Genomic DNA, 111,924 nt, shown 5'->3' with positions numbered 1-111,924 from the left:
GGGTCTTGATCCCGACCCGGCTGGTGATCCACGCGTCGCTGGTGTCGACCAGCTCCGCGAGGTCCTCGTTGGTGAGCACCTTGGCAGGCTGGTAGTGCCCGAGCGCGACGACACGTGAGCCGGTCATGACGGATCCACCCCTCTTTGCGGACAGTCGGAGCAACCCACTCTTCTTTGTGACTCACCGGTACGAGGGTGCGTGAATCAACAGGATTCGCCGTCAACTCTTTGGAGCTTCCTGCTGACTGCGTCCTTTGCCACATCCCTTGACCACTCCGGAACGGATACTGTAGACAATATTCTGTCGACGCCATTCGCTCCTCCGCTCCCCCTTTCTCGGTCGACCAACCGATCGGAGAGCCCCGTGAAAGTCGCAGTTGTCGGCGCCGGAGCCATCGGCGCGTATGTCGGGGCCGCGCTCCACCGCGCGGGCGCCGAGGTCCATCTGATCGCCCGAGGTCCGCACCTGTCGGCCATGCGCCGCGACGGTGTGCGGGTGCTCAGCCCTCGCGGCGACTTCACCGCGCGGCCCGCCGCGACCGACGACCCGGCCGAGGTCGGGCCCGTCGATTACGTTTTCCTCGGCCTCAAGGCCAACTCGTACGCCGCGTCGGGTCCGCTGGTGCATCCGCTGCTGCACGACCGCACCGCGGTGATCGCCGCCCAGAACGGCATCCCCTGGTGGTACTTCCACCGCCTGGCGGGCCCGTACGTGGGCCGCCGCATCGAGAGTGTCGACCCGGCGGGCGCGGTCAGCGCGACGCTGCCGCCCACCCGGGCCGTCGGCTGCGTCGTCTTCGCCGCCACCGAGCTCGAAGCGCCGGGTGTCGTACGGCACTTGGAAGGCACCCGCTTCTCCATCGGAGAGCCGGACCGGACTGTTTCGCGGCGCTGTCTCGATTTCAGCGAGGCCATGGTGGCGGGCGGGCTCAAGTGTCCCGTCGAGCCCGATCTGCGCAACGACATCTGGATCAAACTGCTCGGCAACATCTCCTTCAACCCCATCAGCGCGCTGGCCAGAGCCACCATGGGCGAGATCTGCCGCCATCCGGACACCCGCGCGCTCGTCGACACGATGATGCACGAAACGCTGGAGGTCGCGGCCGCCGTCGGCTGCCGCCCGGAGATCTCCGTGGAGCGGCGCATCGCCGGCGCCGAGCGTGTCGGCGACCACAAGACCTCCACTCTCCAGGACCTGGAGAAGGGGAAACCACTCGAACTCAACGTGCTGCTCGCCGCGGTCGTCGAACTCGCCGGTCTGACCGGCACGACCGTCCCGACGCTGCGCGCCGTGCACGCGCTGGCCGATCTGCTCGCCAAGACCTCCTCAGCTGGGAGCGCTCCGTGAAGAAGAAGGACAGGCAGACCAAGCAGTACCCGCGCCTCACGCACCCGCTGGTACGGGACTCCAACGGGACCTTGCGCAGGGCCGGTTGGGACGAGGCCCTGCGCCGGGCAGCGGACGGCTTCCGGCGCGCCCAGGACACGTACGGCGTCGACTCCTTCGCCATGCTGTCCTGCGCCCGCGCGACCAACGAGATGAACTACGTCGCACAGAAGTTCACCCGCGTGGTGATGGGCACCAACAACGTCGACTCCTGCAACCGGACCTGCCACGCGCCGAGCGTGGCGGGCCTCACGGCCGCCTTCGGGTCGGGCGGCGGCACCTCCTCCTACGAGGAGGTCGAGCACACCGACATGATCCTGATGTGGGGCTCCAACGCCCGCTTCGCCCACCCGATCTTCTTCCACCATGTGCTGAAGGGGATCCACAACGGCGCACGGATGTACGCCGTCGATCCGCGTCGCACCTCGACCGCCGAGTGGGCGGAGGGCTGGCTCGGTCTGAACGTCGGCACCGACATCCCGCTGGCGCACGCCATCGGCCGCGAGATCATCCACGCGGGCCTGGTCAACCGGGCGTTCGTGGAGCGGGCCACCAGCGGTTTCGAGGAGTACACGGCCCTGGTCGAGCCGTGGAACCTGTCGGCCGCCGAGCAGGTCACCGGCGTACCCGCGGACGCGATCCGCGAGCTGGCGCACGCCTACGCGAGCGCCGAGCGCGCGCAGTTGTGCTGGACGCTGGGCATCACCGAGCACCACAACGGCACCGACAACGTCCGTGCGCTCATCAACCTCTCGCTCCTCACCGGCCATGTCGGGCGATACGGCGCCGGGGTGCAGCCACTGCGCGGGCAGAACAACGTGCAGGGCGGCGGCGACATGGGCGCCATCCCGAACCGGCTGCCGGGCTTCCAGGACATCCTCGACCCCGTCGCGCGGGGCAAGTTCGAGCGGACCTGGGACACCGTCATCCAGCCGCGTTACGGCATGACACTCACGGAGATGTTCGAGGCGATGGAGAGCCGCGAGCTGCGCGCCGTGTACTGCATCGGAGAGAACCCGGCCCAGTCCGAGGCGGACAGCGAGCAGGCCGTCCGCCGACTCGCCTCGCTGGACCACCTGGTGGTCCAGGACATCTTCCTCACCAAGACCGCCGAGATGGCGGACGTGGTGCTCCCGGCGACGGCCGCCTGGGCGGAGACGGAGGGCACGACGACCAACAGTGAGCGTCGCGTCCAGCGGGTGCGGGCCGCGCTGCTGCCGCCGGGCGAGGCCCGCGAGGACATCGACATCATCTGCGCGATGGCCGAACAGCTGGGCCACCATTGGAAGTTCGAGGACTCCGAGGCCGTCTGGAACGAACTGCGGGCGCTGTCGCCCGACCACTACGGGATGACGTACGACCGGCTGGAGGAGCAGCAGGGCCTGCAATGGCCGTGCCCCGATCCGGGCGTCCTCCCGTCGACCTTCCTGCACGCGCGGCTGTGGGAGCCGGACCCGGCGACGCGCGGCACGGCCGCCGCCTTCGGTCTCGTCGAGCACGACCCGCCGGTCGACCTGACCGACGACGAGTACCCGCTGCGGCTGACCACCGGCCGACGGCTCGACTCGTACAACACCGGTGTGCAGAGCGGGAGTTTCGCCTCCCCGCTGCGACGCGGCGAGTACATCGAGCTGTGCCCCGAGGACGCTCTCGCCTACGGGGTGGAGGTCGGTGAGGAGGTACGGGTCTCCTCGCGGCGGGGCAGTGTCACGGCGCCGGTGTGGGTCGACCCCGCCCTGCGCCCGGGTCTCGCCTTCATGACCATGCACTTTCCCGACGAGGTCGACACCAACCAGCTGACGATCGAGGCGAACTGCCCCATTGCCGGCACGGCCGAGTTCAAGGCCTCCGCGATACGGATCGAGAAGCTGGTGCACTCATGGATCTGAGGTACACCGACGCCAAGGCGACCGAGGACGAACGTGCGGCGGTGGAGGACCTGTTGGGGCCGCCCGAGTCGGGCTGGGTGGGCGGTACCGAACGGACCGAACAGGATCTGCGCTGGGCGCGCGGCGGGGCGGCCCAGCGAAGCCGGCGCGACCTGCTGCTGCCCGCCCTGCACGCCGTCAACGACCGGGTCGGCTGGCTCAGCGAGGGCGCGCTCGACTACATCTGCAAGCGGCTGACCGTGCCGCCCGCCGAGGCGTACGGGGTGGCGACCTTCTACGCGATGTTCTCGGTGAAGCCACGCCCGGCCAAGGTCCTGCACGTCTGCACGGACCTGGCGTGCGCCGCACGCGGCTCGGCGGAGCTGTGCGCGGGCCTGGCGGAGCGGCTGGGCCCGGCGGGCGCGGCCTCGGGGGGCGTGCTCTGGCAGCCGAGCCCGTGCCTGGGGCTGTGCGAACGGGCCCCGGCGGCGCTGGTGTTGCGGGCGGGCGTGAGCCCCGGGGCCGATGTCCCGGCCGATGAGCCCGCCGCGGGCGCCCACCGGACGGCGGCCGTGATCGCCCCGGCCACTCCGGACGCCGTGGTGCTCGCCGCGACCATCCCGGAATCCGCCCCCGCCGAACCGTCGGCCACCACCGCCGTCCCTCAGGCGGGCGACCCCGGCCTGGTCCTGCTCCGCCGCATCGGCGTGGTCGACCCGGCCTCCCTCGACGACTACCGCGCGGCCGGCGGCTACACCGCCCTGCGCCGCGCCTTCGCCATCGGGCCCCGCCGGGTGATCCGCGAGGTCCTGGACGCCGGCCTGGTGGGGCGCGGCGGGGCCGCCTTCCCCACCGGCCGCAAGTGGGACGCCACCGCCCGCCAACCCGACCACCCGCACTACCTCGTCTGCAACGCCGACGAGAGCGAGCCCGGCACCTTCAAGGACCGGGTCCTGATGGAGGGCGACCCGTACGCGCTCATCGAGGCGATGACCATCGCCGGGTACGCGACCGGCGCCCACCGGGGTTACCTCTACCTGCGCGGGGAGTACCCGCGGGCGTACGACCGCCTGACACACGCCATCGCCCAGGCCACTGTGCGCGGCCTGCTGGGCCCGGACGTCCTCGGCCAGGGGTACGCGTTCGACATCGAGATCCGGCGCGGCGCGGGCGCGTACATCTGCGGCGAGGAGACCGCGATCTTCAACTCGATCGAGGGGCAGCGCGGGGAGCCGCGCTCCAAGCCGCCGTTCCCGGTGGAGAAGGGCCTGTTCGGCAAGCCGACCGCGGTCAACAACGTCGAGACGCTGGTCAATGTCCTGCCGATCCTCACCGAAGGCGCGGCTGCGTACGCGCGCACCGGCACCGAGGCGTCCACTGGAACCAAGCTCTTCTGTGTCTCGGGGCAGGTCGACCGTGCCGGGATCTACGAGCTGCCCTTCGGGGCGAACCTCCGTGACCTGCTCGACCTCGCGGGCCCGCCGCGCAAGCTGCGGGCCGTGCTGCTCGGCGGCGCCGCGGGCGGCTTCGTACGCCCCGACGAGCTGGACATCCCGCTCACCTTCGAAGGCACGCGCGCCGCGGGCGCCACCCTCGGCTCGGGTGTGGTCCTCGTCCTGGACGACACCGACGACCTGCCCCGAGTGCTGCTGCGCATCGCCGAGTTCTTCCGGGACGAGTCGTGCGGCCAGTGTGTGCCCTGCCGGGTCGGGACCGTACGGCAGGAGGAGGCGCTGCACCGGATCAAGGACCGTACGGGCGCGGCGGCGGCCGGTGACATCGCGCTGCTGCGCGAGGTGGGAGGCGCGATGCGGGACGCCTCGATCTGCGGTCTGGGGCAGACCGCGTGGAATGCCGTGGAGTCGGCCATCGACCGTCTGGGAGTGTACAAATGACCGCGATCGACCTTCAACTACCGCGCAGGCTTGTTGAGTTCACTCTCGACGAGACTCCGGTCAGGGTCCCGGAAGGCTCCACGATCCTGGATGCCTGCAAGGCGGCGGGCAAGGACATTCCGACCCTGTGCCACGGCGACACCCTCACCCCCAAGAACGCCTGCCGGCTGTGCGTCGTGGAGGTCGAAGGCGCCCGTGCGCTCGCCCCGGCCTGCTCACGGGTGGCCGAGCCGGGCATGGCGGTGCGTACGGACACCGAGCGCGCGCGGCACAGCCGGAAGATCGTGCTGGAGCTGCTCGCGTCGTCGACCGATCTGTCCACCACACCGCGCGCCGCCGACTGGATCAAGGAGTACGAGGCGAAACCGGACCGCTTCGGCCCGGACGCTGCCCGCGTCAACGAGCAACCGAAGATCGACAACGAACTCTATGTCCGCGATCTCGACAAGTGCATCCTCTGCTACAAGTGCGTGGACGCGTGCGGCGAGCAGTGGCAGAACACCTTCGCCATATCCGTCTCGGGCCGAGGCTTCGACGCCCGTATCTCCGTCGAGAACGACGGACCGCTCACCGAGTCGGCGTGTGTGTACTGCGGCAACTGCATCGAGGTGTGCCCCACGGGCGCGCTCAGCTTCAAGTCGGAGTTCGACATGCGCGCGGCGGGGACCTGGGACGAACCGGCACAGACCGCGACGACGACCGTGTGCGCCTACTGCGGCGTCGGCTGCAACCTCACCCTGCACGTGCAGGACAATGAGATCGTCAAGGTCACCTCGCCGCACGACAACCCGGTGACCCACGGCAATCTGTGCATCAAGGGCCGATTCGGCTACCAGCACGTACAGCAGCGCTGACACTCAGCGCTGATCGCGAAGCAGCCGATCGTGAAGAAGTGGGACGGATCACCATGGGACGGGTCACCGAGCGCCGCCGCGTCATCCGCGTCAGGGACGGGGTCGTCAGCACCCGCCCGGACACTCTGGTCGCCGAGGAGCCACTGGAGATCCGGCTGAACGGCAAGGCGCTGGCCATCACCATGCGCACGCCGGGTGACGACTTCGCCCTCGCCACCGGCTTCCTCGTCAGCGAGGGCGTGATCGGCGCGGCGTCGGACGTGCGGAGCGTCGTCTACTGCGCGGGCGCCACGGCCGACGGGGTGAACACGTACAACGTCGTCGACGTGCGGCTGGCGGACGGTGTCGAGGTCCCGGACATCACGCTGGAGCGCAACGTCTACACGACGTCGTCGTGCGGGCTGTGCGGCAAGGCGAGCCTGGACGCCGTGCGCACCACCACCCGCTTCCCGATCGCCGATACTCCCCCGGTCCGGGTCACGCCCGAGCTGCTCGCCGGCCTCCCCGACCGGTTGCGGGCGGCGCAGCGGGTGTTCGACAGGACCGGGGGTCTGCACGCGGCGGCGCTCTTCTCGGAGGCGGGTGAGCTGATCGACATCCGGGAGGACGTCAGCCGGCACAACGCGGTCGACAAGCTCGTCGGCCGCGCCCACCGCGACGGGCGCCTGCCGTTGTCGCGGGAGGTGCTTCTGGTGTCGGGGCGGGCGTCCTTCGAGCTCGCGCAGAAGGCGGTGATGGCGGGCATTCCGGTGCTCGCGGCGGTGTCCGCGCCGTCGTCGCTCGCCGTCGACCTGGCCGTGGAGACCGGTCTGACGCTGGTCGGCTTCCTGCGCGGGCCGAACATGAACGTGTACGCGGGTGACGCACGCATCGCCCTGCACTCCGGGGTCTGACGCGCCCCGCTGCACGGGAGGAGGGCCCGGCCGGTGGGGAGCGCCCCCTGCGTCGGCCGGGCCACTTCCGTATGCCGGGTCCGCTGGGTACGCGGGTCCCTGTCGCGGACCGCTGCGCCGGCAGGGGGCAGCAGGCCTTCAGCCTCACGGCAGCCATGGAGCTCGTCCGGCGTTCGAGGACCGGAGCCCAAGGCGGCCCCGGTTCGGGCACGGTCGGGGTCGGGCCGGGCAGCGAGCCCCCGCGATGCGGCCCCCACCCCACCTCTCCCTCAGCGTCGACGGCCTCCGCGGGCCGGAGAAGGAGCGGGCTCCGGGGCCGGGATCAGTTGGAGCGCCAGCGTTGCCGGAGGGGCGGCCAGACCGGGACCGCCGGCCGCTACCCAGGCCAGGATGTCGTCCGTGCAGTCGTCGTCCAGCGCCCAGCCGACCCACGCCGCCCGCCCACCCCGGCGCCGCCCCTCCGTGGAGGGCTGGACCACCACCACGTTCGCCTGCCCGCACGGGCCGAGGCACTCGCTCGTCCGCACCAGCAGCCGCCCCTCGGACGCGGCGGCGGCCTCCCGCAGCCGGCGGAGCTGGCCGTCGTGGTCGGTGCCGGGATGCTTGCCGGCGTCCCCGCAGCAGCAGCCCCTGCACACCGTGAGGGCGCAGGGGCGGGGGCCGAAGGCACGTATCGCTGAGGTCACTTGGCGATCTTGCCAGCCGGGGGCCGCGCCGAGGCGGGCGATCCGGACCACCGGGGCGAGGAATTCGTCACGTTTGGCGCGGCATCCACTCCCCGCCTACCGGCTGGCGCCGACCCGCCCCGCGACGGCCTCCGCGGACACGTCCTCGCCGTCCTCCGGCAGCACATCGCGCGAGCGCCTCTTGGCGATCACCGCGCACACCATCAACTGCATCTGGTGGAAGAGCATCAGCGGCAGCACCGCCAGGCTCGCCTCCGCCCCGAACAGCACACTCGCCATCGGAAGCCCCGCCGACAGGGACTTCTTCGACCCGGCGAACTGGATCGCGACCCGGTCCCCCCGCCCGAAGCCGAGCCGCTTCGCCCCGTACCAGGTCAGCGACAGCATCAGCGCGAGCAACACCGCCTCCACACCGAGCAGCGCCCCGAGCCGCCCCGGGCTCACCTGGTGCCAGACGCCGGCCGTCACGCCCTGGCTGAAGGCGGTGTAGACGACGAGCAGGATCGAACCGCGATCGATGTATCCGAGGACCTTCTTGTGGCGGGCCAGGAAACCCCCGATCCAGCGGCGCAGCAGTTGCCCGGCGACGAAGGGCACCAGCAGCTGGGCGACGATCTTGAGCAGCGATTCCCCGGAGAAGCCCGCCGTGCCGCCGCCGAGCAGCGCTGCCGCGAGCAGCGGGGTGAGGAAGATCCCGATGATGCTGGAGAAGGATCCCGCGCAGATCGCGGCCGGCACGTTGCCGCGCGCGACGGACGTGAAGGCGATCGAGGACTGGATCGTCGACGGCACCAGGCACAGGAAGAGGAGTCCGCTGTAGAGCGGAGGTGTGAGGACGCCGGGAACCAGGCCCCGGGCCGCGAGCCCGAGCAGCGGGAAGAGCGCGAACGTACAGGCCAGGATGGTCAGATGGAGCCGCCAGTGGCGCAGCCCGTCCGTCACCTCGCGGGTGGAGAGCCGCGCCCCGTAGAGGAAGAACAACACCGCGACCGCGCCGGTCGAGGCGCCGCCCGCGACCTCCGCCGCCGCGCCCGAGGCCGGCAGCAGAGCGGCCAGGACGACCGTGCCGACCAGCATCAGGATGTACGGGTCGATCGGCAGCCAGGACGGCGACTGCGGCGTGCGGCGGCTCATGTGCTCCACTTGCTCTGCTCGGAGGTCGGGACCGCGTCCCGGGGCGGGACCGTCGTGCTGGGCCTGGACCCTCGTTCTGCGCCGCGACCGTGTTCCGGGCCGGGGCCGCGTCCTCCCCATCGTGCGCCTGATCGACCCGATCGGGAATCCCGTATACGGAACTCACTGCCATCGCGTTGCGTGATAACCGCGATATCCTGCGTCCGTGTACGACCCGACGCAGCTGCGCACCTTCCTGGCGGTCACCCAGACCCTGAGCTTCACCCAGGCCGCCCGCCGCCTGGGTCTGCGCCAGTCCACGGTGAGCCAGCACGTCCGGCGGCTGGAGGAGGCGACCGGGCGCCGGCTCTTCACCCGGGACACCCATCGGGTGGAGCTCACCGAGGACGGCGAGGCCATGCTCGGCTTCGCCCGCACGATCCTGCGGGCCCACGAGCGGGCCACCGCGTTCTTCACCGGCACCCGGCTGCGCGGCCGGCTGCGTTTCGGCGCCTCGGAGGACTTCGTCCTGACCCGGCTGCCCGAGATCCTGAAGTCGTTCCGCCGCGATCACCCCGAGGTCGAGCTGGAGCTGACCGTCGAGCTGTCCGGCACCCTCCACCAGCAGCTGAAGGCGGGCCGCCTCGACCTGGTCCTCGCCAAGCGGCGCGCGGGCGACACCCACGGCGAGCTGGTCTGGCAGTCCACCCTCACCTGGATCGGCGCCCCGGGTCTGCGCCTGGATCCGGACCACCCGGTCCCGCTGATCGTCTTCCCGCCGCCCGGCATCACCCGGGCGCGCGCCCTCGATGTGCTGGAGGAGCACGGCCGTTCCTGGCGCATCGCCTGTACGAGCGGCAGCCTGAGCGGGCTGATCGCGGCGGCCCGCGCGGGCCTCGGCGTGATGGCCCACACCCGTGGCCTGATTCCGCCGGGCCTTACCCCGGTCCCGGCGAGGGCAGGCCTGCCGGACCTGGGCGGCGTGGACTTCGTACTGCTGCACGGCCGGCGCCCCGCGGCCCAGGAGGCGGCGGACGCTCTCGCCGCGGCGATCCTGGCGGGCGGCGACCAACTGCACGGCCCGGCCGCGAGCGGGACGTGACACCCGCGCGTCGCTGACCGGTGGCGAAATCCCCCCGACCGGTTACGCGTGCCACCGCGAATCCCCGGGAGAGTCGCGCCGGGCCCGCCGCCCGTACGTGAGCGGCGCGTACAGATTCCGTGGAGGTTTCCGCGCGCCATACTTACTCCGCAGTCAGGAGTGTGCCCGAGCCTTCCCCATTGTGGCCGCTTTTCCCCCTGCCTCCCCGCGCTGACCTGTGCCGATGCAGCGTTGGCCGGATTTCGCAACCCCCTGCCCCCGCCGGTCCCCTTGGGGTACCGTCACCGGCGCTGTGCGGAGCGCCACAAGGAGCAGGTCATTGCGCGAGTTCACCGTCCCACCCATGGCAGCGGCGCCTCAGGTCGGCGGACTTGCGGATGCCGTCTTCAATTACGCGGAGGAGGATCCGTACCACGTCATGCTCGGTCGCAAGGGCGACGACGGGCGCTGGCATGACGTGACCGCGGTCGCGTTCCGCGACGAGGTGATGGCGCTCGCCAAGGGGCTGATCGCACACGGCGTGCGGTTCGGCGACCGGGTCGCCATCATGTCGCGCACCCGCTACGAGTGGACGCTCTTCGACTTCGCGCTCTGGACGGTCGGCGCCCAGCCCGTGCCGGTCTATCCGACCGCCTCGGCCGAGCAGGTCTTCTGGACGCTGTACGACGCCGAGGTGTCGGCCTGCATGGTCGAGCACGAGGACCACGCGATGACCATCGGCTCGGTGATCGACCGGCTGCCGCTGCTCAAGCGGCTGTGGCAGTTGGACGCGGGCGCCGAGGCCGAGCTGCTGCTGGCGGGCGCGCACGTCGGCGACGACGTGGTGCACCGCCACCGGCGGGCCGTGACACCGGATTCGGTGGCCACCGTGATCTACACGTCGGGCACCACGGGCCGCCCCAAGGGCTGTGTGATCACGCACGCGAACTTCATGTTCGAGACGGACACCGCGATCGCCCGCTGGGAGCCGGTGTTCAACTCCGGGCCGAGCGAGGAGGCGTCCACCCTGCTCTTCCTGCCGCTCGCGCACGTCTTCGGCCGGATGATCGAGGTGGCGGCGATCAGGGGCCGGGTCAAGCTGGGCCATCAGCCCGCGCTGTCCGCGGACGTGCTGCTGCCCGATCTGGCGGCGTTCAGGCCGACGTTCCTGCTCGCCGTGCCGTACATCTTCGAGAAGGTCTACCAGGTGGCTCGGCGCAAGGCCGAGCGCGCGGGCAAGGAGGCGGCGTTCGACAAGGCCGTCGAGGTCGCGGTGCGGTACGCGGAGGCGCAGGAGCACCGCGCGTTCGGCACCGGCCCCGGGCCCTCCGCCTCGCTGCGCCTGCAGCACCAGTTCTTCGACAAGGCGGTGTACGGGAAGGTCCGGGACGCCATGGGCGGCCGGGTCCGGCACGCCATGTCCGGGGGGTCCGCGATGGAGCGGCGCCTCGGGCTGTTTTTCGCGGGCGCGGGGGTGACCGTCTACGAGGGCTACGGCCTGACGGAGACGACCGCCGCCGCCACCGCCAACCCGCCGGAGCGCACCCGTTACGGCACGGTCGGACTGCCGCTGCCCGGCACGACGGTGCACATCGCCGACGACGGGGAGATCTGGCTGCACGGCGGCCAGGTGTTCTCGGGGTATCTGGGCGACCCGAAGTCCACCGACGCGGTGCTGCACGACGGCTGGTTGGCCACCGGGGACATCGGCGTACTGGACGACGAGGGCTATCTGACGATCACCGGCCGGAAGAAGGAGATCCTGGTGACGTCGGGCGGCAAGAGCGTGTCGCCGGTCGGCCTGGAGGAGCGGGTGCGGGCGCATCCGCTGGTGGCCCAGTGCATCGTCGTCGGCAACGACCGGCCGTACATCGCGGCGCTCGTCACGCTGGACCTAGAGGCCGTCGACCACTGGCTGCACATGCAGAACAGGTCGCCCCTCGACCCCGCCGAGCTGGTGCGGGACGCCGATCTGGAGATGGAGGTCCGGCGTGCGGTGGTGGCCGCCAATACGGCGGTCTCGCAGCCCGAGTCGATCCGCACCTTCCGGATCCTGGCCCATCAGTTCAGCGAGGAACACGGGCTGCTGACGCCCTCGCTGAAGCTCAAGCGCAAGGCGATCGAGACGGCGTACACCGCGGAGGTCAACGCGCTCTACCGCTGACGGGTGCCCCCCGAAACATTTCTGACAGACCATCAATTGGCGCTGCGGCAGTTTTTGACGGCTCGTCAGGTCAGCCACAGAATGCGGGGCATCCCAAGGGAGGGGCCCCTGTGTCGCGACCGATCCGCACCATCGCCGCAGTGCTGCTGTTCGCCACCGCCTGCAATTCCGCGTCCACCGGTGCCTCCGACGGCGACTCGGGAAAGAGCGGCGCGGCCGTGCGCGGGGCCCCGGTACCCGCCGTTTTCGTTGGAAGTCATCTCGTTCTCCTTCAGCTTCTTCAGCTTCGGCTTCGGGCGTGACTGCGGTAGACGTAGGGGCGCGGCTCGGCGCCGGTGGTGAGGGCGCGTACGAGCGCGTGGTCCGGGGAGAGGCCGCACGCCGGGTCGGTACGCGCGGCGTCGCCGGTGAGGGCGTACGCCTGGCAGCGGCAGCCGCCGAAGTCCTCACCGCGGCGGGGGCAGCCGCCACAGGTCTCGCTCATCCACTCGGTGCCCCGGTAGCGGTTGAAGGCCGCGGCAGCCGACAGAAGTTGACGTACCCGTCGACCGCGAGCCGTACGCCGGGCAGCAGTCCGCGCCCTTCGACGAGCGCCGCCCGGTCGAGCCCGGCAGCCTCGCCGAGCCGCAGCCCTTCATAAGCCGTACCAACTTTCCTGAGAAGTGGGGGATTTCAGGAGTGAACAAGGTGGGGCTGGATGGGACTGGGCGGGCAGGAGTGGGGGTGGATGGGACTGATGTGCACCGGGGGTCCACCCCCAGTTCACATGACTGTCCGCAGTTCAGCGACTTGCTCCAGATTCGCGGCATGACGGGACGCGGTCAATGGCCCGGACCAATAACATCGGAGCTGTATTGAGCCAATCATTCCGCTCTTCACGGGAATGCCTCAGGCCGTGTGATCGTTGAGTCTGGGGAGTACCAACCGACGACGTAAGGATCGACTCCTCGTGAGCACCGTCCCCTCAATCACCCTGAACAACGGCGTCGAGATGCCGCAGCTCGGCTTCGGTGTCTGGCAGGTGCCGGACGACGAGGCCGCGAAGACCGTCGGCACAGCGATCGAGTCCGGGTACCGGAGCATCGACACGGCCTCGATCTACGGCAACGAGACGGGCACCGGCCGCGCCATCGCCGGCTCGGGAGTCCCCCGCGACGAGCTCTTCGTCACGACGAAGCTGTGGAACGAGCACCAGGGGTACGACTCGACGCTGCGCGCCTTCGACGCATCGCTGAGCAAGCTCGGCCTGGACCATGTCGACCTGTATCTGATCCACTGGCCGGCGCCGTCCCAGGACAAGTATGTGGACACGTACAAGGCCTTCGAGAAGATCCACGCGGACGGCCGCGCCAAGTCCATCGGTGTCTCCAACTTCCACCCGGAGCACCTGGAGCGCCTGCTCGGCGAGACTTCGATCGTCCCCGCGGTCAACCAGATCGAACTGCACCCGCAGCTCCAGCAGGAGACGCCCCGCGCCTTCCACGCCAAGCACTCCATCGCCACCGAGGCCTGGTCGCCGCTCGGCTCGGGCAAGGGCCTGCTAGAGGTCCCGACGGTCGTCGCCGTCGCCCGCAAGCACGGCAAGAGCCCGGCCCAGGTCGTTCTGCGCTGGCACCTGCAGATCGGCAACGTGGTGATTCCGAAGTCCGTGACGCCGTCGCGGATCAAGGAGAACATCGACGTTTTCGACTTCGAGCTCGACAACGACGACCTGGCGGCATTCGCCGCTCTCGACGAGGGCAAGCGCCTGGGAGCCGACCCGGCGAACGACTGACCCCGGTCGTCACCGTCGCGCCGCCGCTCGGCCCGGCCGTGCGGCGACGCGGTGGTAAGGCGGCGCGGTGGTAAGGCGGCGCGGTCGATTCCACCGGCCCGCTGCGTCGGTTTCCGGCCCCGTCGGCGCCCGCTTCCCCCTCGGCTTTCGCCGTCCCGTTCCACCGAACGGAGCAGCGCCCGAGCCCGTCGGGACACGCCCGACGGGCCGCCACTACAGTGACCGGGACATGCCCGGGAAAGGCTCAGCCGCAGCCGCCGGGCGGGGGAAGCACCCGCCTCGTCACGCCTAGAGGCCCAGGTAGTGGATCCGCACCCGCAGGCCTCCGGTAGCGTCGCACTATGAGCCATCCCCATCCCGAGCTAAAAGCCGCCCCACCCCTGCCCGCCGGAGGGCTCAGGATCGTCGCCCTCGGCGGTCTGGGTGAGATCGGCCGCAACATGACGGTTTTCGAACACTCCGGCAAGCTGCTGATCGTCGACTGCGGCGTGCTGTTCCCCGAAGAGACCCAACCCGGCGTGGATGTGATCCTGCCGGACTTCACCTCGATCCGGGACCGGCTGGACGACGTACTCGCCGTGGTGCTGACCCATGGCCACGAGGACCACATCGGCGCCGTGCCGTATCTGCTGCGCGAGCGGGCCGACATTCCCATCGTCGGCTCGAAGCTGACGCTGGCGTTCCTGGAGGCCAAGCTCAAGGAGCACGGCATCCGCCCGCGCACCGTGCGGGTCCGCGAGGGCGACCGGCGGAGCTACGGCCCCTTCGACTGCGAGTTCGTGGCGGTCAACCACTCCATCCCGGACAGCCTCGCGGTGGCGATCCGTACCAGTGCCGGGATGGTGCTGCACACCGGTGACTTCAAGATGGACCAGTTCCCCCTTGACGAACGCATCACCGACCTGCGCGCCTTCGCCCGACTCGGCGAGGAGGGCGTCGACATGTTCCTCACCGACTCCACCAACGCCGAGGTCCCGGGTTTCACCACCTCCGAGCGCGAGCTGAATCCGGCGATCGAGCAGGTGCTGCGCACTTCCCCGAAGCGCGTCATCGTCTCCAGCTTCGCCAGCCATGTGCACCGCATCCAGCAGGTCCTGGACGCCTCGCACCAGCACGGCCGCAAGGTCGCCTTTGTCGGCAGGTCGATGGTCCGCAACATGGGCATCGCCCGTGACCTCGGCTACCTGAAGGTTCCGTCCGGGCTGGTCGTCAGCCTCAAGGAACTGGAGAAGCTCCCGGACCACAAGATCACGCTGGTGTGCACGGGATCGCAGGGCGAGCCGATGGCCGCCCTCTCGCGCATGGCCAACCGCGACCACGTGATCCGGATCGGCAAGGGCGACACCGTCCTGCTCGCCAGCTCCCTCATCCCGGGCAATGAGAACGCCATCTACCGGGTGATCAACGGCCTGACCAGGTGGGGCGCGAACGTCGTCCACAAGGGCAACGCCAAGGTGCACGTCTCGGGGCACGCCAGCGCCGGCGAGCTCGTGTACTGCTACAACATCGTCAAGCCCAAGCACGTCATGCCCGTGCACGGCGAGTGGCGCCACCTGCGGGCCAACGCGGATCTGGCCATCCGGACCGGCGTCGAGCCCGACCGGGTGATCATCGCCGAGGACGGTGTGGTCGTCGACCTCGTCAACGGACGGGCCTCGATCACCGGCAAGGTGCCCGCGGGCAACGTGTACGTGGACGGCATGACGGTCGGCGGCGCCACCGAGGCGTCCTTGAAGGACCGTCTCACCCTCGCCGAAGAGGGTGTCATCACGGTCGTGGCGATCGTCGACGCCGACACGGGCGCCCTCGCCGAGGCCCCCGACTTCCTGGCCCGCGGTTTCGTCCACAACGACACCACGTTCGAGCCGGTCATCCCCGTGATCGAGAAGACGCTGGCGACGGCGGCCAAGGAAGGTGTGGGCGACGCGCGTCAGCTGGAGCAGCTCATCAGCCGCGCCGTGGGGTCCTGGGCCTTCAGGACACACCGCCGCAAGCCCCTCATCATCCCGGTCATCATCGACGCCTGAGCCGCCGTACAGGTGGCAACGGAGTCGTACGAACACGGGTGGCCGACGGTGCGGAAACCGACGGTGGAGAAGAGGAGCGGATGAGCGCGCGTTTCGAGGAGATCGACTATTCCCCGACGGCCATGGGAGACATCAGCCTGCGGCGTCGACGGGATCCGGTGTCGGGCCAGGACGTGTACGAGGTCAAGCTCGGTGACGAGTTCCTCATGTCCAGCCTCTTCACCACGGGCGAGATCGAGCTCGCGCGACTCGGCCTGGCGAAGCTGCCGGGCGAGGAACTGGACATCGTCGTGGGCGGGCTCGGCCTCGGCTACACCGCTCAGGCGGTGCTCGACGACGCACGGGTGCGTTCGCTGATCGTGGTCGACGCGCTCGGCGAAGTCATCGAGTGGCACCGGCGAGGGCTGGTGCCCCTGGGCGCCCAGCTGTCCTCGGATGCCCGCTGCCGTCTGGTCCAGGGCGATTTCTTCGCGATGGCCGGCGGCGCCCACGGCTGGGATCCCGAGGTGGCCGACCGACGCTTCCACGGCATTTTCCTGGACGTCGACCACGCACCGGACCATGTCCTGCACCCCAGTCACGCGGCGCTCTACCTGCCCGCGGGGCTGCGCGGTCTCGCGGACCGCCTGCACCCCGACGGTGTCTTCGCCCTGTGGTCGAACGACCCGCCGGACGAGCGGTTCCTCACCGTGCTCGCGGAGGTCTTCACGGACTCCGGGGCGCACGTCGTCGACTTCGACAATCCGCTGCAGGGCGGCACGGCGACCAACACCGTGTACGTGGCGAGGAAGTGAGCGGGGCCCACACGTCCCGCGCACGGGCTCAACGATGACGACGGCGCCACCCGGCTCGGGCCGGGTGGCGCCGTCGCATCACGTTGTCATATCCGCGCTGGTCCGGGCTGCTTCCGACGCGCCCGGAAGCGATTCGCTGCCCGCCCGCCGCCCCGCGCCGGGCGCCGGTCCCGGCCGTGGCCGCCCGACGCGTACCGGGTCCGGCCGACGACTGGCAAAGTGGCGCCATGGACTTCGTCTCGCATTTCCATCGCGAAGCACAGGCCTTCGAGACCGCTGCCCGTCGGGCGGTCGAGGGCGCGGCGCCCCTGGTCCCGTACTGCCCCGGCTGGACCGTTTCCGACCTGGTGGTGCACCTGGCGACGGTGCACCGGTACGTCGCGCGCGTCATCCGGGACCGGCTCTCCGAGCAACTCGACCCCACGGATCTGACCTTCCTGGGGCTGCCCGCGGATCATCGGGGCTGGCCGAGGCCGGAGACCGCGCCGAATCACGGGCCGGCGCCGGCCCGCTTGATCGACTGGTACGCGGAAGGCGCCGCGGAACTCGAAACGCTGTTCAGGGACCGCGCGCCGGACGAGCGGGTGTGGACCTGGTCGTCGGAGCGGACCGTCGCGTTCTGGCTGCGGATCCAGTGTGTCGAGGCGGCCGTGCACCGCTGGGACGCGGAAAGCGCCTTCGGGCCGGCCCGGCCGGTCGACACCGAGCCGGCGGCGGACGCGGTCGGCCACACCTTCCAGGTCATGGCGCCGGCCCGGCGGGGCCAGGCAGCAGGCCCCGCCCGGAGCGGGCGAGCGGTTCGGGTTCCGGCAGACCGACGGCGGGGGCAGCTGGACGGTGTCCTTCGAAGGCCCGGAGGTCCGGGTCACCGACGGCGAGCCGGCACCGGGCCCTGTGACGTCGAGTTGGCCGGTACGGCGTCGGACCTGATGCTGTTCCTATGGCAGCGCATCCCGGCGGACCACATCGAGGTGAAGGGCGACTCCGCGATGCTCGACCGCTACTTCGCCCTGATGCCTCCCGTGTGACCGAAGCGGAAGGCCACCGGCGGGGCATGCACGCCAGGGCGAGCGGGGCCGCCGTCGCCGACAACCTGAAGGAGCAAGGAACATGAACGGGGACGCCCAGCGACCGCAGGCCGTACGGGAGGGCCCGTACCGGCTGCGCAATGTCGGCAGCGGGCTGCTGCTTGAGGTGTACGGCGGGGCCAGAGGCAGTGGCGCCAACGTCCAGCAGGGCAAGGAGAGTGGCGCCCCGGCGCAGCAGTGGCTGATCAGCGCGGTACACAGCGGCGGCGGGCTCTACCACCTGGTGAACGCCGCGAGCGAGAAGCGGCTCGACGTGGCCGGGGCGTCGACGGAGAACGGGGCCAACGTCCAGCAGTGGAAGGCCAATAACTTCGGCGCCCAGGAGTGGGTGATCGAGCAGCATCTCGACGCCCCCGGCACGGTCACACTGATCAGCTGGGTCAGCGGGCTGCTGCTTGAGGTGGCCGACGGCAGCACGGACGACGGCGCCAATGTGCGGCAGTGGGAGGACACCGACTCCCCCGGCCAGTGGTGGCAGTTGGAGCCGGTGCTCGGAGAGACCCTCTAGTCAGTCGCGGCGGGCGACATGCACCGTGCGCGCGGTCAGTAGGAACACGTCGGGGCGTTGTCGCAGCCCCGCCGGGTCCGCCGGGTCGAGGAGGCGGTCGAGTGTGGTGATGTCGTCGGCCGTCAGCCCGTCCGCGAGCTTGTCGCGCTGCCGGGCGAAGGTGTCGACGACCTGTTCGCGCGCCTCGCCGGTGAGCGGGGCCGCGAGGTCGAGCAGGAAGGAACGAGTGCCGGCCGGCGTGAGTCCGGCGGCGGCCAGCAGCGCGCTCCAGTCCTCGACCTCCTGCTTCACGCCCGGCAGTTCGGCGCGCATCGTGGCGAACCAGTCACTCGTCACGGCCTCGATGCGCGCTTCCAGGCCCGGCCTGCCGATCCCGATGTCACGCGGCAGACGGCGCGGCGGCAGCCCACCCTCGATCAGGGCGACCAGGCCGCCGGGGCGCAGCAGCCGGGCGAAGTCGGCGAGCGCGGCGCGCTGATCCCCGACGTGGTGCAAGGTGTTGGCGGCCCAGACGATGTCAGCCTCACCCAACGCGCCGAGCCCGTCGGCGAGTTCCGCTTCATGGGTACGTACCCGATCGCCCAGACCGGCCCGTTCGGCCCGTGCCCGGGTGCGCTCCAGGAGAGCCGGGGTGCCGTCCACCGCGACCACCTCGGCGTCCGGGAATGCCTCGGCCAGCAAGCAGGTGATCACTCCGGGGCCGCTGCCGAGGTCGAGGACGCGGCGCACTCCGCGAGGCTCCTGGAAGCGGTCGGCGATCCAGGCCGCGGCCTGCTCGTACGCCGGGCGGTGCACCTCGGCCTCCCGCTCCAGGTGGGCGCTCATCGCGTCCCAGTCCATCGTGGCGTGGTCGTGACCGTAACCTGGGGCGCCGCGGTGGGCGCTGTCGTGACGGGGCTCGTGATCGTCGTGAGGGCTCATGGCCCCAGCGTCCTGCCGCCGGGCCGATTCGGCGAACTTATTTGCCGCTCCCGCAAAAGAGCCGGGCGCTCAGGGCAGGGAGCGGTGTTCTTGCGGGCTGATCCCCCGGACCCGCTTGAAGGCGGCGCTCAGCGCGAAGGAACCGCTGTAGCCGACCTGACGCGCCACCGCACCCACCGTGGCGTCCGACTCCCGCAGCAGGTCCGCGGCGAGCGCGAGCCGCCACCCCGTGAGGTAGGCCATCGGAGGCTCCCCCACCAGCTCGGTGAAGCGCCGGGCCAGCCCGGCCCGCGAGACCCCGGCCTTCGCCGCGAGCGAGGCCACCGTCCAGGAGTGGGCGGGGTCGTCCTGCATCAGCCGCAGCGCCTGCCCGACGACGGGGTCGGCCATCGCCAGGTACCAGGCCGGGGCCTCGGCCTGCGGCCGGGAGAACCACGACCGCAGCGCGGCGATCAGCAGCAGGTCGAGCAGCCGGTCCAGCATCACGCTCTGCCCCGGCTCGTCCCTGCTGATCTCCTCGTCGAGCACCGGCATCAGCGGGCAGTTCCACTCGTCGGCGGCCAGGAACACCAGGGGCGGCAGGGCGGCGAGCAGCCGCCCGCTGACCTCCCCGGCCATCTGGTAGGTGCCGATGAGGACGGACGCGGCCCCGTCCGGGCTGTCGCCCCAGGTACGTACGCCGAGATGCATCGCCTCGGCCAGCGGCTCGCCCCGGAGCGTGCTGCACGTCCCGCCGGGTCCGATCCGGGCCCGCGGCGGGCTCGCCGGATCGTCGGCGCAGGTGTACGCGTCGGGGCCGCGCGCGATCGCGATGTCGCCGGGGCGCAGCAGCACCGGGTCGCCGTCGTCGGGCAGCACCCAGGCGTCGCCGCGTGTCATGCACATGAGGGTGAGCGGTGCCCGGTCCTCGACCCGTACCGCCCAGGGCGCATTCATCACGGCCCGCATGAGGAAGGCGCCCCGGGCGCGCGGCCCGTCGAGGAGTCCGGCGAGAGCGTCCATGGCCTCAGCCTAGACGCACACACATGGGATTGAGCCTCTGGAGCATGGCCCGTCCAGGCGCGGGCACCGAAGCTTGAGGCATGACAAACCTCAAGCAGCAAACGGTGTTGGTGACGAGTGGCACGGGCAAGACGGGCCGTCGGGTGGTCGAACGTCTCACCTCCCTGGGCGTGACGGTCAGGTCCGGATCGCGCAGGGGAGCGGTGAAGTTCGACTGGGAGGACGAGTCGACCTGGGGCCCGGCGCTGCGGGGCGCGGACGCCGCGTATGTGGCGTACTACCCGGACCTGGCCGCCCCCGGCGCGCCGGAAGCGGTGCGGACGCTCGGTCGGATCGCGGTGGAGAACGGGGTGCGGCGCTTGGTGCTGCTGTCGGGGCGCGGCGAGCCCGAGGCGGTTGTCGCCGAGGACGCGCTGCGTGAGTGCGGCGCCGAACTGACTGTCGTACGCGGCAGCTTCTTCGCGCAGAACTTCAGCGAGGGCCCGATGGCCGAAGGTGTGCTCGCCGGTGAGGTGGCGTTCCCCGCCGGCGACACGGCGGAGCCGTGGGTGGATGCCGACGACCTGGCCGACGTGGTGGTGGCGGCGCTGACGGAGGAGGGGCACGCGGGGCTGGTGCACGAGCTGACCGGGCCGCGGCTGCTGACCTTCGCCGAGGTGGTGGCGGAGATCGCCGGGGCGACGGGGCGCGAGGTGCGGTACGTGCCGGTGACAGGGCCGCAGTACGCGCGGTTGCTCCAGCAGTACGGGATGCCGACGGCGGAGGCCGACTGGCTGGCCACGCTGTTCGGCACCTTGCTCGACGGGCACAACGCGGCGACGACGGATGGGGTGAAGCGGGTGCTGGGCCGTGAGCCGAAGGACTTCACGGAGTTCGCGCGGGAGGCCGCCGCCGCGGGCGACTGGACCGACCACGCGGGGTAGGCGGCGGGGGCTGCCCGCCCCTTGCCCGAAGGGCTCTCGGGGGCCGGGAGTTCGCCCCCGGTTACAGGCCGGGGCGGGCCCGCGCGGCGGCCCGCCCCGGCCGCCGGGGTTCCGGCCCCCGGTACCTGACAGACGGCCACCCGGGCGCGCTTCGTAGGATCGACCCGTGAACACGGGGACAGAGACCGGCTGGGCGCCGCCGACAGAGACCGAGCGGCTGCTGTACGAGGCGAAAGTGCGGGGGGACGGGGAAGCGGAGCTCGACGCGCTCGCCGGCAGTCGGCTCTACGTGCTCCTCCCCCGCCTGGACGCCGACACCCCCGGCTTCGTCGCGCCGCCTCGCTCGCAGCGCGACCCCGCCTCGGGCCGGACATGCTTCCCCGTCCTGACGCCCGGCCTGCTGCCGCCCTGGCATCCGGACTGGGTATTCCGGCAGACCACACTCGCCGAACTCGCCCGGGGCTGGCCGGACAACGGCTGGTGGCTCGGGATCAACCTCGACACGCCGATCGCGACCGCCGTTCCGGCCCGGCCGGGGCACCGCAAGGCGTGGCTGGCGGCCGACGCGCGGACCGGCGGTCCACGGTCGGGCCGGCTGATCACTCACGGCGCGGGTTCCCTGCACGGACCACTGGCGCACGGCCTGGCCGTCGGCGCGCATCTCGCCGTGCACAACAGCCTCGTGTGGAACCAGCTGGGCGCCGCCTACCAGGACTACGCCACGGACATCGCATGGCTGCGCCGCCCCTGGCACGTCGGCAACCGGGTCGGCTACCGGCAGAAGCTCGAATCGCTCCTGGCCACCCAACTCGTCGGCCGCACCGAAGAGTTCGTACTTCGGACACGGCACAATCTGGCCGCGCGGCTGGGACGGACCCCGTCGTACGAGGAGTGGTCCAACAGTGTCACGCAGGCTCTCGGGCGGCGCGTGCCGTCCGGCTCCGGCGGCGGATCCGACGCCGAAGAGGCGCTCAACTCGCTGCGGACCATCGTCCGTTACGAGGACCGATTCCGGGCCGACGGAATTCTCGCGCCCACCGGGCGCGTCGACACCCTGGCCGCCTTCGACCACGGACGTGCGGTCAACGTCGTACGGATGGCACTGGGCGCGCGCTACATCGACCCGGACGAGGCCGAGCATGCGGTGTTGCGGATCGGCGAGCGGGCGCGGCAGGCGTACGGCTCCTGGGACGCGTTCTCGCTCGGTTACGCGCTGACCCGGGCGATCCACTTCGACGAAGGGGACGACTCCGAGGTCGGATACCAGGAGACGCTGGCCCAGCACCGCATCCTCACCCGGCAGCCGACGAGCCCCTATCGGAATATTCCATGGTCATGAACGTGTCCAGCATGCCCCACCAGCCGATACCCGCCGGGTACGGCGCTCCCTGGGTCCCGCCGTCCGAGACCGAGCGGCTGCTGCACGAGGCGGGGATGCGCGGTGACCTGGAGGGGCAGCTGCGGGTGCTCGCCGGCGCGGAGCTCTTCATCCTCGCGCCGAAGGCCGAGGCGGACGCGGAGCCCGACGCGCTCTACTGGCGCGCGTACCGTGACGCGGCGGGGCGCAGCTGCAAGTCGGTTCTCACGCGCGGAATGCTGCCTCCGTGGCATCCCGAGTGGGTGTTCCACGCGGTCTCCTTCAAATGGATCGCCGAGTGCACCTGGCACGACCCGCACCAGTTGCTCACGGTCAACGCGGGGACCCCGGGGCAGCTTTCGCTGCCCACCACTCCCCCGCACCGTGCGACGTGGCTCAGGTACTACGCGGAGAACGACCGGCCTTCGGGCGACCGCCTGGTCGCGTTGCGGCACGGCGCGCTGCACGGACCGCTCGCCTACGGCCTGGCGTGCGGGGTGCATCTCGCGATCGGGAACGGCGTGCCGTGGAACGACGTCGGCGCGGTCTACCACGGGTATTGCGAAGAGCTCGAATTGTTGCGTGACTCCTGGGGCATCACCCAGCACACCGAATGGCGAAGCCAGTTGGATGCTCTGCTGGGCGGGCGCAACAGCCCGCCCGAGCCGGACTTCGTCCTGCGGGTGCGCGAGGAGCTGCGGTCCGCCCTCGGCGAGCCGCCGTCGGCCGAGCTGTGGCGCGAGACGGCCGCCGGGCACGCGCAGGACATCGGAGTGCGCCACGAGAAGGTCGGGGAAATCGAGGAGCTGGTGCGCCGCGTCATGCGCTACGAGTCCCGGTTTCGCGCCGACGGGCTGCTGCCGCCGGACGGCAGGGTCCTCACGACGGTGGCGTACGACTACGGGCGCGCCGTGAATCTGGCCCGCTGGGGGCTGTCGGCCCGGTTCTGCCATCCCCACGAGGCGGAGCAGGCGATCGTGTACGCGGGTGCGCTGAGCAAGGCGGCGTACGGCTCGTGGGAGGAGTACTCCGCGGCGTACGCGCTCGGGCGGGTGCTGCGCTTCGACGACGAGGAGTACGGGCGCTTCTACGCGCAGAGCGTCGTCGCCCATCACCTCCTCTCGGAGAACGAGGGCAGCCCGTGGCGGAACATTCCCTGGCGCTGAGACCGGGCGCCCGCCCGCTCGGGCGGCGGGGCGGACGCCCGGGGCGGGTCAGCTCGCCCCGTGTCCTGGTGCGATCTCCTCGATGCGGCGTGCCAGTTCGAGGTCCAGTTCGGTGACCGTGCCTCCGGCGCTGTGCGTGTTCACCGTCAGGGCGACGGTGTTGTAGCCGAGGGTCAGTTCGGAGTGGTGGTTCAGCTCCTCCTGGATCCCGGCGACATGGACGACCAGCGCGGTCGCCGCGAAGTGGCTGCCGAGCCGGTAGGTGCGGGCGATCCTGTCGTCGCCCAGCGACCAGCCGGGCAGTTCGCGGACCCGATCCTCGATCTCTTTCCGCGACAGCGGCTCGTCGGTCATGGCGGGACTCCTTCCGTGCGGGTGTGGCCGTGCCGGCCAGCCTCCCACTTTCCGGCCCGGGAGTACGTCGGCGCGCTGGTACCGATGCGCGGCGCGGTCGGCTTCCGCGTACCTTTCCGGTATGACGACTACCTCGGCCGATCAAGGTGTGGGGCCACTGCTGCGGGGCTGGCGCGGTCAACGGCGCATCAGCCAGCTGGAGTTGGCCCTGCGCGCCGACTCGTCGGCGCGGCACATCAGCTTCGTCGAGACGGGCAGGTCCCGTCCGAGCGAGGAGCTGCTGCTGCGGCTCGCGGAGCACCTCGACGTCCCGGTGCGTGAACGCAACGCCCTGCTCCTCGCGGCCGGTTACGCCCCGCGGTTCAGCCGGACCCCGCTCGACGATCCGGCCATGGGCGCCGTCCGCCAGGGGATCGAGCAGCTGCTCCAGGGCTACGAGCCGTACCCGGCGCTCGTGGTGGACGCCTCGTACACCGTGGTGGCCGCGAATCGGGGCATCATGATGCTCCTGGAGGGCGTGCCCGAGCGGCTCCTCGCGCCGCCGCTCAACGCGATGCGGCTGACCCTGCACCCGGAAGGCCTGGCCCCGCGCATCCGCAATCTGCGGGAGTGGCGCGGACACCTGCTGGCCCAGATGGAGCGCCAGATCGCCCTGGTCAGATCGGACGCGCTGCGCGCCGTGTACGACGAGGTCGCCGCGTATCCCCTGCCGGAGCGCGACGGCGATGCCGGGTCCGACGAGCCCGATCCGCCGTACCCGTACTTCGCGCTGCCGCTCCGGGTCGAGCACGACGGACAGGTGCTGTCCTTCATCTCGTCCGTCTCGACCTTCAACACGCCGCTGGACGTGACGGTCGCCGAGCTGGCCATCGAGACGTTCCTCCCGGCCGACCCGGCGACGGTCAAGTACCTCCGGTCGACGGGCCCGTAGCACTCACCCCCGGGCGCGCAGCGCCAGGAACTGGATCCCGGCGAACCCCGCCACGACCGCGGCCTGCGCCGGGATCCAGGCCATGCCCACGACTGTCGGCGAGAACCAGAGGACGAGCGAGGCGAGACTGGTGACGGCCCACGCCAGATTGACCTCGACGACGGCCCTCACCGCGAAGGCCGGCGGCTGCGGGCGCGAGGCGAGGTGGCCGACGTATCCCCCGAACAGCACCAGGAGGACGCCGAGCCCGAGCAGCAGGGCGGATCCGACCCCGAGGAACCTCCCGACGGGTCCGGAGGCGGCGACGTAGACCAGGCCGTTGCCGGCGGTGACCACGGCGTCGAGGGCCAGGAAACGACGCAGCGTCGTCTGCGGCTCGGTGGTCCGCGACAGGGCCGTGAGCAGGTTTGCGGACATGGGAAATCAGCCTCCGTCGAGGTCGTGCGGGGCGGTGGGTCCGGATCCCGGACGGAGTGCGCCGTCCGGGGCCCGGTGACGACCACGATGCCGCGCCGTACGGAGAGCGTCGATTACCTCCCGGGTAATGGAGCCCGGTGCGGACCGGAATGAAGCATGCCGCTTGGAGCCCGACTTCAAGCCACGCGTCACTCGGGCCCCATCGCGTCGACTACGGTTCACCGTGTGTGTGATCGTGGTCGCAGAGGGTTGTTGGCGTTGATGGTGGCGCTGCTTGCCGCGTGCTTCTGTACGGCGGCCGGCTCGCCCACGCACGTGCACCGGTTGTCCCACGCCGTCGCGGCGGCCCAGCACGTGGCCCAGCCGGTCGACGCGCCCGCCGCGCCCGCCCCGCACCAGCCGGGCGACCACTGTTCGCGTGAGCGGGGCTCCGTCTCCCTGGCGGGCCCCGACCGCCTCCCGGCCACGGAAGCGGCCCCGGAACACGTGGCCGACGCGCGGCGCGCCGCCCGCCGCGCAGCGCCGCGCCGGGCCCCCGACCCACCGCTGTCGGGGTCCTCCACCGCGCAATCGCTCCTCTGCCTCTGGCGCATCTAGAAGACCGCCCAGGACCGGGCAGTCGGTCCCTCACCCCTGCCCGCCGCGGGCGGGGGTGAGCCGCTGTCGTACGGCGCTCTTCACCCTTGACCAGAAAGCAGTCACGATGCATCAGCCCTCCGCCGACCTGCTCTCCCGCGGTGTCGGCCGCTCACTCGCCGCCGCGGTCGGCAACACCCCAGTCGTATGGGTCTCGGACCCCCTCACCCCGCCCGGACGCGGATTCTGGGCCAAACTCGAAGGCTTCAACCCCGGTGGCCTCAAGGACCGCCCGGCCCTCCACATGGTCTCCCGGGCCCGCGCACGCGGTGAGCTCGCGCCCGGCGCCGAGATCGTGGAATCCACCAGTGGCACGTTCGGCCTGGGACTCGCGCTCGCCGGGAAGGTCCACGGCCACCCCGTCACCGTGGTCACCGACCCGGGTCTGGAACCGGACATGCACCGACTGCTGCGCGCCCAGGGCGCCGAGGTCGACGTGGTCACCGCCCCGCATCCGGTGGGCGGTTGGCAGGAGGCCAGGCGGGCGCGGGTGCACGCGCTGCTGGCCGAGCGGCCCGGGGCGTGGTGCCCGGACCAGTACGCGAATCCGGACAACGTCGGCGCGTACGCCCCGCTGGCCCATGAGCTGTCCGCCCGGCTCGGCGCGATCGACGTCCTCGTCGTCAGCGTCGGCACCGGCGGGCACTCCGCGGGCATCAGCCGTGTCCTGCGCACCCTCGCCCCGCACCTGCGGGTCATCGGCGTGGACGCCACCGGCTCCACGATCTTCGGCCAGCCCGCCAGGCCGCGCCTGATGCGCGGCCTCGGCAGCAGCATCCATCCGCGCAACGTCGCCCACGAGCAGTTCGCCGAGGTGCACTGGGTCGCACCCGCCGAGGCCGTGTGGACCTGCCGTCGACTCGCGGGATCGCACTACGTGTCCGGTGGCTGGAGCGTGGGCGCGGTGGCGCTCGTCGCCAGCTGGGTCGCTCGTACGTACCCCTTGGGCACCAACATCGCCGCGGTCTTCCCGGACGGGCCGCACCGCTATCTCTCGACGGTCTACAACGACGACTACTGCCGCGAACACGATCTGCTCGGCGGGCGGCCCGCCGACGCACCGGACGAGATCGGCCACCCTTCGGAGCGGGAGGCCGTCCGCTGGACCCGGTGCCGCCGCGTCCTCGCGCCCGACCGGGAGATCGCCCCGCCGGGCCGGGAAGTCGTCGTAGCCGCGCGGGAGATCACCGTATCCCGGCGGGACAGCGCCGCCCCGGCGCCGGAGGTCGCCGCATCCGTGACGCAGGCCGTCGCACCCGCACCGGAGGCCGGCCGATGACCGCCGGTGTCCTCACCCAGGTGCGGTCCTACGACCGCAGTGTCCAACTGCTGCTGCTCAACCAGTTCACCATCAACCTGGGCTTCTACATGCTGATGCCCTTCCTCGCCCAGCACCTGTCCGGGCGGCTCGCCCTGACCGGCTGGCTGGTCGGGCTCATCCTGGGCATGCGCAACTTCAGCCAACAGGGCATGTTCCTCCTCGGCGGCACCCTCGCCGACCGCTTCGGCTACAAGCCCCTGATCGTGGCCGGCTGCGTGCTGCGCACCGTCGCCTTCGCCGCCCTGGGTCTGGTCGACTCGGTCCCGGGTCTGCTGGCCGCGTCGGCGGCCACCGGCTTCGCCGGGGCCCTGTTCAACCCGGCGGTACGCGCCTATCTGGCCCAGGGCGCGGGTGAGCGGCGCGTGGAGGCTTTCGCCCTGTTCAACATCTTCTACCAGGCGGGCATTCTGGCGGGACCCCTCATCGGGCTCGCCCTGACCCGTGTCGACTTCAAGCTGACCTGCCTGGTGTCGGCCGCGGTCTTCGCCGTTCTGACCGTGGTGCAGGTGCGCGCCCTGCCACAGGCACGCGGGGATTCCGGCGGCTCCGGCGGCAAGCGCGAGAGCATCGGCCGGCAGTGGCGTCAGGTGCTGGCCAACCGGCCGTTCCTGCTCTTCGCCGCCTCGATGACCGGCTCGTACGTGCTGTCCTTCCAGGTCTATCTCGCGCTGCCGATGGCGCTGCGCGACGCGGCCCCGGACGAGACGGCCGCGACGATCGGCACGAGCACCCTGTTCGCCGTCTCCGGGCTGGCCACCATCCTCGGCCAGACCCGCGTCACCGCCTGGTGCAGGAGGAACTGGACGTCCGACCGGGCCATCACCGTCGGCCTGGCGCTGATGGGCGCGGCCTTCCTGCCGCTCCTGATGCCCGTCCCGGCGGCGGGGCCCGGCCGCCTGATCGGCGCCATGGCGCCCGCGGTACTCTGCGGGCTCCTGCTGGCCGTGGCCACGATGGTCATCTACCCGTTCGAGATGGACACCATCGTCACGCTGGCCCAGGAGCGGCTCGTCGCCACTCACTACGGGCTGTACAACACCATCTGCGGCGTCGGGATCACCGCCGGTAACCTCCTGACCGGCGCGGCCCTGGACGCGTCCGGCCGCATCGGCCTGCCGGCCCTCCCCTGGCTCTCGTTGACGGCCCTGGGACTGGCCTGCGCGGGCGCGATCCATCTGCTGTCGTGCAGGGGAAGCCTCGCGGCGGCGCCGAAGAGCCCCGCCGCGTCACTGGCCGGGCGGAGCTAGCACCGGGCACGGGGACGTACGGCGCGAACAGCGGCGTACGTCCCCGTCGCGCACGGCGTCCTACATGCCGCCGGCGACGCGCATGATGGTGCCTGTCGCGTAGGAGGCGTCTTCGGAGAGCAGCCAGGAGACCGCCCCGGCGATCTCCTCGGGCTGCCCCGAGCGCCCCATGGGGATGGTGGCCGCGAGCTTCGCGGGGCGCTTGGGGTCCTCGTGGAACTCGGTCCAGATGACGCCCGGGGCAACGCAGTTGACCCGGATGCCGTCGGCGGCAACCTCCTTGGACAGGCCGACCGTCATCGTGTCCACGGCCGCCTTCGCCGCGGCGTAGTGGACGTACTGGCCGGGGCTGCCGAGGGTGGCCGCCGCCGACGAGACGTTGACGATCGCCCCGCCACCCGTGCGGGTCAGGTCCCGCACGGCCCGGCGCGCGCACAGCAGGTAGCCCAGGACGTTGACGTCCAGGGCCCGGCGCATCCCGTCGGCGTCGGCGTCCGCCAGTCGCCCGTTGGGTCCGCTCACCCCGGCGTTGTTGACCAGGCCGGTGACCGGTCCGAGGGCCGCGGCGGCGTCGAAGAGCGCGTCGACGGAGACTTCGTCGGCCGTGTCCACGGCCACCGTGACACAGCGGCGACCCGCGCGGAGGACGTCGGCGGCCACCGATTCGGCCGCGGCGGCGTCGGAGCGGTAGCCGATGACCACGTCATGCCCGTCGGCGGCCAGTCGTCGGCAGATCGCGGCTCCGATGCCGCGGCTTCCTCCGGTGACGACGGTGACTCGCTGGTGCTCACTCACTGCGGATTCCTCACGACGAAACGATGCGACGGCGAAAGGCCATTCTCCCCGGGGGCGGAGGGGCGCCGCGCCCGGCCGGTGATTCCGGCCAGAGCGCCGGCGCCGGCCACGGCCACGGCCACGTACGGGCAACGAACAACGAGTGTTCGGGGGCGCCGGGGATTTCAGGTGTGGTGTCGAGCGACGAACGTCGGAGAACTGTCCTGCGGCGCACGGCGGTTGCCGTGCGCCGCAGGACAGCAGCGGGCGGGTCCTTCAGTGGTTCAGCGCTTCAATGCCCGGCGCTTCGCCTCGAACGCGGTCGTCCAGTGCTTCGTCCGGTCGAGATACGCCGTTTCGGCCGCCGCCCCGGTCTTCCCGTGGGCGCCCACGTAGGTCAGATAGCCGTGACCGCCGGGAGGGCTGCTCGAAGCGGGTTCGATGGTGCTGCCCTCGTGCCATTCCGCGGCCGTCGTGCCCCAGCCCGAGCAGGATCCGGCCCTGCCTGTCGGTGACGACGACACCGACACCGGTGAGGCCGTTCGGTGTGGGCGCGGACCGTTCGGGGCGTTCGGCCGCGGGCTGCGCCGTCATGAGGTTCCTCCTGGGGTGGTCACGGACCCTGGCAGGTTAGACGCAACGCCCTCAGGTGCCCCACCCCCCTCCTACGGGTGCCTGCGGTGGCGGGAGCACGGCGCGAGACCACAGAGTTGACCATGAGCAATCAGCCGAACGACAGCGTCCGCCCCGACACCGCCCCGACACCGCCGGGCTCGATGAGCCGCCTCGCGCACAGCGCCTGGCAGGCCGTACTCCTCGCCGGGGTCGCGACCCTCGTCCTGGGCGTCCTGGTCCTCGTCTGGCCGGGCGCTTCGCTCCTCGCGGTCGGCGTGCTCTTCGGCGTGTACCTGGTGGTGAGCGGTGTGCTCCAGCTGGCAGCGGCCTTCGGCACGCATGTGTCGACCGCGCTGCGGGTGATGGCCTTCATCAGCGGCGCCCTGTCCATCCTGCTGGGTCTGTTCTGCTTCCGCGGGGCCATGCAGTCGATCCTGCTGCTCGCCCTGTGGGTCGGTATCGGCTGGCTGTTCCGCGGCATCACCCAGGTCGTGGCCGGGGTGTCCGACGAGTCGATGCCCGCCCGGGGCTGGCAGGTCTGCCTCGGGGTGATCAGCGCCCTGGCGGGAATCGTGCTGATCGTCTCGCCGCTGGAGTCGGTGGCCGTCCTGACGGTCGTCGGCGGCTGCTGGCTGCTGGCCCTCGGCGTGATCGAGACCGTGACCGCCTTCCAGGTGCGCGCACGCGCGAAGCACCTGGCGCCGGCGGCCTAGCACCTCGCGCCCAGGGGCTGTCAGGTGCGCGGAACGTCCTGCACGGCACGCTCCTCGCGCCGGGGGCCCTCCGCGATCGGCAGCAGCACCTGCGGGCCCTGGCACTCACGCAGCCAGCGCCGCAGCACCCGGTGGACCTGCTCCGCGCCGACCAGTTCCTGCCCCTCGGCGACCGGCCGGGAGAGCGTGAACGGCGACAGCAGGAAGGGTCGCCCCTGCTCGCCCCCGAGACCGCCGTGCGAGCCGATCTGCTCCTCGAAGGCGTGCACCCGGCCGCTGACCGGGTCGTGCCAGGAGTTGACCATGATGTCAGCGACGTGCGGGAAGCCGTCCGTCCGCCGTACGGCGTCGGCGGCGCCGGGGCCGAAGGCCGCCAGCGGCCCGGTGTCCCCCACGTCCGGATCGTCGAGCCGCAACCGCGCGCCGTTCGCACCGAGCACCAGGGCGCCGTACTCCTCACTGCGTACGAGCAGGAACCCGATGCCCGGGTGGTTGGCGAGGGTGCTCAGCAGCGCGGGGTGCAGCCGGTCGATCTGCTCGCAGGTCGCCCGGCCCCCGATGTCGGGGAACGAGATCAGCCCCAGATTGCCCGAGGCGAGCACCACCGGGTCGGTGCCGGGCCCCACGTGCTCCTCCCCGCCCTCGACCGGCGGCCGGTGCAGCGCGATCCGGACCGCGTCGCGCGCCTCGGCGCCGCTCATGCTGCGCGCGGCCCCGCGCGGTACGGGCAGCCCGCAGCCCGCCCGGACGAGGTCGGCGAGGGTCAGCCCGTACGCGTTCGCGAAGGTCTCGCCGGGGCTCTGCCCGTGGTCGGACAGCAGCACGATCCGGTAGGTGCGCGGGGTGCGTTCGGCGAGCTTGGCGATCAGCGCCAGCGACCGGTCGAGCCGCTCCAGGACCTTCCGCGCGTCCGGGCTGTGCGGGCCGGAGTGGTGCGCCACTTCGTCGTACCCGACGAGGTCGGCGTAGACGGCGGTGCGCCCGACGAGGATGTCGCCGAGCACCGCCGCGACGACCACGTCCCGCTCGACGACCGTCGCGAAGGCCCGGATGAAGGGGTAGAGGCCGCCCCGCTTCACCCGTGGTGTGTCGCCGCGCAGCCGGGCGCGGGTGGACTGGCCGATCTCGCGGCCGACTTCGGCGACGAAGGACATCGCCGTACGCACGGCGTTGGCCGGGTCGGAGAAGTAGGTGAAGTAGCCGGCCCGGGAGCGGTTGGACCTGCCGCGCCTGGCCGCGATGGACAGGACGAGGGCGAGCTGGTCGGCGCCGCCACTGAAGAGGTTGCCGCGGCTCGCGCCGTCGAAGGTGAGCAGTCCGCCGTCCTTGGTCCGCTCGATCGCACGGCGCTGCATGCGGGCGGCGCTCGCCGGGCGGCTGGAGACCAGGATCTCGCCGGTCTCCTTCTCGTACCAGCGGAAGGCGGGGACGTCGTGGTTGGAGCCGTGCAGGATACCGAGCTGGCTGGCGCCGGTCTGGCTGGACCAGTCGGTGCGCCAGGGGATCAGCCGGTGCGAGGGTTCGGAGCCGTCCAGCCACTGCGCGACGGTGGGCATCAGGCCCGCGGCGGCGGCCCGCAGCAGCACATCGTGGCCCACGCCGTCGAGTTGCAGGAAGACGGTGCCGGGCAGCCCGGTGCGCCCGTCGTCCGCACCCTGCCTGCGACGGCGGCGCTGCGCGAGCCGGGAGATCCTGCGCCGGTAGGCGTCGTCGTCGCGGACCGCGAGCGCGCCGGACGTCGCGGAGGCGACGGCGGACATGACGGCGGCGACGACCACCGCGGTCTGCGGGTCGGACTCGCCGCGCCCGTCGGGGATGAGGCGCAGCGCGATCAGCAGGAGCGAGCCGTTCAGGAAGAAGACCAGCACGCCCAGGACGAGAGCGGGAACGAGCAGCAGCGCCCGTACGGCCACCGGCCAGACCAGTGCGCCGAGCAGGCCGAAGGCGCCCGCGCCCCAGACCGCGGTGAGCGCGATCCTGGTGATGCTGTCGTCGTCGTCGGCCCGGAGCTGGAAGTCCGGCAGGATGCCCGCGAGTGCCAGCATCGTCAGCGTGGACACCGCCCAGACCGCGATCACCCGCAGCAGAGTTCCGCCCGCTCTACGCCATCGCCGTGCGCGCACGCCTTTGCCACCTCATGAGATCCCCGGACCGCCCCTGCGGCCCGGCTCCCAGCCTGGCACAACCGGGTGGACGGCCCGGCCCTTCCGCACCGGTGGGCGGCCACGGGCCCGGGGTGCGGCTCCCGGTGCGGAAATCAGCAGCCGTCGTAGCCGGCCGTCGGCATCGACAGCCTGCGGTGGACGCTGGCCTTCATGGCGGCGTCGTACGCCGGTTCGTCGAGGCCCGCGGTCTCCAGGCGGACGCCTCGGCGCTCGCATTCCGCGGAGAACTCCCGCACCGACCTCAAGGCCCTCGCCAGCACACGCTCGTTGGGTGCGACGAACAGGTCCACGGTGCCCGCCTCGACGTCCGCCCACAGTCCGCAGTGGTCGGGGCGCATCCCGTAGAAGACCAACTGCCGTGTGACGACATAGCCCTTGTCGGCGGCCCAGCGCGCGCACATCGTCTGCTGGCTGCGGGTGTCCACGAGGAAGGGATCCAGGTCCAGCTCTTCGAGCGGAGTCAGGCTGGCGATGGCCGCCACTCGTACCTCGTCCATGACCGGGCCCCTCCGTGCTAGCTGTCGCCGCAGACCCTACTCCGATCGGGCCATGGGGAGGAGGCGCACATCAGGGCGGTGCGGAGTAGCCGCAGGAGTGGCAGATCTGCCAGCCGTCCTGGGTGATGGCCAGGACTCCCCCGCAGCGCGGACACTGCTCGGCATACGCGGCCCAATACAGCCAATGCATGGTCAAGGCGCCGCCCTCCTTCATTCCCCGATTGCTACCCAGCGCCTTTCTGAGCAGACTCCGCGGGCGCGGTCGGCCGGGTGCCGCTCCGGGTCTTCCGTTGCCGGGCCGTAGGCTCGTACCCGGAGATCCGACAGCGAGGAGGCAGTTCGTGCCGGTGGAGATCACCTGGTGGGGCCATGCCACCTGCACGGTCGAGGACTCCGGGGTCCGCGTGCTGACCGACCCGCTCTTCGCCCGACGACTCGCGCATCTGCGGCGCAGGCGCGGCGCGGTGCCGCCGCCCGCGGCGGCCGTGGCGGACGTGGCGCTCGTGTCGCATCTGCACTCCGACCATCTGCATCTGCCGTCGTTGGCCCGGCTCGCGCCCGGTACCCGGCTGATCGTGCCGCGCGGCGCGGTGCAGGCCGTGCCCGGACTGCGCAGGCTCTCCGCGCTGGACATCTCGGAGGTCGACGCGGGGGACGAGGTACGGGTCAAGGATCTGCGAGTACGGGCGGTTCCCGCACTGCACGACGGGCGGCGGCTGCCGATGGGGCCGCACCGCGCCCCCGCGCTCGGCTTCGTCGTCACCGGTGAGGCGCGTACGTACTTCGCCGGGGACACCGGGCTCTTCGACACGATGGCCGACGCGGTGGGGCCCGTCGATGTGGCGCTGCTGCCGGTCGGCGGCTGGGGACCGTATCTCGGGCAGGGGCACCTGGACGCGGGGCGGGCGGCGCAGGCGCTCGCCCGGATCGCGCCGCGCTCCGCGGTGCCGGTGCACTACGGCACGTACTGGCCGATCGGGATGGACGGCGTCCGGCCGCACGAGTTCCACGCGCCGGGCGAGGAGTTCGTACGGCAGGCGGCCAGGCAGGCGCCGGGGGTCGCGGTGCACCGGCTCGCGCACGGCGAGAGTGTCCGGCCGGAGACCGCGCGGTGATCCTCGATCTGGTGGGCGGTCTGCCCACGGAGTCGACCCAGCAGGCGTTCGGCTATCCGACGCTGTTCGCGCTGGTGGTTCTGGGATCGCTGGTGCCCGTGGTGCCGACGGGAGCGCTGGTGAGTACGGCCGCGGTGGTGGCGTTCCACCAGACCGACCCGATCGCGCTGCTGATCGTCTTCCTGGTGGCGGCGTCCGCGGCCTTCCTCGGGGACCTCGGCCTGTACTGGCTGGGGGTGCGCGGGGTGCGCTCGAAGAGCGGCTCGCGCTGGCTGGAGACGCTGCGCAGGCGGGCTTCCCCGGAACACCTCGAACAGGCGCAGCGCAAGCTGGACGAGCACCGGTCGATGGTTCTCGTGCTGTCCCGGCTGATGCCGGCCGGGCGGATCCCGGTGATGCTGGCGTGCCTGCTCGGCAAGATGCCGATGCGGCGGTTCGCCCGCGGCGACATTCCGGCCTGCCTCGCGTGGGCCGCGGCGTACCAGCTGATCGGAATCCTGGGCGGCACGCTCTTCGCCGAGCCGTGGGAGGGCGTGGTGGCCGCGGTGGCGCTGACGCTGCTGATCAGCGGGGTGCCTTCGTTGTGGCGCAGGGTGCGCCGGACCCAGCCGACGTAGCGGGGTGTCGTGCTCACGCGGCAAGGATCCGTGAGCCGCCGACCGGCAGGTCCCACAGCTGCTCGCGGGGGCGGCCCGTCGCCTCCCAGGCGGCACGCACCCGGGTCAGCGGTTCGAGCACCGGCTCGGCCGACAGCAGGAAGGTGCCCCAGTGCATGAGGGCCATCCGCATCGCCCCGAGGTCCTCGCAGGCCTGCACGGCCTCTTCCGGGTCCGCGTGTACGTCGCTCAGCCACCAGCGCGGGTTGTACGCGCCGATCGGGAGCAGCGCCAGGTCGATGCCCGGGTGGCGGGCGCCGATCTCTTTGAACCAGTGGCCGTAGCCGGTGTCGCCGGCGAAGTGGATCCGCCGCCCCTGCTGGTCGCTCAGCACCCAGCCGCCCCACAGGGAGCGGCAGGTGTCGAGGAGGGAGCGCTTGCTCCAGTGGTGGGCGGGGACGAAGTCGAAGCGGACGCCGCCCAGTTCCGCGGCTTCCCACCAGTCGAGCTCGGTGACCCTGGTGAAGCCCCGGCGCCGGCACCAGCGGGCCAGTCCCGCCGGGACGAAGAGCAGGGTGTCGCGCGGGAGTCTCTTGAGGGTAGGCGCGTCCAGGTGGTCGTAGTGGTTGTGGCTGATGACCACCGCGTCGATGTGTGGCAGGTCCGCCCAGGGGACGCCGACGGGCGTGACGCGGGCCGGGGTGCCCAGGATCCGGCGGGACCAGACGGGGTCGGTGAGGACCGTGAGCCCGCCGATACGGACCACCCAGCTGGCGTGGCCCGCCCAGGTGACGGCGACCGTCGTCACGTCGGTGGCGGGCAGCGGGGCCGGCTCGTACGGCAGCAGGGCGACGTCGCGGAGGCCTTCGGGGCCCGGCCGCATGGTGCCCTCGCGGGCCAGCCTGGCGAAGGCCTTGACGCCGGGGAGCGGGGTGGTGAGCCGGCCGGCGAAGGAGCGGGGCCAGCGGCGGAGCTCACCGAGGGGGCGGGTCGGGGTGGCCACGCCGGGGGCGGGCAGGGCCACGGGACCACCGGGGACGGCGGTGTCCGTGCGGGAGCTCTCGGTCTTCTGTTCCGTCATCGAGGCTGCTCCGTTTCGGTGGCGTGCGCCGGCTCAGGGGTCATCCCAGTTCGTCGAAAGCCGACCCGAGCATGCTCAACGCTCTTGCCACGTGCGGCAATTCCAGCGGATCCGCTGCTGTGAGGGACTCCATACGCTGCTCCGGCGTTGCCCCGAGGAGCCCGGCGGTCGCGATCCGTACGCGCAGCGCGCTCATGTCGTCCCCGAAGCGGTGGCCGCCGGGCACCGGACTGCCGAGGCGGGTGCTCAGGTGGTCCTCGACCTCCATCGAGTCGGTGACCCCCCGCGCGGCGAGGCCCGCCCGCAACGGGCCGAGGTCGACGTACAGGTGACGGCCCGCCTGCGGGGGGCGTGCGAGCGCGCCGGAGGCGAGGACCGCGCGATGCGCGGCGGCGGCCACCCGCGCGTGCAGGGTGGTGGCGGCCACGGTCCTGGCGGTGACGGGCTCCGGTTCGCCCAGTGCGTACGCCGCCGCCTCGGCCACCGGGCCCGTCACGGCGGCGCCGAGCGCGGTGAGGATGTCGAGGGTTGCGCCGCGCAGACCCGCGCCGTACTCCGTGAGGGGGAAGCGGGCGACGGCGACCGGCCAGGCCGCGGGGGTGTGGCCGCCGGCCAGGTCGACGAGAACGGTGACCTGGCCGGGGTACATCTCGGCGGGGCTCAGGAGCACCGCCTGGTACGGCCGGTGCACGGTGGAGCTCCAGGTCTCGTCGCTGACGATGTGCAGGCCCTCGGACGCCGCGGCTTCGCAGACCTCGTGCACGACCTCGGGCGGGGCGACGGTGGCGGTCGGGTCGTCGGGCAGACACAGCAGCAGCAGCTTCGGATCACCACCCTCGGCGCGGACCCGCCGCACGGTCTCCAGGAGCGCGTACGGGTCGGGCACGCCGCCGCACTCCGCCGGAGTGGGCACGTGGTAGACGGGCCGACCCAGGGTCCGCGCCAGCGGCACCCACCAGGCCGGGCACGGGCGCGGCAGCAGGATGTCGCCGCCGCGGGCGGCCATCAGGGCGGCCAGCAGCGGCGGGGCGCCGGGCGCGGCCGCCACGCACCCGGCGTCGCCGTGCAACCCGCGCCGCTCCCAGTACCCGGCGGCCGCCGCGCGCAGGGCGGGTCCCCCGCCGGGCGGCTCGGCGTCGGTCCGCCCGGCGGCGGCGGCGAACACGGCTGCCAGCTCGGGCAGCACCGGCAGTCCGGGCTCGGGAGCGGGCGGCCCGTAGCGGACGGGGCCGCGTCCTGCCGGGGCCGTCCGCCGCATCGCCGCCACCTCCACCGCTCCGGCCCAGGACGACCGGCCCACTGATCCGCTGGGAACGTCTGCCCGGCTCCAGTGCCCTTTATACGGAGGTTCGTCGCATCGCGCTTCCCCGGACGGCCGCCCGGATCATGTCCGGGCGGCCGTCCGGGCTCTCCCCGCGACCGTCCGGCCGACCACGGCCCACGCGGACACCCCGGCCCCCGGGGAGGTCATCGCCGGACCACGCGCCGGCGGGCCGGGGTGCCCGCTACGAGCTGTCGGCCATCCGGGCCAGGTCCCTTTCCAGGCCGCGCCCCCGGCCCCTGACCACTCCCTCGGCGACCTCGGCGAGCTTGCGGTTGGAGCTCTGTGAGAGGCGCCGCAGCATCCCGAAGGCGTCCTGCGCGTCGCAGCCCAGGATGTGCATCACCATGCCGGTGGCCTGGTCGATGACGGGGCGGGTGCGCAGCGCCGCGGCCAGCTGGTCCACCTCGGTCAGGACGGCGCGGTAGTGCCGGTCGCGGACCAGGCTCGCGGTGACCTGCTCCAGGAGGATGCCCACCGGGCCGTGCACCACGTCCTCCAGCGTTCGGGGGCGGAAACTGAAAAGACTGACGGTCACTTCGATGCCGGCCCGGCGCTGCGGGAGCGTCACGCTGGACCGTACGCCGGATGCGAGGGCCGACGCCCGGTACGCGGGCCACCGCTCGTCGGTGAGCAGGTCCGGGGAGCCGGCCGGCCCGCCCAGTGCGAGCGCGGAGAGGACGGGTCCCGCGTCCGCCGTGAGCTGCACGGCGACCAGCTCGGCCAGATCGGGATGGGTGGCGGCGCTGCGGCGCCCGGGCCCACCGTCGGTGAATGTCGTCGCCGCGCCGCAGCAGGAAGGGGCGCACCGTACGGCTTGCCCGGCCAGTTCGGACAGCCTCCGCACGGTCGAGGCGGACTGCGGTCCTCGGCGTTCCGGTTCCAGGGACATGACGGTACGCCTCCCCTCTCCCCGGCTCACTCCTCGTGCGGCTTCCCCCCGTCCGGTCCGCGAAACCGCTGGGCGGGCTAGCTTTCTCGTATGACGACAACGGACGAGTTCGGTGCGGAGCTTGCTGATTTCGTCAGACGGGTCGGGGAGTTGAGGACCGCCCGTGCGATGCCGGCCGACGAGCGTCTCGCCGCCTTGAACGCGGCTCTCCTCGAACTCCAGCATGTGGCCGACTCCTTGTGGCCCCGGTTCGAGCAACTGGCCGCAGCCGGGCGGGGCGCCCCCGCCGCTGACCGGCAGGAGGGGCAGTTACTCAGGGCGCTGTTCCAGCGGCTGCCGCTGCCTGTCGCCCTGATCGACCGGGACACCGTCGTACGGAGGCTGAACGCCGCCGCGACGGGGCTCACCGGTGTGCGCGCCGGATACACGACGGGGCGGCCACTGGCCGCCCTCCTCACGCCCGGCGACCGGGCCGCCTTCCGCTCGCAGGTCGCGGCCACGGCGCGCGGCGAGGGCGCGCGCAGCCTCGTCGTGCGCCTCCAACAGCGCCCGCACGAAGCCCTGTTGACCACGCTCAGCGCGCTGCGCCCGCCCGACGGGCCGCGAGTCGCGGTGCTCGCCGTCTTCCAGGCAGGCCGATCAAGCGCACGGTCGTCCTGGGGCCCGCCGACGCCGGAAACCGTCCGCTCGCCGAGGCGTTGGCCGGGCAGGACCCGGCCGACTGCCCACTGGTGGTGGCGGCCGCCCGTGGCGGCGCCGCGAGGCTCCAGGTGCGGCCGGAGGACACCGACAGCTTCGGCCACGACCTGTCCGGGGCCCCGGTGCTCGTACGGGCCGATGTCACCTCGCTGTTGTGCGTCCCGCTGACCGCTCCGGGCGACGGCGGCGCCGTCGGGCCCGTACAGGGAGTCCTCACTCTCTTCCGTACGGGCCCGCGGCGTGCGTTCTCCATGGCGGAGGGTCAGGTCATGGACCTGATGGCCCGCCATGCCGCCATCGCTATGCGGCCTCCCGCAGGGCCTGGTCGCGCAGCTGGGTACAGCAACGGCTGATCAGCCGGGAGACATGCATCTGCGAGAGGCCCAGGTCCTCGGCGATGCGGCTCTGCGTCATGTCGCCGAAGAAGCGCATGTACAGGATCCGCTTGTCGCGCTCCGGGAGCCTGCGCAGGCCCGGCTTGACGGCCTCGCGGTCGATGATGACGTCGAGGGCCGGGTCGCTGCTGCCGAGGGCGTCGCTGAGCGAGTACCCGTCGTCGGTACCGGGAAGTACGGCGTCGAGGGACAACGCCGTGAACGAGTCGAGCGCTTCGAGCCCGGCGACGGCCTCCTCCTCGGTCATACCGGCCTGCGCGGCGATCTCCGCGAGGGCCGGGGCGCTGCCGGACGCGGTCTGGGACAGCTCCTGCTGGGCGGTGCGCACCCGATTACGGAGGTCCTGGACACGGCGCGGCACATGGAGCGTCCACATGTGGTCGCGGAAGTGGCGCTTGATCTCGCCGGTGATGGTCGGCACGGCAAAGCTCTCGAAGGCCGAGCCGTGCTCGGGGTCGTACCGGTCGACCGCCTTGACGAGGCCGAGCGCGGCCACCTGGCGCAGATCCTCAAGTGCCTCGCCGCGGTTGCGGAACCGGCTCGCGAGACGGTCCGCCATGGGAAGCCAGGCGTTCATGATCTCCTGCCGCACGGCGCTGCGCTCGGCCCCGTCGGGGAGAGTCGTCATAAGCCGGAAGGCATCCGCCGTGTCGGGGGCGTCGTCGTGCGGGTGTTTCCGCTGCGTAGGTGTACGCATCTTCTTTGCAACTCCCTGAACGGTGCAAAACGGATGGGTGTCACCGTGGAGAGGGAGGGCAGAACGGGCCTTCGAAGTCCGGCCCCGGGCGTCCGGACACTGTTCGTGACACGCCCGGAGCGATACCAACCGCTCCCACGGACGTGCCTCCGGTCCGAAGCACATGCTTCGCCTGCCCGGCCGCCGACCGGCCAAACAAACCCGTGCGGCACGCGCCGTTTGCTCCGGCCCACGCCTGGTACTCGGTCAGGTACTGCCGGGATCCCCGCGGATCCCCTAACTCCCCCTGCCGAAGGGGCCCAGGAGGTCCGCATATGAGCACCACTGTCACCCACCGGCCGCCACGCGTCCGCCTCTGCCTCTGCCGTAGCGAGCACGGCGGTGCGAAGTGAGCGGCAGCGAAGGGCGGAAGGGCCGGAAGTCGGACGGCCAGGACCGAGAACGGGAGGCTGGACGAGGAGCGGCGCCCAGCCCCGGCGCCGAGGCCGCCGCGCCCGGCTCTCCCCGGGAGATACCGGCCCGGTCGTGGGGGGCCGTACTGCGCCGTACCGCGAGCGAGTTCATGGACGACGAACTCGCCGACAAGGCCGCCGCGCTCACGTACTACGGGGTGCTGTCGATCTTCCCGACCCTGCTGATGCTGGTTTCCGTGCTCGGCACCGTGGGCGAGAACGCGACGCGCCAGGTGCTCGACGAGGTCAAGGGCCTCACGCCGGGGCCGGCCAGGGACATCCTCACCTCGTCGCTGGAGGACCTGCGGCTCTCGGGCGGGTCGAGCGGTCTGGTCGTGGTGATCAGCCTTCTTGGCGCACTGTGGGCCGCGTCGGGTTACGTCGCCGCCTTCATCCGGACCTCCAACGCCGTCTACGACCTGCCGGAGGGCAGGCCCATCTGGAAGATCACGCCGCTGCGGGTCGGACTCACGCTGGCGTTGCTGGTGCTGCTGGCGTGCAGCCTGCTCATCGTGGTGTTCACCGGCTCGCTGGCGCAGTGGGCCGGTGACGCGATCGGTGTCGGCGACGAGGCGCTGACCGTGTGGACCTTCGCCAAGTGGCCCGTTCTCGCACTGCTTGTGGTGCTGATGCTCGCGCTGCTGTTCTGGGCCGCGCCCAACGCCAAGGTAGAGGGGTTCCGCTGGCTGTCCCCGGGCAGCGTCGTCGCCTTGGTGCTGTGGCTGCTGTTCTCCGCCGGGTTCGCGTTCTATCTGGCCAACTTCGCCTCGTACAACAAGACGTACGGCGCGATGGCGGGTGTCGCGATCTTCCTGCTGTGGATGTGGCTGTCCAACCTGGCGATCCTGCTCGGGCTCGAATTCGACGCGGAACTCGCCAGGCAGCGGGCCATGGAAGGAGGGCTCCCCGCGGACGAGGAGCCCTATGTCGCCCCGCGCGACACCCGCAAGTGGCCGCCGGGGCTGCGCCGCCGGCGCCGGGGTGTCGGCCCGGCGGGCCGGGCCGGCGAGGGCACAGATGAGGCCGGGGCCCAGGAGGCCGGGGCTGCGAGAGAGGCCGGGGCCGAACGGCCCGACGGCGTCAGCCGGCCGGACCGGTAGCCGGGCCGGAGACCACCGGCAGCCGCGCCGGAGAAGACGCCCCGGCCCGCCGGACCACAGCCGCGGTCCGGTCACCGGTCCGCCCGGTGACCGGACCGCGGCTGTGTACACGGGTGCCCTGTGCCGTATACCCGTCTGCCGGGTGCCGTGTGCCACGAGCCCCGGCCCGTCCGGCCGGCGGCAGGGCCCCGGCCGGCAGCCCGTGGCGGAGGCCGGTCCGGCCAGTGGGGCGGTCCGGCCGGAGGTCAGTCCGGCCGGTAGCCGGTCACGCGGCGGACCGCGGTGGCTCCGCCGCGTTCCACCGTCACGCGCACGACCGCGAAGGTCGCGCCCTCCAGGGCCGCGACCGGCAGGATCTCGCGCCACCTGCGGTCCCGGTCCATCGGCTCCGGGGCCTCGCGCTCGCCCGCCACCGCCCGCCACAGGCGGCGGAAGGCGGCGCCGGCGAGCAGACCGCCGCCGATTTTGAAGAGCATCCCCACGGGTTTGTAGTGCACCTTGCCCAGAGCGCCATGGTCAGCGCTTCCTTGCGTGGCGCCGCGCCAGCGCCACCACCGCGAACGCGACGACCGCCCCGACGACGGCGGCCAGCGGGCGCGGATGGCGGCGGCCCGCCCCGACCACCTGGACGGCGGCCTGCCTGGCCTGCTCGGGAGTGTGCTCCTGGACCTGGTGCGCGGCGTGCGACGCGCTCGCGCTCACCCGGCCCTTGACCTCGGCGGCCTTCACCTGCGTACGAGCCTTCACATCCGCTTTGGCCGCGAGCTGCTCCACCGTTTCGCCGAGCCGTTCCCGCGCCTGCTCCACACGCTCCTGGGCGCCCTGCGTGTCGTCGTCGTGGCCTGCCCGGCCCGTCCTGTCCTCGTCGTCGCTGGTCCTGCTCATCGATGTGCCCTTCCCTTCAGTTCCTCGATGTCGGTCCGGACGCTCGCCGCGGCCTCCTCGGGAGCCAGCGGCACGGCCCGCCGCATCTGACGCCTGCCCAGCAGGGCGAGTATCCCGGCCACCGCGGCGAGTACCACCGTGACGATCAGCCCGCCGGCCCAGACCGGCAGGACGACCGCCAGCGCCGCGATGGCCGTGGCCACGAGCGCCTGCAGTGCGAGCAGGGCCGTCAGTCCGGCGCCTCCGAAGAGCCCGCCGCCGAGGCCGGCCCTCTTGCCCTTTTCCTTCATTTCCGTCCGAGCGAGCCGGAGTTCTTCGCGAACGAGTTCGGCAAGCTACTCCGAAGCGCGCTTGACCAGTTCAGCTGCCGATGGCTCGGTCGACTGGGTCACGGTCCTTCGCCTCCGTCGGCGTCAGTACGAAGTCCTCGTAGCGGCCGGGCCCGATGTGCACGCCCGGCACGAGAACCGGAATCAATAGCCGGAATCAGCACAGCCAATACCGCCATGGCCTTGCCCTTCCTGCGGAACGGCCTGGAGGGCGGGTCACCCGCGTGCCCGCTCGCAAACCCCCGCCCCGCCGTGTGTTTGCCGTGTGCACTCCGGGTACCCGGCACTGATCCCGGCGGCGCGGCGGCGACGGAAGCGAAGAAAGAGAAGAGGCGGACAGTCATGGCCCGGTTCGTGCGGGAAGTCATGACGGCGGGTGTGGCGGCCGTACGTCCGGACGCCTCGCTCGTCGAAGCGGCTCAGCTGATGCGCGCGCAGGACATCGGTGATGTCCTGGTGGCACAGGGAGACCACCTGATCGGGGTGCTCACCGACCGGGACATCACTCTGCGAGCGGTCGCCGACGGCGTCGATCCCCTCACCGTCAACGCCCAGTCGGTGTGTACGCCCTCGTCGGTGTCCGTGGGTCCCGACGACGAGGTCGCCACGGCCGTCGCTCTGATGCGGCAGCACGCCGTCGAGCGGCTGGCGGTGATCGCGGACGGGCGGCCGCTGGGTGTGGTGAGAATCGAAGACCTCCGTCCCGGCAACAGCAACCGAAAAGTCGAATGAGGAGCGCTATGCGTATCGCATTTCTCGTAGCACCCGAAGGCGTCGAGCAGGTCGAACTGACGCAGCCCTGGCGGGCGGTGACCGAGGCGGGCCACACCCCCCGGCTGGTCTCCACGGACTCGGGACGGATCCAGGCGTTCAACCATCTCGACAAGGCCGACACCTTCCCCGTCGACCAGCTGGTCGACGACGCCTCGGTCAAGGAGTACGGCGCTCTCGTGCTGCCGGGCGGTGTGGCCAACCCGGACCTCCTGCGGACGAACGAGCAGGCGGTCGCCTTCGTCAAGTCCTTCTTCGACGCGGGCAAACCGGTCGCGGCGATCTGTCACGCACCGTGGACCCTCATCGAGGCGGACGTGCTGCGGGGCAGGACGCTGACCTCGTGGCCGAGTCTGCGCACCGATATTCGCAATGCGGGCGGCAGCTGGGTCGACGAGCAGGTGAAGGTCTGCGACGGCGGCCCCGGCACGCTGATCACCAGCCGCAACCCGGACGACCTCAAGGCGTTCTGCGAGGCGTTCACCGCCGAGTTCGCCAAGACCGGCGGCCAGTGACCAACGGGCCGGATCGCGCTCAGGTCCTCTCCCCCGCCCGGGGTACCGGGCGGGGGAGGTTCGCGTGCGGGGCCGGTAGATCCGGCCGCTAGACCCTGCGCCCCAGCAGGGAGAGGAGCTTGGTCCGGGCGTCGGCCCCGGCGGGCGGTTCCACCGGTGCGCCGAACAGCCCGGTCTTCTCCAGGTCCGCCGAGTACGGCCCGAATTCCCGCGCCGTGAAGCTCACCAGCTCGTCCGGCAGCCGCTCGTCCGCCCCGATGGCCCGGGACAGGTCCCAGGTGTGCACCACGGCGTCGGCGACCATCTGCGAACCGTAGGCGGCGACGGTGCTCTCCCCGTACGACAGCGCCACCCGGCGCTCCAGGGCGCCCGGCTCCGCGAACGCCGCGCGGGCCCCCGCCGCCGCCCGGTCCCAGACGGCCACCGGGTCCTCGCCCAATACGTCGCCGCTGAAGGTGTCACCGACCTCCGCGACCGTCCGCCGGGCGGTGACCAGCTCCGGCACCCACAGCTGCTCCTCGGCGAGGTGGCGCACCAGGTCCCGCACCGACCAGCCCGTGCAGGGAGTGGGCGCCTGCCACTGATCCTGGCGCACCGCGTGCACCCGGTCGGTGAAGAGGGCGAGTGCCTCGGCGTGACGCGTGAGGAGAGGGTTCGTATCCATGGGGTTCACTGTTCCCTCACCCGTGCCCCGGCGCGAATCCGAACGGCCTCCGGTCTGCAGCCGCCGCTGCCCCACCGGACCCTCCTTGTGGTGAGCGACGGAACAGGCGACCGGTTGTACCGGCTGATTCGGAAGCGGTCCGGCCGGGTACGCGCGCACCATGTCTTCACCACGCACACACCATCCCACCAGCCGCCTGCCCGGCCGGCTCGCCACCTGGTTGAGCGGCCGCGACCAGGCCATCTTTCACGGGGTGGCGGCCCGCCACTGGCCCGGCGCCGACTATGTCCTGCCCCGCCTGAGCCACGGCGCCAACCATGGTGTGCTGTGGTTCGGAACGGCCGCCGGGCTGGCGGCCCTGGGCGGCAGCACCCGTGCGCGGCGGGCGGCGGTGCGTGGGGTCGCCTCGCTCGCGCTGGCCTCCGCCACCGTGAACACGGTGGGCAAGCGTTCGGTGCGCCGGGTGCGGCCGGTGCTGGACTCGGTGCCGCTGGTGCGGCAGCTGAAGCGCCAGCCGATCACCACGTCCTTCCCGTCCGGGCACTCCGCGTCCGCCGCCGCCTTCGCGACGGGTGTGGCCCTCGAATCGAAGGGCTGGGGTGCGGTGGTGGCGCCGGTCGCGGCAGCCGTCGCGGTCTCCCGCGTCTATACGGGCGCCCACTATCCGAGCGATGTGCTGGTCGGCGCGGCGCTGGGGGTGGGGGCGGCGTTCGCGGTGCGCGGGCTCGTACCGACGAGGTCGCAGATGCCGGCCCCGGGGCGCCCGCACACCCAGGCTCCGGCGCTCCCCGGTGGGCAGGACCTGGTCGTCGTGGTCAACAAGCGCTCGGGCTCGGCGGCTGCCAAGGCCACCCTGGTGCGGGACGCGCTGCCTCTCGCGCAGGTCGTCGAGTGCGAGCCCGAGGAGCTGTGCGACGCGCTGGAGAAGGCAGCCAAGGAAGGCAGGGCGCTCGGCATCTGCGGTGGCGACGGCACGGTCAACCGGGCCGCCGTGGTCGCCGCGACCCACCGGATTCCGCTCGCGGTCTTCCCCGGCGGCACGCTGAACCACTTCGCGTACGACCTGGGCATCGAGGAGGTCCACGACACCTGCCGGGCGCTGGCGTCCGGCGACGCCGTCAAGGTCGACCTGGGCCGCTTCACGCCGGGCCCTGGGGGCGACGACGAGCCGGGGTACTTCCTCAACACGTTCAGCCTGGGCGTCTACCCGGAGCTGGTGCGGATCCGGGAGCACTGGGGGCCGCGCATCGGCGGCTGGCCCGCGGGTGTGCTCGCGGCGGTGAAAGTGCTCCGCGACGAACGGCCGCTGGAGGCGCAGGTGGGCCAGCACAAGAGCCGCAGACGCTCGGTGTGGATGCTGTTCGCCGGGAACGGCATGTACCAGCGGATGGGTCCGACCCCCGGCCGGCGCTTCGACATGGCCGACGGCCTGCTGGACGTGCGCGTGGTGCACGGCGGGCGGCTGCCGGGCCTGCGGCTGCTGGCCGCGGCGCTCGCCGGACCACTGAGCCGCTCGCCCGTGCACGCGGCGCAGCGGCTGCGCCGGGTGTGGATCTCCGGGCTGGCGCCGGGCACGCTGCTCGCATTCGACGGTGAGGTGGTCGACGCCCCCGAGGAATTCGTCATCGACAAGGCCGACGAAGCCCTCACCGTGTACCGCCCGCTGGCCCTGTGAATTGCCGGAGACGTCCGACAGGGTAAAGAGGAAAGGGGACAACGGCCTTGGGCCGTTGTCCCCTTTCCCTTGCGCCGCACGGCCGTTCGCCCGGACACGAAGCCGGCGTTCCGCACAGGACGGCCTCAGCGCAGGGCGGCGAGGCGGCGGCGGGCCGGGCCCAGGGCCCGGCCTCTGGCCGGCAGGCCCGACCACGGGCTGCCGCGGGCCTGTGCCAGTACGTCATCGGTGTCTGTCACCGCCCAGCGCCGCGCGGTGAGCTCCTTGTCCTCCAGCTGTTCCCAGGAGACCGGCGCGGCCACCGGCGCGCCCGGCCCGGGGCGGATCGACCAGGGCGCCACGGCCGTCTGGGCGTAGCCGTTGCGCTGGACATTCAGGTAGAGGCGGTCGCCGCGGGCCTTCCTGCGTACGGCCGTGGTCAGTTCGTCCGGGCGGCGGTCGGCGAGGACATGCGCGACCTCCTTGGCGAAGTCGCGGGCCTCGTCGAACGAAGTGTGTCCGTTCAGCGGCAGGACCACGTGCAGGCCCTTGGATCCGGTGGTCATCAGTGCGGAGGGCAGCCCGAGCTGGTCGAGGAGTTCGCCGAGCCGCCAGGCCGCCTCGCGCACCGCCGGGAAGTCCTCACCCGGCGGATCGAGGTCGAAGACGAGCCGGTCGGGCAACCGGAGCCGGTCGGCCCGTGAGAGCCACCGGTGGAAGGTCAGGCACGCCTGATCGGCGAGGAAGACAAGGGTGGCGCTGTCGTCGCACACGGCGTGGGTGACCGTACCGCCCTCCTTGTCGACCGTCACTCGGCGCACCCAGCGCGGATAGTGGTCGGGAGTGTCCTTCTGCATGAAGCGCGGCCCACCGACGCCGTCCGGGTGGCGCTCCAGCATCAGTGGCCGTCCGCGCAGCTGGGGCACCATGAACGCCGCCATCCGCCGGTAGTAGTCGGCCACATCGGCCTTGGTGAGACCGCAGTCCGGGAAGAGGACCTTCGCCGGGCGATGGATCCGCACCGTGCGCCGTCCGGCACGCACGCTCGTGGTGTCCCTCGTCATCGTCTCTGTCTCCTGGGCTCGTCGTGCCCGTCGTGATCTGCCTGTCCCCGTGGCCGCTGCCTGTTCAGGTGCTCCGGCGCGCCGCGAGTGAGGGTGGCGGAGTGTTCAGGGCACCCCGCCACCCACACCGCACGGCGCGCCCGAGCCCTACGACATCCGTAATCCGACGCTGCGGCTATTTCACGATCGCCTTCTCCACCAGCAGCTTCACCGCTGCCGCGATCGATTCCGCGTCGATGCCCGCCGCGCTCAGCTGCTCCTGCGGCGTCGCGGAGCCCGGCATGTTCCCAACGGCGAGCCGCACCATCCGGGGCGCCGGGCGCCCGTCGGTGAAGACCTCCGCGACCGCGTCGCCGAGGCCGCCCTGCGGATGATGGTCCTCCACCGTGACCAGGCAGCCGGTCAGTTCGGCCGCGGTCTGTACGGCCTGCTCGTCGACGGGCTTGACCGAGTACAGGTCGAGCACCCGCACGGCGATGCCCTCGCGCGCCAGCAGGTCCGCCGCGCGCAGCGACTCGTGGACCGTGACGCCGACCGCGAGCAGCGTCAGCCTGTCCTCGTCGCCGGAACGCAGCAGCTTGCTGCCGCCGACCGGGAACTCCTCGTCGGGCCCGTACACGACGGGCGCCGCCCCCCTGCTGGTGCGCAGATAGCGGACGCCCCGGGTGTGCGCGTCGCCCTGCGCCATGCCCGCGACGAGCCGTGCGGTCTGGTTGGCGTCGCAGGGGTACAGGACCGTGCTGCCGTGCACGGAACGGAAGAGCGCCAGGTCTTCCAGGCCCATCTGCGAGGGCCCGTCCTCGCCGATGGCGACGCCTGCGTGCGAGCCGACGAGGTTGATGCCCGCCCGGCTGATCGCGGCCATCCTGACGAAGTCGTGGGCGCGGGTCAGGAACGCGGCGAAGGTCGAGGCGTACGGCACATAGCCGCGGATCTGCAGGCCGACGGCCGCGGCGACGAGCTGCTGTTCGGCGATGTAGCACTCGAAGAACCGCTCCGGGTGTTCCTCGGCGAAGGCCTGGGACCGGGTGGAGTCGCCGACCTCGCCGTCCAGGGCGACCACGTCCCCGCGCGCGGATCCGAGCGCGGCGAGTGCGGCGCCGTACGCGTCACGGGTGGCGACCTCGTCGCCCAAGTCGTAGCGCGGCAAGGACAGATGGCCACTGCGGGTGGCGTGCGGAGTGCGGGCGGCGGGCGGCTTCTGTACGTCCACGTGGACGGGGTGCGGCCCGCCCAGTTCCTCGACGGCGCTCTGCGCGTCCTTCAGCGGCTTGCCGTGCATGCCTTCCTTGTCCTCGACCGCGGCCACCCCGCTGCCCTTGCGGGTGGCGGCGATGACGGCGGTCGGCCGCCCGGTGGTGGCGCTCGCCTCCTCGAAGGCGCGGTCGATCGCCTCGACATCGTGTCCGTCGATCTCCACGGTGTGCCAGCCGAACGCCCGGAGCCTGCGGCTGTACGCCGACAGGTCCCGGCCGTGGCGGGTGGGCCCGCGCTGCCCGAGGCGGTTGACGTCGATGATCAGTGTCAGGTTGTCGAGTTGCTGGTCGGCCGCGTGCTCGACGGCCTCCCACACCGAGCCCTCCGCCATCTCGCTGTCGCCGCTGACGACCCATACCCGGTACGGGAGCCGGTCGAGCCGCTTGCCCGCCAGCGCCACGCCGACACCGACCGGCAGCCCCTGTCCGAGTGAGCCGGTGGCCACGTCCACCCAGGGGATCCTGGGCGTCGGATGCCCTTCGAGGCGGCTGCCGCGCCGCCGGAAGGTCAGCAGTTCCTCGTCGTCGATGACGCCCGCCGCCCGGTACATGGCGTACAGCAGGGGTGAGGCGTGCCCCTTGGAGAGGACGAGCCGGTCGTTGCCGGGGTGGTCGGGGCGGTCGAAGTCGTAGCGCAGATGCCGGGTGAGCAGCATCGCCGCGAGGTCCGCCGCCGACATCGACGAGGTGGGATGGCCCGATCCGGCCGCGTCGGCGGCGCGTACCGCGTCCACCCTGAGCTGTCGGCCCAGTTCGGCCACGGCTGTCGGTTCTTTGCTCTGCATGTCACTCCTTCGGCGGGCTTGCGGGCAGATCGGGTGCGTCGGGGACCCTGGCCAGTTCGGGCGACGAGGTGTCGAGCGGGACCGACCAGGAGCGGACGAGGCCCAACTGCACGGACTGGCGCGGCAGGACCGCGTCGAGTATCCAGTCGGCGGCGACCCGCACCCGGTTTCCCGGCATGGCTGCGAGGTGGTAGCCGCGGGTGACGGCGCCCGCGACGGGCCCGGACAGCGGGATGCCCAGCGGATTGGCCGCCGCCTTCACCCCGCCGAGGTCCACGACGAAGCCCAGGTCGTTGTGCTTGTACGAGCGGTGCTGCCCGCGCCCGAGGGACGCGGCGACATTGCGGGCCGCCACTTTGCCCTGCCGGGCGGCGTGCTGGGCGGTCATCGGGGTGTACTCCCCCGGCCTGGTCAGGTCGGGTACGGCGGCGGCGTCCCCGCAGGCGAAGACCTCCGGATGGCCCGGCACGTTCAATTGAGGGGTGACGAGCAGACGGCCCCGCTCCACGGGCAGGCCGATCTCGGAGACCAACGGATCGGGCCGCACGCCGACGCACCAGACCAGTGTCCTGGTCGGGACGAACTCGCCGTCGTCCAGCAGGACCCCGTCCGAAACGGCCTCCTTGACGGAGGTCCTGGTGCGTACGTCCACGCCTCGCTCGCGGAGCACCCGGTCCGCAGTTCCGGAGAGCCGCCGGTCCAGCTCGGGCAGGACCCGTGGGGCGACGTCGAGAAGCAGCCAGCGCGGTTTCTGCGCGGAGCGGCGCCAACTGGGCTGCTTGCGCACGAGGGCGTCGGTGAACATCTTGCCCTGGGCGGCGACCTCGGTCCCCGTGTAGCCCGCGCCGACCACCACGAAGGTGCATCGCCTGGCGCATTCGTCGGGGTCGTCGGTGGCGGCGGCCAGTTCGATCTGACGGGTGACGTGATCGCGCAGGTAGAGCGCTTCGGGCAGTCCGCGGAAGCCGTGTGCGTACTCGGCGACGCCGGGAATCGGCAGCAGTTTGTTGACACTGCCGACGGCCAGCACGAGCCGGTCGTACTCCAGCGTGCCGCCGGTCCCCTCGGGGTCCGTGTAGTGGACGCTGCGTGCTTGGAGGTCGACGTGATCCGCCTCGCCGAGGACCAGCCGCACGCGCGGGAGAGTGCCGAGGAGGGAGACCGTCACCCGACGCGGTCCCAGGATGCCGGCGGCGACCTGGGGCAGCAGCGGCAGATAGAGGAAGTAGTCGGTCGGGTTGAGCAGAACGATCTCGGCTTTGTCCCTGGCCGTCCGGGACAGGGACTTGGCGGCCTGGTGGCCGGCGAATCCTGCTCCGACGATGACAATGCGGGGACGCTGTCGTGTCACTTCGCTTCACCTCGTACACGGGGCGCGGGCGGTGGACGGACCTTCCCGGTGCCCCCGAGGCCGCGCGGCAAACACCCGGATCCCGCCCGTTACGTCCTGCGGCGGGGAGACCTCCGCGGGAGCCGGACGGTTTGCTGCGAACAGTTCGTGGTCATGGGGCGCGGGTACCCGGGCCTCCGCTCGGCAATCACCGCGGTACGCGGACCGAGTTCATGGCGAGTCCACATGGTGATATCTGGGTCTCATTATTCGACACGAGGGCGTAGCGTTCGGCCTGTCGCGTCGAGAGAAGGAGTACGGCCGTGCCGAAGGAGACCGCTGTCTACACCCATGGGCACCACGAGTCGGTGCTGCGCTCGCACACCTGGCGCACCGCGGCCAACTCCGCCGCGTATCTCGTCGGTGAGCTGCGGCCGGGGATGGATGTGCTGGACGTGGGCTGCGGCCCCGGCACCATCACGGCCGACCTGGCCGCTCTCGTCGCCCCGGGCAGGGTGACGGGCGTCGACGCCGCCGCCGACGTGCTCGACCTGGCTCGCGGGACGGCCGCCGAACGAGGGCTGGACAATGTGGAGTTCGCCGTCGCGGACGTGCACGCTCTCGACTTCCCGGACGACTCCTTCGACGTCGTCCACGCCCACCAGGTCCTCCAGCACGTCGGTGACCCGGTGCTGGCGCTGCGTGAGATGCGCCGGGTGTGCCGCCCCGGCGGCGTCGTCGCGGCGCGCGACAGCGACTACGCGGCGATGAGCTGGTTCCCCGAGGTGCCGGGGCTGGGCGAGTGGCAGGAGCTGTACCGCAGGGTGGCGCGCGCCAATGGCGGCGAACCCGACGCGGGACGCAGGCTCGTGTCCTGGGCGCGCGCCGCGGGCTTCGCCGACATCCGGGCATCGGCGGCGGCCTGGTGCTTCGCCACCGAGGACGAGCGCGCCTGGTGGAGCGGCCTGTGGGCGGACCGTACGACAGCGTCGGGGTACGCCCGCCTCGCCGTCGACGGGGGTCACACCCGCGAGGAGACCCTGGCCACGCTGGCCGAGGCATGGCGCGAGTGGGGCCGCCGCGACGACGCGTGGTTCATGGTCCCGCACGGCGAAGTGCTCCTGCGCGCCTGACCGCCCGGCCGCGTTCCTGGGCTCACGTACACCCTCAAAGGGTGTCCGGTCGGCGCCACTTCATGATGTGGCCCGTCGCGGCGAACGCTTCCTTGCCTGCGAGGCGCCCGGTCCTTGTCTCGACGTGCACGAATCCCTCGCTCTCGTAGAGCGCGCGGGCCGCGTCGTTGCCGTCGAGGACCGTGCACCGCACGGTCGAGCCGCCGCCGTCGGCCAGCGCGCGCCGGAGCAACAGCCGCCCGATGCCCTGCCGGTAGCGGGCGGGATCGACGTAGAGCCAGGTCAGTTCGGCGTCGTCGAGGGCGGCGAAGCCGAGCACTTCGCCCGCCCCGTCCCCCTCGTCGCCCCCCGCGGCGACCCACACGGTCCCGTCGAAGAACCCTTCGTCCTCATACGTTTCGGCGAGCGGGGGGAAGGTGTCCGCACCGACGTGGCCACGCAACTCGTCGCACCGCGCCGTGTCATGGATCCTGGAGACCGCGTCCCAGTCCGCTTCCTGGTACGGGCGGACGGTCACGGTGTACGTACTCATCCACGGACCTTCGCACCCGGTGCCCGGCCGGGCAAATCGACTGCCCCTCCGGCCGGGCGAATCGCGTCCCCCGGCCCCTGACCACCAACTATCCTCGCCCCTATGGAGATCCTCGGAACCACGCTGCGCATTTGCGTCGACGACCTGGAGGCCCCGGTGGCCTTCTACGAACGCCTCACGGGAACACGGGCGCAGCGCTACGAGCGCGGCGGGATCTCGGTGGCCGCGGTGGGCTGCTTCCTCCTGATGAGCGGCCCCGAGTCGGAACTGGAGGTGCTGCGCAAGGTGTCGGCGACCATCGCCGTGCGGGATCTGGACGAGGCGGGCGCGGCCCTCGGCGCGGCCGGCGCCCGCATCATCGTGGGCCCGATGGCGACCCCGGCCGGCCGCAACCTGCTTGCGCTCCACCCGGACGGCACGGTCTTCGAGTACGTCGACCTGCGCACGGACGCCTGACGCTCACCCCCGTGGGTCCGCCGCCGGGGGCGGCCGCATCCGGAAGTCGTACCGGTCCGGCAGCGGTTCGTCGGACAGCGCGGACCAGATCTCGCCCAGGATCTCGGCGCCCTCACGCAGGTCCGCGACCTCGAATCCGGCGTCGAAGACCGCGCGGGCGCCCTTCCTGTCCCCCTCGGCGAGCAGCAGCCTGGCCTCGGCGAGGCGGAAACGGCCGCTCTCGCGCACCGCGGGCCGCAGCCGCTGCCAGACACCTCGGGCCTCGGCGGTCCTGTCCGCCGCGAGGAGCGCGTCGATCGCCTCGCGGCCCAGGGCTGCCGTCGCCGCCGTCCACTCCTCGCCGTCGCGGCGCTCCTGGCAGAGGTCGTCGAAGGCCTCCGCGTACAGGTCGGCGGCGCGCTGCCCGTTGTGCGCCAGCCGGTCGGCGACGGCCAGGCAGCGCAGCAACGGCCAGCGGGACGGGGCGAGGCCGAGCCCTCGCTCCCAGCTGCGCACCGCCTGCGCGAGATCGCCCGCGTGCCACTGGGCGACGCCGAGGTGGTATTCGGTGAGGGGCTCGGCGGGGGCGGTCTCCAGCATGTCCCGCCAGTGCTGGCCGACGAGGGTGGGGCCCGGCGGGGTGACCTTGCGCGGGTAGGGGAAAGCGCCGCCCCGCAGCAACTCCAGCCAGGGCTGCTGCTCTTCGCCGAGCGTCGACTCGTCGAAGGGCGTGCCGGGCAGCTTGAAACCGCCGCGCAGGACTTCGAGTGCGCCCCATCCGGAGCCGGTGGTGAGGCTCCGGACGGGCTCGCTGTCGGCGTACGGCCGCCATGCCTGGTGGGCGGCGTCGAGCCGTTCACGCGGCAGCGCGCTCTCCAGTCGCCGGTCCGTCTCCTCGCGGGCCGCCCGCCAGTCCTCGCCGTGCACGGTCCGCGCGTCGGCGGTCAGCGGCCCGTACGCCTCCAGCCAGCTGAACTCGGCGCCCGCCTCCAGCGGCACATGCTCCAGCTGGGTACGGGCGAGGCCGGCCTGGATCTCGGCGTATCCGGGTGTCCCCGGCTCGGTCAGCCACTCCTGCCAGCGGCGCCCGCCGCGCCCCGAGCCCCACAGGAAGAGCTTGCGGCCGCGCAGCCGGTCGGTGGAGGTCTGGACGAGCCCCTGCCCGTCGGCGTCGAGGGACGCCACCCATTTCCGTGTCTCGTCCGGCACGTCGTAGAAGTAGTCGGCCGGGTACTCGCTGCGCGGCGGATACGTACGGTCGACGCCGTCCGACTCGGGCACGGTCACGCGCCGCAGACGGTGTTCGTACCCGAAGTGCCAGGCCTCGTCGGCGGGGGCCAGGACGCGGGTGCCCGCGGCCTCGTCGACGGCGATGTTGGACCACCAGTAGACCGGCACGGTCCGCTCGTGCGGATTGCGGATCCGCACGCCGACGTGCAGGAAGTCGGAGTCGGCGGGCAGCCACAGGTCGACCTGGAAGGGCAGGTCGCGCAGCCGCTCCCACTCCCACAGCCGGAGCATCTCACCGCCGTCGGGAGCGGGCACGACCGCGGCGTGCAGGGGGGCGCAGGACAGCGTCGTGTGCCCGGTGGCGCCGATGTTCCACTCGATGCCGCCGGAGAACCAGGCGCCGTTGAGTGCGAACTGGGCGGGTTGGAACACCGGGTTGCGGTAGAGCAGTTCACGGCCGGTCGGCTTGTGGAGGAGCGAGTGCACCCGCCCGCCGAGTCCGGGCAGCACGGTCGCCCGCAGCCGGTCGTTCTCGATGACGATCGTGTCGAGATCCGTCTCGGCGCGTTCGCGCCCGTACCCGTCGAGTACGCGCACGGGCAGCAGGGTGCGCAGCGGCCCGAAGCCGATCTGCCGTGCCATCTCGCGCGGCAGCCCGTCGCGCGAACGCTCGTCGAGTACGTGCGTCTCGTCGAGAGGACGCAGTCCGGGCAGCGGATTCGGCGGCCCCAACGGGGCGGCGGGCAGGGTCAGTACGGCACGTCGCACGGTCGTGGCCAAGACAGCCTCACTCCCTCACGGGGGCCGCAGGCAGCTCCGATGGCCGACGCCCCGACAACCATCGGAACACGGCGGGTGCCGCCCTGACCAGGGGCTCCGTAGGCCAGTGTTCGGCAAATAATGGGTGGGCGTCCGGGCCTCGCCGACCTACTCTGAACCGTTGCAGGCAGGCGCGGGGCAGCGGATGGGGCACACGATGAGCACGCAGCACACGTACCGAGTGATCGTGCGCGGAACCTGGGACGGGCTGACGGACGGGTCCCGGGCCGCGCTGCTCTCCGAGCTGGACGAGCACGGCCTGACCGGGATGCGGTTCACCCCCGAGGGCTCTCTCACCTACGACCGTGCGCTCAAGCACTTCTCGTACCGCTATGTGATCGTCACGGACGCGGCGGACGGCGACGAGATGGCCGTCGCGCTCGCCGAGGACCAGGCCGGGACGGCGCTGAAGGAGCTGGGGCACGGGTACCGCGCGCTGCACTCCACCGCGACCGACATGGACACCATGAAGGTCAACCGAAAGGGCCGCTGAGCCGGGCGGCGCCGGGACGGCGCGGAGCGTCAGCGCGCCGCCTTGGCCGTGATGGCCCAGCGTTCGTGGTCGCGCCAGGCGCCGTCGATGAAGAGGAAGTCGGGCGAGTGGCCCTCCAGCCGGAAGCCCGCCCGCCGGACGAGGGCGATGGATCCCTTGTTCCCGGGCTGGATGTTGGCCTCCAGACGGTGCAGGCCCAGAGTCTCGAAGGCGTGCCGCAGCACCAGGCCCAGGGCCTCGCTCATGAGGCCGCGGCCCGCCGCGTGGGCGAAGGCGCCGTAGCCCAGCGCCCCGCACAGGAAGCCGCCCTCGACGATGTTGTTGATGTTGATGAAGCCCGCGATGCGGCCACTGGGGCGTTCGCAGACCAGAAAGCCGGCCTTCGTCGGGTCCTCGGTGAGCCGCCTCGCGTAGGCGGCGTACGCGGCTGTCTCCTCCGGGGGGAAGAGCCAGGGGCGGTGCAGGCCTCTGCCGGCCCGCGCCAGCGCCGTGAACTCATCCGCGTCGTCCTGGCCGAAGGTCCGCAGGGTCACCCGCGGGCCCTGCGCGCGGTGTGCCGTGCCGGGGCCGGTCGTCGTACGAGGCATCCCGTCAGGCTACGCGCCGACCGGGGCGGGTGGCCTCTCCGCCGTCACCTGCGCGTGCGTACGGGCCCGTCACCTGCGTCTGCGCATGAAGTAGCCGCCGCACAGCGCACCGATGGCGGCCGTCGCGAGCAGCGCCAGATAGAGCGCATGGTGACTTCGGGGATCAGCAGACGGATCCGGACGTGACGGGTGTTCTCGAAATGAAGACGAGGGTCAGGATCGCGATCACGGCGACGGCGATCCGGCCCGGTGTGAAGGCGCCGCCGGCCGTGCCCTTGCCGCTGCTGCCCGATGCGTCCCTGGGGCTCATGTTCCGGCCCTTCCCTGGAGTGTCACTACCGCGCCGTGGGGTCCGGGATGTGCAGATCTTGGCTCCGGGCGGGCGGTGGGGAGGGCCGTACGGGTGACCGGGGGCCCAGCTGGTCACGCCACAGCCGGTGGAGCGGCGCGGGGCGGGCCGGCCACGGGCGCTCGCGCCGGAGCGGAGCCCGCCGCGCTCGACGCGGCGGGTACCGAGAAGGACCGTCCTCAGCGCAGCGCGGGCACGTCGAGGGTCAGGGTGCGGGTGTCCGTGTCCAGTACGGCCGGCGCGCCCAGCGGCATGGTCAGCGCGGTCGGGCAGTGGCCGAATCCCAGGCCCTCGACGACCGGGACCCCCAGGGGGCTCAACCGGTCGTACAGCAGGGTCCGTACGTCGTCGTACGGGCCGCAGTCCTCCCACGAGCCGAGTGCGATGCCCGCGACCCCGTCCAGCCAGCCCGAGCGCAGGAGCTGGGTGAGGATCCGGTCGAGCCGGTACGGCTCCTCGTCGATCTCCTCGATGAGCAGCAGGCCGCCTCGCGCACCGGGGCGGGCGTGCGGGGTGCCGAGTTCGGCGGCGAGCAGGCTGACGCAGCCGCCCAGGGTGATGCCGCGGGCCCGCCCGGGGACCATGACGCCGGCCGTGGGAAGGCCGAGGATGCGGACCGACTCGGGGGCGAAGAGGGTGGCCCGCAGCGACTCCTGCGTCGGGCCGTCCTTGAGGAACACCTCCGTCGCGACCATCGGCCCGTGCAGCGTGGTCAGGCCGGCCCGTACGGCGAACGCCTCGTGCAGCGCGGTGATGTCGCTGTAGCCGACGAAGACCTTGGGGCCCGCGGCGCGCATCGCGTTCCAGTCGAGCAGGTCCACCATGCGCTGGGCGCCGTAGCCGCCCCGCGCGCACAGGACCGCGGAGACCGTCGGGTCGCACCACGCCTCCTGGAGGTCGTGGGCGCGCGCCCGGTCCTCACCCGCGAGGTACCCGAACTGCCGGTGGCGGTCCAGCACATGGGGTGCGACGACCGGGTCGAGGTCCCAGCCCCGCAGGATGTCGAGGCCCGCGTCGAGCCGCTCCCGCGGCACACCGCCGCTGGGGGCGACCACGGCGACCCGCGCCCCCGGCTCCAGCCGCTCCGGCCTGGTCAGGGGCAGGGGTCCGGCCGGGGACGTCGGTGTCACTTGCCGAGCTCCAGGCAGGGGACGTCGGCCCGGTCGACGCCAAAGGTCTGCGCGTACAGGGACAGTTCGGCCTCCAACGCGCGGGTCATGGTGTCGGCCCTGCGGAAGCCGTGCCCCTCCCCCTCGAAGGCGATGTAGGCGTGCGGAATGCCGCGGCCCGCCATCCGCTCCAGGAACCGCTCACACTGCACGGGAGGGCAGATCACGTCGTCGAGCCCCTGCAGCAGCAGGAACGGCGCGGTGATCCGCTCCGCGTGATGCACCGGCGAGCGGTCACGGTACCGGTCCGGGTACTCGCCGATCGGCCCCACCAGGCTCTCCAGGTACTGGGACTCGAAGTCGTGGGTCTCGTCCGTCGCCCAGCCCGCCAGGTCGAGGATCGGGAAGATGATGGTGCCGCAGGCGTACACGTCGGTGGTGGTCAGCGAGGTCGCCGCGGTCCAGCCGCCGGCGCTGCCGCCGCGGATCGCGAGCCGGCCCGGGTCGGCGGTGCCCTCCTCGGCGAGCGAGAGGGCGACGGCGGCGCAGTCCTCGACGTCCACGACGCCCCACTGCTCGCGCAGCCGGTTGCGGTACTCGCGCCCGTACCCGGCGGATCCGCCGTAGTTGACCTCGGCGACGCCGATGCCGCGCGAGGTGAAGTAGGCGATCTCCAGGTCGAGTACGAGCGGGGCGCGGCCGGTCGGGCCGCCGTGGGCCCAGACGACGTAGGGCGGGAGTTCGCCGCCCGGCGCGATGTGGTCGGGGTTGTGCGGCGGGTAGACGTGGGCGTGGATGTCGCGGCTGTCGGGGCCGACGAAGGTGCGGAGCTGCGGCTCGGGGTAGTAGGCGGGGTCCACCGGGTCGTCGTGCGCGGAGCCGATGACCCGGGTGTGGCCGGTACAGGTGTCGAGCTCAACGACCTCGTACGCGCTGCGCGGGCTGGCGGCGACGCCGATGACGCGGCTGCCCTGCACGGCGAGGGTGGCGGACCACTCGGTCCAGGGCCCGGCCGCGTCGACGAGTTCGCCCGTTTCCGGGTCGAGGATGCCCAGGGTCGTCGGGCCCGCGCCGTGGATGACGGCGATCAGGCCGTTGTCCAGGGGGTGGAACCACCGCAGCCCGATCTTCCAGAGTGGTCCGCCGAATTCCTCGGCGCGCCCGGCGCACAGGCCGGTGCCGGCCACGACACCCGGCAGGGTCTCGCCGGGAGCCGTGGCCCGGTACAGCTCCCACCAGTTGCCGAGGTCCGAGACGAACAACAGCGAGCCGTCCGGCGCCCATTCGACCTGGGCGACCGACTCGTCGGTGTCCCCGGCGACCGGCCGTACGTCCTCGAAGGGGCCGTCCTCGGTGATCTCGCCGAGCATCACCAGCGTGCCGTCCCACGGCATCCGCGGGTGGTCCCAGGCGATCCAGGCGGCCCGCCGCCCGTCGGCCGAGATCCGCGGTCCGGTGACGAAGCGGTGCCGGTCGTCGGAGAGTTCCCGCACCGCGCTCCGGTCGTGGGCGGCCGAGCCGTCCAGCGGGACGGCCACGATGACGCGGCGCACGTCGGTGGGCGCCTCGCCGGTGAACTCCTCCATTACGCACCACACTTCGCCCGCCGCTCCGCGCTCAGGCCGCAGCTGCGGGTCGACCCAGCGCAGCCCGCCACCGACCTCGGACACCGGGGTGAGCGGGCGCGGTCCGGCGTCGGGGGCGTCCGGTTCGTACGCGTAGAGCCGCTGGTCGGGGAAGTGCACGAAGACGACGAGCGGGCCGGATCCCTCGCGCGCCACGCCCGCCCAGGGCTGCCCGCCGTACTCGATGACTCTGCTGCGTACGTTCCAGGGGGCGGGCAGCACCGATTCCTCGGCGCCGTCCACCCGTCGCCGTACCAGCGCGCGCCGGCCGCCCTCGGTGGGCCGTGGTTCGGTCCACCACACCTCGTCACCGACCACCCCGATGTACTCCGGATGCCCGTCGTGCGATGCGGCGAGCGCGGCGTCGATCGGTGACTGCCAGCTTCCGTACGGCACTGTCGGCACCATGGTCCCGACCCCCCTCTGTGGTCCTGCTGCGGTCGGTCCGGATCTGTGCGGTCTACGCGGTCTTCAGATAGTGGTCAAGTACCCGTACCCCGAAGTGCAGTGCCTCCACCGGTACCCGCTCGTCGACCCCGTGGAAGAGCGCCTGGTAGTCGAAGTCGACCGGCAGCTTCAGCGGGGAGAAGCCGTAGCCGGTGATCCCGAGCCGGGAGAACTGCTTGGCGTCCGTGCCGCCCGACATGCAGTACGGCACGACATGTCCCTCGGGGGCGAACCGCTCCACGGCCGCACGCAGCTTCGCGTACGTCGGCGAATCGGTCGGCGCCTCCAGCGCCACCTCGCGGTGGTGGAACTCCCAGTCCACGTGCGGCCCGGTGAGCGCGTCCATGGTCTCGCGGAACTCCTCCTCGCCGCCGGGCAGGAATCGCCCGTCGACATGGGCGGTCGCCCGCCCGGGAATGACGTTGATCTTGTACCCGGCGTTGAACATCGTCGGGTTCGCGCTGCCCCGCACCGTCGCCTCGACCAGAGCGGCGGCCGGACCCAGCTTGTTGAGCAGGGCGTCCACATCGAAGTCGGGTGCGTCGAGGTCCGGTACGTCGAGGTCGTGCAGGGCGGCCAGCTCCATGATGCTGGCGCGGACGGTGGGGGTGAGCCGCACCGGCCATTCGTGCTCGCCGATCCGGGCGACGGCGGCGGCCAGCCTGCTCACCGCGTTGTCGCGGTTGACCTTCGACCCGTGCCCGGCGGTGCCGAGCCCGGTGAGCCGAAGCCAGCCGGTGCCGCGCTCGCCCGCGGCGATGGGATAGATCTCCATGCCGGGGCGGGTGTGGAAGGTGTAGGCACCGGACTCGCTGATGCCCTCCGTGCACCCCTCGAAGAGGTGCGGGTGGTCGGCGGTGAGGAATCCCGAGCCGTCGACGGCGCTGGCCTCCTCGTCGGCGGTGAAGGCGATGACGATGTCGCGCCGGGGTCTGACCCCGGCGCGCGCCCAGGCCCGTACGACCGCGAGGACCATCGCGTCCATGTTCTTCATGTCGATCGCGCCGCGGCCCCAGACCACCCCGTCGCGCACCTCCCCGGAGAAGGGGTGCACGCTCCAGTCGGCGGGCTCGGCGGGTACGACGTCGAGGTGACCGTGGACGAGCAGCGCGTCGGCGCCGGGGTCCGTGCCCTCGATCCTGGCCACCACGTTCGTGCGGCCCGCGGTGCGCTCCAGCAGCACCGGCTGGAGGCCGGCCTCGGCCAGCCGCTGGGCGACGTACTCGGCGGCCGGGCGCTCATGGCAGTCGCCGCTGCCGCGGTTGGTGGTGTCGATGCGGATCAGCTCGGAGGTGAAGGTCACCACCTCGTCGAGCGCGAGCGCGTCGATCGACCCGTTGGTGCCGGTCGTGGCGTCGGCGGTCGTACCGTCGTCGCTCGGCTGCATGTCAGCCATACTGCTCCTCCACTGCGGCCGAGACGATCGTGGTGACCGCCTTGAAGGTACGAATGCCCTCATACATCGTCGCGCTGGTGTAGGCGACACGCCGTTCACCTGTCGGCTCCACCCCTGGTACCACGGTCGCGACCGCCGAGAGGTGTTCCGCGTCGAACTCCAGCTCCACCGTGAACGCGACGCCGTGCACCGGGTCGTGCCGCACGGCGAGGGCCGCCGCCTCCTTGGCCGCCGCCCTGATGTCCCTGGCGGTACGGGCCGGGGTGCGGCACACCGCGGCGTACCGCGAGACGTGGTCCTTCACCGCCACCATGCGCGCCGCTGGAGCGTACCCCTTGGCGTCCACGCAGGTCAGATCGTCGCCGGTGACGAGCACCACAGGGACGCCGTACTCAGCGACGACATGCGAGTTGAGCAGGCCCTCGCTCGCCCGCGCGCCGTTCACCCACACGCCCGTGATGGAGTTCGCGAGATAGGTGTGCGCGAGCACACCCTCGGTCCCGGCGCCGGTGTGATAGCCGACGAAGGCGATGCCGTCCACGTCCCCGTGCTGGACGCCCTCGACCATGCTCAGGGACTTGTGGCGGCCGGTCAGCATCTCGGCCCGGTCGTCCAGCCGCTCCAGGAGCAGGTTGCGCATGGTCCAGTGTGCTTCGTTGATGAGCACCTCGTCGGCGCCCCCGTCGAAGAACCCGAGAACGGCCGCGTTCACGTCCGAGGTGAACAGGGAACGGCAGCGCTCCCACTGCGGGGTGCCCGGCAGCACGTCGGCCGGCCAGGTGACACCGGTGGCGCCCTCCATGTCGGCGCTGATGAGGATCTTCATGCGGCATCACGTTACGCGTCGGCGGGCACCCGGGCCAGGTCTGTCAGGACCGCCTCAGGTGTGGACCACTGGCGTCGTCCCCCGGAATCAGGCCTGGTCGTCGGGCGGCCGGACGATCCGGTCCGGGTGAATCTCCCCTTCGGGGTGGCGCACGTCGCGCGCGGCGGGCCTCGACAACTTCACCAAGGTCTTCACCGACGGCCCGCTCTCCTGGGAGCCGCGGCGCGGTGGTGACGGTGGTGGCTTGGCCACAGCCACGGCTTGGGCCGTGACTCTTCTCCGTTCTCAGGGACGGCCGACCAGCGCGCAAAGCACTTGCCGGACATCGTGCGAGATTTCGATCAAGAAGTGTGCGGGTGGTACGACGCGGATGCTCAGCCCGCGTACGGGTCGGGGGCGGAGCCCTGTACGGCGAGGAACGCGAAGTCGCAGCCGGTGGCGGCCTGCGTGATCTGCTCGGGCCCGCGCCCCGCAGCACCAGGACATGGTCGGCGGTGATACCGAGCTGCGGATCGTCGATGGTCCGCCGCATCGTGCGGTAGGTCACCGAAGACGACGGCGGGCCCGGGTGTGCTTGAGCAGGTGCGGCTCGGCGGCGATGTGCTTGATGACCGCGCCGTCCGGACACAGGTTGCCGCGCAGCACGGCCACCCCGCCCTCGGGTGCGAGGGGGTTCTCGCGGGGGCGGATGACGTCAGCGTTGTGGACGCGGGCGCCGTCGAGCTGCTCGCGCAGCGTGGCGTGCCACTCGGTCGGCCGATCCAGGTGCAGCACGTCCGTCAACTGGGCCAAAAACGCCGGGAGTCCGCCCGCGAAGTGGAAGTCCTCCATCAGATAGTCGCCGCCCCCGACTACGACCTCACACCGAACGGCCCACGACCAGCCACCTCGACGGCAGCTCGATGCGCGTCCCGTCCGGTGCGAACTCCGTTGTACTCAGCGGCTGTTCTCCGCCCGCGAGCACCGTCAGGCCGGCCGCGGAGAACAGGCCGGGCATTTCCGCGTCCGGCATCTCGCCCGGCGTGATGCCGTGCGCGAAGATCGGGGCGAGCTTGGCCGGGGGCCCCGCGGCCCCCTGCGCCAGGCCCATCAGCACCGTCCGCGCCGCCTCCGCGGGCTCCACCACGAACGCCCTGCCCCGCTCCCCCACCAGCACCGCGATGGCGTCGGCCACCGGCTGCCGCTCGGCGGGCTCGCACTGGTGCAGGACCCCACGCATGTAGACCTGCGCGTCGCCGAGTTCGGCGTGGAGCGCGCGCACCGCCTCCTTGTCCGAGGCGTCGAGCTGCTGGAACCTGATCCGGCCGAGCGGATCGAGGTGCTGGGCCTGCGCGATGGCGGCGGCGGACAGGTCGACGCCGGCCACCCGGGGGTACCGGTCGGCCAGGAAGAACGTCTGGGTTCCGTTGCCGCAGCCGAGGTCGAGCATGGCCAGGCCGGGCTCCGGCATGTGCGGCTCGAAGAGGGCGAGATGCAGGCCCACGGTGAGGGCCGGTTCCGCGTCCCAGAAAACCGATCCCGGCTCGCTGGGAGCCTCCCGCCAGAAACCTTCCCAGGCGTCCATGTACCGACTTGTCACGCTCATGCCCAGCTCCCCAGGGTGTCATCACCGCTCTGACATCACGTCAAGATCGGTCTACCGCTTCTGGGTTACGCCGACAAGCTCTCGGCGCGTACTTTCACTCGGCGTTCGATCCGGCGCGCTTCACGCACGCCCCGGCGCACGACTCGTACGCCGCATCCCCCCACCCCGCCCCTGGTACGGCAGCGGCACCTCGAACCACACCGTCTTGCCGTCGCCGGTACGGCTGGTGCCCCACTCTCGCGCCAGCGCGCTCACCACCGCGAGCCCGCGCCCCGTCTCGTCGCCGGGCCCCGCGCTCATCAGCGCCGGCAGGGTGTGGCAGTCGTCCTCGACCTCGCAGAGCAGTACGTCGGTGCGTACCAGGCGCAGCTCGACCGGACGGCGCCGGGCGTGCCGGATCGCGTTGGTGACGACCTCGCCGACCAGCAACTCCACCTGGTCCGTCACCTCTTCGGCGCCCCAGACGGCCAGTTGTCCCCGCACCAGCCGTCGGGCCCGGCCCGCCTCCCGCGGGTCGCACGCCAGCTGCCACGCCGCCACGTCCTGCTCTGGGATGCCATTGAGCCTGGCCATCAGCAGCGCCACGTCGTCCTTGCGTCCGCCCTGCCCCTCTTTCCAGGACGATGCGGCCAGGGCACGGATGATGGTGTCGCAGGCGTCGTCCATCGACGCCGCCGGGTGCGCCGCAGACTCGCACAGCGTCGCCAGCCCCACCGCTATGTCCTCGCCCCGCACCTCGACCAGGCCGTCCGTGCACATGATGAGGCGGTCGCCGGGCTCGACGGGAATCCGTACGGACTCGAAGGGGACCCCGCCGACGCCGATCGGCGCGCCCGTCGGCAGGTCGAGGAGGTCGCTCCGGCCGTCGGCCGCCCGCACGACCACGGGCGGGATGTGTCCCGCGTTCGCCATCAGCAGTTCGCTGCGGATCGGATCGTAGACGGCGTACAGGCACGTCGCCAGGTAGTGCTCGCCGAGGCGCTGGGCCAGGTCGTCCAAGTTGCGCAGGAGCTGCTCGGGCGGCAGGTCGAGGGCCGCCATGGTCTGCACGGCCGTCCGCAACTGCCCCATCATGGCAGCCGAGTTGAGCCCGTGCCCCATGACGTCACCGACCACCAGCGCGGTCCGCGACCCGGGCAGCTTGATGGAGTCGAACCAGTCACCGCCGACGCGCCCCAGGAGAGTGCCGGGGAGGTAACGCGTCGCCGTGTCGCAGCCCGCCATCCGGGGCGCGATCTTCGGCAGCATGCTGTCCTGGAGGGTCTCGGCGACGTTCTCCTGGTGCGTGTACATGCGGGCGTTGTCGAGGACGAGCCCAGCACGAGCGGCCAGTTCGGCGCCGGTGACCCGGTCCATGTCGTTGAACAGGTCACGCCCGGGATGACGCAGCAGGATCATGAATCCCAGCACCACATTGCGGGCCTTGAGCGGCACCACCAGCATGGAGCGACCGCTGATCAGGGGCCGGATGTCGCGCTTCTCGAACTGGGAGGCGATGGCGGTGCCCATCTCCTCGCTGATGCGCGGCACCAGCACCGGATCGCCCGTCGTCATGCACTGGAAGAAGGGCGTCTGCACCGGGAAGGGCATCGACTCGCCGACCGGTACCACGTCGTCCCAGCGCCCCGGCGCGTCGACGTGCTCCATGGCGACGCGGTACCACATGGTCGTCGCGTCCGGCGGCCCGTCGGGAAAGCCCTCGCCCGCGATGACCTGCTCGCGCAGATAGGTGCCCGCGACATCGGTGAAGCGTGGCACCACGGCCGCGCTGACCTCCAGGATGGTGCGGGAGAGATCTAGCGAGGAACCGATGCGTCCGCTCACCTCGTTGAGGAATTCGAGCCGCTCGCGGACCGCCGCGTATTCGAGGTCGACGTTCTCCTCGGACCGTGCGCCGACGGGCTGCTTCCCGGTGGCCGCGGCAGCCTGCGCCGCCCGCCGCCGTGCCCTGCGCTCCGCCCGTTGCGGCACACCCCAGTCGGGTGTGACGGGCACCCGGTCGTGCCGACTGAACTCCAGCACCGGGTAGCCCAGTTCGAGCACCTGGGCGACGATCCGGCCCGATTCGCCCACGCTCATGCTCGGCAGGATCTCGGGCAACCGCCCGGCCAGCTCCTCGGCGCCGCTGAACTCGGTGTGCAGGGCGAAGCCGGGCGCTATCCGCCCCGTACCGTCGTCCTCCTCGCCATCCTCCGCGTGCTCCCTCTGCAACTGGGCGGCGTCCGCGGCGAGTACGAGAAGGCGCTCGGATCCCGGCCCGACCAGCGGGTAGGCCCACCACAGCACATCGAGCTGCGCGCGCCCCGGCTCGGAGAGCCTGGCCCGGCCCGCGGCAGGGTAGGCGGTGAGCCCGTTCAGCGAGTCGTCGAGCCCCGGGTCGAGGCCCTCGTAGGACTCGTACGCCGTGTAGGCGGCGTCGTCGGCGAGCGCACCGGAGACCGGCATCAGGTCGGTCGCGGGACGACCCACCGCTTCTTCCCGGGCAGGCCCGAACAGCCGCCGCGCACCGGTGGACCAGTGCGACACGAGTCCGGCGCCGTCCACGACGACCACGGCGAGCGGAATCCGGCCGGTGACAGCCGGCTGCGGAGTACGACGGTCCATGTCCATTGGGGGATGCAAGCTCCCTTCCCGCCGCAAGGATCTGCGGTCCTCACCACCGTACGACCATCGGCCCTCCGGGCGGGGGCCAACGACCGAAAAGGTCGTGCGCCCGCGCGCACGGCCTTTTCCCCTGCTCCGGCAGCCGACGCGGAAGTCAGTCCTCGTGGCCCAGTTGGAGATCGCGTTCGGTGCGTCCGCCACCCGCGACCTGAAGCACGGTGGCCACCGGCGGATACCCGGCGGCGATCACGGTGTACTCGCCGGACGAGAGGTCGACGAAGCGGAAAGTCCCGTCGGGGCCGGTGGTCAGGGTGTCCACGACGTTGCCGGCCGCGTCCAGGAGCGTCACGCGCGCGTCCTCGACCGGCCGGCCCGCACTGGCCCGTACGGTGCCGCGCAGCACCGCGCCGCCCGCCAGCTCGATGTCCTGCCGGGTCTCGCGCGCGGCCTGCAGGCTCACCGGGAGCGCGGCGGGTCGGAACGCGGGGGCGCTCGCGGCCAGCGTGTACTCCCCCGCCACCAGCTCGGTGATCAGGTAGCCGCCCTCGCGCCCGGTGCGCGTGGAGGCGACGACGTCGCCGCGCACATCGGTGAGGGTCACCGCGGCGTCCCGCACCGGACTGCCGTCCGCCGTGCGGACGACCCCGGAGAGCCGGCCCGCGCCGCCGAGCACCACATCGAGGTCCACGGTCCGTTCGCCGACGGTGACGGTGACCGCCTGCGGTTGGTGTCCGCCGGCCGCCGCGATCAGGACGTACGCCCCGGCTCCCGGCACGCTCATCGCGTACCGGCCGTCGTCGCCGCTCGCGCCACGGCCGACCTGCCGTCCCGTCACGTCGATGAGCGTGAGGGCGGCGCGCGGGACGGTACTGCCGTCGTGGTGCTGGACCGTGCCGCAGACCGGGACGCCCGACAGGAAGGGCGCGGTGATGCGGGCCGCGGGGACGGCCGCGGGCTCGGCGGTGGGGGCGTTGTGGGACACCAGCGGTTTCTCCTTGAGGAAGCAGGCGATGAGCAGGCCGAGCACGAGCACCGGCACGAGGTAGAGGAAGATCCGCGGCATGGCCTCGGCGTACGCCTCGATGTAGGCGTCGCGCACGGCGGGCGGCATGGCGTGCACCAGTTGCGGGGTGATGCCCGAGGGGTCGGGCAGACCCGCGCCCGCGGGCAGCCTGTCGGCGAGGGCGTCGGTGAGGCGTCCGGCGAAGAGCGTGCCGAACACGGCCGCTCCGACGCTGCCGCCGATCTGCCGGAAGTAGTTGTTGGCGCTGGTGGCGGTGCCGAGGTCGGAGGGGTGCACGGAGTTCTGCACGGCGAGGACCAGCACCGGCAGGACCAGACCGATGCCGATGCCGAGGACGGCCATCCAGATGCTGTACTGCAGCCGCGAGGTGTCGACTTCGAGGCGGGACAGCAGCCACATGCCGAGCGCGGAGCAGGCTCCGCCGATGACGGGGTAGATCCGGTAGTGGCCGGTGCGGCTGATGAGTTGCCCGGAGACGATGGAGGCGATGACGACGCCACCCATCATCGGGAGCATCAGCAGCCCGGACTCGGTGGCGCTCGCGCCGTCCACCATCTGCAGGAAGGTCGGCAGATAGCTGGCCGCGCCGAAGAGCGCGATGCCGACGACGGCGCCGACCAGACCGGTGATGTTGAAGATCGAGTCGCGGAACAGCCGCAGCGGGATGATCGGTTCGGGTGCGTGGTGCTCGACGACGATGAACAGCAGTGTCGATCCGGCGGCGCCCGCGGCGAGGCCCAGGATGACGCGCGAGTCCCAGTCGTACTCCGTACCGCCCCAACTGGTCAGCAGGACCAGGCAGGTGGAGGCGGCGGCGAGCAGGATCGCGCCGAGCACATCGAGCCGCGGTCGCACGGTGGGCTTGGGGAGCTTGAGCACCACGGCGATGACGGCCATGGTGACCAGGCCGAAGGGCACGTTGATGTAGAAGCACCAGCGCCACGAGGCGTGGTCGGTGAAGAAGCCGCCGAGCAGTGGCCCCGCGACGGACGCGAGGCCGAACGCGGCACCGATGAGGCCCATGAAACGGCCGCGGTCCCTGGGCGGCACGATGTCCGCGATGATCGCCTGGACGCCGATCATGAGGCCGCCCGCGCCGATGCCCTGGATGGCGCGGAATGCGATGAGCTGGTCCATGGTGCGCGACCAGCCGGCCAGCGCCGAGCCCACGATGAACACGACGATCGCGAACTGGAAGATGCCCTTGCGGCCGAAGAGGTCGCCCAGCTTTCCGTAGATCGGCAGGCCGATCGTGGAGGTCAGCAGATAGGCGGTGATCGCCCAGGACATCCGGTCCAGGCCCTGGAGTTCACCGACGATCTTCGGCAGGGCGGTCGCGACGATCATCTGTTCGAGCGCCGCGAGCAGCAGGGCCAGCATCAGCCCGCAGAAGACCAGCCGGATACGGCGCGGACTGAGCGCCTCGGCCCGGACCGGTGCTGTCACGATGACCCCGGGTGGCGGGGGCGCCGCCCCCAGGGCCGGTTCGGGGGCGGGTCGCCGCGCGGCCTGCCCGTCCTTCGTCAGAGTGGTCCCGCCCACGTACTGCTCCCCTCGTCACACGCGCGCCGTCACACCTGCGCCGCCCATGTTTCGCATTACGCGACAACTGGGAGCAAGTCAGACGATTGACGTGGGAGGCGTACGCGGGCGGTTCCGCCGCCGGTGGGAGCACCTTCGGCGCACAACCGTCCGGTACGGAAAACCACTCGTTCCGGTGAGAGCGCGTCAGCCCCGGAAGGATGACGGCGGGGACCCGCGGACGGCGGCGGAGGCTACTTCTTCTCCACCTCGGCGGCGAGGTTGACGAGGAGGGCGTCGTAGATCCGGCCGAGACCCTTGGGCGCGAAGGTGCGCTCGAAGAACCCGCCGATGCCGCCGGCGCCGTCCCACACGGAGGTGACGACGACCTTGGACTTCCCCTCACCGGCCGGGGTGACGGTCCAGGTGGTGACCATGGAGGAGTTGCGGTCCTTCTCGACGAGCTGACCGTCCGTCGGCTCGGTCACATCGAGCAGGCAGTCGCGGATGCGCTTGCTGGTGGCCTGGAGCTTCCAGTGGACGAGGGTGCCCTCGCCGTCGCCGCCCTCGCGCACCTCGTACTCGCTGAAGTGCTCGGGCAGGACCTTCGCGCGCGCGCCGCGGTAGTCGGCCAGCGCGTCGAACACCGCTTCCGCGTCCGCCGCGATGATTCGCTCCGTCGTGGCCTCTACCTGCGCCATGCCTGTTCCTCCAGCACTCGATTTTCGGGGGGTGCGGCTACCCAACCACCTCCGGCACGACCTCCCATAATCGGGGTTGCGAGGAATAAGGGAACATGTGTTCTATTCTAAGGTCAGTGCTACCGAGGAGGCGCACATGCGCTGGAACAATCTGGCCGAAACCCCCGCCCCAACCGGGGACACCGCGCTCTTCGGGACGGATGCGGTCACGACCCGCACCTTCGACACCCCCGAATTCCGCGGGATCACCTTCCACGAGGTACGCGCCCGCTCGATCGTGAACCGGGTGCCGGGCGCGTCCCGCATGCCGTTCGAATGGACGGTCAACCCCTACCGGGGCTGCACGCACGCGTGCGTCTACTGCTTCGCCCGCAAGACCCACAGCTATCTGGACCTGGACACCGGCCTGGACTTCGACTCCCAGATCGTCGTCAAGATCAACGCGCCCGAGCTGCTGCGCCGGCATCTCGCCTCCGGCAGCTGGCAGGGCGCGCACATCGCCATGGGCACGAACGTCGACTGCTACCAGCGGGCGGAGGGCCGCTACGCGCTGATGCCGGGCATCATCGCCGCCCTGCGGGATCGCGCGAACCCCTTCTCGATCCTCACCAAGGGCACCCTGATCCTGCGCGACCTCGATCTGCTGGTGCAGGCCGCCGAGGTGACCGACGTCGGCATCTCGGTCTCCGTGGGCTTCGTCGACCGCGAGCTGTGGCGCACGGTCGAGCCGGGCACACCCTCCCCCGAGCGGCGGCTCGACGTCGTACGCGCCCTCAGGGAACGCGGCATCGGTGCGGGCGTCCTGATGGCCCCCGTCATCCCCTTCCTCGGCGACTCCCCCGATCAGCTGCGCGCCACCGTCGGGGCCATCGCCGCCTCGGGGGCGACCTCGGTCACCCCGCTCGTCCTGCATCTGCGGTCGGGTGCGCGCGAGTGGTTCATGGCGTGGCTCGCCGAGCACCACCCCCACCTGGTGCGGCGGTACGAGCGGCTGTACGCCGAGGGGGCATACGCGCCGAAGTGGTACCAGCGCCGGATCACCCGCCAAGTGCACGAGCTGGCAACGGAGTTCGGCATAGGCCCAGCGGGTCCTGGCACACCGCGGCGCGTTCCCGGGGCCGAGCGGCCTGAGCCACCCGGCCCCACACAGCTCACTCTGCTCTGACGCCATCCGTCACAAAACGGCTGGAACGGCTCCTTACAGGCGCTTTTTCGGGCACGATGCGGCCGGGGCTGCGTCGCTCGCAGCTGCCATCTCTGCACACCGGGAGGCCCAGTGAAAAAACGCGCAGGAATTCTGTTCGCCGTGTCCGCGACGGTGGCCACGATGATTACGGCCGTGCCGTCCGCGGGCGCCACCGGCCAGGCGGGCTCCCCCGCACCGCGCGCCGCACTGAAGTGGACCGGCTGCGCCACGACCAAGTATCCGAAGCTGGAGTGCTCCTCGGTCGAGGTGCCCCTGGACCACACGGACCCGGGCGGCAGAAAGATCACCCTGGCCGTGTCCCGCGTCAAGCACACGGCGAAGACCTTCCAGGGCCCGCTCCTGGTGAACCCGGGCGGCCCCGGCGGCAGCGGCCTGTCGATGGCCGGGTTCGTGTCGTCCACGCTGCCCAAGAAGCTCGCCGCGCAGTACGACGTCGTCGGCTTCGACCCGCGCGGTGTCGGGAAGAGCAAGCCCGCCCTGAACTGCCGCCCCGGCCACTTCTCCCCGGTGCGCCCGGACTCGGTGCCCAGCACCGAGAAGGACGAGCGGGCCAATCTGGCCAGGGCCAAGGCCTTCGCGGACGCCTGCGGCAAGAAGTACGGGGACCTCCTCCCGCACATCGACACGGTCAGCGCCGCCCAGGACCTGGACGTCGTCCGCCGGGCGCTCGGCGCGAAGCAGATCAACTACTTCGGCTACTCCTACGGCACCTACCTCGGCGCCGTGTACGCGAAGCTCTTCCCGGAGCGAGTACGGCGTCTCGCGCTCGACAGCATCGTCGACCCGACGGGCGTCTGGTACGACGCCAACCTCGCGCAGGACTACGCGTTCGACACCCGGCACAAGGCGTTCGCCGCCTGGGTCGCCAAGCACCACACGAGGTACCGGCTCGGCAGTGACCCGGCGAAGGTCGAGGCCAAGTGGTACGCGATGCGGGCGGCGGTCAAGAAGAGCCCGGCGGGCAAGAAGGTCGGTCCGGCCGAGCTGGAGGACACCTTCCTGCCCGGCGGTTACTTCAACGGCTACTGGCCGTACCTCGCCGAGGCGTTCGCGTCGTACGTGAACGACAAGGACTCCGGGCCGCTGGTCAAGGCGTTCGAGAACTTCGCGGCCGTCGACGCCGGCGCGGGCAACGGGTACTCGGTCTACACCGCGGTGGAGTGCCGGGACGCACCGTGGCCGCGCGACTGGCACACCTGGCGCCAGGACAACTGGAAGGTGCACGCCAAGGCACCCTTCTCCACCTGGAACAACGCCTGGTACAACGCGCCGTGCGCCTTCTGGCCCACGGACTCGTCGGAGGCACCGAGCGTCCGCAACCGCGAGCTGCCGCCGACGCTGCTCCTGCAGGCGACCGACGACGCGGCCACGCCGTACGAGGGCGGAGTCACCGTCCACCGCGAGTTGCGCGGCTCAAGCCTCGTCGTCGAGCAGGGCGGCGCCAACCACGGCATCGCGCTGAGCGGAAACGCCTGTCTCGACCGGTATCTGACGGACTATCTCGCCACCGGCAAGGTCCCGCGGGCGAGCGGTGGCGGTGAGGTGGACGCGGTCTGCAAGGCGCTGCCCGACCCCAAGCCGCTGCCTGCCGACGCGAAGGCACGCGCAGCGAAGCAGGACACCTCGAAGGGCAGCACGCTGCACGGCCTGATCGGCTTCCGCGGCTGACGGCCGGACCCGTCGCGCGTGTGCGGGGAGGCATCCGCCGCTCCCCGCACACGCGGGAGCCGCCGCGCGAAAAATCCGCGTGCCCGGCCGTACCCGGGCTGGCTAGGGTGCGGCGCATGAGCGACGGCGTACATCTGCGCGACATGACCATCGACGACTGCGAGGCCGTCGCCGCCGTGCGGGTGCGCGGCTGGCAGAGCTCGTACGTCGGGATGGTCCCCCAGCGGTATCTCGACGCGATGAGCGTCGAGGCGGACGCCGCCCGGCGCCGCGCGCACCTCACCGGGGACGGCAGCGCGGTCGGCAACATCGTGGCCGAGCGCGACGGCCGGGTCGTCGGCTGGGCCTGCTACGGGCCGTACCGCGAGGAAGCGGACGCGCCCCCGCCCCGGGGAGAGCCCGCCGCGGACGCCGAGTTGTACGCCGCCTACGTCCTGCCCGAGCAGCACTCGACCGGCGCCGGCCGGGCCCTGCTGACGGAGTCGCTCTCCCGCGCCGCCCACGACGGCTTCCCGCGCATGTTCCTGTGGGTCCTCGCGGAGAACGCCCGCGCCCGCCGCTTCTACGAGAAGGCGGGCTTCGCGTTCGACGGGACCGCTGAGCCCTTCGAGCTGGACGGTGTCCTGGTGCCGGAGGTGCGCTACGTGAGGCGGCTGAGCGCGGCGGACGCCGCCGCCGTCAGCCTCGGGTGATCCAGGGCCGCTTCGAGCACCGGGCGCGCCCGTTTGTCGCGCAACTGCCCCAGCCCCTCGACGCACGCCAGCGCGACCCGCCAGTTCGGATCGTGCGGCTTGAGCAGCCCGCGGAGGGTCGCCATCAGCGCCGGTACGGTCTCGGGCGCCCGCAGCTCGGTCAGCAGCCGCACCGGGTGCAGCGCGTACGCGGTGCGCAGCCCGTTGGTCGCGAGGGCGGCGGCGGCGCGGGCGGTGCGCGGGTCGCCCAGCCGGGCCAGCGCGTACGCCGCGGTCGCGCACCGCTGGGGTTCCCGGTGGTTGAGGAGCAGCACCAGCGTCTCGAACGCCCGCCGGTCGCCCGCGCACCCGAGCCGGAAGGCGGCGACCTCCCGCGCCCACAGGGGCCGCTGGGTCTCGATGAGCACCCCCGCCAGTTCGTCCTGGTCCTCGGTGGCCAGCAGCCGCTCGTACGCGACCTGTTCGGCCGCCGATGCCCCTGCCTCGCCGCGCACCCGGCCCGCGAGCGACCGTAATTCCTCGTCCATGCCCGCCAGCGTATCGGCGCCACACACAGACCGTGTCCGTCTCGTCACGGCGGCCCAGATCACACCCGGCCAGGGCTGGCGCGCTCGTTACTCGCCAGTTACTCTCAATTGAGCGGGCAACCCCCCGCTGCTTGGTAGACCTCATGACGGCCTGGTGACGCAGCCGTCGCGAGTGCTTTGTCGGTTCGGCTTTTCGCTTACGACGCGACCTCGGGACAGAGTCCGTCGGCCCCGCATCACGGCACGCACCTCTCGCCTGCGCCTTTCGCACGCGAACTCCGCACACGACCTCGCCGCGCCCTGCGCCCTTCGGCGTACCGGCACCGGCGTCCCTGTGCTCCCCTCAGTCGTCACTCATGCACTGGAGTCCCGCGATGGACCGTCAGTCCACCCCGCCCAGCCCCGGCCCTCTCCATACCGTCGCCGTGATCGGCCTCGGCACCATGGGCACCGGCATCGCCGAGGTCCTGGCCCGCGCCGGCCGTGAGGTCATCGGCATCGACATCAGCGACACCGCCGCCCAGCAGGCCGTCGCCGCGCTGGACGCCTCGACCGCCCGCGCCGTGCGGCGCGGGCGCATCACCGAGGAGGAGCGGCGCGACGCCCTCGCCCGGTTCCGTACGTTCTCCGACCTCCAGGCGGCGGCGGACGCCGACCTGGTGATCGAGGTCGTGCCCGAGACGTACGAGGCCAAGCACCAGATCTTCCGCGCCCTCGACTCGATCGTGCGCCCCGGCACGATCCTGGCGACCGGCACCAACGCACTGTCCGTGACCCGGCTGGCCGCCGACTCGGCGCACCCCGAGCGCGTCCTGGGCATGCACTTCTTCAACCCGGCGCCCGCGATGAAGCTCGTCGAGGTGGTGTCCTCGGTGCTGACCGCGCCGCAGGCGATCGACGCGGTCACGGCCCTCGCCCGTGAGCTGGGCAAGGATCCGGTCGCGGTCGGCGACCGGCCCGGTTTCATCGCCGACGGCCTGCTCTTCGGCTATCTCAACCAGGCCGCCGCGATGTACGAGGCCAAGTACGCCTCCCGCGAGGACATCGACGCCGCGATGAAGCTGGGCTGCGGCCTGCCGATGGGCCCCCTGGCGCTGCTCGACCTGATCGGCATCGACACGGCGCGTACCGTGCTCGACGCCATGTACGCGGAGTCCCACGACCGGCTGCACGCGCCCGCCCCCGTCCTCAAGCAGCTCAGCGAGGCCGGGCTGAGCGGCCGCAAGTCTGGGCGCGGTTTCTACACGTACGAGACACCGGGCAGCGCGGACGTGGTGCGGGACCCCCTCACCCCGCGCGAGGACGCCGGGGCGACGCCGGGCCGCGAGGTGCGCTCGGTGGGCGTCGCCGGGTCTGGGACCATGGCGTCGGGCATCGCGGAGGTCTTCGCGAAGGCCGGCTACGACGTGGTGCTCGCGGCGCGCGGCCTGGAGAAGGCGGAGAAGGCCAAGGCCCGTATCGCCAAGTCTCTTTCCCGCTCCGTCGACAAGGGCAGGATGACGGCGGAGGCACGCGACGAAGCACTGGCCCGGGTCGCCCCGGCCGGGTCGCTCGACGCCTTCGCCGACGTCGACCTGGCACTTGAGGCGGTCGCCGAGGACCTGGAGATCAAGCAGCAGCTCTTCGCGACGCTCGACAAGATCTGCAAGCCGGGGGCGGTGCTCGCCACCACGACGTCCTCGCTGCCCGTCGTCGCCTGTGCCCGCGCCACCTCGCGCCCGCAGGACGTCATCGGGATGCACTTCTTCAACCCGGCGCCCGCGATGAAGCTCGTCGAGGTGGTCCGTACCGTCCTCACCTCCGACCCGGTCCACGCGACGGTCCGCGAGGTGTGCGCGAAGATCCGTAAGCACCCGGTGGACTGCGGGGACCGCGCCGGGTTCATCGTGAACGCGCTGCTCTTCCCGTACCTGAACAACGCGATCAAGATGGTCCAGGAGCACTACGCGACCATCGACGACATCGACGCCGCGATGAAGTTGGGCGGCGGCTACCCGATGGGCCCCTTCGAGCTCCTCGACGTCGTCGGTCTCGATGTCTCGCTCGCCATCGAGCAGGTGCTGCACCGAGAGTTCCGTGACCCGGGTCTGGCACCCGCCCCACTGCTGGAGCACCTGGTGGCGGCAGGCTGTCTCGGCCGCAAGACCGGCCGCGGCTTCCGGGAGTATGCCGGACGCTGAGCAGGCGGGCGTGACGGGATGGGGCGGGCTGCTGGACCCCGGGGGCAGCCCGCCCCCACAGGCGCGCTCTCCTGCGCAGATGCAGTACGTTCGGGGCATGTCACAGCCCGCTGACTCCCCCAGACGGCCGTCCCGTACGAACGGCGCCTCCGACGCACCGGAGAGCGCCGCCGGCAGTCGCGCGGCGGCGCAGCGGCTCAAGATGCGCCGTGAGTTGTCGGCGGCGGCGATGGAGCTGTTCGCCACCAAGGGGTACGAGGCGACGACCGTCGACGAGATCGCCGCCGCCGGCGGAGTGGCCCGACGGACCTTCTTCCGGCACTTTCGCTCCAAGGAAGAAGCGATTTTCCCGGACCACGACGACACGCTGGTGCGGGCGGAGGCGGTCCTCAACGCGGCGTCCCCGCACGAGCACCCGCTCGACACGGTCTGCCGGGGCATCAAGGAAGTCATGCGGATGTACGCCGCCTCCCCCGCGGTGTCGGTGGCGCGGTACAAGCTCACCCGCGAGGTACCGACCCTGCGCGAGGCCGAGATCGCCTCGGTGGCCCGCTACGAGCGGCTGTTCACCCGCTATCTCCTCGGCCATTTCGACGAGCACGACCACCGCGACGACAACGACGACCCGCTGCTCGCGGAGGTGGCCGCGTCCGCCGTGGTGACGGCGCACAACCATGTGCTGCGGCGGTGGCTGCGGGCGGGCGGCCAGGGTGACGTGGAGGCCCGGCTGGACCACGCGTTCGCGATCGTGCGCGACACCTTCGGCACGGGCATCGGCGCCGGGCGCTCGGCCGACCGGGCCGGTGCCGGGCCGGCCGCCTCGGTGAGCCGCAGCGGCGACGTCCTGGTGACGGTGGCACGCACCGACGCTCCGCTGGACGAGGTCATGCGCACCATCGAGGAAGCCCTCAAGAACCGCTGACGGCGTGGGCGGGGACGCCGCTGCCCCGGAAGGTGCGCCGGCGGGCGGCCGGGTCGGTGCCCCGCGTCCGGTGGAGATGCCGGCGAAGCTGTCGGCGCCGCCCAGGCGCTGCGCTCGGCCACCGGGGCTTCCCCGCACCCGCCGCCGGGCCCGCCCTGCTCGGGCGTACGCCGAAATGCAGGGTCTGCGTGCCGCCTTTATGCTCACCGCACTGATCTCCGGCCTGACCCTTCTGTGCGTCCCCCACCCGGTCCGGGCGGGGGACGAAGCCGCTGTCGGAGCGCCCGACGTTGCTCATACGTGCCACCCAGGTGACATCTGAGAGAAATTGTTGGCACTCAGTGCCTTGTCAGGTGACACGGGGTGTCATACGTTGATGTTGTCCGGGCGACCGGCGTACAGCGACCATCCGTACGCCGGCTGTCCCCACAGGCCACGTGTCCGTGTGCCCGGACGCCTGCGTCACAGGCAACCTCCCGCGCTACCCGCGCTGCCGAAACCGCACGACCGCCGAACCGACGGCACACCTCCAGAGCACCCCGACGTATCCCTCAAGAGCGTTACCTCAACGCTTCGCCGGAGGCAAAACCGTGAAGGAAATCCTGGACGCCATTGTGGCGTCGGACAGTACGGCCGCAGACTTCGCCGCCCTGACCATCCCCGAGTCGTACCGCGCGGTGACCGTGCACAAGGACGACGCGGAAATGTTCGCCGGGGTCGACAGCCGGGACAAAGACCCGCGCAAGTCCCTCCATGTGGAGGACGTGCCGGTGCCGGAACTCGGTCCTGGTGAGGCCCTGGTGGCCGTCATGGCCAGTTCGGTCAACTACAACTCCGTCTGGACCTCGATCTTCGAGCCGGTGTCGACCTTCAGCTTCCTGGAGCGGTACGGCAGGCTCAGCGACCTCAGCAAACGCCACGACCTCCCGTACCACGTCATCGGCTCCGACCTGGCCGGCGTCGTGCTGCGCACCGGTCCCGGGGTCAACGCCTGGAACCCGGGCGACGAGGTCGTCGCGCACTGTCTGTCCGTCGAGCTGGAAAGCTCCGACGGCCACAACGACACGATGCTCGACCCCGAGCAGCGCATCTGGGGCTTCGAGACCAACTTCGGCGGACTCGCCGAGGTCGCGCTGGTCAAGTCCAACCAGCTGATGCCCAAGGCCGCCCACCTGAGCTGGGAGGAGGCCGCCGCTCCCGGACTGGTCAACTCGACGGCGTACCGCCAGCTGGTGTCGCGCAACGGCGCCGGTATGAAGCAGGGCGACAACGTGCTGATCTGGGGCGCCAGCGGTGGCCTCGGCTCGTACGCCACCCAGTTCGCGCTGGCCGGTGGCGCCAACCCGATCTGTGTCGTGTCCAGCGACCAGAAGGCGGAGATCTGCCGCCGGATGGGCGCCGAGGCGATCATCGACCGCAACGCCGAGGACTACAAGTTCTGGAAGGACGAACACAACCAGGACCCGCGCGAGTGGAAGCGCTTCGGCAAGCGCATCCGTGAACTCACCGGCGGTGAGGACGTCGACATCGTCTTCGAGCACCCGGGCCGCGAGACCTTCGGCGCGAGCGTGTACGTGACCCGCAAGGGCGGCACGATCGTCACCTGCGCGTCGACGTCCGGGTACAACCACGAGTACGACAACCGCTACCTGTGGATGTCACTGAAGAAGATCGTCGGCTCGCACTTCGCCAACTACCGCGAGGCCTGGGAGGCCAACCGGCTGGTCGGCAAGGGCAAGATCCACCCCACCCTGTCGAAGGTGTATTCGCTGGAGGACACCGGCCAGGCCGCCTACGACGTCCACCGCAACCTCCACCAGGGCAAGGTCGGCGTCCTGGCGCTGGCACCCCGTGAGGGGATGGGCGTGCGCGACGAGGAGAAGCGTGCCGAGCACCTCGACGCGATCAACCGCTTCAGGAATGTGTAATGACCGACCGTAAGAAGGACCGGCCCTGGCTGATGCGGACCTACGCCGGTCACTCGACCGCCGAGGCGTCCAACGAGCTGTACCGCAACAACCTCGCCAAGGGCCAGACCGGTCTCTCCGTCGCCTTCGACCTGCCGACGCAGACCGGCTACGACCCGGACCACATCCTCGCACGCGGGGAAGTGGGCCGGGTCGGGGTCCCGGTTTCTCATCTCGGTGACATGCGACGGCTGTTCCAGGACATCCCGCTGGAGCAGATGAACACCTCGATGACCATCAACGCGACGGCCATGTGGCTGCTCGCCATGTACCAGGTGGTCGCCGAGGAGCAGGGCGCCGACATCACCAAGCTGTCGGGGACGACACAGAACGACATCGTCAAGGAGTACCTGTCGCGCGGGACGCACGTCTTCCCGCCGGTACCCAGCCTGCGGCTGACCACCGACATGATCACGTACACGGTGGCCAACCTCCCCAAGTGGAACCCGATCAACATCTGCAGCTACCACCTCCAGGAGGCCGGAGCCACGCCGGTCCAGGAGGTCGCGTACGCGATGAGCACGGCCGTCGCCGTGCTCGACGCGGTGCGCGACAGCGGGCAGGTGCCGCCCGAGCAGTTCGGTGACGTCGTCGCGCGGATCTCCTTCTTCGTCAACGCGGGTGTCCGCTTCGTCGAGGAGATGTGCAAGATGCGGGCCTTCGGCCGCATCTGGGACCGGATCACGCGCGAGCGGTACGGCATCGAGAACGAGAAGCAGCGCCGCTTCCGCTACGGCGTGCAGGTCAACTCGCTGGGCCTGACCGAGGCGCAGCCGGAGAACAACGTCCAGCGCATCGTCCTCGAAATGCTGGCCGTCACCCTCTCCAAGGACGCACGCGCGCGTGCCGTGCAACTTCCCGCCTGGAACGAGGCCCTGGGGCTCCCCCGCCCCTGGGACCAGCAGTGGTCGCTGCGCATCCAGCAGGTACTCGCCCTGGAGAGCGACCTGTTGGAGTACGAGGACATCTTCGAGGGCTCGCACGTCATCGAGGCCAAGGTGCAGTCCCTGGTGGAGGAGTCCTTCGCCGAGATCGACCGCATCGAGGCGATGGGCGGCGCGATGGCGGCCGTCGAGTCCGGCTACCTCAAGTCGCAGCTCGTCTCCTCGCACGCCGAGCGGCGGGCCAGGATCGAGGGCGGCGACGAGAAGATCGTCGGCGTCAACTGCTACGAGTCCACCGAGCCCAACCCGCTCACCGCGGATCTCGACACCGCGATCATGACGGTCGACCCCGCCAACGAGGCCCGCGTCGTCGCCGCTCTCCACGAGTGGCGCGACAACCGCGAGGAAGGCCGCGCGCAGGACTCCCTGGCCGCCCTCAAGGCCGCAGCGGCCGGCACCGGCAACCTGATGGCGGCCACCGTCGAGTGCGCCCGCGCGGGCGTCACCACCGGCGAGTGGTCCTGGGCGCTGCGCGACGTCTTCGGCGAGTTCCGGGCGCCCACCGGGGTCTCCAGCGCGCCGGTGGCGGTCAGCGCCGAGCGCGGGACACCGCTGGCGGCCGTGCGGGAGAAGGTGACCCGCACCGCGGACGAACTGGGCTCGGGCCGGCTGCGCCTGCTGGTCGGCAAGCCCGGCCTCGACGGGCACTCCAACGGCGCCGAGCAGATCGCCGTACGGGCCCGCGACGCGGGCTTCGAGGTGGTGTACCAGGGCATCAGGCTCACCCCGGAGGAGATCGTGGCCGCCGCCCTCGACGAGGACGTGCACTGCGTGGGCCTGTCCATCCTGTCCGGCTCGCACGCCGAGCTGGTGCCCGACGTGCTGGAGCGGCTGCGCGCCGCCGGCGCCTGGGACGTACCCGTGATCGTCGGCGGCATCATCCCCAACGCCGATGCCGAGACCTTGAAAAAGGCGGGCGTCGCCGCGGTATTCACGCCCAAGGACTTCGGTATCACGGAGATCATCGGCCGTATCGTCGACGAGATCCGCAAAGCGAACAAGCTCGACCCTCTGGAGGTCCCCGCATGACCACGCCCACGCCCGTCAACCGCCTGCGCCCGCGCCGCTCCTGTCTCGCCGTACCGGGGTCCAACCCCCGCTTCCTGGAGAAGGCCCAGGGCCTGCCGGCCGACCAGGTCTTCCTCGACCTGGAGGACGCGTGCGCGCCCCTCGCCAAGGAAGGCGCCAGGCACACCATCGTCGACGCGCTCAACAACGGCGACTGGACGGGCAAGACCCGGGTCGTGCGGGTCAACGACTGGACCACCCACTGGACGTACCGCGATGTCGTCACGGTCGTCGAGGGCGCGGGCCAGAACCTCGACTGCATCATGCTGCCGAAGGTGCAGGACGCCCAGCAGATCGTCGCCCTCGACCTGATGCTGACCCAGATCGAGAAGACGATGGGCTTCGAGGTCGGCAAGATCGGCATCGAGGCGCAGATCGAGAACGCCAAGGGTCTGGTGAACGTCGACGAGATCGCCGCCGCGTCGCCGCGGATGGAGACCATCGTCTTCGGCCCGGCGGACTTCATGGCGTCGATCAACATGAAGACCCTGGTCGTCGGCGCGCAGCCGCCCGGCTACGGCGCCGACGCGTACCACTACATCCTGATGCGCATTCTGATGGCCGCCCGCATGCACGACCTCCAGGCGATCGACGGCCCCTTCCTCCAGATCCGTGACCTGGACGCGTACCGCGAGGTCGCGGGCCGTGCGGCGGCCCTGGGATTCGACGGCAAGTGGGTGCTGCACCCCGGCCAGGTCGAGGCGGCCAACGAGGTGTTCTCGCCGTCCCAGGAGGACTACGACCACTCCGAGCTGATCCTCGACGCGTACGACTACTGCACCTCCGAGGCAGGCGGCAAGAAGGGCTCCGCGATGCTCGGCGACGAGATGATCGACGAGGCCAGCCGCAAGATGGCGCTCGTGGTCTCGGGCAAGGGCCGCGCGGCCGGCATGCAGCGCACCTCCAAGTTCGAGATCCCGGAGGCCTGATCATGCAGTTCGGGCGCACATACGAGGAGTTCGAGGTCGGCGCGGTCTACAAGCACTGGCCCGGGAAGACGGTCACGGAGTACGACGACCATCTTTTCTGTCTGCTCACCATGAACCATCACCCGCTGCACATGGACAGCAACTACGCCGAGAAGACGACCGACTTCGGCAAGAACGTCGTCGTCGGCAACTACATCTACTCGCTGCTGCTCGGCATGTCGGTCCCCGACGTCTCCGGCAAGGCCATCGCCAACCTGGAGGTCGAGTCGCTCAAGCACATCGCGCCGACCTTCCACGGCGACACGCTCTACGGCGAGACGACCGTCCTGGACAAGACGCCGTCGAAGTCCAAGAGCGACCGCGGGATCGTCCACGTCGAGACCAGGGGCTACAAGCAGGACGGCACCGTGGTCTGTGTGTTCCGGCGCAAGGTGATGGTGCCCACCGAGACGTACATCAAGGAGCGGGGCGGCGAGCAGCCCGGCCGGCCCGAGCCGAAGAGCCAGGAGAAGCAGCGATGAGCCGTCTCGCCCAGACCGCCGGTCTGACCGACATCCAGCAGGAAATCCTGGCCACCGTAAGGAACTTCGTCGACAAGGAGATCATCCCGGTCGCGACGGAGCTGGAGCACCGGGACGAGTACCCGACGCAGATCGTCGAAGGCCTCAAGGAGCTCGGCCTGTTCGGGCTGATGATCCCCGAGGAGTACGGCGGTCTGGGCGAGTCCCTTCTCACCTACGCGCTCTGCGTCGAGGAGATCGCCCGCGGCTGGATGAGCGTCTCGGGCATCATCAACACCCACTTCATCGTGGCGTACATGCTCAAGCAGCACGGCACGCAGGAGCAGAAGGACACCTTCCTGCCGCGGATGGCGCTGGGCGAGGTGCGTGGCGCGTTCTCGATGTCGGAGCCGGCGCTCGGCTCGGACGTGGCGGCCATCACGTCGAAGGGTGTGCGGGACGGTGACGAGTACGTCCTGAACGGCCAGAAGATGTGGCTGACGAACGGCGGAACGTCGACTCTGGTGGCCGTTCTGTGCCGAAGTGACGAAGGACACCCCGAGGGCACGGCCCCGCACAAGTCGATGACGACCTTCCTGGTGGAGAAGGAGCCCGGCTTCGGTGAGGTCCGTCCTGGCCTGACCATCCCCGGGAAGATCGACAAGATGGGCTACAAGGGGGTCGACACCACCGAGTTGATCATGGACGGACTGCGCATTCCGGCCAATCGGGTGCTCGGCGGCACGACCGGCCGAGGGTTTTACCAAATGATGGACGGGGTAGAGGTCGGTCGAGTCAATGTGGCGGCGCGTGGCTGTGGAGTCGCACACCGTGCGTTCGAATTGGGTGTCTCATATGCCCAGCAGCGCCACACTTTCGGCAAGCAGATCGCACAGCACCAGGCGATTCAGTTCAAGCTTGCCGAGATGGCTACCAAGGTTGAGGCCGCGCATGCGATGATGGTAAATGCAGCTCGCAAAAAGGACTCCGGGGAACGAAACGACCTTGAGGCAGGGATGGCGAAGTACCTCGCCTCCGAATACTGCAAGGAGGTCGTCGAGGACGCCTTCCGTATCCACGGTGGATACGGGTTCTCGAAGGAGTACGAGATCGAGCGCCTCTACAGGGAGGCGCCGATGCTGCTGATCGGTGAAGGTACCGCCGAGATCCAGAAAATGATCATCGGTCGTCGCCTCCTCGAAGAGTACCGATTCCAGGGTTAATTGTCCTTTTCATGGTGAAATAGCCGCAAAATAGATCACACCCTGTCATCACCTTCAGGCCGCCGACTCGGCTTCTGGCTTGCCCAGTTGTGGCTCGTAACCGCTAACATCGCCGGAAAGCCGCCGTCCCCCGTTACCAGCGCGGCATCATCCGCTACGAAGGTCATCCATGCCCCACAGCCAAACCTCTGCACCACGCGACGGCCTCCTCAATGGACGCCTTGCTCGCGGAGCATCGCCGTGGCTTCTGCCGACTGTCGCCACCGCGGCGCTCAGCCTTGCCCGGGCTCGCAAGTCCGGCCGCTGGGCCGCTGTAGCCGTGCCCACCACCGTGCTCGCGGCGGGCATGCTGTGGTTCTTCCGCGACCCCGAGCGCGAGATCACTCAGGGCCGGGTCATCTCCCCGGCCGACGGAGTGGTGCAGAGCATCATGCCGTGGAAGGACGGGCGGACCCGCGTCGCGATCTTCATGAGCCCGCTGAACGTCCACGTCAACCGCGCGCCCCTCGCGGGCACGGTGACGTCCGTCGAACACATCCCCGGTGGATTCGTTCCGGCGTTCAACAAGGAGAGCGAGAACAACGAGCGCGTTGTCTGGCACTTCGACACCGAGCTCGGTGACATCGAGATGGTGCAGATCGCCGGCGCAGTCGCGCGGCGCATCGTGCCGTACGTACCTCAGGGCACGAAGCTGGAACAGGGCGAACGCATCGGCCTGATCCGCTTCGGCTCACGTGTCGACATCTACCTTCCGGAAGGTATCGACGTAGCGGTCGAGGTCGGCCAGACCACTACCGCGGGGGTGACTCGCATTGACCGTGATTGATCCCGAGACACAGGCCGGCTGGGTGCCGGAGGCAGAGGACGAGGACGACGCGGAGGACATGCCGCTGTCGATGAGGCTGTCGATAGCGGACACCCTCACACTCGGCAACGCGACGTGCGGATTCATGGCGGTGTACTTCACCACCACCGGGATCCTCATCCCGCACCTCACGGGCAGTGACGAGAGCGGCATGGCGCGTCACAGCGCCGCCACCGCCGTCATCCTGATGCTGCTCGCGGCCATCTTCGACCTCTGCGACGGGCTCGTGGCGCGCAAGCTGCGCAGCTCGCCGATGGGCGCGGAGCTGGACAACCTCTCCGACCTGATCAGCTTCGGGCTCGCCCCGGCCTACTTCGTGCTCGTGTACGGAATGGTCGCGGACGACGCCCACCAGCGGGTCTCCGCGTTGGCGGCGATCGTGGTGCTGTTGGCGGTGGTCCTGCGGCTTGCCAGATTCTCCTGCGTGACGCTGAAGGACGGCATGTTCCAGGGCATGCCGAGCCCCTTCGGTGCGCTGACGGTCGTCTCGATCGTGCTGCTTGAGCTGCCCTTCGTGCCGACGCTGCTCGCGATCATCGGGGTGGCATGGCTGATGGTGAGCCGGGTCGAGTACCCCAAGCCGCGAGGTGTCCTCGCGGTGGCGATGCTCGGCTGGATCGTGGCCGCGATGGGGCTGCTCGCCGCCTGGGCGTTCGACGCCCCCGGCGGACAGCTGCTCCTGCAGACCGGCTGCGCGCTGCAGGTGGTCCTGGGCGCGGTGATTCCGCTCTTCGCCACGGCGCGGCGCGTGAACACCTTCCGCTACAACCGCCGCGAGGCGCGGGCGGCCCAGCTGCCGTAGCGGCGGCCTGAAGACGCTGCGGGAGGGGCCCCGGACCATATGGTCCGGGGCCCCTCCCGTCGTCGTAGACGTCGTCGTACGCGGTCATCCGCCGAACGTGAAGGACTCGGCGGCCTTCGCCACCTGCGCCTCGCGTACGACCTTCAGGCCGCCGGGAACCGTCTTGTCCGGCTTCATGATCAGGCTTTCGCGGGTGGAGGGCACGGCCGGGTCCGAGAAGTCGTGGGTGAGACCGAAGCCACTGTCGAAGGCGTTCAGGGTGAGCAGCGCCTCGTCGATGCCCTCGCGGGTGAGGTTCTTGTCGGCGCAGGCCTTCTTCAGCACCTCGCCGTAGATCTTGGCCCCGGTGTAGCCCGCGACGACGCCGTTGTCGAGACCGTCCTTGGGGTACGCGGCCTGGTACTCCTTGGCGAGCTTGGCCGGAGCGGCCTCCTGGGAGCCGATGGGCAGGGTCGACGCGGCGACGTAGTAGTCCTTGGTCAGGGCGGGCCCGGCCTGGGTGCCGAGGAGCTGTGGGGCGAACGCCGAGTTGTTGCCGATGATCGGTACGGCGAACTTGCCGGCCGCGGCGACGCCGACCAGTGAGGCCGCCTGGCGGGGGCCGGCGCTGATGACGATCGCCTTGACCCCGGCCTGCTTGAGCGCCGCGACCTGCGCCGACATGTCGTTGTCGGTCGGTTTGATCTTCTGCTCGACGATGGTCAGGCCCGCCTCCTTGGCGGCGTACTCCGAGCCGACCAGCGCGTTCTCGCCGTAGTCGCCCTCGAAGTAGACATGGCCGATCTTGTCGCCCTTCTTGATCCGCTTCTCGGCGAGCAGGAAGTCGACGGCGTTGATGGTCTCGATGTCGTACGTGGCGCCCACGACGCGCACGTACGGACTGCCCAGCAGGGAGGACGACCAGGCCTGGGGCAGGACGAGCCCCTTGTCCTGCCCGTCGATGCGCTGCTTGACGGCGGCGACGAAGGGCGAGCCGATGAACTGGGCGAAGCCCAGCACCTTGGGTTCCAGCTCGGTGTACGCGGCGACGGCCTTCTGCGGGTCGTAGCCGTGGTCGCGCACGGTCAGCTCGATGGTGCGGCCGCAGATGCCGCCCGCCGCGTTCGTCTGCTTCACCCACAGCTGCTGGGCCTGGGTGACGCTCTTGCCGAGGGAGGCGTAGACCCCGGTCATGTCGGTGAGGATGCCGAGCGGAATGGTCTTGGCGGTAACGCCGTCGCCGGTCCTGACGCCCTCCGCGTCCTGTTTCCCGTCCTCGCTCTGGCCGGCCTTCTCGCTGCACCCGACGACGGTGAGAGCCAGTACGGCGAGCACCGCCGCGTACCTTCGTGCCTTCATTTCTTCTCCCCTGGAGTGATGAGACGCGTGAGGCCGCCGGGCAGGAACAACACCACCGCGACCACCGCGGCGCCGTACAGGTAGCGGGACGCCTCGCCCGGCGAGACCCCGCCCGTGCCGGGGGCCGAGATCAGCGGGAGTGCGTCGCTGTAGCGGTCGAGCAGGCGGGGCAGCAGCGAGACGAAGGCCGCTCCGACGACGGCTCCCGCGACCGTGCCGAGGCCGCCGATCACGATCATGGCGAGGTATTCGAGGGACAGGATCATCCCGAAGTACTCGGGCACGGTCCGCTGGAAGACCAGGGCGAGCAGAACCCCGGCCAGGCCCGCGTACATCGACGACAGGACGAAGACCGCGGCCCGGTAGCGGGCCACGGGGACGCCCATCACCCCTGCGGCGATGCGGTGGTCGCGGATGGCGTTCATGGCCCGGCCAGGACGGCCGCGCAGGACGCCGCGGGCGAAGAGCGCCCCGGCGGCCAGGGCGACGAGGCCCGCGTACCAGAGCTTCTCGGCGGACTCGAAGGGGACGGCGGCGACGATCAGCTCGGTGTCGTCGAAGTCGAAGCCGAACAGGGAGAGGGTGGGTACGGTCCGTCCGTTGAAACCGCCGGTCAGATCGCGGGCGTTGAACAGGACGTGCTGCCCGATGAAGATCAGCGCGAGGGTGGCGATCCCGAGGTAGGCGCCGCGCAGGCGGCCCGCGATGGGGCTGAAGAGGCCGCCCGCGAGCCCCGCGATGAGCACGGCGAGAACGGCCGCGAGCCAGCTGGGCAGCCCGAGTCCGGTCAGCCGGTGCCCGCTCTCGACACTGTTCTCGCCCGCCAGGACGCAGTAGCCGTACGCGCCGACGGCCAGGAAGAAGGCGTGCCCCATGGAGAGTTGGCCGGTGGCGCCGGTGAGCAAATTGATGCCGATGGCGCCGATGGCCGCGGCCATCGCGAAGAGCCCGGCCTGGAGCCAGAAGCGGTCGAGGTAGAAGGGCAGGGCGAGCAGCAGCACGCTGCCGAGGAGCCAGGCATACGCGCGGGGGCGTCGCAGCGCCGCCAGGAAGGCGCGCGATGGCGGCGCGGGCCGCGGCGCGGGGCTCTCCCCAGTCGGCGCCCGGCCGGGTCCGGCCGCCCGGTCCGGGCGGGGTGCCGCGTCTCGTGGTCGGGTGGGGTCAGACACGGGCCATCTCCTTCGTGCCGAACAGGCCCGCCGGGCGGATCAGCAGCACGACGACCATGACCAGGTACGGGGCGAGGTCGCCGATGCCGCGGCCCATGAACGACAGATCGCTCTGGTAGCCCGTGGCCAGCGATTCCGTGACGCCGACGATCAGGCCGCCCGCGAGCGCCCCGGTCGTCGAGTCCAGGCCGCCGAGGATCGCGGCCGGGAACGCCTTGAGCGCGGCCAGGGAGGTCGCCCGTTCCAGGCCCGGGGTCGGGAAGACGGTCAGGAAGAGCGCGGCGACGGCCGCCAGCGCGCCCGCGACCGCCCAGGCGGCGAGCGAGACCCTGCCGAGGCGCACGCCCATCAGCGCGGCGGTCTGCGGGTTCTCCGCGGCGGCCCGCATCGAGACGCCCCAGGACGTGTGGCGGAAGGCCAGCAGGAAGATGGTGATGAGGAGGGCCACGGAGACGAAGGCGGCGATGCGGGTGTGCGCGATGGTGACCGACCCGATCGTCAGGAGGCTGTCGCCCCACGGGTCGCCGACGGCGAGCACGTCCGTGCCGATGCGGCGGGTCAGTTCGGTGAGGAGCAGGATGTCGACGCCGATGGTGACGATGGCGAGGACGCTGTGGTCGGAGCCGCGGTAGCGCCGCATCACCAGGAACTCGATGGCCGCGCCGACAAGTGCGGCGCTGCCCGCGCCGACCGTCAGGGCGGCCCAGAAGCCGATGTCGTCGTGCAGTACGGCGGTGACGTAGCCGCCCGCGAGAAGCAGCGAGGCGTGGGCGAAGTTGACGACCTCGGTGGCCTTGAAGATGACGACGAATCCGAGGGCGATCAGGGCGTACACCGAGCCGATGGACAGCCCGTTGAGCAGCAGTTCGGCGAAGGTCGTCACGAGGTGGCCTCCTGTCCGGGGTTCCCGGTGCCTTCGCCTTCGCCGTCGCCTTCGCCCAGGTAGGCGCGGACGACGGCCGGGTCGCTCTGCACCTGTGCGGGTGTGCCGCCCGCGATCCTGCGTCCGAAGTCGAGTACGGTCACCGCGTCCGCGAGCCGCATCACCACCCCCATGTCGTGTTCGACGAGCACGATCGAGATACCGAGGCTGTCGCGCACACCGGCGACGACGGCGGCCGTACGGCGCCGCTCGTCCGCGGTCATGCCCGCGACGGGCTCGTCGAGGAGCAGGATGTCCGGTTCCATGCACAGCGCGCGGCCGAGCTCGACGAGCTTCTGCTTTCCGTATGGAAGGGCCCCGGCCTGCGTGGTCAGGTCCTGCTCCAGGCCGACGAAGGCCGCGATCTCCCGGACCCGTTCACGGTGCAGCCGCGCCTCGCGGGCGGCTGTGGGCAGCCGCAGCCCGGTGCTGAGGAACCCGGCGCGGGTGAGCCGGTGGCGGCCGAGGAGCAGGCTGTCGGCGACCGTCGAGTGGGGTGGCAGCGCCAGGTTCTGGAAGGTGCGGGCGATGCCCAGCCCGGCGATCCGGTGCGGTGCGAGGCCGGTCAGTTCGGTGGCGCCGAGCCGGACGCTGCCTGAGGTGGCGCGGTAGACGCCGGACAGGACGTTGAAGCAGGTGGATTTTCCCGCGCCGTTGGGACCGATGACGGCGTGCACGCTGCCGGGCTCGACGGTGAAGGAGACGGCGTCCAGGGCGGTGAGCCCGGCGAAGCGGACGATGAGGTCGCGTACGTGCAGGGCAGGGACGCGGGCGTCCCGCACAGGGGTGCGGGCTGCCGCGTCGGCCTCCGGTGTCATGCCGTCCACCTCCGCAGCGTGGGGGCGACCGCTTCGGCCCGTACCGCGTCCTCAGCCGCCGTCTCGTCGACGACGCCGAGATAGCGACGGCGCACCTCGTCGGACGCGGCCAGTTCGTCGGCGGGGCCCGACAGGGCCACTTCGCCCACGTCCAGGACGTACGCGGTCGAGGCCAGGCGCAGCGCGAGGGCCGCGTTCTGCTCCACCAGCAGGACCGACGTACCGGTGGCGTTGATCTCCCGGACGGTTTCGGCGATCCGGGCGGCCATCAGCGGGGCGAGGCCCAGCGACGGCTCGTCGAGCAGGAGCAGCCGGGGCCGGGCCATCAACGCCCGCCCCAGAGCGAGCATTTGCTGCTCCCCGCCGGAGAGGAGACCGGCCCGCTGGTGGGCGCGTTCGGCCAGGACGGGGAAGAGTTCATGGACCCGGGCGAGTGCGGCGGCGGTCTCCTTGCGTCCGCCGCGCGCGCCGAGCGCACCGGCCCGCAGGTTGTCGCCCACCGTCATGCGGGCGAACACCTGGCGCCCTTCGGGGACTTGGACCACTCCGGCCGCGACCACCTGCGCCGCGTTCATACGATCCAGGGGGCGCCCGTCGAACGCCACGGCGCCCGCCGTCGCGGCGCCGCGGTGGAACCGCAGGGTGCGTGAAATGGCGCGCAGCAGAGTCGACTTGCCCGCTCCGTTCCCACCGAGCACGGCGACGACCGCGCCGGGCGGCACCTGGAGCGAGACGTCGCGCAGCGCGCGCACCGGGCCGTAACCCACGGCCAGCCCACTCACTTCCAGCGAAGCCATGCCCGCCCCCCTTCCACCGATCAACTCTGCCGCCGTGTACCGGGACACAGGTCAGCACCGGTGGGCCGCACCGTCCACGGCGCGGGGCCGAATCGCTGCGCATGACCAGCGGCGGCAGATCCGGATTGTGCACGCGCACAAGGGTCTGTCGCCCGGTACGCTTTCGGTGGCATCCTCACCAGCCATGAGCGGCCGCAGAGCACGCACTGATCGTGAATGGTCGGTCCTGACAAGCGTCTCCGACGCGCTCCTGGAGCGTGTTCCGCATCTCACCGACCTACTGATGGGGCAACTGCGTTCGCATTCGCCCCAGTTCGATCTCGCGGTGCCGGGCGACGAGCACTGGAAGCAGATCAACGAGGCGCTGCGATACGGCATAGAGGCCATCACCGCGCCGCGCTCGGCGCCGCGCAAGGACCTGGCGTACGCGGAGCGGCTCGGCCGGCGCCGGGCCGAGCAGGGGCTCCCGTTGGATCTGCTCCTCTTCGCGTACCGGCACGCCGGGTACCTCGTCTGGGACGAGCTCCTGCGGATCGTGAGCGACAAGGAGCCCGACGCGCTGCCCGTGCTGGTGCACACCGTGGCGCAGATGTGGGCGGCCGTCGACCGGCAGGCGGCGACGGTCGCGGACGCCTACCGCAGCACCGAGCAGGAGATGCAGCTGCGCACCGACGAACGCGTACAGGCCCTGCTCGACGCCCTGTTGGACGGCCAGTCGGCCCCCGGCCTCGCGGCCCGCGCGGCGGCGGGGCTCGATCTGCCGGAGTTCGGGCGGTACGCGGTCGTGGTGCTGCGGGTGGAGCGGCGCGAGAACCGAGAGCCGTTCCACCGGGTCGCCGCCACCGGCGGCATGCGTTTCTTCTGGCGGATGCGCACGGACCACGAGGTCGGCGTCGTCGCGCCCGGCGACGACGCCGGCCTCGCGGAGCTCGCCGACGAGCTGGGCCGCCGGTGCGCGGGCACCGGCGGCATCAGCCCGGTGGTGGCGGGCCTGGCCGACCTGGGCCCGGCCCGCCGGCTGGCCGAGACCGCACTGCGCACCTGCGGCTCGGAGGCGGGGATCGTGCGGCTGGATCAGCGGCTTCCGACGGCCCTGGTGGTGAGCCAGCCGGAGCTGGCCGCGCGGCTGGTCGCCGATGTGTTCGGCCCGCTGCTCGAACTGGACCCCGGCGACCGCGCGGTGCTCCTGGAGACGCTGGACGCGTGGCTGAAGTCCGAGGGTTCGGCGGGCCGGGCGGCGACGCGGCTGTACTGCCACCGCAATACGGTGTTCAACCGGCTCAGGAGACTTGAGCAGTTGACGGCTCGCTCGCTGTCCCGGCCGCGGGACCTGATCGAGATGACGCTGGCCCTGGACGCTTTCCGGCTTTCGGGCGCGTGATGCTCGCGGCGGCGGCCAGCAGTACCGGGGCCGCGGCGAGGGCGAAGCAGACGGAGAGCGGGACCCGGCCCACCAGCAGCCCGTAGAGCGCCGCACCGGCCGAAGCCCCCGCGTTGAAGGCCGTGTTGACCCAGGCGCCGGCGCGGGTGCGGTCGCCCGCCGGTACGGACGCGTCGGCGATCAGGTAGGCGGTTGTCAGCGCCGGGGCGACGAAGATCCCGGCGAGCCCGGCCGCGCCGATGAGCACATACAGGTGCGGCGAGAGACCGGCGGGGGCCAGGGTGAGGCCGAGCCCCGTGACCAGGAGCGGCAGGCGCACCCGCTCCGGCACGCGCCAGTTGACGGCCCCGTACGTGAGGCCGCCGACCGCGCTGCCCGCGGACAGGGCCGCCAGCACCCAGGAGACCGCGGAGGCCCGATGCTGCTGGTCGGCGAAGGCGACGACCAGCAGCTCCACCGCGCCGATGCACAGGCCGAGCCCTGCCGCGGCAGCGATCGGCGCGCGCAGGGCTCGCACGACGGACCTACGCCCGGCCGACGCGCCCTCGTCGTGTACGGCGTCGACGGTGGCAGCGGAAGAGCTCTGCGCCATGCGGACGGCCGGGGAGGTCGCGAGGCAGATGCCGCCGACCAGGACGAGTGCGGCGCCGACCACCAGGCCGGCGGCGGGCAGCAGCAGCGCGGCCAGCAGTCCGGCCAGCAACGGCCCTGATACGTAGAGGAGTTCCTCCGCGACGCCGTCGAGACTGTAGGCGCGCTGAAGCAGCTGCCGGTCGGGCAGCAGCCGACTCCAGACGGCCCGTACGACGGCCCCGAGCGGGGGCGTAAAGGCGCCGGTGACGGCCGCCGCTCCCACCAGCAGCGCGGCCGACGGGTCCGGCAACCGGGTGACGGCGGCCAGGGCGAGGAGCAGCGCGGCGTAGCCGAGGGTCATCGGCGGCAGTGCGCGACGCGCCCCGTAGCGGTCGATGAGGGCCGCTCTGGCGGGCGACAGCAGGACACTGGTCAGCCCGAAGAGGGCCATGGCGGTGCCGGCCGACGCGTACGAGCCGGTGGCTTCCTGGACAGTGAGGATGAGGGCGAGCGGCACCACGCCGTAGGACAGCCGCCCGAGCAGCGCGGCGGCGAAGGGGCGGCGGGAGCGCGGGGTGCGCAGGACAGCGCGGTAGGTGACGGCGCGCGAAGGCGCCGACGGGGGCACAGACATGATGGGTGATTCCCTCGGTGGGCGGCGCGCAACACGGGGCGCCGCGGGCGTACGGGGACTCCTGGACGCCGCACCGGCCGACGAGGGCGGGTGCGGTCGGCGGAGCGAGTCCTAGACGCCGCGAGGGAAGACCATGCGCGACACGCTAACAGCCGCACCACGCATGCCGACAGGGGGCGGGACATGAGTCCCGCCCCTGTCGGCATGCGTGGAAAAGGAGGCCGTGCGCCCGGAGGGCTCCGGTCAGAGCAGGAAGTCCCGCGCGATGGCCTCCGCGGCGCGCTCCAGGAGCGGCCCCGCCTCGGCCATGGACCGCGCCTGGTCCGGCTCCAGCTCGGCCAGGGAGTACGCGCGCCGTATGCCGGCCCTCCCCAGCGCCTCCGGAAGGAGGGCCAGCCGGCCGCAGACCGCGATGACCTCGATGTTCTTCGCGCGGGCCGCCGCGGCGACGCCCGCGGGGGCCTTGCCGTGCAGGGTCTGCTCGTCGAGGGAGCCCTCGCCGGTGATGACCAGGGTGGCCCGCTCCAGGGCCGCGGCGAAGCCCAGGACGTCGAGCATGACCTCGATGCCGGGACGGAAGCTCGCGCCGAGGCAGACGAGCGCCCCGTAGCCGATGCCGCCCGCCGCGCCAGCGCCCGGGGAAAGGGCGTACCGGGCGGCCTGTGGGCCGACGGCCTCCTCCAGCACCGACGCGTAGTGCCCGAGGGCGGCGTCGAGTGTGGCGACGTCCTCCTCGGTGGCGCCCTTCTGGGGCCCGTACACCGCGGGCGCGCCCTTGGGCCCGGTCAGCGGGTTGTCGACGTCGCTGGCCAGGACGAGGTCCACGTCGGCGAAGCGGGCGTCGATGCCTGCGAGGTCCGCGGTCACCAGGTCGCGCAGCCCGCCGCCGCCGGGGCCGACGGGCTCGCCCGCCTTGTCCAGGAAGCGTGCGCCGAGCGCGGCCAGCATGCCCGCGCCGCCGTCGGTCGTGGCACTGCCGCCGACGCCGAAGACGATCGTGCGGGCGCCCGCGTCGAGCGCCGCGCGCAGCAGCTCACCGGAGCCGTACGTCGTGGAGGTGAGGGGTGCGAACACGCCCTCGGGGAGGTGCTGGAGGCCCGAGGCCTCCGCCATTTCGACGACCGCTGTGCCGTCGCGCAGCGCGAAGGCCGCGGTGCGCCGCTCACCGAGCGGCCCGGTGACCGGTACCTCCCGGCGCTCGAACCCGGCGGCGACAGCCGCCGCCACTGTGCCGTCGCCGCCGTCCGCGACGGGCAGGGCCTCTACGTGTACGTCGGGGACGACCCGCTTGAGCCCGGCCGTCACCCGCTCCGCGACCTGCACGGCCGTGAGCGAACCCTTGAACTTGTCCGCTGCGACGAGCACGCACGCGGTCTCAGTTACTGCTCCGTCCGTCACCTTGCATCCCTTGCTTTCGAACAGGCAGTCGCGCCGCCCCGACCATATCCGAGGAGGGAGCACCTGCCCATGGGGGTCCCTCACGACCGGGCCACTTCAACCGATAGGTCATCATTTCGTGTAAGTTCGGCACCCGTGCGCGCCCCGGTCAGTCGGCGGCCGTCGCGCGGGAGTCGTACGTCTGGCGCACCGCCCTGCGGCTCTCGCCGATCGGCACGCCGATGCGCTCGAAGACGCCCTCCAGCAGGTCGATGCCCCGGGACCGCACCAGCGGCCCCGACCCGTCGGCGGCCGACGCGGGCCCGCCACCCGTCACCACGGCCGCTCCGGCCGCCGCCCGTACGTGCACACATCGCTTCATCCGGCACCCGCCTCCCTCTCGTACGCCTCAAAATCCGCGAAACGGGATAAATCTCCCATGCGCGGCGGGCAGAAAGGGGGAGCCCCGACATCTCGTCCCGGAAGTCGCCGATCCGCGCGCGACGGCGATGCCGACGGCCGGCACGGTGGGACGACCAGCACCGGAGGCGACGCGCCACGCCCGCCCGGCCCCGCGGAGCTCGCCGGGCGCACCATGGCCCGCTGCGGCAGAATCGGCGTGGACATAACGGTCACGGGCCACCCGGAGCACGTCGACCTCTGCCCGGAAACCGCTCGGCCGAATCAGGACTGTCCGCCAACTGCCAGGCGCTCTACGGTCTGTTGACCCGGTGCCTTCACTCTGTGTTGTACCGATGTGCACCGACTGGTCGACAGCACGGCCTAACGTCCCCGGCGTCATCCGTTCTTCCGTTCCGCTACGAACCTGGAGAGCCCATGCGCACATTCATCGGTGGAGTCCTGACCGCCCTCGCCGCCGGCGCCCTGGTGGCCCAGGGCACGCTGTCGGCCGGCGCGGCGGAACCTTCCGTACCGGACACGGCAGCCAGGGTGGGACATCTGCCCACGAAGATCGACGGCGGCGCCTGGGCGTCCGGGCACGTCCAGGGTGTGGCCGTCGACCGGCGCAAGGGGTTCATGTACTTCTCCTTCACGAACCTCCTCGTCAAGACCGACCTGAGCGGCAAACCGGTGGGGTCCGTATCCGGCTTCACCGGGCACCTCGGAGACCTGGACTTCAACGAGAAGGACGGCCGGGTCTACGGCTCGCTGGAGTACAAGTCGGCGAAGGCCTTCTACATCGCGATCATCGACGTGGACCGCATCACCCGAACGGGCATGGACGCCAGAACCACCGACATGGTGTCCACGGTCTACCTCAAGGAGGTCGTGGCGGACTACACGGCCGATATGAACGGCGACGGGAAGTTCGACGGGGACACCGCGAACACCCCCGACCACCGGTACGGGTGCAGTGGCATCGACGGTGTCTCCTTCGGCCCCGATCTCGACAACGGGCGCGCCGGGCGGCACGGCAGGCAGCAGCTGACCGTCGCCTACGGCGTCTACTCGAACACCACCCGCAAGGACAACGACCACCAGGTCCTGCTCCAGTACGACGTACGCGACTGGCGCAAGTACGAGCGTCCGCTGCCGGAGAGCGCTCCGCACACCAGTGGTCCCGGACGTGTCGACGGCAAGTTCTTCGTCTTCACCGGCAACACCCGCTACGGCGTGCAGAACCTGGAGTACGACGCCGCCAAGGGCAACTGGCTGATGGCCGTCTACAAGGGCGCGAAGCCGCAGTTCCCCAACTACTCGCTGTTCATCGTGGCCGGGGCGAAGCGCCCGGTCAACGGCCCCATCACCGGCCAGCCCGAGCCGGAGCGCGGCAAACTACTGTCCCTGCTCCCCAAGGGCCTGCACCACGCGCCGTCGAACACCTACGGCTGGGAGTCCGGCGGTCAGTACGGGCTGGTCGCGCTCGGTGGCAGCCGCTACTACCTCACCGAGGCCGGCACGGTCCAGAAGGACGGTGTCACCAAGCAGACGGCCGTCTCCCTGCTGCACCGCTGGACCAGCCGGCCCCCGACCCCGTTCAAGAGGATCGGGGGCTAGAACAGCGACTCCTGCTCGTCGGCCGCCACTCCGCTCTCGAAGGCCAGCAGCCGCTGCTTGCGGTCCAGGCCGCCGCCGTAGCCGGTGAGGCTGCCCGCGGCGCCGATGACCCGGTGGCAGGGAACGATGATGCTGACCGGGTTCTTTCCGTTGGCGAGGCCCACGGCGCGGGAGGCGGCCGGGTTGCCGATGCGCTCGGCCAGTCCGCCGTACGACCAGGTCTCGCCGTAGGGGATCCGCTGCAGCTGCTCCCAGACGCGCAGCTGGAACGGGGTGCCCGCCAGGCGCAGTGGCAGGTCGAACTGCGTCAGCTCGCCCGCGAAGTACGCGTCGAGCTGACGGACGGTCTCAGCGAAGGGACCCGGATCCCGGTCGCCGAACGTCTCCTCGGGCGGGCGGTGACGCTGGTCGGTCATGTAGACGGCCGAGAGTGTGCCCCCGGTCGCGACGAGCGTCAGCGCGCCGTAGGGGCTGTCAACCACGAAGTGCTGCTTGTACGTCATGTCGTCCTGGCCTTCTGCCGTGTTCCTACGCGGGGAGGTGGTTGATGGCGTGGTTTTCGGTGGCCCACAGGTACTGGACGGCGTACGCCCGCCACGGCCGCCAGGACGCCGCCCGCGCCGTGAACGCGGCGGGCGTCGACGGGAGCCCCAACTCCTTTGCGGCGCGCCGGATTCCGAGGTCCGTCGGCAAAAAGGCGTCGGGGTCGCCGAGCGCGCGCATCGCGATCGCCTCGACCGTCCAGGGGCCGAACCCGGGCATCGCCATGAGCTGGGCGCGCGCCTGGTCCCAGTCGCTGTCGATGCCGAGCCGCAGCGTCCCGTCGGCGAGCGCCGAGACCAGCGTCAGGAGGGTGGCCCGGCGGCTGCGCGGCAGCGCGAGCGCCTCGGGGTCCAGCCCGGCGAGCGCGCCGGAGGGCGGGAAGAGATGGGTGAGGCCACCGGCCGGGTCGTCGACGGGCACCCCGTGCGCGGCGACGAGGCGGGCCGCGTGGGTGCGGGCGGCGGCGGTGGAGACCTGCTGACCGAGCACGGCCCGTACCGCGAACTCCGCCGCGTCCGTGGTGCGGGGCACCCGGCGCCCGGGGGCGCTGTCGACGAGCGGGGCCAGCAGCGGATCGGTGCGCAACTGGCCATCGACGGCGACCGGGTCGGCGTCGAGGTCGAGCAGCCAGCGGCAGCGGCTGATGGCGATGGTCAGATCGCGCAGGTCGGTCAGCGAGAGCAGGCAGGCGATGTGGTCGGGGCGCGGGGTGAGGCTCGCGATGCCGTGCCCGTACGGCAGGTCGAGCGTGCGCCGGTAGGACCCGTCGCGCCACTCCTCGACGCCGGGGACGGCGGTCGCGGCGAGGTGGCCGAAGAGGTTGTCGGGGTTGAGCGGAGCCCGGAACGGCAGCCGCAGGGAGATCGCTCCGGGCGTCTGCGGCTGCTTGGTACCACGGGCACGCAGCTCCGACGGGGACAGCGCGAAGACCTCGCGGACCGTGTCATTGAACGTACGGACGGAGGAGAACCCGGCGGCGAACGCGACGTCGGCCATGGGCAGCGGGGTCGTCTCGATGAGGAGACGGGCGGTCTGGGCGCGCTGGGCGCGGGCCAGGGCGAGCGGTCCGGCGCCCAGCTCGGCGAGGAGCTGGCGCTCGACCTGCCGGGCGCTGTACCCAAGGCGCCCGGCGAGCCCCGGCACGCCTTCGCGGTCGACGATGCCGTCGCTGATCAGTCGCATGGCGCGGGCGACGACATCGGCGCGGGCGTTCCACTGCGGGGAGCCCGGACTGGTGTCGGGGCGGCATCGCTTGCAGGCCCGGAAACCGGCCTGCTGGCAGGCGGCGGCACTCGGCAGGAAGCTCATGTTCTCCACCTTGGGCGGCACGACGGGGCAGCTGGGGCGGCAGTAGATCCGGGTGGTCAGGACCGCAGTGAAGAACCACCCGTCGAAACGTTGGTCCTTCGACTGAACGGCTCGGACGCAGCGCTCCGTGTCGTTGTGCATGGCGTCGATACGCATGACTCAAGCATCGAGCACCCGACACCGCGGAGCTGGCGAGAATCCGACATCACGGTGCGACTGCCAGCGCCCGCTCGAACGCCGTGTACGCATCATCCCCGAACAGAACGAACCGCACCTCCGCCACCGGCGCGTCGACCGCCTCGCGCACCGTACGAACGGCGATGCGTGCCCCGTCGTCCATCGGCCACCCGAAGATGCCGGTGGAGATCGCCGGGAACGCGACGCTCTTCGCACCCAACTCCCGCGCCACGCGCAGGGATTCCCGATAGCAGGAGGCAAGCAGTTCCGACCGGTCCTCGCTCTGCGCCCACACGGGCCCGACGGTATGGATCACCCACCGCGCGTCCAGCAGGCCCGCCGTGGTGGCGACGGCCCGCCCGGTGGCCAGGCCCTTCCCGTAGTGGGAGGCACGCAGCCTGCGGCAGTCGGCGAGGACGGCGGGACCGCCGCGCCGGTGAATGGCGCCGTCGACACCGCCGCCGCCCAGCAGCGAGGAATTGGCGGCGTTGACGATGGCATCGACGTGCTGCGCGGTGATGTCGCCGCGCACGAGCTCAAGGGTCATCGGCCCACCACTCGCAGGTGCCGCCAGACGGCCTTCGCCGCGTTGTGCCCCGACATCCCGTGCACGCCGGGGCCGGGCGGAGTCGCCGACGAACAGATGAAGACCGCCGGGTGCTGCGTCGCGTACGGAAAGAGCGACAGCTTGGGACGCAGCACCAGTTGCAGCCCGGAGGCCGCGCCGCAGGCGATGTCTCCCCCCACATAGTTCGCATTGCGCGCCGCGAGCTCCGGCGGGCCGGCCGTGGCGCGGGCCAGGATCAGGTCGCGGAAGCCGGGGGCGAAGCGCTCGATCTGCCGCTCGACCGCGTCCGTCAGGTCACCGCCCCAGGCGTGCGGGACATGGCCGTACGCCCAGAAGACCTGCTTGCCCTCGGGTGCGCGCGACGGGTCCACGAGGCTGGGCTGGGCGGTGATCAGGAACGGAGTCTCGGGAGCCGTGCCGCCCGCGGCCTGGCGCAGCGCGGTGTCGATCTCGCGGGCGCTGGGACCCACCTGAACGGTGCCGGCCCGCCGAGCCTCCTCCGCCGTCCACGGAACGGGCCCGTCCAGCGCGTAGTCGATCTTGAAAACACTCGCGCCGTACCGATAGTTCTCATACGCCCTCCCCAGCCCCGCGATGCGGGCCAGGGCAGTGGGCGACGTATCGAACACATACGAACGAGCGGGCGGCAGATCATCGAGCCGCTTCACCTCGAACCCGGTATGGATCGTGCCGCCCAGATCCCGCAGATACGCGGCCAGCGCGTCCGAGACGGACTGCGAACCGCCCCGAGCCATCGGCCAGCCCCCGGCGTGCGCGGCCAGCGCGAAGACGAGCCCGACCGCGCCGGTGGCGATCCCGCCGAGGGGAGCGATCACATGCGCCACCAGCCCGGCGAACAAGGCCCGCGCCTTCTCGTCACGAAAGCGGCGCATCAGCCAGGTCGAGGGCGGCAGCCCGGCGATCCCGAAGCGGGCCAGGGTGAGCGGGTCGCGCGGCAGGGCGGTCAGCGGCAGCGACATGAAGTCGCGCGCCAGGGTGTCCCACTTCCCGAGGTAGGGCGCGACCAGTCGCCGGTAGGCACCCGCGTCGCGCGACCCGAACGACGCGGCGGTCTCGGCGACCGAGCGCGACAGCACCGCGGCCGTACCGTCGTCCCACGGATGGGCCATCGGCAGCTCGGCGTGCAGCCACTCCAGCCCGTACCGGCCCAGCGGCATGGCGTTGAAAGCAGGCGAGCCGGCGCCCAGCGGGTGGACGGCGGAGCAGGGGTCGTGGCGGAATCCGGGCAGCGTGAGCTCCTCGGTCCTGGCGCCGCCACCGATCGTGTCCCGCGCCTCGAACACCTCCACCGAGAAGCCCCGGCGGGCAAGTTCGACAGCGGCGGTCAGTCCGTTGGGCCCCGCCCCTACGACGACGGCATCGAGCATCGACGGCACCTTCGGACTCCTTTGTCAGCCGGTGGCCAAGACCCCCAGGATATTCCCGGGCAGAAGCGATGGGGCGCCGGGAGGGGGCCGGGGCCCGCATCCGGCCCTCACTTCCCGCGCAGCAACCCCAGCACCCGAGCCACGGTCCCCGCATCCCGAGCCGCGGTGAACGGCAGCGCGTTGCCCCCCGCCACCCGGAACCGCTCCCCCGCGAGCGTCGACTGCGCCCCGCCCGCCTCCTCGACCAGCAGCAGCCCCGCCGCGTGGTCCCAGGCCAGCTCCCACGAGAACGCGATCGCGTCCAGGGCCCCCCGGGCCACGCCCAGGTACTCCAGCCCGGCCGAGCCGCACGGGCGGGCCTCGACACCGTCGGCGTTCAGCCCGAGCAGGGCCCGCTTCTGCTCCGGTGTCGTGTAGTCCGGGTGGGACATGGCCACCCGCAGCGCCGCGCCGGGCACCGGCGCGCCCGCGCGGAGCGGCTCCCCGTTGAGCCGGGCGCCGCCGCCCCGCACCGCGACGGCCATCTCGTCGAGCACCGGCGCGTACGTCCAGGAGGCGAGCACCTCGCCCCGGTGCGCGAGGGCGACCAGCGTGCAGAAGCCCGCCTCGCCGCGGACGAACTGGCGGGTCCCGTCGACCGGGTCGACGATCCACACCGGCGCGTCGCCGCGCAGCGCCTCGTACACCGAAGGGTCCTCGTGGACCGACTCCTCGCCGACGACGACGGAGCCGGGCAGCAGCCGCGTCAGCGAAGCCGTGAGGTGCTCCTCGGCCCGCCGGTCGGCAACCGTCACCAGATCGTGCGGCCCGGACTTCTCAATGATCTCGTGCGCGGCCAGCTGCTGGTGCCGCGGCATGATCTCGGCGGCTGCCGCCTTGCGGACAGCCTCTTCGACGTCGGACAACTTGTCATCGATCATGCCTCCAGCAAAGCACGGACCGCTGACAGCCAGGGGGGCGGTCAGCGCCCGACCGCGTAACCCTGCATTCCCCTGGGGTTTGCCGCGGCGGACAACACGCCCGTCGCCGGGTCGCGGGCGACGACGCACAGCCGGCCCTCCGACCACGGCTCCCCGACCGTCACGTCATGGCCGAGCCGACGCAGCTCCGCCACCACTCCCTCGTCCATGCGCGACTCGACGGTGACGGAACCGGGCCGCATGCCGCGCGGATAGAAGGACCCGGGGAAACTGTCGTTGTGCCAGTTCGGGGCGTCGATGGCCGCCTGGAGATCAAGTCCACCGGCGACGGCGAGAAAGAAGTGAAGCTGCCACTGATCCTGCTGATCGCCCCCGGGCGTCCCGAAGGCCATGACCGGCACCCCGCCTCGCAGCGCCAGCGTTGGCGTCAGGGTGGTACGCGGGCGGCGGCCGGGCACCAGGGAGTTGGGCAGTCCGGCGTCGAGCCAGGCCATCTGGAGCCGGGTGCCGAGCGGGAAACCCAGCTCGGGCACGACCGGATTGGACTGGAGCCAGCCGCCGCTGGGTGTCGCGGCGACCATGTTGCCCCAGCGGTCGACGATGTCGAGGTGGCAGGTGTCGCCGCGGGTCGCACCGTCCTCGGCCACGGTCGGCTCCCCCGCGCCGGCCGCTCGCGGCGCGGGAAGCCCCGCCCCACGGGCCACGGCGCCGGCGTGTTCGCTCAGCACCGGCGTCCGGCCGCCGGGGCTCCCCGGCCGAAGCTCGTACGAGGCCCGCGCGCCGACGAGCGACCGGCGCCGCGCGTTGTAGTCGTCGGACAGGAGCACCCCCAGCGGCACCTCGTCCGCGTCCCCGTACCAGGCCTCCCGGTCGGCCATCGCCAACTTGCAGCCCTCGACGAGCAGGTGGACGTACTCGGCGGAGCCGCACGCAGGCAACTCGTCCGACAGTAGGGCCAGTTGCTGCAGAAAGACGGGCCCCTGACTCCAGCCGCCCGCCTTGCACAGCGTCCACCCTTTCCAGTCGTAGGTGACCGGATCCTCATACGTCGCGGACCACCCCGCGAGGTCGGCGGCCGACAGGGTCCCGGTGTGCCGCCGACCGCTGGTGTCGAGCGTGCGGCGGCCCGACTGCGCGACGAGCGCCTCGGCGACGAACCCCTCGCGCCACACCTTCCGCGCCGCCTCGATCTCGGCCTCCCGGTCGGTCCCGGACGCCTCGGCCACCAGCCGCCGCCAGGTCGCGGCGAGGGCGGGGTTGCGGAACAGCCGCCCCGGCTGCGGCAGTTCGCCGCCCGGCAGGTAGATCTCGGCCGACGTGGGCCACTCGGTCTCGAAGAGGGCCCGTACGGTCGCGACGGTCTCCCCCACCCGCTCGACCGGCGGATGCCCGTCCTCGGCGTACCCGATGGCGTACTTCAGCACCTCGGCCAGGGACTTGGTGCCGTGGTCGCGCAGCAGCACCATCCACGCGTCGAACGCGCCCGGCACGGCGGCGGCGAGCGGCCCGGTGCCGGGCACCAGGTCGAGGCCGAGGCCGCGGAAGTGCGCGATGTCCGCCCCGGCCGGTGCGGACCCCTGCCCGCAGAGCACCCGGACGTCTCCGCCGGCCGGCGCGAGAATGATCGGCACCTCCCCGGCCGGGCCGTTGAGGTGCGGCTCGACGACATGCAGTACGAAACCGGCGGCGACAGCGGCGTCGAAGGCATTGCCGCCGTCCTCCAGGACTGCCATCGCGGACTGCGAGGCGAGCCAGTGGGTGGAGGACACCATGCCAAAGGTGCCCTGGAGGGTGGGCCGGGTCGTGAACACGAGGGGCTCCTGGGTCAGCGGGTGGGCGGGGGCGCCATCGGCCGGGTCGCACAGAAGGACCGGGCCGAGCCGGTCCTCCTGTGTTCGGTCAGCCGTCCCCGCAGGCTAGCGGCACCGTCGCGGTCCCGGAATGGACCGCCCCGGGGATGGCGTTGTCCCTGCTCGGAACCTCAGGAGGCAGCACAGTGCACGGTGAGTACAAGGTCCCCGGCGGCAAGCTCGTGGTGGTCGATCTGGACGCGCGGGACGGTGTCCTGCGGGACGTCCGGGTGGCGGGCGACTTCTTCCTGGAGCCCGACGAAGCGATCCTGGCGATCAACGCCGCGCTGGAGGGCGCCCCGGAGGACACCGACGCGGCGGGCCTCGCGGCCCGCATCGAAGCGGCGCTCCCCGAGGACACCGTGATGTTCGGCCTGACGGCGGAGGGCGTCGCGGTCGCCGTGCGCCGGGCCCTCGCCCACGCCACGGACTGGACCGACTACGACTGGCAGCTGATCCACGAGGGGGCGCAGACCCCGGCCCTGCACATGGCGCTCGACGAGGTCATCACCGCCGAGGTGGCCGCCGGGCGCCGTCCGCCGACGCTGCGGGTGTGGGAGTGGGACGTGCCCGCCGTGGTCATCGGCAGCTTCCAGTCGCTGCGCAACGAGGTGGACCCGCAGGGCGTGGAGCGCCACGGCATCACGGTCGTACGCCGGATCAGCGGCGGCGGGGCGATGTTCATGGAGCCGGGCAACACCATCACGTACTCGCTCTCCGTGCCGAAGGCCCTGGTCCAGGGCCTGTCCTTCGCGGACAGCTACGCCTACCTCGACGACTGGGTGCTCGGCGCGCTCGGTGACATGGGCATCAAGGCCTGGTACCAGCCGCTCAACGACATCGCCACGGAGGCCGGCAAGATCGCGGGCGCCGCGCAGAAGCGGGTGGCGAGCGACGGCGGGGCCGTGCTGCATCACGTGACCATGGCGTACGACATCGACGCGGACAAGATGACGGAAGTGCTGCGCATCGGCAAGGAGAAGCTCTCCGACAAGGGCACGAAGAGCGCGAAGAAGCGGGTGGACCCGCTGCGTCGCCAGACGGGCCTGGCGCGCGAGGCGGTCATCGACCGGATGATCGACTCGTTCCGTACCCGGTACGGGCTGGCGGCGGGCAAGGTGACGGACGAGGAAATGACGCGCGCGCAAGAGCTCGCCGCGGCGAAGTTCGACACCCAGGAGTGGACCGCCCGCGTGCCATAACCGCGTGACCGCCCGCCCGGCGCGAGGCGCCCGCGTCGATGTGGGCGCCCGCGCCACGGCCTGCCTCAGACCTTGTCGCGGGACCTCGTGCTCAGCAGGGTGAAGAGGGCCGGCGAGGACGCCGGCCCGACGGCCCACCCGCGGTCGGCGGCCAGGATGCCGGCGACCGCGCCGGGCAGGCCGCCGACCGGGCCGAGCCGTGAAGATGTACAGCTCGGGGGCGGCGGTCGGCTTCCACGGCATGCTGGGCACGCCGACGACGCCGGTGATGACCGCGCCCGCGCGGAAGTCGAGCCCGAGGCGGGCCCCTCTCAGGAGTTGAGCGCCGGGATGACCGTGGCGCCGTACGCGTCGATCGTCGTCTCCTTCGCGTCGTGCATGTCGTACACCGCGAACTGGTCGACGCCCAGCGCCCGCAGTGCCTTGAGCTTCTCGATGTGCGCCTCGGCGGGACCCAGCAGGCAGAAGCGGTCGACGATGTCGTCGGGCACGAACGCCGTGTCCGGGTTCCCGGTGCGCCCGTGGTGGCTGTAGTCGTAGCCTTGCCGCTGCTTGATGTACGCGGTGAGCGCCTCCGGTACGAGACCGGAGTGCTCGCCGTACTTGGCGACGAGGTCGGCGACGTGGTTGCCGACCATTCCGCCGAACCACCGGCACTGTTCGCGTGCGTGGTCCAGGTCGTCACCGATGTACGCGGGCGCGGCGACGCAGATGGTGACGGACGCCGGGTCGCGTCCCGCGTCCGACGCGGCGGTCCGCACCGCCTCGACCATCCACTCCGTCAGGAACGGGTCGGCGAGCTGCAGGATGAAGCCGTCGGCCTTCTCGCCTGCCATGGCGAGCGCCTTGGGCCCGTACGCGCCCATCCACACCGGCAGACTGCCGTCCTTCACCCAGGGCAGCCGCAGCGACTGCCCGTCGACCTCGGCCTCCCGGCCCTCGGCCAGATCGCGGATGACGCCGATCGCCTCGCCGAGGCGGGCGAGGGTGTTGGGCTTGCGTCCCGCGACGCGCATCGCGGAGTCGCCGCGGCCGATGCCGCACACCGTGCGGTTGCCGTACATCTCGTTGAGGGTGGCGAAGGTCGACGCGGTGACCTCCCAGGTGCGGGTGCCCGGGTTGGTGACCATCGGCCCGACGATCAGCCGCTCCGTGTGCTCAAGGATGCGGCTGTAGATGACGAAGGGCTCCTGCCACAGCACGGCGGAGTCGAAGGTCCAGCCGTAGCGGAAGCCGTTGCGTTCCGCGCGGCGCATCAAACTGACGACCGCGGAGGCCGGCGGGTCGGCCTGCAGGACGAGTCCGAAGTCCATGACGGCAGCTCCTAGTTCAGGTACTGACAGGTGGCGCGGGGTGTGTAGCGGCCGTGTCCTGCGCGGCCGGTGAACTCCCGCTCGTCGATGACCACTTCACCGCGCGAGAGCACGCTCTCGACGCGGCCGGTGAGCCGTTTCCCCTCGTACGCGGAGTAGTCGACGTTCATGTGGTGGGTGGCGGCGGAGACGACCTGCTCGGCGTGCGGGTCGTAGATGACGATGTCCGCGTCGGCGCCCGGAGCGATGGTGCCCTTCTTCGGGTAGAGGCCGAACATCCGCGCGGGCGTGGCGCAGGCGATCTCGATCCAGCGGCGGCGCGAGATGTGCCCGTCGACGACCGCCTGGTGCAGCAGGTCCATACGGTTCTCGACGCCCGGCAGTCCGTTGGGGATCTTCGAGAAGTCGCCGCGTCCCAGCTCCTTCTGCCCGGTGAAACAGAACGGGCAGTGGTCGGTGGACACCACCTGGAGGTCGTTGGTCCGCAGCCCGCGCCACAGCGCCGCCTGGTGTTCGCGAGGCCTCAGCGGCGTGGAGCAGACGTATTTCGCGCCCTCGAAGTCGGGCTCGGCGAGGTTGTCGGTGGACAGGAACAGGTACTGCGGGCAGGTCTCGCCGAAGACGTTGAGCCCCTTGTCGCGGGCGGCGGCCAGCTCGGCGAGTGCCTCCTCGGCGGACACGTGCACGACATACAGCGGGGCGCCGGCGACCCGGGCGAGCTGGATGGCCCGGTGGGTGGCCTCGGCCTCCAGGAGGACCTTGCGGACCTCCCCGTGATAGCGCGGATCGGTGCGGCCCTCGGCGAGCGCCTGCTCGACGAGTACGTCGATGGCGATGCCGTTCTCGGCGTGCATCATGATCAGCCCACCGTTGTGCGCGGAGCGCTGCATGGCGCGCAGGATCCGGCCGTCGTCGCTGTAGAAGACCCCGGGGTACGCCATGAACAGCTTGAAGGAAGTGATGCCCTCCGCCACCAGGAGGTCCATCTCCTTGAGCGACGACTCGTTGACGTCGGACATGATCATGTGGAACGCGTAGTCGATGGCGCACTGCCCGTCGGCCTTCGCGTACCAGGTGTCGAGCCCTTCGCGCAGCGCGTGGCCGACGCTCTGCACGGCGAAGTCCACGATGGTCGTGGTGCCGCCCCAGGCCGCCGCCCGCGTCCCCGTCTCGAAGGAGTCGGAGGCCGCGGTGCCGCCGAAGGGCAGCTCCATGTGGGTGTGCGCGTCGACACCGCCCGGGATCACGTATTTGCCTGCCGCTTCGATGGTCCGCTCGGCGGTCCAGCTCCCGGCCGCGTCGCTGCCGTGCGAGGCGAGTGCGACGATCCGCCCGTCCTCGATGAGGACGTCGGCGTGCATTTCGTCGGAGGCCGTGATGACAAGACCTCCGCGGACAACGGTACGGTTCACCATTTCTGCTCCCTTCCGATGGAGCCGCCCGGTAGCCACACGGGCGGCTCCGCGCCTTCGTGATTCAGTGCGTTTCCCGCAGCGCCCGGTCGAGGATCCGCGCGCCCTCCTCCGCCTCCGCGACGGTGAGGGTCAGCGGCGGGGCGATGCGCAGCACGCTGGTGTTGTGGCCGCCGCCCTTGCCGATCAGAAGGCCGCCCTCGCGCGCGGCCTCAAGGACGGCGGTGGCGGCCTCCGGCGACGCCTCGTCGGTGCCCGGCTTCACCAGCTCGATCGCCGCCATCAGGCCGCGCCCGCGCACCTCGCGCACGTACGGCACGCTCGCGCCGATCGCACGCAGCCGCTCCAGGAGCAGCCCGCCGACGCGGCGGGCGTTGCCCTGGAGGTCGTGTTCCAGGAGGTACCCCAGGTTGGCGACGCCCGCGGCCATCGTGACGGGGCTGCCGCCGAACGTCGAGATGGAATTGGCTTCGAGGCAGTTCATGACCTCGGCGCGGGCGACGACCCCGCCGATGGACATGCCGTTGCCGATGCCCTTGGCGAAGGTGAGGATGTCCGGCGGGCCGTTCTCGGCGTGTGCCTGCCAGCCCCAGAAGTGGTCCCCGGTACGCCCCCAGCCGGTCTGCACCTCGTCGGAGATCCACAGGATGCCGTGCCGGTCGAGCACTTCGCGGAACGCGGCGTACAGGCCGTCGGGCGGTGAGGTGAAGCCGCCGACGCCCTGGATGGGCTCCGCGATGAGCGCCGCGACCTGGCCGCCGGTCTGGCCGAGTACGTCTTCGAGGTCGGCGACACATGCCTCGATGAACTGCGCGTCCGACAGCTGCGCGTACGGACCGCGGCTGCGGACGCCCCCGTGCACGTACATCGTCTGGAGCGGCGAGAGGCTGGTCGGGGACCAGCCTCGGTTGCCGGTGATGGAGACGGCGGAGAAGGACCTGCCGTGGTAGCTGTTGCGCATCGCCAGGAGCTGGTTGGAGCGGCGGTACGTCGTGGCGAGGAGCAGGGCCGTGTCGTTGGCCTCGGTGCCCGACGTGGTGAAGAAGACCCGCGCGTCCGGGATGCCGGAGACGGCCGCGATCCGCTCCGCGAGCTCGACCATGGGCCGGTCGAGGTAGAGCGTCGACGAGTGGAGGATCCGCCCGGCCTGCTCGGTGACGGCCTTGGTGACTTCGGGGAGCGCGTGAGCCGTCATGGTAGTGAGGATGCCGCCGAAGAAGTCGAGGTACTTCTTTCCCTCGGCGTCCCAGACGTGCCGGCCCTCGCCGTGGGTGATCTCGATCGGCTGCCGGTAGTAGAGGGCGACCCAGTCGGGGATGACCGCCTTGTGGCGGTCGTGGAGACTACTCACGGCTGTACCAGTCCTTCGTACGCGTCGGGACGGCGGTCTCGGTAGAACGCCCACTGCTGGCGTACTTCCTCAATGAGGTCGAAGTCGAGGTCCCGTACGAGCAGTTCCTCCGCCTTGTCGCTCGCGGCCTCCCCCACGAACTGGCCGCGCGGGTCGACGAAGTAGCTGGTGCCGTAGAAGTCGTTGTCGCCGTACTCCTCCTCGCCGACCCGGTTGATGGCGGCGACGAAGTACTCGTTGGCGACGGCCGCCGCGGGCTGTTCCAGCTGCCAGAGGTGGGCGGACAGACCGCGTGACGTGGCAGAGGGGTTGTAGACGATCTGGGCGCCGTTGAGGCCGAGTTGGCGCCAGCCCTCGGGAAAGTGCCGGTCGTAGCAGATGTAGACGCCGACCCTGCCGACGGCCGTCTCGAAGACCGGCCAGCCCAGGTTCCCCGGTTTGAAGTAGTACTTCTCCCAGAAGCCCTTGACCTGGGGGATGTGGTGTTTGCGGTACTTGCCGAGGTAGCTTCCGTCGGCGTCGATCACGGCCGCGGTGTTGAAATAGAAGCCGGACTGCTCGCGCTCGAAGACGGGTACGACGACGACCATGCCGGTCTCACGGGCGAGGTCCTGCATCCGGCGGACGGTCGGCCCGTCCGGGACGGCCTCCGCCCAGCGGTAGTGCTCGGCCTCCTGCACCTGGCAGAAGTAGGGGGCGTTGAACACCTCCTGGAAGCCGATGATCTTCGCGCCCTGCCGGGCCGCCTCGCGGGCGTGCTCCTCGTGCTTGGCGATCATGGATTCGGTGTCGCCCGTCCAGGTCGCCTGGACGAGTGCGGCGCGTACGACATTGGCCATGACTTGTCTCCTTCAACGGGACGTCAGAGACCTTCTACGCCCGTAGATTCGGGACGTGGAGGGATGAACGTAAGCCCCGTCGGGGAGTGGGGCAAGACCATCGTCGTCAACCCGCTGAGTCGATCATGTTTCGCACCCGAGGGGGTGACGGACGGGCCATGTGTTCACGGTGCGAATCCGGCCAACCGCAGGGCGTGGGCCACGTCGCGATACCTTCCCGGTCCCGCGTCGCGCGCGGCGCCCAGCAGCAGGGGGACCAGCCGGTGCGGGTCGCTCTGCGCGAGGTGGGCACTGTCCTCAGGGGTACGGACCCGGACGAACGCGTCGGCCAGGGAGCGCACTTCGCACTGCTGCCCGGCGGCGTCCAGCGCCAGCAGGGTCTCCGCGACCTCGACCGCGGGCCGGGCGACGCCCTGCCGCAGGAGTCGCAGGCCGTCCTCGGCGAGTCCGGCCGCGTCCAGCGCGCCCGCCAGCGCGGCGACCCGGTGGGGCGGCAGCGACGCCGCTTCCCACAGCAGGGTTCCCCAGTCGGCGGCGAGTCCCGCCCGGTGCAGGGCCACGGCCAGTGCGGGCAGCCGGGCGACGGGCCGGGCGGCGGCCTCACAGAGCAGCGCGTGCGCCTCACCACTGCGCCCCTCGCCCCGCAGCCGCACCAGGGCGGTGACGGTGTCGGAGGCGGCACGTTCGTCTTCGGCCTCCCGTGCCCGGTCGGGCGCGGGAGGCACCTCCGCCGTCTCCTCCTCCGCCGCTCCGGCGTACCTGGCACCCCGGGGCCCGGCGACCGCGGGCGCGGACAGGCCGGGCACGGTGAGGAATCCGCCCCCGTCGTCGCTGTCGTCGTCCAACCCGGCATAGCGGGCGCCGCGGGGGCGCCGCCTCGCGGCGGGGGCGGTCGCGGGGGTGGCGGCGGGTGGATCGGCCGATGCCGGCAGGTGCGGGTCCGAAGGATCCCCCACGTCGTACGCCGCGGCATCCCGCGCGCGGAACCACGTGTCGGGCGCCGGCGGGCGGACCGGGTCGGCGGCGGGTCCTGCTTCGCGGCCCTCCCGGGAGTCCAGGGCCGCGAGCCGGTCGATGATCTCCGCGCAGCGGGCCGCCGCGCGTTCGCGGTCGTCCCGTACCCAGGCCAGTTCGAGACCGACGCCCTCCGCGTCGACGCCGCCCACGGCGCCCCGCAGACGCCCCGTCAGCTCCCGCTCCCGCCCGGCGGCGTGCGCCTGCTCCCGCCGCATCACCCCGAGCCGGTCCGCGAGCGCCGCGCGCGCGTGGGGCCGCCGGTCGTACTCCGCCGCGGCCGCGGCGTGGAGTCCTCGCGCGCGTACCGCCTCATGCTGCGCGGCCTGCGGCCCGTGCCCGGCGGCCAAGTCCTGGAGCAACGCCTCCAGTACGTCCCACGGCGGGAGTTCGGCCCCGTCCAGGCAGGCGCGCATGCCCTCGGGATCACGCTGCCAGAAGACCCCGCACCAGCCACCGCCCGTATCGAGCAATGCTGTCAGATCTCTCAGATAGTGCGCGAACACCTCGGTGTCCACTGGGAGTTGCCCCGCCGCCATGAATGCCCCTGCCGCCCACCACCGACTGGAACCAACCGGTCCGCTGGCATTCGACCGCAGTTGTGTTACGGCGCGGCTACGCGCGCTTTTCCGATCCGATCGGATCGCCGGGGCCCTCAGGGCTCCCGCGTCACAACTGGATGGCGATTCCGGTGTGCGGACGCTTGCCGAGCCGGAAGACCATGGCCGGCCACTCCACGAACCAGAACTTCCAGGTGTACTTGCGGGCCAGCAGCTTGCGCAGATCACGCATCGCCGCCTCTTCGAGCAGCCGGGCCATACCTTCCGCGGACGGCGCGCCCTCGGCGATGCGGCCGCGGACGTCACAGGCGGTGACGAGCACCCGCTTGTCACTGCGAAGGCGCTTGACCTTCCAGGAGTCCGACTTGGTCCACACGAAGAGCTCCGTGCCGTCGGACGCGGCCCAGACGGGCGTGGCGACGGCGGTGCCGTTCTTGCGGAAGGTGGTCAGGCTGACGTATTCGGAGCGGCCGAGCGCTTCGAGTTGATCGGAAGTCATGCCCGCGACACTACGTCGTACGGCGGGGCGGGCCCGGGAACCCGCCTCACACGGGCACGCAGGGCGCACCGCGCCACGTTCTCGTCCGTCGACAGGCGAGCAGCGAGGGATCACCGGCACGGTGAAGAAGGCGGGCGTCGGGGCGCGGCAGGGCCGGGAAGCCCGCCCGGACGGACCGACCTCGTCGGGCCCGTCCGGGCGTCCGGTCGTTCACCGGATGTCCGCCCTACCGCTCACCGGCGGGCCGCACCACCATCGCCGAGCCTCCGCCGCGGCGCACCTTCTCCGCCGCCGCCAGCCAGCGCCCGTCCGGCAGTCGCTGCACCCCGGTCGTCGCACCGATCTCCGGGTTCTGCTTGAAGACGTGCCCGAGGGCTTCGAGCCGGGCCCGCACCGGGCTGTCCCACAGCCCCGGTTCGAGCTCGGTGGTGGCCGAGTTGCGCTGACTCGCACGCGGCGCCGCGATCGCGTCGACCAGCGGCAGCCCCCGGTCCAGATGGCCGGTCAGGGTCTGGAGCACCGTGGTGATGATGGTCGCGCCACCCGGCGAGCCGAGCGCGAGGAGCGGCCGGCCGTTCTCCAGGACGATCGTCGGCGAGATCGACGACCTCGGGCGCTTGCCGGGACCGGGCAGGTTCGGGTCGTGGACCGCCGGGGCGGCCGGGGCGAACGAGAAGTCGGTCAGCTCGTTGTTGAGGAGGAAGCCCCGACCGGGCACCGTGATGCCGCTGCCGCCCGTCGACTCGATGGTCAGCGTGTACGCGACGACGTTGCCCCACTTGTCGGCCGCCGTCAGGTGCGTCGTGTTCTCCCCCTCGAACGTCGTCGGGGCGGCCTTCCCGCCGGCCCGGCACGCCGCGGGCTTGCGCGGATCGGCCGGTGCGAGCGGGCTGGTGAGCACCGCGTCGTCCTTGATGAGGCACTCGCGCGAATCCGCGAAGCGCTGCGACAGGAGCTCGCGCGTGGGTACGTCCTCGAAGGCCGGGTCACCGACCCAGCGCCCCCGGTCCGCGAACGCGATCCGGCTCGACTCGATGAAGCGGTGCAGATACGCGGTCGGCGAGGCGGCCGAAAGGTCGGTCCGCTCAAGGATGTTGAGTGCCTCGCCGACGCTCGTACCGCCGGAGGAGGACGGGGCGATGCCGTACACGTCGAGCCCACGGTAGGAGACCTTGGTCGGCGCCTGCCCCATCACGCCGTACGCCCGCAGGTCCCTCGTGGTCAGGTCGCCGGGCCGGGCCACCCGCTGCGATTTCGGGTCCACGGGCGG

At 71.5% G+C, this 111,924-nt stretch carries 103 protein-coding genes and 4 pseudogenes (2 of these 107 only partly in view); 45 read left to right on the top strand and 62 right to left on the bottom strand.

The window, feature by feature from the left end:
- A protein-coding gene (locus ACLLJJ_RS37480; RefSeq protein ID WP_434599162.1) for a beta-ketoacyl-ACP synthase III crosses the window boundary here: on the bottom strand, window positions 1–127 show its 5' end (the start). 821 nt of this gene lie to the left of the window's left edge; 127 of the gene's 948 nt are visible here — the first part of the coding sequence; it begins with the start codon at window positions 125–127; the stop codon falls past the left edge of the window.
- Window positions 128–199: 72 nt separating this feature from the next.
- Between ACLLJJ_RS37480 and ACLLJJ_RS37475 the strand changes: the two genes are divergently transcribed.
- The 5 genes from ACLLJJ_RS37475 to fdhD are packed head-to-tail and all read left to right on the top strand — an operon-like array spanning window position 200 to window position 6,897.
- Complete coding sequence (locus ACLLJJ_RS37475) at window positions 200–1,348, top strand: 2-dehydropantoate 2-reductase (protein ID WP_434599161.1); 1,149 nt, start codon at window positions 200–202, stop codon at window positions 1,346–1,348.
- The gene (locus tag ACLLJJ_RS37470; protein WP_434599160.1) at window positions 1,345–3,276 is read left to right on the top strand and encodes a molybdopterin oxidoreductase family protein; all 1,932 of its coding nucleotides are present in this window, start codon (window positions 1,345–1,347) and stop codon (window positions 3,274–3,276) included. Before ACLLJJ_RS37475 ends, ACLLJJ_RS37470 begins: the two co-directional genes overlap by 4 nt.
- Complete coding sequence (locus tag ACLLJJ_RS37465; RefSeq protein ID WP_434599159.1) at window positions 3,267–5,150, top strand: NAD(P)H-dependent oxidoreductase subunit E; 1,884 nt, start codon at window positions 3,267–3,269, stop codon at window positions 5,148–5,150. Before ACLLJJ_RS37470 ends, ACLLJJ_RS37465 begins: the two co-directional genes overlap by 10 nt.
- A complete protein-coding gene (locus ACLLJJ_RS37460) occupies window positions 5,147–6,004 on the top strand; it encodes a 2Fe-2S iron-sulfur cluster-binding protein (protein WP_434599157.1) in 858 nt (285 codons plus the stop codon). The genes ACLLJJ_RS37465 and ACLLJJ_RS37460 overlap by 4 nt, the downstream gene beginning before the upstream one ends.
- Window positions 6,005–6,057: 53 nt before the next feature.
- Complete coding sequence (gene fdhD, locus ACLLJJ_RS37455) at window positions 6,058–6,897, top strand: formate dehydrogenase accessory sulfurtransferase FdhD (RefSeq protein ID WP_434600629.1); 840 nt, start codon at window positions 6,058–6,060, stop codon at window positions 6,895–6,897.
- 269 nt (window positions 6,898–7,166) lie between these two features.
- On the opposite strand, the gene ACLLJJ_RS37450 is transcribed toward fdhD, so the two are convergent.
- A complete protein-coding gene (locus ACLLJJ_RS37450; RefSeq protein WP_434599156.1) occupies window positions 7,167–7,583 on the bottom strand; it encodes a (2Fe-2S) ferredoxin domain-containing protein in 417 nt (138 codons plus the stop codon).
- 96 nt (window positions 7,584–7,679) lie between these two features.
- Window positions 7,680–8,717 carry a bile acid:sodium symporter family protein gene (locus ACLLJJ_RS37445; protein WP_434599155.1) on the bottom strand — a complete coding sequence of 346 codons (1,038 nt, stop codon included), beginning with the start codon at window positions 8,715–8,717 and terminating at the stop codon, window positions 7,680–7,682.
- Window positions 8,718–8,922: 205 nt separating this feature from the next.
- Between ACLLJJ_RS37445 and ACLLJJ_RS37440 the strand changes: the two genes are divergently transcribed.
- Window positions 8,923–9,798, top strand: coding sequence for a LysR substrate-binding domain-containing protein (locus ACLLJJ_RS37440; protein ID WP_434599154.1), 876 nt, complete (start codon window positions 8,923–8,925; stop codon window positions 9,796–9,798).
- 343 nt (window positions 9,799–10,141) lie between these two features.
- A complete protein-coding gene (locus ACLLJJ_RS37435; RefSeq protein WP_434599152.1) occupies window positions 10,142–11,941 on the top strand; it encodes an AMP-dependent synthetase/ligase in 1,800 nt (599 codons plus the stop codon).
- A 280-nt stretch (window positions 11,942–12,221) separates the two neighbouring features.
- On the opposite strand, the gene ACLLJJ_RS37430 is transcribed toward ACLLJJ_RS37435, so the two are convergent.
- Window positions 12,222–12,425 (bottom strand): hypothetical protein, encoded by a 204-nt coding sequence (locus ACLLJJ_RS37430; protein WP_434599151.1) that lies wholly within the window; start codon window positions 12,423–12,425, stop codon window positions 12,222–12,224.
- A gap of 8 nt (window positions 12,426–12,433) precedes the next feature.
- A pseudogene (locus tag ACLLJJ_RS37425) lies at window positions 12,434–12,571 on the bottom strand (pyrroloquinoline-quinone synthase PqqC); the annotation flags it as partial.
- Between the two features lie 319 nt (window positions 12,572–12,890).
- Between ACLLJJ_RS37425 and ACLLJJ_RS37420 the strand changes: the two are divergent.
- The 5 genes from ACLLJJ_RS37420 (at window position 12,891) to ACLLJJ_RS37400 (ending at window position 18,132) form a co-directional block, all read left to right on the top strand.
- Window positions 12,891–13,715 (top strand): aldo/keto reductase, encoded by an 825-nt coding sequence (locus ACLLJJ_RS37420; RefSeq protein WP_434599150.1) that lies wholly within the window; start codon window positions 12,891–12,893, stop codon window positions 13,713–13,715.
- A 341-nt stretch (window positions 13,716–14,056) separates the two neighbouring features.
- Window positions 14,057–15,742, top strand: a complete 1,686-nt coding sequence (locus tag ACLLJJ_RS37415; RefSeq protein ID WP_434599148.1) for a ribonuclease J — start codon at window positions 14,057–14,059, stop codon at window positions 15,740–15,742.
- Between the two features lie 80 nt (window positions 15,743–15,822).
- Window positions 15,823–16,536 (top strand): spermidine synthase, encoded by a 714-nt coding sequence (locus ACLLJJ_RS37410; protein ID WP_434599147.1) that lies wholly within the window; start codon window positions 15,823–15,825, stop codon window positions 16,534–16,536.
- 227 nt (window positions 16,537–16,763) lie between these two features.
- Window positions 16,764–17,564 (top strand): maleylpyruvate isomerase family mycothiol-dependent enzyme, encoded by an 801-nt coding sequence (locus ACLLJJ_RS37405; protein ID WP_434599146.1) that lies wholly within the window; start codon window positions 16,764–16,766, stop codon window positions 17,562–17,564.
- 82 nt (window positions 17,565–17,646) lie between these two features.
- The gene (locus tag ACLLJJ_RS37400; protein ID WP_434599145.1) at window positions 17,647–18,132 is read left to right on the top strand and encodes an RICIN domain-containing protein; all 486 of its coding nucleotides are present in this window, start codon (window positions 17,647–17,649) and stop codon (window positions 18,130–18,132) included.
- Here ACLLJJ_RS37400 and ACLLJJ_RS37395 read toward each other — a convergent pair whose 3' ends face one another.
- Both ACLLJJ_RS37395 and ACLLJJ_RS37390 read right to left on the bottom strand, forming a co-directional pair.
- On the bottom strand, window positions 18,133–19,053 hold the full coding sequence (locus ACLLJJ_RS37395) for a class I SAM-dependent methyltransferase (protein WP_434599144.1): 921 nt from the start codon (window positions 19,051–19,053) through the stop codon (window positions 18,133–18,135).
- Window positions 19,054–19,122: 69 nt separating this feature from the next.
- Window positions 19,123–20,055, bottom strand: a complete 933-nt coding sequence (locus ACLLJJ_RS37390) for an AraC family transcriptional regulator (RefSeq protein ID WP_434599143.1) — start codon at window positions 20,053–20,055, stop codon at window positions 19,123–19,125.
- An 80-nt stretch (window positions 20,056–20,135) separates the two neighbouring features.
- Between ACLLJJ_RS37390 and ACLLJJ_RS37385 the strand changes: the two genes are divergently transcribed.
- From ACLLJJ_RS37385 to ACLLJJ_RS37375, 3 genes are all read left to right on the top strand, one after another.
- Window positions 20,136–20,978: an NmrA family NAD(P)-binding protein gene (locus ACLLJJ_RS37385; RefSeq protein ID WP_434599142.1), complete on the top strand. Its 843-nt coding sequence runs from the start codon at window positions 20,136–20,138 to the stop codon at window positions 20,976–20,978.
- 166 nt (window positions 20,979–21,144) lie between these two features.
- The gene (locus tag ACLLJJ_RS37380) at window positions 21,145–22,317 is read left to right on the top strand and encodes a DUF1266 domain-containing protein (RefSeq protein ID WP_434599141.1); all 1,173 of its coding nucleotides are present in this window, start codon (window positions 21,145–21,147) and stop codon (window positions 22,315–22,317) included.
- Window positions 22,314–23,501 carry a DUF1266 domain-containing protein gene (locus ACLLJJ_RS37375; RefSeq protein ID WP_434599140.1) on the top strand — a complete coding sequence of 396 codons (1,188 nt, stop codon included), beginning with the start codon at window positions 22,314–22,316 and terminating at the stop codon, window positions 23,499–23,501. The genes ACLLJJ_RS37380 and ACLLJJ_RS37375 overlap by 4 nt, the downstream gene beginning before the upstream one ends.
- A 48-nt stretch (window positions 23,502–23,549) precedes the next feature.
- Here ACLLJJ_RS37375 and ACLLJJ_RS37370 read toward each other — a convergent pair whose 3' ends face one another.
- On the bottom strand, window positions 23,550–23,855 hold the full coding sequence (locus tag ACLLJJ_RS37370; RefSeq protein WP_434599139.1) for a 4a-hydroxytetrahydrobiopterin dehydratase: 306 nt from the start codon (window positions 23,853–23,855) through the stop codon (window positions 23,550–23,552).
- Between the two features lie 121 nt (window positions 23,856–23,976).
- Here ACLLJJ_RS37370 and ACLLJJ_RS37365 point away from each other — a divergent pair, with 121 nt between their 5' ends.
- Window positions 23,977–24,786, top strand: a complete 810-nt coding sequence (locus ACLLJJ_RS37365; RefSeq protein WP_434599138.1) for a helix-turn-helix domain-containing protein — start codon at window positions 23,977–23,979, stop codon at window positions 24,784–24,786.
- Window positions 24,787–24,789: 3 nt separating this feature from the next.
- On the opposite strand, the gene ACLLJJ_RS37360 is transcribed toward ACLLJJ_RS37365, so the two are convergent.
- Window positions 24,790–25,203: a hypothetical protein gene (locus tag ACLLJJ_RS37360; protein WP_434599137.1), complete on the bottom strand. Its 414-nt coding sequence runs from the start codon at window positions 25,201–25,203 to the stop codon at window positions 24,790–24,792.
- Window positions 25,204–25,428: 225 nt separating this feature from the next.
- Here ACLLJJ_RS37360 and ACLLJJ_RS37355 point away from each other — a divergent pair, with 225 nt between their 5' ends.
- The 3 genes from ACLLJJ_RS37355 (at window position 25,429) to ACLLJJ_RS37345 (ending at window position 28,407) form a co-directional block, all read left to right on the top strand.
- Complete coding sequence (locus ACLLJJ_RS37355) at window positions 25,429–25,800, top strand: hypothetical protein (protein ID WP_434599136.1); 372 nt, start codon at window positions 25,429–25,431, stop codon at window positions 25,798–25,800.
- A gap of 106 nt (window positions 25,801–25,906) precedes the next feature.
- A complete protein-coding gene (locus ACLLJJ_RS37350) occupies window positions 25,907–27,118 on the top strand; it encodes a PLP-dependent cysteine synthase family protein (RefSeq protein ID WP_434599134.1) in 1,212 nt (403 codons plus the stop codon).
- Complete coding sequence (locus ACLLJJ_RS37345) at window positions 27,115–28,407, top strand: MFS transporter (RefSeq protein WP_434599133.1); 1,293 nt, start codon at window positions 27,115–27,117, stop codon at window positions 28,405–28,407. The genes ACLLJJ_RS37350 and ACLLJJ_RS37345 overlap by 4 nt, the downstream gene beginning before the upstream one ends.
- A gap of 60 nt (window positions 28,408–28,467) precedes the next feature.
- Here ACLLJJ_RS37345 and ACLLJJ_RS37340 read toward each other — a convergent pair whose 3' ends face one another.
- Window positions 28,468–29,202 (bottom strand): SDR family NAD(P)-dependent oxidoreductase, encoded by a 735-nt coding sequence (locus ACLLJJ_RS37340; RefSeq protein WP_434599132.1) that lies wholly within the window; start codon window positions 29,200–29,202, stop codon window positions 28,468–28,470.
- 263 nt (window positions 29,203–29,465) lie between these two features.
- Entirely contained in the window at window positions 29,466–29,705 is a 240-nt protein-coding gene (locus ACLLJJ_RS37335) for a hypothetical protein (RefSeq protein ID WP_434599131.1), read from the bottom strand.
- Window positions 29,706–29,897: 192 nt separating this feature from the next.
- Here ACLLJJ_RS37335 and ACLLJJ_RS37330 point away from each other — a divergent pair, with 192 nt between their 5' ends.
- Window positions 29,898–30,509: an HdeD family acid-resistance protein gene (locus ACLLJJ_RS37330; RefSeq protein WP_434599130.1), complete on the top strand. Its 612-nt coding sequence runs from the start codon at window positions 29,898–29,900 to the stop codon at window positions 30,507–30,509.
- Between the two features lie 20 nt (window positions 30,510–30,529).
- On the opposite strand, the gene ACLLJJ_RS37325 is transcribed toward ACLLJJ_RS37330, so the two are convergent.
- From ACLLJJ_RS37325 to ACLLJJ_RS37315, 3 genes are all read right to left on the bottom strand, one after another.
- Window positions 30,530–32,632 carry a phage holin family protein gene (locus tag ACLLJJ_RS37325; RefSeq protein WP_434599129.1) on the bottom strand — a complete coding sequence of 701 codons (2,103 nt, stop codon included), beginning with the start codon at window positions 32,630–32,632 and terminating at the stop codon, window positions 30,530–30,532.
- A gap of 134 nt (window positions 32,633–32,766) precedes the next feature.
- A complete protein-coding gene (locus ACLLJJ_RS37320) occupies window positions 32,767–33,171 on the bottom strand; it encodes a hypothetical protein (protein WP_434599128.1) in 405 nt (134 codons plus the stop codon).
- Between the two features lie 70 nt (window positions 33,172–33,241).
- The gene (locus tag ACLLJJ_RS37315) at window positions 33,242–33,367 is read right to left on the bottom strand and encodes a hypothetical protein (protein WP_434599127.1); all 126 of its coding nucleotides are present in this window, start codon (window positions 33,365–33,367) and stop codon (window positions 33,242–33,244) included.
- Window positions 33,368–33,512: 145 nt separating this feature from the next.
- Between ACLLJJ_RS37315 and ACLLJJ_RS37310 the strand changes: the two genes are divergently transcribed.
- A complete protein-coding gene (locus ACLLJJ_RS37310; protein WP_434599126.1) occupies window positions 33,513–34,286 on the top strand; it encodes an MBL fold metallo-hydrolase in 774 nt (257 codons plus the stop codon).
- On the top strand, window positions 34,283–34,903 hold the full coding sequence (locus ACLLJJ_RS37305; protein ID WP_434599124.1) for a DedA family protein: 621 nt from the start codon (window positions 34,283–34,285) through the stop codon (window positions 34,901–34,903). The genes ACLLJJ_RS37310 and ACLLJJ_RS37305 overlap by 4 nt, the downstream gene beginning before the upstream one ends.
- 13 nt (window positions 34,904–34,916) lie before the next feature.
- Here the strand turns inward: ACLLJJ_RS37305 and ACLLJJ_RS37300 are convergent, their stop codons facing one another.
- The 3 genes from ACLLJJ_RS37300 to ACLLJJ_RS37290 form a co-directional block, all read right to left on the bottom strand.
- Window positions 34,917–35,963, bottom strand: a complete 1,047-nt coding sequence (locus tag ACLLJJ_RS37300; protein ID WP_434599123.1) for an MBL fold metallo-hydrolase — start codon at window positions 35,961–35,963, stop codon at window positions 34,917–34,919.
- Window positions 35,964–36,003: 40 nt separating this feature from the next.
- A complete protein-coding gene (locus ACLLJJ_RS37295) occupies window positions 36,004–37,221 on the bottom strand; it encodes an aminotransferase class I/II-fold pyridoxal phosphate-dependent enzyme (protein ID WP_434599122.1) in 1,218 nt (405 codons plus the stop codon).
- A 247-nt stretch (window positions 37,222–37,468) separates the two neighbouring features.
- Window positions 37,469–38,176 carry an ANTAR domain-containing response regulator gene (locus ACLLJJ_RS37290; RefSeq protein WP_434599121.1) on the bottom strand — a complete coding sequence of 236 codons (708 nt, stop codon included), beginning with the start codon at window positions 38,174–38,176 and terminating at the stop codon, window positions 37,469–37,471.
- A gap of 90 nt (window positions 38,177–38,266) precedes the next feature.
- Here ACLLJJ_RS37290 and ACLLJJ_RS37285 point away from each other — a divergent pair, with 90 nt between their 5' ends.
- The gene (locus ACLLJJ_RS37285) at window positions 38,267–39,043 is read left to right on the top strand and encodes a PAS domain-containing protein (RefSeq protein ID WP_434599120.1); all 777 of its coding nucleotides are present in this window, start codon (window positions 38,267–38,269) and stop codon (window positions 39,041–39,043) included.
- A 132-nt stretch (window positions 39,044–39,175) separates the two neighbouring features.
- Here ACLLJJ_RS37285 and ACLLJJ_RS37280 read toward each other — a convergent pair whose 3' ends face one another.
- Entirely contained in the window at window positions 39,176–39,967 is a 792-nt protein-coding gene (locus tag ACLLJJ_RS37280) for an RNA polymerase sigma factor SigF (protein ID WP_434599119.1), read from the bottom strand.
- Between the two features lie 388 nt (window positions 39,968–40,355).
- Here ACLLJJ_RS37280 and ACLLJJ_RS37275 point away from each other — a divergent pair, with 388 nt between their 5' ends.
- Entirely contained in the window at window positions 40,356–41,519 is a 1,164-nt protein-coding gene (locus ACLLJJ_RS37275; protein ID WP_434599118.1) for a YihY/virulence factor BrkB family protein, read from the top strand.
- A gap of 245 nt (window positions 41,520–41,764) precedes the next feature.
- Here ACLLJJ_RS37275 and ACLLJJ_RS37270 read toward each other — a convergent pair whose 3' ends face one another.
- The 3 genes and pseudogenes from ACLLJJ_RS37270 to ACLLJJ_RS37260 form a co-directional block, all read right to left on the bottom strand.
- Window positions 41,765–42,016: a DUF4235 domain-containing protein gene (locus ACLLJJ_RS37270; protein ID WP_434599117.1), complete on the bottom strand. Its 252-nt coding sequence runs from the start codon at window positions 42,014–42,016 to the stop codon at window positions 41,765–41,767.
- A gap of 19 nt (window positions 42,017–42,035) precedes the next feature.
- Window positions 42,036–42,404, bottom strand: a complete 369-nt coding sequence (locus ACLLJJ_RS37265) for a DUF3618 domain-containing protein (RefSeq protein WP_434599116.1) — start codon at window positions 42,402–42,404, stop codon at window positions 42,036–42,038.
- Window positions 42,401–42,724: pseudogene (locus ACLLJJ_RS37260) on the bottom strand (phage holin family protein); the annotation flags it as partial. The gene ACLLJJ_RS37265 and the pseudogene ACLLJJ_RS37260, both read right to left, overlap by 4 nt.
- A gap of 351 nt (window positions 42,725–43,075) precedes the next feature.
- On the opposite strand from ACLLJJ_RS37260, the gene ACLLJJ_RS37255 reads away from it, so the two are divergent.
- Complete coding sequence (locus ACLLJJ_RS37255; protein WP_434599115.1) at window positions 43,076–43,465, top strand: CBS domain-containing protein; 390 nt, start codon at window positions 43,076–43,078, stop codon at window positions 43,463–43,465.
- Window positions 43,466–43,473: 8 nt separating this feature from the next.
- Complete coding sequence (locus ACLLJJ_RS37250) at window positions 43,474–44,019, top strand: type 1 glutamine amidotransferase domain-containing protein (protein ID WP_434599113.1); 546 nt, start codon at window positions 43,474–43,476, stop codon at window positions 44,017–44,019.
- Window positions 44,020–44,107: 88 nt separating this feature from the next.
- On the opposite strand, the gene ACLLJJ_RS37245 is transcribed toward ACLLJJ_RS37250, so the two are convergent.
- The gene (locus ACLLJJ_RS37245) at window positions 44,108–44,683 is read right to left on the bottom strand and encodes a TIGR03086 family metal-binding protein (RefSeq protein WP_434599112.1); all 576 of its coding nucleotides are present in this window, start codon (window positions 44,681–44,683) and stop codon (window positions 44,108–44,110) included.
- Window positions 44,684–44,843: 160 nt separating this feature from the next.
- Between ACLLJJ_RS37245 and ACLLJJ_RS37240 the strand changes: the two genes are divergently transcribed.
- A complete protein-coding gene (locus ACLLJJ_RS37240; RefSeq protein WP_434599111.1) occupies window positions 44,844–46,358 on the top strand; it encodes a bifunctional phosphatase PAP2/diacylglycerol kinase family protein in 1,515 nt (504 codons plus the stop codon).
- A gap of 125 nt (window positions 46,359–46,483) precedes the next feature.
- On the opposite strand, the gene ligD is transcribed toward ACLLJJ_RS37240, so the two are convergent.
- The 3 genes from ligD to ACLLJJ_RS37225 all read right to left on the bottom strand — a co-directional run bounded on the left by ligD (window position 46,484) and on the right by ACLLJJ_RS37225 (window position 50,793).
- Entirely contained in the window at window positions 46,484–47,401 is a 918-nt protein-coding gene (gene ligD, locus ACLLJJ_RS37235; RefSeq protein ID WP_434599110.1) for a non-homologous end-joining DNA ligase, read from the bottom strand.
- A gap of 175 nt (window positions 47,402–47,576) precedes the next feature.
- On the bottom strand, window positions 47,577–49,442 hold the full coding sequence (locus ACLLJJ_RS37230) for a transketolase (protein WP_434599109.1): 1,866 nt from the start codon (window positions 49,440–49,442) through the stop codon (window positions 47,577–47,579).
- A 1-nt stretch (window position 49,443) separates the two neighbouring features.
- Complete coding sequence (locus tag ACLLJJ_RS37225) at window positions 49,444–50,793, bottom strand: NAD(P)/FAD-dependent oxidoreductase (RefSeq protein ID WP_434599108.1); 1,350 nt, start codon at window positions 50,791–50,793, stop codon at window positions 49,444–49,446.
- A 302-nt stretch (window positions 50,794–51,095) separates the two neighbouring features.
- On the opposite strand from ACLLJJ_RS37225, the gene ACLLJJ_RS37220 reads away from it, so the two are divergent.
- Window positions 51,096–51,905, top strand: a complete 810-nt coding sequence (locus ACLLJJ_RS37220; protein WP_434599106.1) for a class I SAM-dependent methyltransferase — start codon at window positions 51,096–51,098, stop codon at window positions 51,903–51,905.
- Window positions 51,906–51,939: 34 nt separating this feature from the next.
- Here ACLLJJ_RS37220 and ACLLJJ_RS37215 read toward each other — a convergent pair whose 3' ends face one another.
- Window positions 51,940–52,437 (bottom strand): GNAT family N-acetyltransferase, encoded by a 498-nt coding sequence (locus ACLLJJ_RS37215; RefSeq protein WP_434599105.1) that lies wholly within the window; start codon window positions 52,435–52,437, stop codon window positions 51,940–51,942.
- A 102-nt stretch (window positions 52,438–52,539) separates the two neighbouring features.
- On the opposite strand from ACLLJJ_RS37215, the gene ACLLJJ_RS37210 reads away from it, so the two are divergent.
- Entirely contained in the window at window positions 52,540–52,893 is a 354-nt protein-coding gene (locus tag ACLLJJ_RS37210) for a VOC family protein (protein WP_434599104.1), read from the top strand.
- 3 nt (window positions 52,894–52,896) lie between these two features.
- Here the strand turns inward: ACLLJJ_RS37210 and ACLLJJ_RS37205 are convergent, their stop codons facing one another.
- Window positions 52,897–54,882: a DUF5107 domain-containing protein gene (locus ACLLJJ_RS37205; RefSeq protein ID WP_434599102.1), complete on the bottom strand. Its 1,986-nt coding sequence runs from the start codon at window positions 54,880–54,882 to the stop codon at window positions 52,897–52,899.
- 196 nt (window positions 54,883–55,078) lie between these two features.
- Between ACLLJJ_RS37205 and ACLLJJ_RS37200 the strand changes: the two genes are divergently transcribed.
- On the top strand, window positions 55,079–55,414 hold the full coding sequence (locus ACLLJJ_RS37200; protein ID WP_434599101.1) for a DUF6204 family protein: 336 nt from the start codon (window positions 55,079–55,081) through the stop codon (window positions 55,412–55,414).
- 29 nt (window positions 55,415–55,443) lie between these two features.
- Here the strand turns inward: ACLLJJ_RS37200 and ACLLJJ_RS37195 are convergent, their stop codons facing one another.
- From ACLLJJ_RS37195 to ACLLJJ_RS37140, 12 genes and pseudogenes are all read right to left on the bottom strand, one after another.
- Entirely contained in the window at window positions 55,444–56,001 is a 558-nt protein-coding gene (locus ACLLJJ_RS37195; protein ID WP_434599100.1) for a GNAT family N-acetyltransferase, read from the bottom strand.
- A 163-nt stretch (window positions 56,002–56,164) separates the two neighbouring features.
- Window positions 56,165–56,311: a hypothetical protein gene (locus ACLLJJ_RS37190; protein WP_434599098.1), complete on the bottom strand. Its 147-nt coding sequence runs from the start codon at window positions 56,309–56,311 to the stop codon at window positions 56,165–56,167.
- A 218-nt stretch (window positions 56,312–56,529) separates the two neighbouring features.
- On the bottom strand, window positions 56,530–57,480 hold the full coding sequence (locus tag ACLLJJ_RS37185; protein WP_434599097.1) for a S66 peptidase family protein: 951 nt from the start codon (window positions 57,478–57,480) through the stop codon (window positions 56,530–56,532).
- The gene (locus tag ACLLJJ_RS37180) at window positions 57,477–59,492 is read right to left on the bottom strand and encodes a prolyl oligopeptidase family serine peptidase (protein ID WP_434599096.1); all 2,016 of its coding nucleotides are present in this window, start codon (window positions 59,490–59,492) and stop codon (window positions 57,477–57,479) included. Before ACLLJJ_RS37180 ends, ACLLJJ_RS37185 begins: the two co-directional genes overlap by 4 nt.
- Before the next feature lie 52 nt (window positions 59,493–59,544).
- On the bottom strand, window positions 59,545–60,918 hold the full coding sequence (locus tag ACLLJJ_RS37175) for a M20/M25/M40 family metallo-hydrolase (protein ID WP_434600628.1): 1,374 nt from the start codon (window positions 60,916–60,918) through the stop codon (window positions 59,545–59,547).
- 1 nt (window position 60,919) lies between these two features.
- Window positions 60,920–61,753, bottom strand: a complete 834-nt coding sequence (locus ACLLJJ_RS37170) for a M55 family metallopeptidase (protein WP_434599095.1) — start codon at window positions 61,751–61,753, stop codon at window positions 60,920–60,922.
- Window positions 61,754–61,840: 87 nt separating this feature from the next.
- Entirely contained in the window at window positions 61,841–62,011 is a 171-nt protein-coding gene (locus ACLLJJ_RS37165; protein WP_434599094.1) for a hypothetical protein, read from the bottom strand.
- Between the two features lie 199 nt (window positions 62,012–62,210).
- Window positions 62,211–62,599: pseudogene (locus ACLLJJ_RS37160) on the bottom strand (dihydroxy-acid dehydratase); the annotation flags it as partial.
- Window positions 62,600–62,612: 13 nt separating this feature from the next.
- Window positions 62,613–63,338 (bottom strand): class I SAM-dependent methyltransferase, encoded by a 726-nt coding sequence (locus tag ACLLJJ_RS37155; RefSeq protein ID WP_434599093.1) that lies wholly within the window; start codon window positions 63,336–63,338, stop codon window positions 62,613–62,615.
- Between the two features lie 120 nt (window positions 63,339–63,458).
- Window positions 63,459–65,942 (bottom strand): SpoIIE family protein phosphatase, encoded by a 2,484-nt coding sequence (locus tag ACLLJJ_RS37150; RefSeq protein WP_434599091.1) that lies wholly within the window; start codon window positions 65,940–65,942, stop codon window positions 63,459–63,461.
- A gap of 154 nt (window positions 65,943–66,096) precedes the next feature.
- Entirely contained in the window at window positions 66,097–68,508 is a 2,412-nt protein-coding gene (locus tag ACLLJJ_RS37145; protein ID WP_434599090.1) for an MFS transporter, read from the bottom strand.
- 233 nt (window positions 68,509–68,741) lie between these two features.
- Window positions 68,742–69,188: an SRPBCC family protein gene (locus tag ACLLJJ_RS37140; protein ID WP_434599088.1), complete on the bottom strand. Its 447-nt coding sequence runs from the start codon at window positions 69,186–69,188 to the stop codon at window positions 68,742–68,744.
- Window positions 69,189–69,324: 136 nt separating this feature from the next.
- On the opposite strand from ACLLJJ_RS37140, the gene ACLLJJ_RS37135 reads away from it, so the two are divergent.
- The 3 genes from ACLLJJ_RS37135 (at window position 69,325) to ACLLJJ_RS37125 (ending at window position 72,755) form a co-directional block, all read left to right on the top strand.
- Window positions 69,325–70,353, top strand: coding sequence for an Rv2578c family radical SAM protein (locus ACLLJJ_RS37135; protein ID WP_434599086.1), 1,029 nt, complete (start codon window positions 69,325–69,327; stop codon window positions 70,351–70,353).
- A 111-nt stretch (window positions 70,354–70,464) separates the two neighbouring features.
- A complete protein-coding gene (locus ACLLJJ_RS37130; protein ID WP_434599085.1) occupies window positions 70,465–72,063 on the top strand; it encodes an alpha/beta hydrolase in 1,599 nt (532 codons plus the stop codon).
- 116 nt (window positions 72,064–72,179) lie between these two features.
- Entirely contained in the window at window positions 72,180–72,755 is a 576-nt protein-coding gene (locus ACLLJJ_RS37125; RefSeq protein ID WP_434599084.1) for a GNAT family N-acetyltransferase, read from the top strand.
- On the opposite strand, the gene ACLLJJ_RS37120 is transcribed toward ACLLJJ_RS37125, so the two are convergent.
- Window positions 72,704–73,282 carry an adenylosuccinate lyase gene (locus ACLLJJ_RS37120; protein WP_434599083.1) on the bottom strand — a complete coding sequence of 193 codons (579 nt, stop codon included), beginning with the start codon at window positions 73,280–73,282 and terminating at the stop codon, window positions 72,704–72,706. The two genes, ACLLJJ_RS37125 and ACLLJJ_RS37120, sit on opposite strands and share 52 nt — an antisense overlap.
- Before the next feature lie 374 nt (window positions 73,283–73,656).
- Between ACLLJJ_RS37120 and ACLLJJ_RS37115 the strand changes: the two genes are divergently transcribed.
- From ACLLJJ_RS37115 to pssA, 9 genes are all read left to right on the top strand, one after another.
- Window positions 73,657–75,462, top strand: coding sequence for a 3-hydroxyacyl-CoA dehydrogenase family protein (locus ACLLJJ_RS37115; RefSeq protein ID WP_434599082.1), 1,806 nt, complete (start codon window positions 73,657–73,659; stop codon window positions 75,460–75,462).
- A gap of 79 nt (window positions 75,463–75,541) precedes the next feature.
- Window positions 75,542–76,384: a TetR family transcriptional regulator gene (locus ACLLJJ_RS37110; RefSeq protein ID WP_434599081.1), complete on the top strand. Its 843-nt coding sequence runs from the start codon at window positions 75,542–75,544 to the stop codon at window positions 76,382–76,384.
- Window positions 76,385–76,974: 590 nt separating this feature from the next.
- A complete protein-coding gene (gene ccrA / locus ACLLJJ_RS37105) occupies window positions 76,975–78,312 on the top strand; it encodes a crotonyl-CoA carboxylase/reductase (RefSeq protein WP_434599080.1) in 1,338 nt (445 codons plus the stop codon).
- Window positions 78,312–80,324, top strand: a complete 2,013-nt coding sequence (locus ACLLJJ_RS37100; protein WP_434599079.1) for a protein meaA — start codon at window positions 78,312–78,314, stop codon at window positions 80,322–80,324. Before ccrA ends, ACLLJJ_RS37100 begins: the two co-directional genes overlap by 1 nt.
- On the top strand, window positions 80,321–81,292 hold the full coding sequence (locus ACLLJJ_RS37095) for an HpcH/HpaI aldolase/citrate lyase family protein (protein WP_434599078.1): 972 nt from the start codon (window positions 80,321–80,323) through the stop codon (window positions 81,290–81,292). Before ACLLJJ_RS37100 ends, ACLLJJ_RS37095 begins: the two co-directional genes overlap by 4 nt.
- Before the next feature lie 2 nt (window positions 81,293–81,294).
- On the top strand, window positions 81,295–81,813 hold the full coding sequence (locus ACLLJJ_RS37090) for a MaoC family dehydratase (protein WP_434599077.1): 519 nt from the start codon (window positions 81,295–81,297) through the stop codon (window positions 81,811–81,813).
- Window positions 81,810–83,015, top strand: coding sequence for an acyl-CoA dehydrogenase family protein (locus ACLLJJ_RS37085; RefSeq protein WP_434599076.1), 1,206 nt, complete (start codon window positions 81,810–81,812; stop codon window positions 83,013–83,015). The genes ACLLJJ_RS37090 and ACLLJJ_RS37085 overlap by 4 nt, the downstream gene beginning before the upstream one ends.
- A 169-nt stretch (window positions 83,016–83,184) precedes the next feature.
- Window positions 83,185–83,841 (top strand): phosphatidylserine decarboxylase, encoded by a 657-nt coding sequence (locus ACLLJJ_RS37080; RefSeq protein ID WP_434599075.1) that lies wholly within the window; start codon window positions 83,185–83,187, stop codon window positions 83,839–83,841.
- Window positions 83,828–84,682, top strand: a complete 855-nt coding sequence (gene pssA, locus ACLLJJ_RS37075) for a CDP-diacylglycerol--serine O-phosphatidyltransferase (RefSeq protein ID WP_434599074.1) — start codon at window positions 83,828–83,830, stop codon at window positions 84,680–84,682. The genes ACLLJJ_RS37080 and pssA overlap by 14 nt, the downstream gene beginning before the upstream one ends.
- 84 nt (window positions 84,683–84,766) lie before the next feature.
- On the opposite strand, the gene ACLLJJ_RS37070 is transcribed toward pssA, so the two are convergent.
- The 5 genes from ACLLJJ_RS37070 to ACLLJJ_RS37050 all read right to left on the bottom strand — a co-directional run bounded on the left by ACLLJJ_RS37070 (window position 84,767) and on the right by ACLLJJ_RS37050 (window position 89,726).
- Complete coding sequence (locus tag ACLLJJ_RS37070; RefSeq protein ID WP_434599073.1) at window positions 84,767–86,020, bottom strand: ABC transporter substrate-binding protein; 1,254 nt, start codon at window positions 86,018–86,020, stop codon at window positions 84,767–84,769.
- Complete coding sequence (locus tag ACLLJJ_RS37065) at window positions 86,017–87,069, bottom strand: branched-chain amino acid ABC transporter permease (protein ID WP_434600627.1); 1,053 nt, start codon at window positions 87,067–87,069, stop codon at window positions 86,017–86,019. The genes ACLLJJ_RS37070 and ACLLJJ_RS37065 overlap by 4 nt, the downstream gene beginning before the upstream one ends.
- Window positions 87,070–87,181: 112 nt before the next feature.
- The gene (locus ACLLJJ_RS37060; RefSeq protein WP_434599072.1) at window positions 87,182–88,072 is read right to left on the bottom strand and encodes a branched-chain amino acid ABC transporter permease; all 891 of its coding nucleotides are present in this window, start codon (window positions 88,070–88,072) and stop codon (window positions 87,182–87,184) included.
- Complete coding sequence (locus tag ACLLJJ_RS37055) at window positions 88,069–88,929, bottom strand: ABC transporter ATP-binding protein (protein ID WP_434599071.1); 861 nt, start codon at window positions 88,927–88,929, stop codon at window positions 88,069–88,071. Before ACLLJJ_RS37055 ends, ACLLJJ_RS37060 begins: the two co-directional genes overlap by 4 nt.
- Window positions 88,926–89,726 carry an ABC transporter ATP-binding protein gene (locus ACLLJJ_RS37050; protein ID WP_434599070.1) on the bottom strand — a complete coding sequence of 267 codons (801 nt, stop codon included), beginning with the start codon at window positions 89,724–89,726 and terminating at the stop codon, window positions 88,926–88,928. The genes ACLLJJ_RS37055 and ACLLJJ_RS37050 overlap by 4 nt, the downstream gene beginning before the upstream one ends.
- A gap of 184 nt (window positions 89,727–89,910) precedes the next feature.
- On the opposite strand from ACLLJJ_RS37050, the gene ACLLJJ_RS37045 reads away from it, so the two are divergent.
- Window positions 89,911–91,107, top strand: coding sequence for a PucR family transcriptional regulator (locus tag ACLLJJ_RS37045; RefSeq protein ID WP_434599069.1), 1,197 nt, complete (start codon window positions 89,911–89,913; stop codon window positions 91,105–91,107).
- Here ACLLJJ_RS37045 and ACLLJJ_RS37040 read toward each other — a convergent pair.
- The 3 genes from ACLLJJ_RS37040 to ACLLJJ_RS37030 all read right to left on the bottom strand — a co-directional run bounded on the left by ACLLJJ_RS37040 (window position 91,007) and on the right by ACLLJJ_RS37030 (window position 94,073).
- Window positions 91,007–92,314, bottom strand: a complete 1,308-nt coding sequence (locus tag ACLLJJ_RS37040; protein WP_434599068.1) for an MFS transporter — start codon at window positions 92,312–92,314, stop codon at window positions 91,007–91,009. The genes ACLLJJ_RS37045 and ACLLJJ_RS37040 overlap by 101 nt on opposite strands.
- 243 nt (window positions 92,315–92,557) lie before the next feature.
- The gene (locus ACLLJJ_RS37035) at window positions 92,558–93,712 is read right to left on the bottom strand and encodes a glycerate kinase (protein ID WP_434599067.1); all 1,155 of its coding nucleotides are present in this window, start codon (window positions 93,710–93,712) and stop codon (window positions 92,558–92,560) included.
- 148 nt (window positions 93,713–93,860) lie between these two features.
- Window positions 93,861–94,073: a hypothetical protein gene (locus ACLLJJ_RS37030; protein WP_434599066.1), complete on the bottom strand. Its 213-nt coding sequence runs from the start codon at window positions 94,071–94,073 to the stop codon at window positions 93,861–93,863.
- A 455-nt stretch (window positions 94,074–94,528) separates the two neighbouring features.
- Between ACLLJJ_RS37030 and ACLLJJ_RS37025 the strand changes: the two genes are divergently transcribed.
- Window positions 94,529–95,710: a hypothetical protein gene (locus ACLLJJ_RS37025; protein ID WP_434599065.1), complete on the top strand. Its 1,182-nt coding sequence runs from the start codon at window positions 94,529–94,531 to the stop codon at window positions 95,708–95,710.
- On the opposite strand, the gene ACLLJJ_RS37020 is transcribed toward ACLLJJ_RS37025, so the two are convergent.
- The 6 genes from ACLLJJ_RS37020 to ACLLJJ_RS36995 form a co-directional block, all read right to left on the bottom strand.
- The gene (locus tag ACLLJJ_RS37020; RefSeq protein ID WP_434599063.1) at window positions 95,707–96,213 is read right to left on the bottom strand and encodes a methylated-DNA--[protein]-cysteine S-methyltransferase; all 507 of its coding nucleotides are present in this window, start codon (window positions 96,211–96,213) and stop codon (window positions 95,707–95,709) included. The genes ACLLJJ_RS37025 and ACLLJJ_RS37020 overlap by 4 nt on opposite strands.
- 25 nt (window positions 96,214–96,238) lie before the next feature.
- Window positions 96,239–97,702: an AlkA N-terminal domain-containing protein gene (locus ACLLJJ_RS37015; protein WP_434600626.1), complete on the bottom strand. Its 1,464-nt coding sequence runs from the start codon at window positions 97,700–97,702 to the stop codon at window positions 96,239–96,241.
- 64 nt (window positions 97,703–97,766) lie between these two features.
- A complete protein-coding gene (locus ACLLJJ_RS37010; RefSeq protein WP_434599062.1) occupies window positions 97,767–98,285 on the bottom strand; it encodes an O-acetyl-ADP-ribose deacetylase in 519 nt (172 codons plus the stop codon).
- Window positions 98,282–99,703: a phytoene desaturase family protein gene (locus tag ACLLJJ_RS37005; protein WP_434599061.1), complete on the bottom strand. Its 1,422-nt coding sequence runs from the start codon at window positions 99,701–99,703 to the stop codon at window positions 98,282–98,284. Before ACLLJJ_RS37005 ends, ACLLJJ_RS37010 begins: the two co-directional genes overlap by 4 nt.
- 98 nt (window positions 99,704–99,801) lie before the next feature.
- A complete protein-coding gene (locus ACLLJJ_RS37000) occupies window positions 99,802–100,614 on the bottom strand; it encodes an inositol monophosphatase family protein (protein ID WP_434599060.1) in 813 nt (270 codons plus the stop codon).
- 41 nt (window positions 100,615–100,655) lie between these two features.
- Window positions 100,656–102,425, bottom strand: coding sequence for a gamma-glutamyltransferase family protein (locus ACLLJJ_RS36995; RefSeq protein WP_434599059.1), 1,770 nt, complete (start codon window positions 102,423–102,425; stop codon window positions 100,656–100,658).
- 185 nt (window positions 102,426–102,610) lie between these two features.
- On the opposite strand from ACLLJJ_RS36995, the gene ACLLJJ_RS36990 reads away from it, so the two are divergent.
- Window positions 102,611–103,666 (top strand): lipoate--protein ligase family protein, encoded by a 1,056-nt coding sequence (locus tag ACLLJJ_RS36990; RefSeq protein ID WP_434599058.1) that lies wholly within the window; start codon window positions 102,611–102,613, stop codon window positions 103,664–103,666.
- A 143-nt stretch (window positions 103,667–103,809) separates the two neighbouring features.
- Here the strand turns inward: ACLLJJ_RS36990 and ACLLJJ_RS36985 are convergent.
- The 8 genes and pseudogenes from ACLLJJ_RS36985 to ggt form a co-directional block, all read right to left on the bottom strand.
- Window positions 103,810–103,960: pseudogene (locus tag ACLLJJ_RS36985) on the bottom strand (nitrate reductase); the annotation flags it as partial.
- Between the two features lie 17 nt (window positions 103,961–103,977).
- A complete protein-coding gene (locus tag ACLLJJ_RS36980; RefSeq protein WP_434599057.1) occupies window positions 103,978–104,979 on the bottom strand; it encodes a TIGR03842 family LLM class F420-dependent oxidoreductase in 1,002 nt (333 codons plus the stop codon).
- A gap of 11 nt (window positions 104,980–104,990) precedes the next feature.
- Window positions 104,991–106,394, bottom strand: a complete 1,404-nt coding sequence (gene hydA / locus ACLLJJ_RS36975) for a dihydropyrimidinase (RefSeq protein WP_434599056.1) — start codon at window positions 106,392–106,394, stop codon at window positions 104,991–104,993.
- A 61-nt stretch (window positions 106,395–106,455) separates the two neighbouring features.
- Window positions 106,456–107,742, bottom strand: a complete 1,287-nt coding sequence (locus ACLLJJ_RS36970) for an aspartate aminotransferase family protein (protein ID WP_434599055.1) — start codon at window positions 107,740–107,742, stop codon at window positions 106,456–106,458.
- A complete protein-coding gene (locus tag ACLLJJ_RS36965) occupies window positions 107,739–108,581 on the bottom strand; it encodes a nitrilase-related carbon-nitrogen hydrolase (RefSeq protein WP_434599054.1) in 843 nt (280 codons plus the stop codon). Before ACLLJJ_RS36965 ends, ACLLJJ_RS36970 begins: the two co-directional genes overlap by 4 nt.
- A 164-nt stretch (window positions 108,582–108,745) precedes the next feature.
- Window positions 108,746–110,134 carry a hypothetical protein gene (locus ACLLJJ_RS36960; RefSeq protein ID WP_434599053.1) on the bottom strand — a complete coding sequence of 463 codons (1,389 nt, stop codon included), beginning with the start codon at window positions 110,132–110,134 and terminating at the stop codon, window positions 108,746–108,748.
- Between the two features lie 130 nt (window positions 110,135–110,264).
- On the bottom strand, window positions 110,265–110,654 hold the full coding sequence (locus ACLLJJ_RS36955) for a PPOX class F420-dependent oxidoreductase (protein WP_434599052.1): 390 nt from the start codon (window positions 110,652–110,654) through the stop codon (window positions 110,265–110,267).
- A 226-nt stretch (window positions 110,655–110,880) separates the two neighbouring features.
- Window positions 110,881–111,924: the 3' portion of a gamma-glutamyltransferase gene (gene ggt / locus ACLLJJ_RS36950; protein WP_434599051.1), read on the bottom strand. It continues 789 nt past the right edge of the window; 1,044 of the gene's 1,833 nt are visible here — the last part of the coding sequence; the start codon falls outside the window, past its right edge; the stop codon is at window positions 110,881–110,883.

Origin of the sequence: Streptomyces sp. A5-4, assembly GCF_051131715.1 — a bacterium.
In the GTDB taxonomy this organism is placed as follows: domain Bacteria; phylum Actinomycetota; class Actinomycetes; order Streptomycetales; family Streptomycetaceae; genus Streptomyces.
The sequence above is the reverse complement of the archived record's forward strand: the minus strand, read 5'-3'. Positions and strand labels throughout refer to the sequence as shown.

What these genes read in the sequence shown, in the direction of transcription:
- ACLLJJ_RS37465 (WP_434599159.1), top strand. Translation starts at nt 3,267, where the DNA reads ATGGATCTGAGGTACACCGACGCCAAGGCGACCGAGGACGAACGTGCG.
- ACLLJJ_RS37460 (WP_434599157.1), top strand. Translation starts at nt 5,147, where the DNA reads ATGACCGCGATCGACCTTCAACTACCGCGCAGGCTTGTTGAGTTCACT.
- fdhD (WP_434600629.1), top strand. Translation starts at nt 6,058, where the DNA reads ATGGGACGGGTCACCGAGCGCCGCCGCGTCATCCGCGTCAGGGACGGG.
- ACLLJJ_RS37445 (WP_434599155.1), bottom strand. Translation starts at nt 8,717, where the DNA reads ATGAGCCGCCGCACGCCGCAGTCGCCGTCCTGGCTGCCGATCGACCCG.
- ACLLJJ_RS37435 (WP_434599152.1), top strand. Translation starts at nt 10,142, where the DNA reads ATGGCAGCGGCGCCTCAGGTCGGCGGACTTGCGGATGCCGTCTTCAAT.
- ACLLJJ_RS37430 (WP_434599151.1), bottom strand. Translation starts at nt 12,425, where the DNA reads ATGAGCGAGACCTGTGGCGGCTGCCCCCGCCGCGGTGAGGACTTCGGC.
- ACLLJJ_RS37415 (WP_434599148.1), top strand. Translation starts at nt 14,057, where the DNA reads ATGAGCCATCCCCATCCCGAGCTAAAAGCCGCCCCACCCCTGCCCGCC.
- ACLLJJ_RS37410 (WP_434599147.1), top strand. Translation starts at nt 15,823, where the DNA reads ATGAGCGCGCGTTTCGAGGAGATCGACTATTCCCCGACGGCCATGGGA.
- ACLLJJ_RS37405 (WP_434599146.1), top strand. Translation starts at nt 16,764, where the DNA reads ATGGACTTCGTCTCGCATTTCCATCGCGAAGCACAGGCCTTCGAGACC.
- ACLLJJ_RS37400 (WP_434599145.1), top strand. Translation starts at nt 17,647, where the DNA reads ATGAACGGGGACGCCCAGCGACCGCAGGCCGTACGGGAGGGCCCGTAC.
- ACLLJJ_RS37395 (WP_434599144.1), bottom strand. Translation starts at nt 19,053, where the DNA reads ATGAGCCCTCACGACGATCACGAGCCCCGTCACGACAGCGCCCACCGC.
- ACLLJJ_RS37390 (WP_434599143.1), bottom strand. Translation starts at nt 20,055, where the DNA reads ATGGACGCTCTCGCCGGACTCCTCGACGGGCCGCGCGCCCGGGGCGCC.
- ACLLJJ_RS37385 (WP_434599142.1), top strand. Translation starts at nt 20,136, where the DNA reads ATGACAAACCTCAAGCAGCAAACGGTGTTGGTGACGAGTGGCACGGGC.
- ACLLJJ_RS37375 (WP_434599140.1), top strand. Translation starts at nt 22,314, where the DNA reads ATGAACGTGTCCAGCATGCCCCACCAGCCGATACCCGCCGGGTACGGC.
- ACLLJJ_RS37370 (WP_434599139.1), bottom strand. Translation starts at nt 23,855, where the DNA reads ATGACCGACGAGCCGCTGTCGCGGAAAGAGATCGAGGATCGGGTCCGC.
- ACLLJJ_RS37365 (WP_434599138.1), top strand. Translation starts at nt 23,977, where the DNA reads ATGACGACTACCTCGGCCGATCAAGGTGTGGGGCCACTGCTGCGGGGC.
- ACLLJJ_RS37360 (WP_434599137.1), bottom strand. Translation starts at nt 25,203, where the DNA reads ATGTCCGCAAACCTGCTCACGGCCCTGTCGCGGACCACCGAGCCGCAG.
- ACLLJJ_RS37350 (WP_434599134.1), top strand. Translation starts at nt 25,907, where the DNA reads ATGCATCAGCCCTCCGCCGACCTGCTCTCCCGCGGTGTCGGCCGCTCA.
- ACLLJJ_RS37345 (WP_434599133.1), top strand. Translation starts at nt 27,115, where the DNA reads ATGACCGCCGGTGTCCTCACCCAGGTGCGGTCCTACGACCGCAGTGTC.
- ACLLJJ_RS37330 (WP_434599130.1), top strand. Translation starts at nt 29,898, where the DNA reads ATGAGCAATCAGCCGAACGACAGCGTCCGCCCCGACACCGCCCCGACA.
- ACLLJJ_RS37320 (WP_434599128.1), bottom strand. Translation starts at nt 33,171, where the DNA reads ATGGACGAGGTACGAGTGGCGGCCATCGCCAGCCTGACTCCGCTCGAA.
- ACLLJJ_RS37300 (WP_434599123.1), bottom strand. Translation starts at nt 35,963, where the DNA reads ATGACGGAACAGAAGACCGAGAGCTCCCGCACGGACACCGCCGTCCCC.
- ACLLJJ_RS37295 (WP_434599122.1), bottom strand. Translation starts at nt 37,221, where the DNA reads ATGCGGCGGACGGCCCCGGCAGGACGCGGCCCCGTCCGCTACGGGCCG.
- ACLLJJ_RS37290 (WP_434599121.1), bottom strand. Translation starts at nt 38,176, where the DNA reads ATGTCCCTGGAACCGGAACGCCGAGGACCGCAGTCCGCCTCGACCGTG.
- ACLLJJ_RS37285 (WP_434599120.1), top strand. Translation starts at nt 38,267, where the DNA reads ATGACGACAACGGACGAGTTCGGTGCGGAGCTTGCTGATTTCGTCAGA.
- ACLLJJ_RS37280 (WP_434599119.1), bottom strand. Translation starts at nt 39,967, where the DNA reads ATGCGTACACCTACGCAGCGGAAACACCCGCACGACGACGCCCCCGAC.
- ACLLJJ_RS37265 (WP_434599116.1), bottom strand. Translation starts at nt 42,404, where the DNA reads ATGAGCAGGACCAGCGACGACGAGGACAGGACGGGCCGGGCAGGCCAC.
- ACLLJJ_RS37255 (WP_434599115.1), top strand. Translation starts at nt 43,076, where the DNA reads ATGGCCCGGTTCGTGCGGGAAGTCATGACGGCGGGTGTGGCGGCCGTA.
- ACLLJJ_RS37250 (WP_434599113.1), top strand. Translation starts at nt 43,474, where the DNA reads ATGCGTATCGCATTTCTCGTAGCACCCGAAGGCGTCGAGCAGGTCGAA.
- ACLLJJ_RS37245 (WP_434599112.1), bottom strand. Translation starts at nt 44,683, where the DNA reads ATGGATACGAACCCTCTCCTCACGCGTCACGCCGAGGCACTCGCCCTC.
- ACLLJJ_RS37240 (WP_434599111.1), top strand. Translation starts at nt 44,844, where the DNA reads ATGTCTTCACCACGCACACACCATCCCACCAGCCGCCTGCCCGGCCGG.
- ligD (WP_434599110.1), bottom strand. Translation starts at nt 47,401, where the DNA reads ATGACGAGGGACACCACGAGCGTGCGTGCCGGACGGCGCACGGTGCGG.
- ACLLJJ_RS37230 (WP_434599109.1), bottom strand. Translation starts at nt 49,442, where the DNA reads ATGCAGAGCAAAGAACCGACAGCCGTGGCCGAACTGGGCCGACAGCTC.
- ACLLJJ_RS37215 (WP_434599105.1), bottom strand. Translation starts at nt 52,437, where the DNA reads ATGAGTACGTACACCGTGACCGTCCGCCCGTACCAGGAAGCGGACTGG.
- ACLLJJ_RS37210 (WP_434599104.1), top strand. Translation starts at nt 52,540, where the DNA reads ATGGAGATCCTCGGAACCACGCTGCGCATTTGCGTCGACGACCTGGAG.
- ACLLJJ_RS37200 (WP_434599101.1), top strand. Translation starts at nt 55,079, where the DNA reads ATGAGCACGCAGCACACGTACCGAGTGATCGTGCGCGGAACCTGGGAC.
- ACLLJJ_RS37195 (WP_434599100.1), bottom strand. Translation starts at nt 56,001, where the DNA reads ATGCCTCGTACGACGACCGGCCCCGGCACGGCACACCGCGCGCAGGGC.
- ACLLJJ_RS37190 (WP_434599098.1), bottom strand. Translation starts at nt 56,311, where the DNA reads ATGAGCCCCAGGGACGCATCGGGCAGCAGCGGCAAGGGCACGGCCGGC.
- ACLLJJ_RS37180 (WP_434599096.1), bottom strand. Translation starts at nt 59,492, where the DNA reads ATGGTGCCGACAGTGCCGTACGGAAGCTGGCAGTCACCGATCGACGCC.
- ACLLJJ_RS37175 (WP_434600628.1), bottom strand. Translation starts at nt 60,918, where the DNA reads ATGCAGCCGAGCGACGACGGTACGACCGCCGACGCCACGACCGGCACC.
- ACLLJJ_RS37170 (WP_434599095.1), bottom strand. Translation starts at nt 61,753, where the DNA reads ATGAAGATCCTCATCAGCGCCGACATGGAGGGCGCCACCGGTGTCACC.
- ACLLJJ_RS37155 (WP_434599093.1), bottom strand. Translation starts at nt 63,338, where the DNA reads ATGAGCGTGACAAGTCGGTACATGGACGCCTGGGAAGGTTTCTGGCGG.
- ACLLJJ_RS37150 (WP_434599091.1), bottom strand. Translation starts at nt 65,942, where the DNA reads ATGGACCGTCGTACTCCGCAGCCGGCTGTCACCGGCCGGATTCCGCTC.
- ACLLJJ_RS37140 (WP_434599088.1), bottom strand. Translation starts at nt 69,188, where the DNA reads ATGGCGCAGGTAGAGGCCACGACGGAGCGAATCATCGCGGCGGACGCG.
- ACLLJJ_RS37135 (WP_434599086.1), top strand. Translation starts at nt 69,325, where the DNA reads ATGCGCTGGAACAATCTGGCCGAAACCCCCGCCCCAACCGGGGACACC.
- ACLLJJ_RS37125 (WP_434599084.1), top strand. Translation starts at nt 72,180, where the DNA reads ATGAGCGACGGCGTACATCTGCGCGACATGACCATCGACGACTGCGAG.
- ACLLJJ_RS37120 (WP_434599083.1), bottom strand. Translation starts at nt 73,282, where the DNA reads ATGGACGAGGAATTACGGTCGCTCGCGGGCCGGGTGCGCGGCGAGGCA.
- ACLLJJ_RS37115 (WP_434599082.1), top strand. Translation starts at nt 73,657, where the DNA reads ATGGACCGTCAGTCCACCCCGCCCAGCCCCGGCCCTCTCCATACCGTC.
- ACLLJJ_RS37110 (WP_434599081.1), top strand. Translation starts at nt 75,542, where the DNA reads ATGCAGTACGTTCGGGGCATGTCACAGCCCGCTGACTCCCCCAGACGG.
- ACLLJJ_RS37100 (WP_434599079.1), top strand. Translation starts at nt 78,312, where the DNA reads ATGACCGACCGTAAGAAGGACCGGCCCTGGCTGATGCGGACCTACGCC.
- ACLLJJ_RS37095 (WP_434599078.1), top strand. Translation starts at nt 80,321, where the DNA reads ATGACCACGCCCACGCCCGTCAACCGCCTGCGCCCGCGCCGCTCCTGT.
- ACLLJJ_RS37090 (WP_434599077.1), top strand. Translation starts at nt 81,295, where the DNA reads ATGCAGTTCGGGCGCACATACGAGGAGTTCGAGGTCGGCGCGGTCTAC.
- ACLLJJ_RS37085 (WP_434599076.1), top strand. Translation starts at nt 81,810, where the DNA reads ATGAGCCGTCTCGCCCAGACCGCCGGTCTGACCGACATCCAGCAGGAA.
- ACLLJJ_RS37080 (WP_434599075.1), top strand. Translation starts at nt 83,185, where the DNA reads ATGCCCCACAGCCAAACCTCTGCACCACGCGACGGCCTCCTCAATGGA.
- ACLLJJ_RS37070 (WP_434599073.1), bottom strand. Translation starts at nt 86,020, where the DNA reads ATGAAGGCACGAAGGTACGCGGCGGTGCTCGCCGTACTGGCTCTCACC.
- ACLLJJ_RS37055 (WP_434599071.1), bottom strand. Translation starts at nt 88,929, where the DNA reads ATGACACCGGAGGCCGACGCGGCAGCCCGCACCCCTGTGCGGGACGCC.
- ACLLJJ_RS37050 (WP_434599070.1), bottom strand. Translation starts at nt 89,726, where the DNA reads ATGGCTTCGCTGGAAGTGAGTGGGCTGGCCGTGGGTTACGGCCCGGTG.
- ACLLJJ_RS37045 (WP_434599069.1), top strand. Translation starts at nt 89,911, where the DNA reads ATGAGCGGCCGCAGAGCACGCACTGATCGTGAATGGTCGGTCCTGACA.
- ACLLJJ_RS37040 (WP_434599068.1), bottom strand. Translation starts at nt 92,314, where the DNA reads ATGTCTGTGCCCCCGTCGGCGCCTTCGCGCGCCGTCACCTACCGCGCT.
- ACLLJJ_RS37030 (WP_434599066.1), bottom strand. Translation starts at nt 94,073, where the DNA reads ATGAAGCGATGTGTGCACGTACGGGCGGCGGCCGGAGCGGCCGTGGTG.
- ACLLJJ_RS37025 (WP_434599065.1), top strand. Translation starts at nt 94,529, where the DNA reads ATGCGCACATTCATCGGTGGAGTCCTGACCGCCCTCGCCGCCGGCGCC.
- ACLLJJ_RS37020 (WP_434599063.1), bottom strand. Translation starts at nt 96,213, where the DNA reads ATGACGTACAAGCAGCACTTCGTGGTTGACAGCCCCTACGGCGCGCTG.
- ACLLJJ_RS37015 (WP_434600626.1), bottom strand. Translation starts at nt 97,702, where the DNA reads ATGCACAACGACACGGAGCGCTGCGTCCGAGCCGTTCAGTCGAAGGAC.
- ACLLJJ_RS37010 (WP_434599062.1), bottom strand. Translation starts at nt 98,285, where the DNA reads ATGACCCTTGAGCTCGTGCGCGGCGACATCACCGCGCAGCACGTCGAT.
- ACLLJJ_RS37000 (WP_434599060.1), bottom strand. Translation starts at nt 100,614, where the DNA reads ATGATCGATGACAAGTTGTCCGACGTCGAAGAGGCTGTCCGCAAGGCG.
- ACLLJJ_RS36980 (WP_434599057.1), bottom strand. Translation starts at nt 104,979, where the DNA reads ATGGACTTCGGACTCGTCCTGCAGGCCGACCCGCCGGCCTCCGCGGTC.
- hydA (WP_434599056.1), bottom strand. Translation starts at nt 106,394, where the DNA reads ATGGTGAACCGTACCGTTGTCCGCGGAGGTCTTGTCATCACGGCCTCC.
- ACLLJJ_RS36965 (WP_434599054.1), bottom strand. Translation starts at nt 108,581, where the DNA reads ATGGCCAATGTCGTACGCGCCGCACTCGTCCAGGCGACCTGGACGGGC.
- ACLLJJ_RS36960 (WP_434599053.1), bottom strand. Translation starts at nt 110,134, where the DNA reads ATGGCGGCGGGGCAACTCCCAGTGGACACCGAGGTGTTCGCGCACTAT.
- ACLLJJ_RS36955 (WP_434599052.1), bottom strand. Translation starts at nt 110,654, where the DNA reads ATGACTTCCGATCAACTCGAAGCGCTCGGCCGCTCCGAATACGTCAGC.